The following is a 111,646-nucleotide window of genomic DNA, read 5'->3' on the forward strand; positions in this document are numbered from 1 at the left end:
ATGATCTTCGGGCCGTTCCTGGTGCTGATCGTGGTGTTCGTGCGCGGCGGGCTGATCGGGATCGGGGCGGCGATCGGGCGGAGGCTGTTCCGTGGCTGACCCGATCCTTCGCCTCGACGGGCTGACCAAGCAGTTCGGTGGACTGACGGTCAGCGATCAGGTCGACCTCGCCATCGCGCCCGGCGAGCTGCATGCCGTCATCGGGCCGAACGGCGCCGGCAAGACCACGCTGATCAATCAGATCTCCGGCCTGATCGAGCCCGACCACGGCCGCATCCTGCTCGATGGCCGCGACGTCACCCGCCTGCCGCCGCACCGGCGCGCCCGGCTCGGCCTCGCCCGCTCGTTCCAGATCACCTCGGTGCTGCCCGGCTTCTCGGCGCTGGAGAACGTGGCGGTCGCCGTGCAGGCGCGCTCGGGGTCGAGCTTCCGCTTCTTCGGCGATGCCGCCGCCGAGCCCGTCCTCCAGGGTCCGGCGCGCGCGGCGCTCGCCGAGGTCGGCCTGGCGGACCGCGCCGAGGTGCCGGCCGGTCACCTGTCGCACGGCGAGAAGCGGGCGCTGGAGCTCGCCATGGCGCTCGCCTCCGAGCCCAAGCTTCTGCTGCTCGACGAGCCGATGGCGGGCACCGGCCGGGAGGAGACCGACCGACTGGTGGCTGTGCTCCAGCGGCTCAAAGGGCGCTTCGCCATGCTGCTGGTCGAGCACGACATGACCGCGGTGTTCGCGCTCGCCGACCGCATCTCGGTGCTGATCTACGGCCGCATCCTGGCGAGCGGGCCGCCCGCGGAGGTGCGTGCCGATCCACAGGTGGTCGCCGCCTATCTGGGCGAGGAGATGGAGTGATGGGCGCTGCCTCCTTCATCAGGTCGTCGCCGGCCGACGCCCGCGCCGTCACCGCCCCGCGCCGGGGGAGGGTGAGGTCCGTCGCCGCCGCGGGCCGGCGGAGCGCGCCATGCTGACCGTGGACAACCTCCAGGCCGGCTACGGCACGACCCCGGTGCTGTTCGACGTCGGCTTCACCATCGCGGCCGGCGAGGTGGTGACGCTGCTCGGCCGCAACGGCATGGGTAAGACCACCACGATCCGGGCCCTGATGGGCCTGCTGCGCCCGACCGGCGGCACGGCGGTGTTCGAGGGGCAGCGGCTGGTCGGGCTGCCGCCCTATCGCATCGCCCAGCTCGGGCTGGGCCTGGTGCCGGAGGGACGGCAGGTGTTCCCGTCGCTCACCGTGCGCGAGAACCTGGTAGCGACGGCGGCGGCCCGCTTCGGCGAGCGCTGGACGCTCGATCGCGTCTACACGTTCTTCCCGCGGCTCGCCGAGCGGCGGCGCCATCTCGGCAGCCAGCTCTCCGGCGGCGAGCAGCAGATGCTGGCCATCGGCCGCGCCCTCATGACCAACCCGAAGCTTCTGATTCTCGACGAGGCGACCGAGGGCCTGGCGCCGCTGATCCGCACCGAGATCTGGGCCTGCCTGGCCCGGCTCAAGCAGGAGGGCCAGGCCATCCTGGTGGTCGACAAGCATCTGGAGGCGATGACGCGCCTCGCCGATCGCCATGTCGTGCTGGAGAAGGGCCACGTGGTGTGGACCGGCAGCTCGGCGGCGCTCGCCGCCGATCCGACCGTGCGGCAGCGCTGGCTCCAAGTTTGATCACGGCGGCTCCGCGTGCATCGGCGCCCCGTGCATCGGGTCCGGACGACGTTGCCGGGCACGCCTGCGCGCGGCGCTCTGCCAACCGGGGCCGCAATGCTGTATGGTCGATCCTGGCGGCACGTCGCCGCCCTGTGCGAGACCATGGAAGCAGCCAAAGCAGCCACGACCAAGACGGCTCCGCCGAAGCGGCCGATCGGTCCGCGTGATCCGGTCCGCACCCGTGCGGCGATCCTCGACGCCGCCACCCAGGAGTTCAAGGCCAAGGGCCTGACGGGGGCGCGGGTCGACACCATCGCGAAGCGGTCCGGTGTCAACAAGCGCATGATCTATCATTATTTCGGCGGCAAGGAGGGGCTCTACGTCGCGGTCCTGGAGGAGACCTATTCGGCGATCCGCGCCGCCGAGCACGAGCTGCATCTCGGCGACCGTGGGCCGATCGAATCGATCTGCGAGCTGGTCCGCTTCACCTGGGGCTACTTCATCAAGCACCCCGAGTTTCTCAGCCTGCTCGGCTCCGAGAACCTCCACCGGGCGCGCTATCTGCGCCAGTCGGCCCGCATCCGCGACTTGCACTCGCCGCTGATCGCGACGCTCTCGCACCAGCTCGAGCGCGGCGCCGCCATGGGCCTGATCCGGCCCGGCGTCGATCCCGTCCAGCTCTACATCACCATCGCGGCGCTGGGCTTCTTCTATCTGTCGAACCGCCACACGCTGGGCACCATCTTCGGCCGCAGCATGGATGACGCGGCGAGCCTCGAAGCGCGCGGGCGACACGTCGAGGAGGTCGTCGTCGCCTATCTGAAGCCTCCCGGCGACCTGACGCCCCGGCCGGCGGCCTGACGCGGCGCGCCAGAGGCTGGCCGTCTCCCCCCTCCGATCCCCTCCGGCCCTCGTCCGACCCCCTCGGTGCTCCCGGCCCGACATCACCGACGCATGGCTGCGGGCCGGCGCATGCGGGAGGAGCGGCGCCAAAGTTGTGGGCCAAATCGTCCCTGTTCGCCAAAAAGTGCAAAATTCTTCTGGAGTTTGCCATCGTGGTCGGGCCACCCTGCCAAGGTTGGCCCGGCGAGAGCCATGCCATGGCGCGCCTCGGACCTGCATTTCGGGCGTGGCGAGCCTCTTGACGATCCGGCCGTCGGCGTGGTGGATTTGTAACTAGGCGGTTACTTGGCGGGGAGCCGGGGCACCGTTTCAGTCGTTGTTTTCACATTACGCGAGGCAGGCAAGTGGCCACCCAGAAGCTCGGCATCATCATGCACGGCGTCACCGGACGCATGGGGCTCAACCAGCATCTGGTCCGCTCCATCGTGGCGATCCGTGACCAGGGCGGCGTGGTGCTGCCCAACGGCGATCGTGTGATGCCCGATCCGATCTTGGTCGGACGCAACGCCGAGAAGGTGGCGGCGCTCGGCCGCCAGTACGGCATCAGCCGCACCAGCGCGGATCTCGACGGCGCCCTGAAGAACCCGGACGACACGGTGTTCTTCGATGCCGCCACCACCCAGGCCCGCGTCGACCTCGTCAGCCGCGCCATCGAGGCCGGCAAGCACGTCTACTGCGAGAAGCCGATCGCCGACACGCTCGACAAGGCGCTGGCAGCGGCACGGCTCGCCAAGCAGCGCGGCGTCAAGAACGGCGTCGTGCAGGACAAGCTGTTCCTGCCGGGCCTGCGCAAGATCGCCAAGCTGAAGGAGGCCGGCTTCTTCGGCCGCATGTTCTCGGTGCGCGGCGAGTTCGGCTACTGGGTGTTCGAGGGGGATTGGGGCCAGCCGGCGCAGCGGCCGAGCTGGAACTACAAGCTCGCCGAGGGCGGCGGCATCATCCTCGACATGCTGTGCCACTGGCGCTACGTGCTCGACAATCTGTTCGGCGAGGTGAAGGCGGTGAGCTGCCTCGGCGCCACCCACATTCCGAGCCGGGTCGACGAGAACGGCAAGACCTATGCGGCCGACGCCGACGATGCCGCCTATGCGACCTTCGAGCTGGAGGGCGGCGTCATCGCCCACATGAACTCGTCGTGGTGCGTGCGGGTGCGCCGCGACGATCTCGTCACCTTCCAGGTCGACGGCACGCACGGCTCGGCGGTCGCCGGCCTCTCCAAGTGCTGGACCCAGCACCGGGTCAACACGCCGCGGCCGATCTGGAACCCGGACGTCCCCCAGACCATGAACTTCTACGACCAGTGGGAGGAGGTTCCGGACAATTTCGAGTACGACAACGGCTTCAAGATCCAGTGGGAGAACTTCATCCGCCACGTCGTCGCCGACGGGCCGTGGAGCCACGACCTGCTGGAAGGCGCCAAGGGCGTGCAGCTCGCCGAGCTGGGCCTGAAGAGCTGGCAGGAGCGTCGCTGGCTGGACGTGCCGAGGCTGACGGTGTGAGCGGCTCTGATACCGGCGCATCCAGCCGATCGCGTCAGTGGCCCTTCGGGCTGGTCCAGCGGCCCGCGCGCCGGACCGTCGGCGCGCATTCCCGTCGCGATTGATCAGGGCAGCCGGCGAACCGGGTGACGGCGCGTCCTACGAGCCGGGCTCGGCCCTGCCGCCGAGTTGGAGATAGCGATTGATCAGCACGCCGCCCGGCTCGTCGCCCTCGGGTCTGAAACCCTTGGCGGCCAGGAGGTCGGCGACCTCGCGGTTGTGGCGGAAGAACGCCGCCTCGCGGCGCGCATCCTCCTCCGGATCGTCGGTCAGGACCATGCCGCTCGCAATGCTCGGCAGTCCCTCGTGGCGTCCGCCCGCCCGCAGACGGACATGGCTGTCGTTCGTCATGCGATGCGCCGCGTAGTAGTCCAAATAGGCGCCGTGCTGGTCGGTGCCGAACAGGTACCAGATCGCCCAGCCCTTCTGGACGATCTTGCCGCGCTGGCGCGCCGCCACGTCGGCGGGCGGCAACCGTAAGTTCCACGGTGCGAAATGCCGTGCGAACTCGCGCGCGATCTCGGCGATTTCGGGGTCGGGGATCTCGGTGCCGTCGGTGTCGGGATCGGCCATGGCGCGGCTCCCGCGGTTTCGCGCACCACCATCGATCGTCTGATATCCGCCCGTCGACCGGGCCGCCCACGGGGCCCCGGCCGGAGAGCGCCACGGCCCGGGGGCCGTGGCGTGCGTCGTCGCTCGGCGGCTACTCCGCGACTACTCGGCGGCCGCCTTGCGGGCGGCGACGATCTGGTCGGCGGTCTTGCCGGTCAGCTCGGCCATGTGGTCGAACTTGAACGTGAAGGTGCCGACGCCGGCGGTGGCCGAGCGGATCTCGATGATGAGATCGCCGATCTCGGACTCCGGCATCTGCGCCCTCACCACGTCCCAGCCGGTCCAGCCCTCGCGGGTGTCGAAGCCGAGGATCTGGCCGCGCCGTCCCGACAGGATGGCGTTGATCTTGGCGGTCGCCTCGTTCGGGCAGACGATCTCGACTTCGTGGATCGGCTCCAGCAGCACCGGCTGGCACTGCGGCAGCGCCTCGTTGATGCCGATGCGGCCGGCGGTGCGGAACGCCATGTCGGAGGAATCGACGGTGTGGTACGAGCCGTCGATCAGCGTCACCGCGACATCGACCACCGGGAAGCCGAGCGGTCCTTCCTCGAGGGCGTCCTTGACGCCTTCCTCGACCGCCGGGATGTAGTTGCGCGGCACCACGCCGCCGGTGATCCGCTCGGTGAACTCGAAGCCGCTGGAGCGCGGCAGCGGCTTGATCTCCAGCACCACGTCGCCGAACTGCCCGTGCCCGCCCGACTGCTTCTTGTGGCGGCCGCGCTGGGTGATCGGCTTGCGGATGGTCTCGCGGTAGCCGACGCTCGGGCGGTGGCGCTCGATGGCGACGCCGAAGCGGTCGGCGAGGCGCTCGGTGGCGACCCGCAGATGCATCTCGCCCTGGCCCCACAGGACGACCTCGTGGGTCTCCTGGTTCTGGATCACGGTGATCGAGGGGTCCTCGTCGCGCAGCTTGGTGAGGGCTTGGCCGAGCTTGACGTCGTCCTTCCGCTCGCGCGCCTTGAGGGCGATGCTGAGCACCGGCGGGAAGGGCTTCACCTCGACCAAGGCGGGGTGGGGCTGCTTGCCGGTGGAGAGCGTCTGTCCGGTCGCGGCGCCGTCGAGCTTGGCGAGCGCCACGGTCTCGCCGAGACCCGCCGGGCCGCGCTTCTCGGGCGTCTGGCCGAGCATCTTGAAGACGCCGGCGACGCGGCCGGCCTCGTCGTCCGGCGTGTGCAGCACGGTGGAATCGCCGACCTGGCCGGCCAGCACGCGGGCGATCGACAGCTTGCCGCCGTGGCTGGTGTGGAAGGTCTTCATCACGTAGGCGACGGATTCGCCGTTCGCCTTGACGCCGAGCCGCTCGGCCGTCTGGGCCGGGCCGGGGGCCTCGTGGCGCAGCGCCTTCAGCAGGCGCAGGATGCCGTTGGTGCGGCTCGCCACGCCCATCAGCATCGGGCAGACCTGCCGGTCGCGCAGCTCCTTGCGCAGATCGTCGAAGACGCGGTCGCGCGGCGGCGGAATGTCCTCGAGAAGCTGCTCCATCAGGGCGTCGTCGTGGTCGGCCAGCGTCTCCAGCATGGAGAAGCGCGCCTGCTTCTCGGCGTCCAGCGTGTCGCCTTCGAGCGGCACCATCTCGGACGGCTGGTTCTCGCGATACACGAAGGCGCGCTCGAGCGCGAGGTCGACGAAGCCGTTGACCGCCTCGCCGTTCCAGGTCGGGATCTGGCGCAGCAGCAGCGGCACGCGCGATGCCGGTTGCAGCATCTTCAGCGCCTCGGTGAGCCGCGCGTCGGCCTTGTCGATCTTGTTGAGGAACAGGAAGTGGGGGATGTTCAGCTCTTCCAGCTCGCGCAGGATGAGCTGGAGCTGCGGCACCTTCTTCTCGTCCGCCTCGCACACCACGATGGCGGCGTCGACGGCCGGCAGCGCGGCCCGCATATCGTGCACGAACTCGATCGAGCCGGGGCAGTCGACGAACGTGTAGGCATCGCCCATGAAGGTCGTCGTCGCGACGGTGAGCTCGACGCTCATCTTGTGGTCGCGCGCCTCCTTGCTGGCGTCGCCGACCGAGGTCCCCGCGTCCACGGTGCCCTGACGCCCGACCGCGCCCGTGCGCGTCAGGATCGCCTCGAGCAGCGTCGTCTTACCGCTCTGGAACGGTCCGACGATCGCTATGCACCGTGGGCCTGTGGGGCCGCCTCCATTGTCTCCCATACCTTGCCTCCATCGGGGGCCGCCCGGCCCGGGGCGGGCCGCGACGGCCGGTCTTGAGCTGCGGGATCGGCGGGAGTGCCGGTCCCGGTGCGATGACGGGGTCCGGTGCGGCGCCGCGGCGCCTCGTCGCGGGCTCCGGTGGCGTGACATCCGCCGGCGGCCGGACGAACCGGACGGCCTGCCGTGCTGCGGTGCGCGGGCCTGCGGTGCGCGAGGCCGCGCTCTCACGTCGCGGCAGGTCGGATCGGGACGCTCAGCGGACGAACCGGAGCTCGAGCCCGGCGACGCCGGCGGCGATGTTGACGCCCGCTTGACCCTGAACCGAAACGGGTTGGAGCGCAACACTGCGGTCGTTACCGCCGAGCAGCACATTGGCCCCGAGCCCGGCGACCAGCGACGCCTCGGCGCTGGCGCCCGCATAGGCACCGGCGAGGGCGCCGGTGGGGCGCGTCGTCGGCGACCACACCATCCACACCATGACGCCGCCCGCGGTGGCGCCGATGTCGAGGCCGATGCGGGTGATGCTGCCCGTGTAGGTCTCGACCGGGCCGGAGACCGACGGCGTGAACGTGCAGTAGACCTGCCGCTGCGAACCGATGATCAGGCCGAGCCCGGCCGACACGTCACAGGACAGGCTGCCGGCCTGCACCCGTTCCTGGGCGGGCGCCGCGGTGATCAGCATCAGCACGGCCAGCGCCGCCGCCGATCCCGCAAGGACGTTACGCATCTGGATGCTCCCCCTCGTTCGACGCTCCGGCGTGGCCGGGTCGCCCGGGCGGGTCCGCGGCCTTCCACCGTGCCTCGCCGCCCCGATCCGGTGCGGAAGCATCATCTTAGGTCAGATCGGAAAGCGAGTCGCGCGGGTTTTTGGCCGCAACCGCGTCGGTAGAAGCCCGGATCTGTGCGCTGCGCCAGGGTGATGGCGCCCGTCCAGCCGGATCGTCGTGCCGCTCGTCCCCGCGGGCGTAGAGCCCTTTCCTCCGCTCGTCCCCGCGAAAGCGGGGACCCAGGGGCCACGCAGCAAAGCCGTTGTTTCGAACGGGCTGGACTCCCGCTTGCGCGGGACTGAGCGGAGCCTTGGGGATGGTTCTCGCGTGCAAAGAACCGGAGTCCCGCTTGCGCGGGACTGAGCGGGGTGGGGCGCGGCCGTGGTGCGGCCGCGCCAGTGATCGCTCAGCTCAGGTTGCCGCAGAAGCGCTGGATGCGCTCGCAGGCGTCCTGCAAGGCCGAGGTGGCGGTCGCGTAGGAGATGCGGAAGTTCGGCCCGTGCCCGAAGGCGGAGCCCTGCACCACCGCGACGCCCTCGGCGTCGAGCAGCTCGGTGACGAAGTCCTGGTCGGTCTCGATCCGCTTGCCCGACGGAGCCACCTTGCCGATCGTCCCGGCACAGGACGGGAACACGTAGAAGGCCCCCTCCGGGGTCGGGCAGTCGAGCCCGTTCGCCTGGTTGAGCATCGACACCACCAGGTCGCGCCGCTCCTTGAACACCTTGTTGTGGGCCGGGATGAAGTCCTTCGGCCCGTTCAGGGCCTCCACCGAGGCGTACTGGGCGATCGAGTTGGGGTTCGAGGTCGACTGCGACTGCACCGTCGCCATCGCTTGGATGAGGGCGTCGGGTCCGCCCGCGAAGCCGATCCGCCAGCCGGTCATGCAGTACGCCTTGGAGACGCCGTTGACCGTCAGGGTGCGGTCGAACAGGGCGGGCTCCACCTGGGCCGGCGTGGTGAACACGAAGTCGTCGTAGACGAGGTGCTCGTACATGTCGTCGGTCATCACCCACACATGCGGGTGGCGCAGCAGCACGTCGGTGAGCGCCTTCAGCTCGGCGCGCGTGTAGGCGGCGCCGGTCGGGTTCGACGGCGAGTTGAGCAGCAGCCACTTGGTCTTCGGCGTGATCGCCCGCTCCAGCGCCGCGGCGGTGAGGCGGAAGCCCGATCCTTGCGTGGTCGGCACCTCCACGGGCGTGCCGCCGGCGAGCAGCACCATCTCTGGATAGCTGACCCAGTAGGGCGCCGGAATGATCACCTCGTCGCCCGGATTCAGCGTGGCGATGAAGGCGTTGTACAGCACCTGCTTGCCGCCGGTGCCGACGGTGATCTGCGACGGCTTGTACTTGAGGCCGTTCTCGCGCTCGAACTTGGCGACGATCGCCGCCTTCAGCTCGGGGATGCCGTCGACATTCGTGTACTTGGTCTTGCCGTCGCGGATCGCCTTGATGGCGGCGTCCTTGATGTTTTCGGGCGTGTCGAAGTCGGGCTCGCCGGAACCGAGCCCGATGACGTCGCGGCCGGCCGCTTTGAGGGCGCGCGCCTTGTCGGCCACCGCGATGGTGGCGGACGGCTTGATGCGGGCGAGCGAGTCGGCGAGGAAGGCCATGTTCAGCTCCTGAGCTTCGGGCGCCGTGTGTCCTAAAGGGCGCCGGGCGTGACGGCAAGCTCGGCGAGGCCGCATGGCGGCACCGACGTGCGCGATTCACACGAAACCGCGCCGCTCGCCAGGTCTGCGCGCTCGCCAGGTCTGCGCCGCTTGCCGGGTCCGCGCGGTGCGCCCGCCTCGGCCGTGCCGGTGCCGCCATGCGGACCGGGCGGGGTGGCTCCGGCGCGTCCGCACTGGTCGCCCGCGCGTCGCCGCCGTATAGCGCGCCCCGAGACAGTCGCTCTGCCGGCGGGATCGGCCCGCCGGCGCGTCGGCCGCAGCGGAGCCCCCCATGGTCGCCTCGGAGCAGACTTGCGACGTCGTGGTGGTCGGGGCCGGCGGGGCCGGGCTCGCCGCCGCCATCGAGGCGCGCCGGGCCGGCGCCGACGTGGTGCTGCTGGAGAAGAACCCGGCGCCCGGCGGCTCCACCGCCTGGTCGGTCGGCTCGGTGACGGCCTCGGGCTCCTCCCACCAGGCCCGCGCCGGCGTCGCCGACGACCCCGCCTCGCACTGGCGCGACATGGCGGCCTTCAACGGCGATCTCGATCCGCGCGACAACCCGGCGCTCCGCCGGGTGCTCGCCGACGCCATGCCGGAGACCATGGACTGGCTGGAAGCGCAGGGCCTGCGCTTCTTCGGCCCGATGCCGGAGCCGCCCCACACCCGCCCCCGCATGCACACGGTGCTGCCGAACGCCCGCGCCTATATCGTGCATCTCGGGCGGGCCGCCCGCCGGATCGGCGTCCGCGTCGCCACGCAGACCCGGGCGGTGGCGCTGGTGCAGGAGGGGGGCGGGCCGGGGGGCGGAGCGGGCGGCCGCGTCGTCGCGGTCGATTGCGACACGCCGCACGGCCCACTGCGCCATCGCGCCCGCCGCGCCGTGGTGCTCGCCACCGGCGACTTCACCAACGATCCCGAGCTGAAAGGCCGCTTCATGGGGCCGCGCGAGGCGCGGGTGCCGGGCGTCAACGAGACGGCGACCGGCGATGGCCAGAAGCTGGCGCTGGCGCTCGGCGGGCGCATCCTCAACGGCGATCTGGCGCTCGGCCCGGAGCTGCGCTTCATCCCGCCGCGGCACAAGACCCTGACGGCGCGGCTGCCGCCGTGGCGGCTGCTCGCCGGCCTCATGGTGTGGTCGATGGACCATCTGCCGGCGGCGCTGCTGCGGCCCTTCGTGATGAGCTTCGTCACCACCACCCTGGCGCCGACCCCGGCGCTGTTCGACAGCGGTGCCATCCTGGTCAACCGGCACGGCCAGCGCTTCGCCGAGGAGACCGACGCGCCCGCCTTCGCGCTGCCCGACCAGCCCGAGCAGGCCGCCTGGATCGTGCTCGACGCCCGTGTCGCCGGACTTTACGCGGCGTGGCCACATTTCGTCTCGACCGCGCCGGGCGTCGCCTACGCCTATGTGGACGACTACCGCCGCAACCGGCCCGACATCTTCACCGCGGCGCCGACGCTGGCGGCTCTCGGCGGGTGCCTCGCCATGCCGGCGGGGGCGCTGGAGCGCACCGTCGCCGACTACAACGCCGCCCGCCCGGCGATGTCGCCGCGGCCGCCGGTGGGGGAGGGTCCCTATGTGGCGCTCGGCCCCGTCAAGGCGGTGTTCATCCACAACGAGGGCGGCCTCGCGGTCGACGCGGAGCACCGGGTGCTCGGCGCCGACGACCGACCGATTCCGGGGCTCTACGCGGCCGGCGCCACCGGCCAGGGCGGGCTGCTCCTCAAGGGGCACGGCCACCATCTCGCCTGGGCGTTCGCGTCCGGCCGCCGCGCCGGGCGGCTCGCCGCCGCCGCGCCGACGGCGGGATGAGGCCCAGCCAGCCGGCGGCGGCGGATGGCCGCCGGCCCGGATACCAACCATTAGGTGCCATCCCTTAAGCTCGCCGCTCCTCGATCGGGGGCGACGATGCGGCGTCTCGACGGCCTGTGGAGCATCGCCCGGAGCGGCGAATGGCTCACTCGTGCGCGCGTGCGCCTGTGGGCTCTCGCGCTGCTCGGCTTCTCGACCGTCGCCCTCGTGGTCGTGGCGGCGACCTCGAACGGTTGGACCGACTGGCAGGGCCGGCCGCTCGGCACCGACTTCTCGTGCTTCTGGACCGCCGGCCTGCTGGTGCTCGACGGCCGCCCGGCGCTCGCCTTCGACCCGGCCACGCTGCATGGCCTCTTGCGGGCGACCTTCGGTCCCGACACCGCGTTCTACGGCTGGCTCTACCCGCCCCCGTTCCTGCTCGTCGCCGGCCTGCTCGCGCTCATGCCCTATCCGGTGGCGCTCGGCCTGTGGCTCGCCACCACGCTGGCCCTCTACCTGGTGGCGTTGCGGGCATTGCTGCGAGCCGCCTCGGCCGATGGGGCGGCGCCGGCGGCCGCGCCCGATCCGCTGTGGCTGCTGCTGGCGCTCGCCTTCCCGGCCGTGTTCGTCACCGCCGGGCACGGCCAGAACGGCTTTCTCACGGCGGCTCTGTTCGCGGGTGCGCTGGCGGTGGTCGACCGGCGGCCGCTGCTGGCCGGGGTGCTGTTCGGGCTCCTCGTCTACAAGCCGCAGTTCGGCCTGCTGATCCCGGTGGCGCTCGTCGCCGGCGGGCGCTGGCGTGCCGTCGCGGCTGCGGCCGTCACGGTGGCGGGGCTCGCGCTGCTGACCTTGGCGGCGTTCGGCACGGAGCCGTGGCGGGCCTTCCTGGAGGGCTCCGGCGCGGTGCGCACCGAGGTGCTGGAAGCCGGCAGCGCCGGCTGGCACAAGCTGCATGGCGTGTTCGCCTGGACCCGGATGTGGGGCGGGGCGGTGCTGCTCGCCTACGCGCTGCACGGCGCCGTCGCGCTGGTGGTGGGCGGGGCGGTGGCGTGGATCTGGCACGCCGGCCTGCCGCTGTCGCTGCGGGCCGCTGCCCTTCTGATCGGCGCCTTTGTTGTTGCACCGCACAGCCACGATTACGACCTGATGCTGCTCGCACCGGCCCTCGCGATGCTGATCGTCGATGGTTTGCGGCGTGGTTATCACGAAGGGGAGAAAACTCTCTTCGCCGCCGTCTTCGTGGTGCCGCTTTTCACCCGCGCGGTTGCCGAGCACACCGCGATTCCCCTCGGCACCGTGGCGGCACTGACGTTGTTCGCGGCGGTTCTGCGGCGCTGCAACAAGGTCGGTCGGCGTGAGAACATAGACGACGTGAATGATGTCGCCGTCTCCTCACGAGAACATCTCCAAACTCCTGCCGCGTCCTAATTGAAGTCGCAATTGCGGCGTGCAATCCTCGTGGTGGTCGAACGGCCGCGTGCGCGGATGCGTGGTCGCGCGAATGTAGGGTCGAGCGGCCGCTCGTGCAAAACGAAGATCATGTCGGGGCAGCAGTGCGGGCAGAACGAACGCCGTCGGGGAGTCGCATGTACACGCTCTATTCGATGCAGCGTTCCGGCAACTGCTACAAGGTCCGGCTGGCTTTGGCGCAGCTTCGCATTCCGCATCGGCTGATCGAGATCGACGTGCTCAAGGGCGAGCACCGCACGCCCGAGTTCCGCGCCAAGAATCCGAGCGGCCGGGTGCCGCTCCTCGAGGTCGCGGCGGGGCGTCATCTGCCCGAATCGAACGCCATCCTGTGGTACATCGCGGGCGGCACGCCGCTCGCCCCCGAGGACCGTTTCGAGCGGGCCGAAGCGTTGCGCTGGATGTTCTTCGAGCAGAACAGCATGGAGCCGACCATCGGGGCCGCCTATTTCTGGCTGACGCTGGTGCGTGGCGGCCGCGAGCTGAAGATGCACGAGATCGAGGGCTGGACCGAGTCGGGCTACGCGGCGCTCGGCGTCATGGAAGAGCACCTCGACGGCCACCGCTTCTTCGCCGCCGACCGTTACACCATCGCCGACATCGCCCTTTATGCCTACACCCACATGGCCCATAAGGCTGGCTTCGATCTCGGCGGCTTCCCGGCGATTCGGGCGTGGCTGAAGCGGGTCGCCGCGCAGCCGCGCCACATCGCCATGGATGCGGTGCCGGCACAGCCCGCGCCTGTCGCCGCCTGCCAGTAGAGGCCGGGGCGCATTCACCGATCCGTCGTGATCAGGAGCCCGGTTGGTGCGGGGATCAGAACCGCGCCGACGCGCCGATATAGAAGGCTCGGCCGTCGCCCGGCAGGAACGCCGCCTGGTCGGGCCGGGTGGCGCGGCCAATGGTGAGGGTCGAGGCCGCATAATTGGTGTCGAACACGTTCCGAACCTCGACGAAGCCGCTCCATGTCGCGTCGTGACGATAGCGGGCGCGGGCATTCACCACCGCGAAGGGCGCCGCGAACAGCGTGTTGGCGTTGTCGACCGGCGTCCGGTCCGGCACCCAGCGCACCTCGCCTTCGACCCACAGCCGCGGATCGACGGTGTAGCGCAGCGTCGCGTCGACGACGTGGCGTGGCGCTCCGGCGATGCGGTCGTCGGCGTAGCGCGGATCGTCGTCGAAACGGAAGTCCTGATACGTGTAGGCGAGGCGCGCCGAGAGCTGGTCGGTGAGCTGCACCCGGCCGCCCAGCTCGATGCCGACATGGGTGGTACGGTCGGCATTGACGCTGGTGATGGCGCCCGACACGGTGGTGGTCCTGATCAGCTCGTCGTCGAGCCAGGAGCGATAGACCACCGCGTCCCAGGCGACGCGGCCGAGGCTGCCGCGCCATCCCGCCTCCGCCGTCACGGCGCTCTGGCCCTTGAGGTTCGGAGTCGTGAAGCCGGTCGGGCTGGTGTTGGCGGTGCCGCCGCTCGCCTCCAGCAGATCGTCGAAGGTCGGCGCCTCGAAGCTGCGGCTCACGGCGGCGAACACGACATTGCCGGGCACGATCGTGTGCAGCAGCGCGAGGCTCGGATTGACCGCCTCGTAGCGGCGCGCGAAGCCGGTGTCGGTTGCCGCCACCGAGCCGGTCGCGCCCGTCGCGGCGTTGACGGTCGGTCGGCGCGCATAGGCCCAGGTGTCGGTGTTGTCGCGTGTCGCGCTCATGTAGGCGATCGCCGGCGCAATCGTGACGGCGCCGACCGGCAGGTTGAAGCCCGACCACACCGACAGCGTGTCGGCGGCGAGCTGGTTGCTGCCGAAATCGGTCGTCCGGGTACCGCGGACATTGTTCGCGTAAGTACGATCGGCGCGGCCGGTGACGTAGAGCGCGGTCGTCTCGAACAGCGGCAGCGCGGCGCTCTTGTCGGGCTGGTAGGCCCAGCGCAGCGAGGTGGTGAGATCGCCCCCCTCGGTGATGCGATAGCCGGTGCCGACCGGAAACCGGAAGGTGTCGTGGGTGTTGGTCCAGCCGACCGCGACATCGACCACATGGGCCCCGAAGGTCGCGGTGGTGCGCGAGCCGAGCCGGGCCTGCTCGGTGTCGCGGCGCGGCTTGTCGCGCACCGCGTTGGGGCCGGGCTCGGTGGGAACGCCGTTCACCACCACGGGTCCGGGGGCGGCCTGGCGCGGGTCGGCCATCATGCGTTGCCACGACAACGGCCCGGCGACCTCGAAGCCGAGATCGGTCCAGCCGAAGAACAGGCGGGTCGACACGGTCTCGCTCAGCCGGGCGCCCGCATTGGCGCTGAACACCAGGCGGTCGGAGCCGTTCCAGGCGCGGTAGCCGTCGCGCTGGCCGTAGGAGTACTGCACGAAGGCGTCGCGGTCGCCCTGGCGGCCGCCGCCCTGCACCTGGGTGCGGGCATAGCCGAAGCTGCCGCCCTCGACCTCGATCGTGGCGCCGGGCGAGCCCGAGCCGTTGGGCGACACGAAGTTGAGGGCGCCGCCGAGCACCGTGGCACCCAGCCGGTTGGCCGTGTAGCCGCGATAGATCTCGACGAAGTCGGCGAGGCGCGGATCGATCAGGCCGACGATGTAGGAGCCGTCGGCGCGGTTGAGCGGCAGGCCGTCCTGGAGGATCAGCAGGCCGCGCTCGGTCGGGTTGGATTGCAGGCCGGAGCCGCGGATGTGGATCTTCGGCTGGTCGCTGCCGCCGAGGAAGCTCGACGCGACGACGCCCGGCGCCTGGCGGAACGTGTCGGCGATCGACACATCGGCGCGGCCGGCGACATCGCCTTGGTCGATCACCTGGGTGCCGCCGGGCGTCGCGGCGAGGCGGCGCTTCGCCTCGGCCTCGCTGGTGGTGGCGGGCGGGGCGCCGGGTGGGGCGGCGGTGCCGGTCCCGCGATCCGCCTCGACGACCAGCTCGTCGAGCACCACGGTGCTGCCCAGCGCCGCCGACTGGCCGAGGGCCGGCGCGGCGCCGATCAGCGGGCCGCCGATCAGCGCGACGAGCGACACCCCGGCCGCGAGCCCACGGCCGCGATGCGCGCGCAAGAAAGCGGCGGCGATCGTCGGCGGCACAGGCACGTCGGCTCTCCGGGTCGTGGACGCCCCACAGACGCCCTGCCGCGGTCGCGTTGGCAATCGGGGTCAACGCGCAACTGGTCGTTTTTCGCCCGGGTGTGGCCGGCGCGCGCGGGCCGGCTACTCGCCGCCCAGATACCCGGCGATCTTCCAGCCGCCCGCGTCCTTGACGTAGCAGAGCTGCTCGAAGATCAGCGGCAGCACCGCATCGGCCGCCACGAAGCCGGTCTTGCCGGCCGGCGTCACCACCCGGAGGGGCGGCATCGCGCCCCCGCCCGGACCGCCCGGGCCGTCGGCGCTGCCGGGTGCGCCGGCCGCCGGAGCGCCCCCCGGGGGTGGTTGGTCCGGCTCGGGCAACACCCGGACCAGGATGCCGGTCAGGGTTTCGGTCACCGGCGCGTCGGCGGCGGCGCTCGCCCGCACCGCGACGCTGCCGCGGGCCGGATAGGCCCATTCGAACACCTCGGTGCGGCTCGACCGCAGGAGCTGCTCGAACGCCTTCTCGTCGAACACCGGCGCGGCGGGGGCGCATTGCACGCCCTTGCGCTGGGGCAGCGGCTGCAAGGTGGCGTCGCCGGCGGCGCTCGCCAGCAGCTCCCAGCCGCCGCCGTCGACGGCGTCGAGCTCGATGGCGGCCGCGAGATTGTCGATGGCCGGCTTCTTGCGGTCGGCCTTGTCGCCCTGCGCGGCGAGCCAGAAGAAGCTCGGTGCCACCAGGCGAGCCAGCGCGGCGCGGTCCTTGTGCCCGGCGGCTTCGCCGAGCTGCTTGCGAAACGCCTCGAAGCTCGGATCGGTCACCGGCGTCGGCGCCGTGATGGTGACCGGCTTGTAAGGGCGGGCGGGCGCCGGCTGGCCGGCGCCGGGCAGGCCGGCACCGGGCAGCCCGGCTTGGGCGGGGGCGGGTGGCCGGGCCGGCTGGGCCTGTGCGGCGGGGGCCTGTGCGGCGGGGGTCTGCGATGGTCGGGTCTGGGGCGTCGCGGGCCGCGGCGGGGCGCTGCCGGGGCCACCGGCCGGCGGCAGCTCGCTCGGGCGCGGCAACGCCGATTGGGCGGCGGCCACGGAGGGCAGGGCGAGGCCGAGGGCGATCAGCCCGGCGGCCGCCAAGAGGGGGATCGGGCGGGGGATCGGGCGGGGGATCGGGCGGCGGATCGGATCGAGGGTCGAACGGCGGCGCATGCGCGGCTCCACGAGGCAGGAGGAAGCCGGGCGGCCCGCCGGGCGGCGTCCGCCGACAACCTGCATCGTCGACCTAGGAGCAAATTGCGCCCCCTGTGCGGCCGCCGCGTCACCGGGCTCGCCCGGCCGCCGCGATGCCGCCGCGCGATCTCCGGCTACACAGAAGGGCCGCCGATTCGCCGCGCCGTGCCGCGGCGCCGTGCCGCGGTCCCGTCCCGTCCGCCGAGAGACCCGCCGATGCCCTCGTTCCTCGCTTCGCCCTATGTCGCGCCCGTGCTGCTGCTGGTCGCCTCCAACCTGTTCATGACCACCGCCTGGTACTGGCATCTGCGCTTCAAGGAGGTGGCGCTGTGGCAGGTGGTGCTGATCAGCTGGAGCCTCGCTTTGGTCGAGTACTGCCTGGCCGTGCCGGCCAATCGCTGGGGCGCCACCGTCTACGCGCCGGCCGAGCTGAAGACCATCCAGGAGGTGGTGACCCTGGTGATCTTCGCGGTGTTCTCGTGGCTCTATCTCGGCCAGCCGCTCGCCTGGAACCACGCGGTCGGCTTCGCATTCGTGGCGCTCGGGGCGTTCTTTGTGTTCCAGCGCTGGTGAGCGCGTGGCGCCCGCCGCGAGGCGTCGATCAGTCCCGGCGGTCGGCCGACATCGAGGCCCGCAGGCCGGCGATGAGCACCGTGAGGCCACCGACCGCCACCAGGGCGAGGCTGGCGATCCAGGCGATCGGCAGGTCGTGGCGCAGCGGCGCCCCGGCGGCCGCGACCGTCGCGAGCGGGCTCGCCTCGGCGATCTGGAGCGTCATCGCCGCGATCACCGCGGCGATCGAGAGAACGAGCGCGATGGCGGCGGCGATCTGGGTCGCGAGGGCGACGGGCCGGCACCGCGCGCGAGGGTCGTGGTCGATGCCGAAGCCGCCGGTGCCGATCGGGGAAGTGGTCATGGGGTGCCGTCGAATCCTGTCGCGCATGTTGTCGCGGATGAACCGGGCGGCGGTTCGGCCCGGGTGGGGCATTCCCGAGGCATCGTCTTAACAGCCGGTTAACGAACGCATTTCCGGCGCTTCTCGGCTCTTCTCGGCGCCCTCGCCGAAATCACCGTGTTCGTAATTTCGCCGCGCTTCCGTCCTTGAACCCCACCGGGGCATAGTTGGGACTGGGACGCATGCAGAGACTGGGACGTGGGGTGGTCGCGATGGCGGCCATGGGGCTCGTGGCGACGGTGGCGTCGGCCATGGGGGCGCCGGTGCACGCCGCCGACAACGGGCTGATCGGCAAGTGGCAGATCGTCGACGCGGTGCCGGGGCCGTGGGTGGCCGCCAAGGCACGCGGCAATCTCACCGAGCAGGCGCGGCGGCTGGTCGAGACCGAGGTCACCTTCCAGGCCGGGGCGGTGCTGTCCAAGAGCCAGGGGCTGTCCTGCAAGCGCGCCCGCTACCAGACCGGCACCTATCCGACCGACGCGCTGTTCCGCGGCTCGCTGCCCGACGGCAGCCAGGACCGCATCGCCCGCGAGCTGGGGCTGGGCGGGGTCGAGGTGCCGAGCGTCGACGTCGACTGTGCCGGCGGGCATTTCACCTACCACTTTCGCGACCGCAACACGGCGCTGTTCGCCCTCGATGACGTGATCTACACGCTCAAGCGGCGCTGAGGCGCCGCGGAGAGGCGGCCCGCCCGCCGGCCGGGAGGAGAGCCACGATGGACGAGGATCTCGACGCCCTCGATCGCGCCGCGCTGATCGCCGAGGTCAAGCGGCTGCGCGCCGGCATCCGGCAGCACCGCGATTCCTCCGGACACGACCTGTGCTGGTTTCATCCGCAGTTGTGGGGCTTGCTGCCGGAGCGGATGGCGCCCGAGGTGGCGGTGCCGCCCTGGCCGAAGTTCATGCGCGGCTGCGTGGCGTTCCGCAGCAGCCTCGACAAGGAGCTGCCGGACGCGCCCGTCGCCGACGTCGAGTTCGATCAGCGTTGACGGCACTGCAAAAATTCGATTCCCTCGCCGCGGCCGGGCTCTTATGATCCGGCCCGGGCCCCTGTGGCGAAACGGTAGACGCGCCTGACTCAAAATCAGGTGGTCGCAAGACCGTGCTGGTTCGAGTCCGGCCAGGGGCACCATTCTTCGGAGACCGATGTTTCGGACGTCGGGTTTCCGGACGTCTGTTTTCCGGACTCGATCCCCGGCACATCTCCTTCTCGGTCCATCAGTTGTCGGCCCATCCTGGTCGATGCGGGTCTCCGCGTTCCGGCGGAGCGGCGACGCGGCGTCGCGCCCGCGCCCGCGTCCGTTGAAGGCGGCCGTCGGTCCGCTTAGGATCGCCGATCACGCCCGGCTGCCGCCTCCGCTCCCTGCGCTCTTCCGTTACCGCTGCCGTCCGCCGTCTGCGGCGGACGAACACCTCGCCGGAGCGGGCGTCGCACGGCTGCGGCAGCGAGGCGAGATGGAGCCGGATGGTGTTCCGACGGACGGCAGGCGCATGACCCGGGTGATCCTGGAGCAGGGCGCGGGTGCGCCCCGCCTGCTGTTCGCCGATCCGCGCCGGATCGTCGTCGCATGGGAGCCCGGCGAGGTCGATGCCGCACTGGCCGAGATCGAGGCGGCGGTGGCCGCCGGCCGCCATGCGGCGGGCTTTCTCGCCTACGAGCTGGCCTATGCGCTGGAGCCGCGCCTCGCCCCGCTGATGCCGGCGCGGCGCACCGTGCCGCTCCTGTGGTTCGCCATCGTCGAGGAGCCGGCCGAGATCCCCGACGACGACGGTGCGGCGGACGTCGACCCGGCGGCCGGTGAGCCCGCGGACGATCCGCGGCCTCGCCGCGAGGATGTGATCCCCGAATGGGACGCGGCCGCCTACCAGCACCGCTTCGATCGCGTGAAGCGCTACATCACGGCCGGCGACGTCTATCAGGTGAACCTCACCTTTCGGGCGCGCTTCGCTTGCCGGTCGCCGCGCCGTCTCTACGAGGTGCTGCGTCGGGCGCAGCCGACCCCCTTCGGCGCCTATATCGAGACGCCCGACTTCACCATCCTGTCGTGCTCGCCCGAGCTGTTCTTCGAGTGCGCCGGCGGCCGCATCGTCACCCGGCCGATGAAGGGCACGGCGGCGCGCGAGCGCGACCCCGACAGCGACCGTGCCGCGGCGCGGCGGCTCGTCGAGGACGAGAAGACCCGGGCCGAGAACCTGATGATCGTCGACCTGATGCGCAACGATCTCGGCCGCCTCGCCCGGCTCGGCAGCGTGCGCGTCGACCGCCTGTTCGAGACCGAGACGCATCCGACCCTGCATCAGCTCACCTCGACGGTGTCGGCGGATCTCGCCACCGATGGTGTCACGGCCCTGGTGCGGGCGCTGTTCCCGCCCGGCTCGGTCACCGGCGCGCCGAAGATCCGCGCCCAGGAGATCATCGCGGCGCTGGAGACGTCGCCACGCGGTGTCTACACCGGGGCGATCGGTCACTTTGCGCCGGGCGGGCGGGCACGCTTCAACGTCGCCATTCGCACCGTGGTGGTCGACCGCGACGGGCGGGCCGAGATCGGTGTCGGCGGTGGCGTCGTGCACGACTCGGTGGCGGCGGCCGAGCACGCCGAGGCGCTCCTGAAGATGCGGTTCCTGACGGTATCGGCGGACGACGGCCTCGGTCTGATCGAGACGCTTCGATGGGAGCGCGCCAGCGGCTTCGTGCGGCTCGACCGTCATCTCGCCCGCCTCGGCGCCTCCGCCGTGCAGCTCGGCTTCGTGCTCGACCCGGCGACGGTGCGGGCGCGGCTGCACGCGGCCGTCGCGGCCGCGACGGAAGAGCGCTTGCGGGTGCGGCTGGTGCTGCGCCGGTGCGGCACCGTGACGGTCGAGGCCGGCCCGATCGTCGATCTCGATCGTATGCACGTCCGGCTCGCCGGCACTCCGGTCGATCCCCACGATTGGCGCCTGCGTCACAAGATCACCGAGCGCGCCCGCTACGACGGCGCACGCCGCGCCGCCGAGGCCGAAGGGTTCGACGAGGTGCTGTTCGTCAACACGCGCGGCGAGCTGACCGAAGGCAGCTTCACCACCCTGTTCGTCGCCCTGCCCGGGGAGGACGTGCTGCTCACGCCGGCGCTCGCTTGTGGGTTGCTGCCGGGCTGCCTGCGCGCCGAGCTCTTGGAGAGCGGCCGCGCCCGCGAGGCGGTGCTGACGACCGAAGATCTCGCGCGCGCCACCGCCATTCACGTCGGCAACTCGTTGCGCGGCCTGCTGCCGGCCGTGCTGGCGCAACGTGTGCCGAGCGTGACCCGGCGGTGAGCCGCACCGCGACCGCGCCGGGCGTCAACGAAGGAGATGAGTCATGGACCCGGTCTCGGCCATTGTGGCGTTCTCGGTTGCGGCGGCGTTGCTCACCGTCACGCCGGGGCTCGACACCGCGCTGGTGCTGCGCACCGCGGCGGTGGAAGGCGGCCGCCCGGCGATGCGGGCCGGCGCCGGCATCGTCACCGGCGTGCTGATCTGGGGGCTCGTCGCAGCACTCGGGCTCGGCGCCGTCCTGGCCGTGTCGGAGATCGCCTACAGGCTGCTCACCCTCGCGGGCGCCGGCTATCTGATCTGGCTCGGCGGCGGCATGCTGTGGCGGGCGCTGCGCCCGCCCGCCGCCGCGGTGTCGGCCGAGGCGGAGAGCGATGGTGAGCACGGGGGGCGGCCCGGCGTATCGGCATCGGCCTGGTTCCGGCGCGGGCTCGTCACCAATCTGCTCAATCCCAAGGTCGGCGTGTTCTATGTCGGCCTGCTGCCGCAGTTCATCCCCGCCGACATGCCGGTGGTCGCTTTCGGGGTCGGCCTCGCCGCCATCCACGCCGCCATGGGGCTCGCCTGGTTTGTCGTGCTGACATCGGTGACACGGCCCCTCGCCGGCCTGTTGCGCCGTCCCGCCGCCGTCCGCGCCATCGAGGGGCTGACCGGATCGCTCCTGGTCGCCGTCGGCCTTCGTCTTGCTCTGGCGCCGCGCGGCTGAGAGACGGCGGGGCGCCCGAGCCTGCCGCGATGCGCCCCAATATAGCCCTTCCTGGCTGGTTTCGACATGTATTTCCTAATACAATAATTACATTGTGTAAGGTACTGAACATTTATTCTTAATTAGGTATCGGCCGGGACAATGCTCGCGGGAGTTCGAGCGGGTCGGCGCGTCCGCGGATCGTTCAGTTCGATGTCGTCGCCGCTGCGATGGGCTGCCGTTCGGGACGGTCGCCCCCGGCCCTCGTGACAATGCCCGCAGCAACCGCGGGAATGACGGAGACCTCGTCGTGTCGACACCGATGCCGCCCAGTAGCACGCCCAACCGCATCGCCGCCTTGTTCCAGGACCGCAAGATCGGCACCAAGATTCTGATCGGCTTCGCCGGAGTCCTGGCGATCCTGGCGGTGCTCTCGGTCATCTCCTATGTCCGCTTCAAGGACGCCAGCGATGGTTTCGAGATGTATGCCCAGCGGGTCGCGGTGGTGAAGCGCGTGCAGGAGATCGATCGCGGCGTCCTCGAGCTGCGCCGTCACGCCCGCGAGTTCTGGCACTCGGGCGCCGACACCGATGCGGCCGCCGCCGGAGCGGCGCTCCGGCAGGTGCAGGCCGACATCGCCCGCGGCATGGACGAGGTCAAGAATCCCGAGTGGCTGGCCAAGCTGAAAGCGCTCGCCAACAGCTTCGAGACCTATTCCAAGGGCTTCGCGACGCTCGTGTCGATGAAGCGCGAGCAGGATCGGCTGATGCGGGAGGTTCTCGATCCCACCGGCCAGATGCTCCGGACCGAATTCGAGACGCTGCGCGCCGCCGCCATCGCGGCGAACGACGGGAGCGAGCGCTGGATCAGCGACGGTCTGCAATCCGCGATGCAGCTCCGGTTGAACGTCAACAAGATGCTGGCTCGTCACGACGAGCAGGTGGTCAAGACGGCGGAACGGTATCTCGGCGAGCTGAAGAGCCGCGTGGCCGACATCGAAGGAACCACCTTGCGTGGCGACGACATCAAGAGGCTTTCGGAGATCAGGCAGCTCACCGAGCGCTACGGGCAGGCATTCCATCAGACCAAGACGCTCGGCGACCAGATCGAGAAACTGGTCACCGTCGACATGTCCAAGCTCGCGGCCGACATCGCCGCCGACGTCATCGTCATCAAGGACGGTGGTCTCGCCGAAGAGAAAGCGATCGAGACGCGGACCCTCACGATGGTCGAGGATACCGAGCGGCTGAGCCTGTGGCTCGGCACGGTCGGGTTCGCCTTCGGCGTGGTGCTGGCCTGGCTGATCGGCCGGGCCATCTCGATCCCGGTGCACCGCATCGGCGCCGTTCTGGCGGCGCTCGCCGCCGGCGACAAGAGCGTGGTGGTGCCTTATGTGGCGCGGCGCGACGAGGTCGGCGACACCGCGCGGGCGGCCGAGACGTTCAAGACCAATCTGCTGCGCATCGCGGCGATGGAGGCCGAGCAGAAGCAGGCGGAGGCGCGCGCCGCGGCGGAGCGCCGGACCGCGATGCATGGGCTCGCCGATCGGTTCGAGGCGGCCGTCGGCCATGTGGTCGACACCGTCTCGGCCGCGTCGAGCCAGCTCGAAGGCGCCGCGACATCGCTGACCCGCACCGCCGAGACGACGCAGCGCCTCTCGGTGTCGGTGGCGGAGGCGTCCGAGCGCGCCTCGACCAGCGTGCAGAGCGTCGCGTCGGCGACCACCGAGATGTCGGCCTCGGTGGACGAGATCGGCCGCCAGGTGCAGGAGTCGGCGCGGATCGCCGCCGAGGCGGTCGAGCAGGCGGAGAAGACCGACGCCCGCATCGTCGATCTCTCGCAGGCGGCGAGCCGGATCGGCGACGTGGTCGAGCTGATCACCGCCATCGCGGCGCAGACCAACCTGCTGGCCCTCAACGCCACCATCGAGGCGGCCCGCGCCGGCGAGGCCGGCAAGGGCTTCGCGGTGGTGGCCCAGGAGGTCAAGGCGCTGGCGGCCCAGACCGGCAAGGCGACCGGCGACATCTCGACCCAGATCGCCGGCATGCAGACCGCCACCCAGGAGTCGGTCGCCGCCATCAAGGAGATCGGCGCGACGATCGGGCGGATCTCGGAGATCGCCTCGACCATCGCGGCGGCCGTGCAGCAGCAGGCCGCCGCGACCCACGAGATTTCGCGCAACGTCCAGAGTGCCTCGGAGGGTGCGACGCGCGTCGCCGAGCACATCACCGAGGTCAACCACGGGGCCGGCGAGACCGGGTCGGCGTCCAACCAGGTGCTGTCGTCGGCGCGCGAGCTGTCGGCGGAGAGCCGGGTGCTGGCGGGCGAGGTCGAGAAGTTCCTGGCCAGTATCCGGGCCGCCTGAGGCAGGCGCCGGCCGACCCGGTGCCGCGATGCGGTCGACCGCGGCGGCCCGAGGTGGTAGAGCGGAAACCGATCCATCTGGATCGGATTCCGCTCCAGACGTCCTTGCGTCATCGCATTGTCGTCGGCGAACCAACGTCCACGTCGCCGGACGATGCTCTCGCGAGGCGCCGTGATCGAGGGCCGAGGCACGGCCCGTGCCGGCGGGACGACCCGCCGGTGGAGCCGTCGAACTGGGGACGACCCCGCCCGGAGGTCCCCCGTGTCGCGTCCCGATCCGTCGTTGTATCCATCCACCACCGAGCCGAGCGGCCTGCGCGCCGTGCTGCCGCCCGTCACCGTGCTGCGGCTGGCGACCGCCTGGGCGGTCCTGGCGGCGTTCCGCGTCGGCGGCGCCGCCTGGCTCGCCGCGCCGGCACCGATCGCCGCGGTCGCCTTCGCGGTGCTGCTCGCCGCCATCATGACGGCCGCCTTCGCGGTGGTGCGCGAAGCGGACCGGCTCGCCGATCGGCTGGGCGAGCCCTACGGCACCCTGATCCTCACCCTCTCGGTGGTGGCCATCGAGGTGATCCTCATCGTCGCCGTGATGCTCGGCCCCGGCGACGCCCCGACCATCGGCCGCGACTCGATCTTCGCCGTGATGATGATCATCCTCGCCCTCGTGGTCGGCCTGTGCGTGCTGGCCGGCGGCCTGCGCCACCGCGAGCAGAGCTACAACGCCCAGGGGGCGGTCGCCTATCTGTCGATGACCGGCCTGCTGGTCGGCGCCGCTCTGGTGCTGCCCAACGCCACCGGCCCGGGCGACGGCACGGTCCGGCCCGGCGCCGCGCTGGCCCTCGCGGCCATCACGGTGGTGACCTACGGGGCGTTCCTGGCGATGCAGACGGGTCGCTGGCGTCGCCTGTTCGTGCAGCCGGAGGCGGGGGCGCTCGCGGTGCCGCCGTCGCCGTCGCCGGCGTGTCCGCACGGCGACGCCCCGCCCGCCGCGGGTCCGGCAGGCGCCCGGCGCATCGTCGTGGCGCGGGCCGTGGTGCTGGTCGCCGCGCTGCTGCCGATCGTTCTCCTGGCGCATGATCTCGCCGTGCTGGTCGATCGCGGCATCGCTGGCCTCGGCGCACCGCCGGCGCTCGGCGGCCTGCTCATCGCCATCATCGTCTTCACGCCGGAGTCGATCACCGCGGTCGGCGCCGCCTGGCGCGACGCCATGCAGCGCACCGTCAACCTGTGCCTCGGGGCGTTCCTGTCGACGGTCGGCCTCACCGTCCCGGCGGTGCTCCTGGTCGGTCTCGCCACCGGGACGCCGGTGGTGATGGGCATCGGGCCGGCCGAGACGGTGCTGCTGGTGCTGACGCTGGGGCTGACCGGGCTGACGTTCCTGGGTCAACGGACGTCGCCGATCCAGGGCATCGCCCATCTGGCGCTGTTCGCGCTCTATGTCGTGGTGCTGTTCGGCGCCTGACAACGGCACCGCCGCCGCACCTGAAACGCCGCCGCCGCCGCGCCGGGAGCGCGACGGCGGAAAGGCCCGCGAGTTCGGAGCCTGCGACGACGTTGCGGTCTAGCCGTCGAGGCGGAACAGCGGCCGCAGCAGCAGGCCGGCCGCATTGCCGGTCAGGGCGGCGACGATCCACAGCCAGCCGTGCAGGCTGCCCGAGGCGATGCCGGAGAAGTAGGCGCCGATGTTGCAGCCGGTCGCCATCATGGCGCCGAAGCCGAGCAGCAGCCCGCCGAGCACGGCGGCGGCGACGTGCGGGAGGGGCACCCGCGCGGTCGGAGCGAAGCGCCCGGCGAGTCCGGCGGCCATCAAGGCGCCGAGGACGATGCCGATGTCCATCACGGTGGTGACGTCGGCGGCCAGCGGCCGATGCATCGCGCCCGCCCGGGTCGGCACCTCCCAGAACGCCCAGAAGGCCGGATTGCCGAGGTCGAGCCACTCGACCAGGCTCGATCCCCACAGGGTGAACGCCTGGGTGACGCCCCACGGCCGGCCGGCGAGCAGGAGCGTGACGGCGTTGAGCCCGGCCAGCGCCAGCGCCCCCCACGCATAGGGCCACGGGCCGTGCAGCAGCGAGGCGGCGCCGTCGGCTCGGCGGAAGATCGGCTCGATGCGGCCGTGCTGCGCCCGCTCGATGCGGGCGACCGTCACCCAGATGAGACCGAGCACCGCGAGCGTGGCGGCGAGGCCCGGCCACAGGCCGAGGGTCTGCACCGCGCCGATCGCCGGCAGGGCCGGCAGCACATGCCACAGCTCGTAGGTGGCGGCCGCCGTGGTGCCGCCGACGATGAAGAAGGCGAGGGTGATCAGCATGCGGGTCGAGCCGCCGCCCGCCGTGTAGAGCGTACCGGAGGCGCAGCCGCCGCCGAGCTGCATGCCGATGCCGAACAGGAAGGCACCGATCGCCACCTCGAAGCCGGCCGGCAGCACGAAGCCGCGCAGCGGCTGGCCGAAGATCGAGCCGGCGGCGAGCAGCGGATAGAACATCAGCACGGCGGCGCCGAGCATCAGCATCTGGGAGCGCACATGGGCGCTACGGCGCTCCCGCAGCAGCACCCGGAACCCATAGGTGAAGCCGTAGGCGGCGTGATAGAGCGCGATCCCGAGCAGCGCTCCGACGCTCCACAGCGCCGCCTGGCGCCAGCCGGGCCCGGCCGCGAGCGCGGCAGCGCCGAGCACCACCAGAAGGCCGGCGGTGCCGACCACGGCGGGCTGAGCCCGGCGGCCGGCGGCGGGATTGCGAGATGGCGCGGTCGCCGGGCCGGGGCGCAGCGCAGCCGCGGCGGGCGTGTCGATCGAGCAGGCGATCGTATCGTTGGCATAGCTGGACATGACGACGAGCTAGGAACGCCGTCCGCGGCGGGTCAATCAGTCCGCGAGAATAAGCACGACCACGCTTTCGGCGCTGCTCTTGGAACAAGGCCCTTGCGTCGCCCCGGGCCGGCGGAGAACGGCGTTCTCTCCCGCTGCGACGGCCTGCCGCACCCGAGTGGGCTATGCCGGAGCGGGAGAGCGACGATTCAATGATCCAGGTCAAAGTGGAGACGCTCCGGTCTGCGTACAGACCATCCAGGCGCTCCGCTCGTTTCGCGGGGGCGTGCGGCGTGATGCGCTACGGGCGGCCGATGAGAGTTTCTCACGGTCGCCCGTTTCTTTTCGGTGGCCGACCCCGTGGGCCGCGAGATGATCTCCCGTTCCTGCGTTGCGCAACCAGGATGACCGGCCGGCACCGCGGCGCTGCACAGTCCCTCCCAAAAAACTGCCCCCGGCGGCTGGTCCGTCCGAGGGCAGATCATCGCACGCAGCCATTCTCACGAACCGGGCGTGCGGACCTTTAGACTACTCCCGAGAATCTAGTCCCCGCCACTTGGATTAATCCGGATCGCGCGGGTGCGCCGGGCGGTCAGCAACCGCGTCGAGCCCTGCCGAGCAGGCGCGCGGGCGGGTCTCGCTCCCGACCCGTAGCCGGTACCCGGTCGCCGGCCGCTATGCCTTGTCCACCACCGCGAGCGCGAACGCATAGGCGAGCGCGACCTCGCGCAGCCGCTCGAAACGGCCGGCGGCGCCGCCATGGCCGGCGTCGAGATTGGTCCGCAGCAGCAGCGGATTGTCGTCGGTCTTCAGGCGGCGCAGCCGCGCCACCCACTTGGCCGGCTCCCAATAGGTGACGCGCGGATCGGTGAGCCCGGGGAGCGCCAGGATGGCCGGATAGGATTGCGCCCGCACATTGTCGTAGGGCGAGTAGGCGCGAATGGCGTGGAACGCCGCTTCGTCGCGGATCGGGTCGCCCCATTCGAGCCATTCGGGCGGGGTCAGCGGCAGCGTCTCGTCCAGCATCGTGTTGAGCACGTCGACGAACGGCACCTCGGCGATGAGGCCGGCATAGAGATCGGGCCGCAGATTGGCGAGGGCGCCGATCAGCATGCCGCCGGCGGAGCCGCCGTGCGCCACGATGCGGCCGGGCGCCACGAGGCGCGCGGCGACCAGATGCTCGGTCGCCGCGATGACGTCGCGAAACGTGTTCGGTTTGAAGGCGAGCTTGCCCTCGCGATACCAGCGCCAGCCTTTCTCGGTGCCGCCGCGGGCATGCACGATGGCGTAGACGAAGCCGCGGTCGACCAGCGACAGCCGCGCCGTCGAGAACGCCGCCGGGATCGACATGCCGTAGGCGCCGTAGCCGTAGACGAGGGCCGGCGCGGTGCCGTCGAGCGGCGTGTCGCGGCGGGCGAGCAGCGAGACCGGCACCGTCTCGCCGTCCGGCGCCGGGGCGAACAGGCGGCGCGTCACATAGGCGGCCGGGTCGTGGCCGCTCGGCACCTCCTGGCGCTTGCGCAGCACACGGGCGCGCGTGGCGCAATCGTAGTCCCACACCTCGGTCGGCGTGGTCATCGACGAGTAGTTGAAGCGCAGCGTGTCGGTGGCGAACTCGTAACCGGGATCGATGCCGAGCGAATACGCCTCCTCGTCGAACGCGATGGTGTGCTCCTCGCCGGTGGCGAGCCGGCGCACCACGATGCGCGGCAGGCTCTCGCTGCGCTCCAGCCGGATCAGCCAGTCGGCGGTGACGCCGTAGCCGAGCACGAACACGCCCGGCCGGTGCGGAACGAGGTCGCGCCAGTGGGCGCGGCCCGGCGTCGCGAGCGGCGCCGTGACGATCTTGAAGTCCTCGGCCTCGTCGGCATTGGTGCGGATGACCAGCACCGGCTCGCCGCCGAGATCGGGATGGTGCTCGATCTCGTAACGCAGCGAGGTTTCCCGCGGCGCCACCAGGGTCGGGGCGGCGGGCGTCGCGAGATCGAGCAGCCAGGCTTCGGCCGATTCGTGGTCATGCACGGAGATCTCGGCGAAGCGGCCGGATTGCAGGCGCGACAGCGAGACGAAGAAGCCCGGATCGTCGGTGCGGAACACCTCCTCGTCGGTCTCCGCCGCGGTGCCGACGCGATGGCGGAACACCTTGGTGGGCCGGTGCCGCTCGTCGAGACGGACGTAGTAGAAGGCCGTCGAATCGCTCGTCCACACGACGCCGCCCGACACCTCGGGCACGATGTCGGCGAGGTCGGTGCCGGTCGCGAGGTCGCGCAGCCGGGTGGTGAAGAACTCCGAGCCGCGGTCGTCGGCGCTCCAGGCGAGCAGCCGGTGGTCGGGCGAGTGGGTGGCGGGGCCGATTTGGAAGAACGCCTTGCCGGCCGCGAGGGCGTCGCCGTCCAGCAGGATCTGCTCGTCACCACCGTGGCGGGGCGTTCGGCAGATCAGCGGATGCTCGCCGCCGACCCGGTGCCGCGCATAGTAGGCCCACGGCCCATCGGGCGCCGGGACGCCGGCATCGTCCTCCTTGATGCGCCCCTTCATCTCGGCGAACAGCGCCTCCTGGAGCGCGGCGGTCGGCGCCATCACGGCGTCCGCATAGGCGTTCTCGGTCTCCAGCACGGCCCGGATGGCGGGATCGAGCACAGCCGGGTCGCGCATCACCGCCTGCCAGTTCGGATCGCGCAGCCAGGCGAACTCGTCGACGAGCGTGACACCGTGACGCACCGTCACGGCCGGCTGCTCGGTGACACGCGGCGGAACGGGAGGGCGGGGAACGCGGTCCAGCATCGATGATGGCTCGGGTTGTTGCGAGGGGCCGGCAGGCGTCTCGGCGACGGCGGCGCGACGGCTCGATGATGGGTCCTTCATTTAGAGCATATTCGGGTGACGTGGCACTCGGTTCGCCAGGGGGCGGCCACGATGATCTCGGACCCGCAGGATATGTGGGGTGATTGCGACCGCCACGCGAGCCGCTGGGACGGGCTCGCAGCGCAAGAAGCACGCTTTGGATCGTGCAACCATAGATTGATCGATCAGAGACGCTATAACTGCTTCGTGCGGCCGCTGTGTCGACAGCACGACTGTCCCGTACATTTCGAGGTACAAACCTGTACTAGCGGATAGGTCCGGCGAATAGTTGGCGCGTTTCGAAGTCGACTTCGCGAGGACTTCTAGCCGAAGGAATTCTGTTCTTGCTTTCCCTAGCAATGAGGATAAATAAGAAGAGTTGTCGCGAGTCGTTTACCCGACAGTTGGGGCGCTCGCGCGCCGTTCGGGGCCGTGGGCGTCTGGGTCCTGTCGGGAGAAAATTGGGCCGATTCAAAGAGAAATGAACGAGATGGGCGAGAACGGACAGAATTATATTGAGCTGACGGCCGACATCGTCTCTGCCTATGTCAGCAACAACAGCATCTCCGCAGGCGATATTCCGGGCCTGATCAATCAGATTCATTCCGCATTGCTGCGCGTATCCGGCGGCCAGACCGAGGCGCCGATCGAACCGCTCAAGCCGGCCGTGTCGGTCAAGAAGTCGATCACGCCGGAGTACATCGTGTGCCTGGAGGACGGCAAAAAGTTCAAGTCCCTCAAGCGGCATCTCCGGACTCAGTACAACATGACGCCGGAGCAGTACCGCGAGAAGTGGGGGCTGCCGCCCGACTATCCGATGGTTGCTCCCAACTATGCGGCGGCGCGCTCGCAGCTCGCCAAGCAGATGGGCCTCGGCCAGCAGCGACGCCGCCGCGCCAAGTAGAGCCGGCCCGCGCCGCCGGGCACGTGTGCGAGAAAGCGCGGAACGTGGCCGGCGCTCGCAACCGGACCTGTAGGTTCGGGTGCCGACCCGATGCCGAAGGCCGCCGCGTGCCGAGCCGTTGGCCGATTACTCCGGGATGTCCGATAGGGCATCATCGGCATCTCGGCCGACCGGCATCCCACTCCAATTTTCCTCCATCCTTCATCGGCGTCCTGCCCTTGTCGGCCTTCAGCCCTTATCGGCATTCGGGACCGGCCTCGCTCGTCTCCGGATCTCGGGCTGTTCGTCACCGAACACCGCCGCGGTCCGGGGGCGCCGAGCGCCTTGTTGATCAGACAATAGTCCTATCGAGCGGACGTCCGCATTGCGGTTCTGACGGTAACCGTCTTCGTTAACTGACACTTCCGGTTGATCGCGAAACTTATCCCCGCCGTCGAAATCACGCCCATAATCTAGGTAATTTGTCCTAGAAGCGTACCGACGAGGGGACCATGACGTATCGCCTGCCGCTGTTCGGTCCATCGGTCGAGGCCCTGTCGCCCGACCGCGCGGTGTCCCTGCGACAGCGCCGCGCCCGTTCGGTCGCGGCCGCACGGCAGCGCCCCGGCCGTGTAGGCGGAGCCGACGACTGCCCCTTCGACGCGATCGCGCGGCAGGTGGCGGCGGCCTTCGCGCTGCCTCCGGGGGCGCTGACCACCCGCGGGCGTGGCCCGGCCACCGCAGCCTTCGCCCGCCAGGTCGCCATGTATCTGGCCCATGTGGAGTTCGGGGCCAGCCACAGTGCCGTGGGGCGGGCCTTCGGGCGCGATCGCACCACCGCGGCGCATGGCTGCCGGGTCGTCGAGGAGCGGCGCGACGATCCGCAGGTCGATGCCCTCCTGGAGCGCCTGGCGCGGGCGCTCGCACCGATCGGCGGGCGGGGCGCCGGCTGCGGTCGTATGACCCGCGGAGGCTGCCCATGAGCGGCCCCGTGCGTCGTGCCTCTCGTCGCTCTGCCGTCTCTGTCGAGGGCAGGCTGGCGACGCCCGTGCCGGCCACGGCCGAGATCGGCGTCCAGCGGGCCGCCCGCCTGGCCCTCGGGCGCCGGGCCGATCCCGATGCACCCGGCGGCGCCGTCACGATCAACGAGGCCGAGAGCCCGCTCGCCTGGCTCGCCCGTCGCAAGGGCCGCGACGGCCGGCCGATGATCGAGCCGGTGCAATTCCTGGCCGGCGAGCGGCTGCGAGCCGACTTCACCTTCGCCCAGATGGGGCCACGCCTGTCGATCGACTGGACGGCACCGCTCGCCGCCGGCAGTGGCGGCGGGGCGGGCGGGCCGGCGGCCCTGACCGACGCCGTGGTGGCGGCGCGGCGGCGCCTGGCGTCCGCCCTGACAGTCGCCGGCACCGAGTTCGCCGGCCTGCTGCTCGATGTGTGCTGCTTCCTGAAGGGGCTCGAGGAGGTCGAGCGGGAACGCGGCTGGCCGCCGCGCTCCGCCAAGGTGGTGCTGCAACTCGGGCTCGACCGGCTGGCGCGACACTACGGCCTCGCCGCCGAGGCCCGTGGCCGCGCCGGCGCGCCGCTGCGGGCCTGGCGGGCGGACCGCGAGGGAGTGGAGACGGGGGAGTAGCGCGGACCGCTCGCCCGCCTCATTCCACCGTCGCCAGCGCCGCCTCGGCGTCGCGCCGGATGCGCGCCACCATCGATTTCAGGCCGTTGGAGCGCTGCGGCGTCAGGTGCTCGCGCAGCCCGAGCCGTTCGAACACCGCGGTCGCATCGACCGACAGGATGTCGCGGGCGCTGCGGTTCGCGTAGAGCGCGAACAGGATGGCGATCAGCCCGCGCACGATATGGGCGTCGCTGTCGCCCTGGAAGCGCAGCACCGGGCCGGCGGCGCCGTTCGGCTCCACCTGGGTGGTCAGCCACACCTGGCTGGCGCAGCCCTGCACCTTGTTGGCCTCGACATGATCGGCCTCGGGCAGCGGCGGCAGGCCGCGCCCCAGCTCGATGATGTAGCGGTAGCGGTCGTCCCAGTCGTCCAGCAGGGAGAAGTTGTCGAGGATCTCGTCGATCGGCGTCATTCGCGCGTGTCTCGGTGCTCGCGTGTCTCGGCTCGCGTGTCTCGGCCCGGTCCCGCGCCCGACGGGCCGGCGCCGCATACATAAGCGCGATCGAGCGGCTTGGAAACGCGATCCGAGTGCCGGCGCGGCGCCGGCCGCGACCGCCGGCGCGTGCACCGGCCGTCCGCTCCCGTCGGCGGCGGCTCAGCCCGGCGGACGGGCGGCCTGCTCGCGGCGTGGCGTCGGTCCGCGCCACTCCGGTACCAGATCGGCGGTCGACAGCGTGTGCTGCGACGAGGTCGGGCGGGCGATGTCCAGCTTGCCGGCCGCCCCGGTGGTCACCGGCGCGCGCTCGGAGCTCGACAGCGTCTCGCTCACCATCTCCATCATGATCTTGGCACCGGCCTGCGCCTTCTGGCCGATCGCCGACGCCACCTGCATGCCGACCGCACAGACGTCCGGCTGCCGCGTGCAGAACTGGCGCAGATCCGCGACCGTCGAGGCCGCCGCCGAGGCGGCGTCGGCGGCGCTCACCGCGCTCTGCCCGCCGTCGTCGGAGGGCGAGCGCGTGACGGTCGGCAACAGCACGGCCACGACGCCGAGCCAGAAGGCCGTGCGCAACAAGAACCCCATCTGCCTGTCCCCGTGTCCCCGTCTCCCTCGTCCCGTGTCCCCGAAAGTCTCGTTCCCCACCGGCACGCTAGCAGCGCGGCTTTGACGCGCGGTTGGCCGCGCCGCCTGCATTCGACGAGAGTTTTCGTCGAATTCGAACGATCGCGTTCACCATCGTGCAGGAGACGGCATCGGCGAACGTCACGGCGGCGTCGCGAGTTCCATCCTCGCCGCACACGCGGCGCACGGATCACCGTGACGACGGCATCAACCCGCCGCATCGGCTCCTGGAAACCACTCGTTCACCAATCAACACCGCGTTCACCATTCAACGTCGTGTTCACCATGGACGAAGAATGCCGTGCGCGGTTCCGGCGAATTCGGCGGCATTGGAGCAACCGTGTCCGCCAGCCGGTGCGTCCTTAGTGTTCGCTTAATGGCGGTCTGAGACGATCCCCCTGCGACGCGAAGGGGCGCGTCCATCCGGACGTGCAGTGGGCGACGTGAGCGTTCTCAAATCACTCGGACATTATGTCGATGCGCTGGTGCACCCGTCGGTGCAGGGCGATCCGCTTGCGAAGGCGCGGCATCGTGCGTTCATCGCGCCGCGGCTGATCGTCGGGCTGACGGCGCTCGTCGCGTTCCCGGCCTATCTGGCGCTGCGCGGCGCGCCGCGCGGCCTCGAAGTGCTGATGTTCTGCTGGCTCGTCGCCCCAATTCTCACGTCCTACTTCCTGTCGCGCACCGGCCGCTACGAGAGCGCGCATGTTCTCTCGGCGGCGGCGCTCACCGTGCTCGTCGGTATGGTGGCGGCGCACACCGGCGGTATCGACTCGTTCGCCGCGATCTGGCTCGTGGTGGTGCCGCTGGAGGCAGCGCTGTCGGCGTCGCGCCGCGTGGTGGCGATCGCCTCCACGCTCGCGATCGTCGCGGTCGGCCTGCTGGTCGGCGCCGGTGCGTTCGGCGTGCTGCCGCCGCCGTCCACCGATCCGCAGAGCACCGCCGCGCTCGCCGCACTCGGCGTCGTGTCCGCCGTGCTCTACGCGGCCGGCCTCGGGCTCGGGGCCGAGTCGCTGACGCGCACCAGCGTGTGGCTGCTCTACGCCGAGGAAGACCGCTACCGTCTGCTCGCCCGCAACATGACCGACGTCATCACCCGCCATGGCCCGAACGGCACGGTGATGTTCGTGTCGCCGGCTGCCGAGCAGCTGTTCGGTGTCACTGCGACCGAGCTGCGCGGCCACGGGCTGTTCGATCGCGTCCACATCGCCGATCGGCCCGCCTATCTGAGAACGCTCGCCGAGGCGGCCTCGCACGGGACCGACGGCAGCATCGAGTTCCGGGTGCGCCGTGATCCGTCGTCGCCCGACGAGGCGGTGCAGTTCGTCTGGATCGAGATGCGCTGCCGGCCGCTCGATCGCGCCGTCTCGGGTGCCACCTCGGATCGGCACGAGGTGGTGGCGGTGATGCGCGAGGTCACCGAGCGCAAGGAGCAGGAGCGTGCGCTCGAGCAGGCGCGCGCCGAGGCCGAGCGCGCCAACTCGGCCAAGAGCCGGTTCCTGGCCACCATGAGCCACGAGCTGCGCACGCCGCTGAACGCGGTGATCGGCTTCTCGGACATGCTGATCAACGAGAAGGCGCTCAAGATCACGCCCGAGCGGCGCCTCGAATACGCACGGCTCATCAACGAGTCCGGCACGCATCTTCTGGCCGTCGTCAACGACATTCTCGACATGTCGAAGCTGGAGACCGGCGAGTTCGAGATCCGGCCGGAGCCGTTCGCGCTGGCCCCGGTGGTGCGCTCCTGCTGCGATCTGCTGACCCTCAAGGCGCGCGAGCAGGACATCCGTCTGGAGGCCGACATCGATCCGGCGTTGCCCGAGATCGTCGCCGACAAGCGCGCCCTCAAGCAGATCCTGATCAATCTCTTGTCCAACGCCGTGAAGTTCACCGACCGCAGCGGCTGCATCACGGTGTCGGCGCGGCGCGAGGGCGCCAAGGTGGCGATCGCGGTCGAGGACAACGGCATCGGCATCGGCGAGGACGATCTCGGCCGCATCGGCAATCCGTTCTTCCAGTCGCGCGACTCCTACGATCGGCCGCATGCCGGCACCGGCCTCGGCCTGTCGATCGTCAAGGGGCTGGTGACGCTGCACGGCGGCGAGATCGCCATGCGCAGCCGGCTCGGTGCGGGCACTTGCGTGACGGTGAGGATTCCGCTCGATTGCGAGGCCGCCCGGGCGGCGCGACGGCTGTCGCCGTCGCTGGTGCCCGAGGCGGGGGCGACGGTGCGGCGGCTCACCATTCCGAGCGAGCCGGTGGCCGTGGAGCCGGTGTCGCCGGTGCCGCTGTCGCCGGTGCCGGTCGCGGCGGAGGGCGCACGGGTCGAAACGTTCAGTGGTGAGGTCGCGGTTGCGGTCAAGAAGCGTGCGTGAGGCGATCGACGTCGACAGGAACGATCGGGACGGCGGAGCCGGGCGGTCCGGCCGCGGCCGTGTGGCCGGGGTCGCGCTGGCGGCGCTGCGCCGGCCGCGCGACACGCTGGCCGCCCTGGCCGCCACCGCGGCGGTCGCCACCATCCTGATCAATGCGCTGTTCCTCCAGCCGGGGCCACATCCCGCCCCGATCTTCGCGCTCAAGCCGGAGCGTCCGCTGGTCGCCGCCAGCGGCCGCGAGACGACCGGCCGTGATTCGACCGGCGCGCTGTCGGTGCTGCCGCGACCCCGGCCCGCCGATGCCCCGCTGGCCGGTCGCGCGGAGCCGGCCGCCCAGCCGGCGAAGCCGGCGGCCCGGCCGCGCCCGGAGCTCGTCACCGAGGTGCAGCGCGAGCTGTCGCGTCGCGGCTATTACGATGGCCCGATCGACGGCCTCGCCGGCAGCAAGACCGAGGCGGCGATTCGCGAGTTCGAGCATGCCGCCGGCCTGCCGGCGACCGGCGAGGCGAGCGACGCGATCCTGAAGGCGATCGCGCGCGCCCCGGTGAAGCTGCGCGCCGCCGCGGCCCCGCGCCACGATCCCATCGCCGGGCTGATCGCCCAGCCGTCCCATCCTCAGCCAGCCCATCCTCAGCCCGCCCATGCGCCGCCGGCGGTCGTCAAGGCGTCGGCGCCGGCCGCCACCGCGTCATCCCAGCCGCCGCAGCCGCCGCTGCCGGTCGCGACCGCGAAGCCGCCGGCCACACCGGGCTCGGCGCAGATCCGCTCCGTGCAGCGGGCGCTCGCCGATTACGGCTACGGCCAGGTGCGGCCGACCGGCGTTCACGACACCGAGACCCGCGCCGCCATCGAGTCGTTCGAGCAGGCGCGGCGAATGCCGGTCACCGGCCAGGTCAGCGACCGGCTGGTGCGCGAGCTCACCGCCCTCACCGGGCGGTCGATCGAGTAGCGGCGAGCCCATGCGCCTGAAATCCGGCATCTGGGTCGCCGCCTATATTCGCCGCTGTGGCGTCGAGGGGGTGTTCGCCGCCGTGCGCCGGCGCGGCGCCGAGGAGGCCGGAGCCATTTTCGTGGTCGTCAACCGCCTGGACGGCACCGCCGATCTCTACGGCCCGGCGCCGCAGAGCGCCTTCGACGAGCGGCCGGCCGACCGCGCCTTCAGCCGCGTGCTCGGCGACGCCCCGGCGGCCGAGAGCGCCGTCGAGGCATTTATCGCGCGGGAGAGCCGGTTCGATCCCGACGTCTGGGTGGTGGAGATCGAGGAGCGCTCAGGACGCCACTTTCTCGACCGGATCGTCGCCTGACGGCGGCTCGCCGCCGGCCGCTCCGCCGACGCCCGGCCGCTCGGGGCCGATACGCTCGGGGCCGATCCGATCGGGTGTGGCCCGTCCAGGCAGGGCGTGGCGCTCGCTCGCCGGGATGCGGCCGCGTGCCGGGCTGCCGCCGGCGCCCTGGCGGACGGGCCGGGGAGCCTCGCCGGGCTCGGCGAGGCGCCACGCGGACGCCAGCCGCAAGGCTGCCGCCGGGCTGATCTCCGAAAACAGCGCACTCAGGGCATAGACCCGGCGCACCGAGTGGCCGATCGCCGGGTTGACGAACAGCAGGATGCGCTGAAGCACCGCGGCCGGCATCGCCAGTGCCCGCGCCGCCACCACCAGCGGCTCGCCGCCGAGATCGTTGACGATGCGCTCGGCGAGGCCCCGGCCGATGCCGAGCGCCCGCTCCAGCTCGCGCACGAAATCGCCGGGCCGGCCGGCCAGCACGCTCGTCTCCAGGCGGCGCGCCACCTCGGCGGAGGGGGTCGGCATCGCCGGCGTGTCGGCGGCGAGGGGGCCGGCCCGATCGAGATCCTGAAGCAGGGTCCGGCGGCCGTCGCTGTCGGCGGCGAAGAAGTCGCGGACGAGGTCGCGGGCCGAGGCCCGGGCGCGGGTCGCGGCCTCATCCGTGGGCTGGGGCGTCGGTCGCGGCGCGGTGGCGCCACGGCGGCCCTGGAGTCGGGCCAGCACGGCGGCCGGAGCGGCCGGATAGGCGGCGAGCTTGCGGGCGACGATCTCGCGGGTGGACGGGTCTACGGCATCGATCAGCCGCAGCGACAGCTCGACATACTGGCGCTCCTCGTCGGGCGTATGGGCCGGGGTCTGCACGTAGAGGTCGGTCAGCACCCGCAGCAGCGTCGGCTTCACGTCGACGCCGTGCCGGGCGAGCCCCACCAGGCTGTCCAGTCCGGAAAACATGGACGACATCGCGCAAGAGCCCCCGCCGATCGTGTCGATCGGCTTCCCCCGACGACCGCGAAAAGAGCCTAGGCGCAGACTCGTTAGCGGAGCCTTAACCCCAACAACCCGTTAACCTTTTCGGCTCAACTCGAAGGATCGGCGAGCCCCGGGGCGAGGCGGTCCGCAGCGGTTCCGCCGGTGGCCTGGCGGGTGCGGGCAGGGCGCTCGCCACGGCCGATTCGGCCGCGTTCGCAGCCCCCGCCCGAACGTCCGGTCAGTCCGGTGTTGCGGCCGTACAACCCTGTCCAACCAAACAGTTACGCTTAACGGGCCGTTAACCAAACGGCCCGCCTAATCGACGGTGGCAAGCCGCGGATCATGCCCGATCCGATGGAGGGAGCCATGGGGATCATCATCACCTTCCCGGCCGGTCGTCGTCTCTACGATGCGGGCCGGGGCCACAGCTCGGACGAGCCCGCCACCATCATCATTCTGCCGGTGGTGCGGGTCGATCGCCACGGCGACGAGCCGCGCGACGGCCTCGGCGACGGCGGCAGAGCCGCCGGCCGCAAGGGTCGGCGCCCGACGGGACGGCGGTGAGTCTGGGGGCGTGGTGACACAGGTGGGGAAGCCGGACGCAGGTCCGCAGGGTCCGGGGGGGCGGCGCCTCGTGCGGTTCGCCGTGCTCGCGGCCGCGACGCTGCTCGGCGCGTGCAGCGCCAACGGCGACTTCGGCCGGGTGAAGCCCGGCCTGGTGCGCGACGGCGTCCACGACTGGATGGGACCCGCGGTGGCGGCGCGCGCCGGTGTCCCGGTTTCGGCCTATCCCTACACCGAGGACGAACGGCTGATGCGGGATCTCGCGTTCCAGCTCGTCCAACCGGTCTATGATCGCAATCGGTGGTACTCGATCCTGGAGGAGTACGGGATCACCCGCGGGGTGCGCCAGGAATGGTGCGTCTTCAACATCGCGGCCTACGAGCAGATCCTGATGCAGACGCCGTATCGCTCGGCGACGGCCCGCTACAATCGCGTCAACGAGGACATCCGCAACGACGTCACCCGGCTGCCCGCCTGGGTCGCGGTGGCGCGCCGCGTCATCGACATGGACATCAAGCGCGGCAAGAGCCTCGCCCACGTCGCCGCGCTCACCCCGGGCGAGGCCGGCAATGCCGGCGCCCGCATGGCCGAGAATGCGCTGATCATCAGCTGGGTGCAGCAGGCGCTGGTGAACCGCGCCGCCTCCTACGGCTTCGCCCTGGAGCGGCTGGTGATCGCCACCCCGGTGCCGGCCGCCGTGGAGGTCGAGCGGTCGCTGACCCTGTTCAAGACCCGCATCGTCGAGGCGCGGCTGTTGCCTGGCCCCGACATTCTGCCGGGCTCCATCGTGTTCGTGCCGCCCTATCCACCGCCGGTGCTGCCGCCGATCGTCAAGGGCGCCCCGGTCGCCGCGGCGCCGCCGCCACCGGGGCCACCAGCTCCGACCCTCCTGTCCGCCCTGCGGCTCTGAGCCGGCGCCGCCGGTTTCGGCCTGATCCGGCCGCATCCGCGCTTTCACCGCTTGGCCGCGGTGTCAAGCCGACTTAACAATGGGGCGCGGCCACGACGGCCGCCGCGCCATCGGCGCGCTCGAGCGGAATGCGCCCTTGACCACAGAAGCCGAAACCGTGCCGCCCGTCTGGGCCGCCCCCGTGGGGCCGGCGGTGCGCCGCGACCTGTGCACCGACTGCGGCCTCTCCCGCACCGCCGATCCCGGCCGCTGCGGCCATGCCTGCCAGTTCCTCAAGCCCGACTATCCGGCGATGGAGCAGGCCGTCCACGGCCGCGCCCGCGACCCGGAGCGGCCCGACGAGCTGTTCTTCGGCCCGTTCCGCCGGATGCTGCGCGCCGCCCTGAAGGAGCCGCGGCCCGGCGCCCAGTGGACCGGCATCGTGACGCGGCTCGGCGAGCGGCTCTTGGAGACCGGCGCGGTCGATGCCGTGCTGGCGATGGCGCCCGACCCCGACGACATGTGGCGGCCGCGCCCAGTGCTGGTGACCCGGCCCGAGGGCATGGCGCAGTGCCGCGGCATGCGGATGGGCTACGCGCCGCTGCTGGCGCTGCTGGAGCCGGCGCGCCGCCAGGGCTTCCGCCGCCTCGCGGTGGTCGGCATCCCGTGCCAGGTCTACGCGCTACGGGCGCTGGAGCAGGAACTCGGCTTCGAGCGGCTCTATGTGATCGGCACGCCGTGCTCCGACAACACCACGACGGAGCGCTTCCACGAGTTCCTGGCGCTCCTGGCCGACGATCCGTCGACCATCACGTATCTGGAGTTCCGCGCCGACTATCATGTCGAGCTGCGCTTCTCGGACGGTCGGCACAAGCGCATCCCGTTCCTGATGCTGCCGCTGTCCAAGCTGCCGCGCGACTTCTTCCCGCTCACCTGCCGGACCTGCGTCGACTACACCAATGTGCTCGCCGACATCACGGTCGGCTACATGGGCGGCGAGGGGGAGCAGTGGCTGCTGGTGCGCAACGCGCGCGGCGAGGAGATCCTGGACCTGCTCGGCGACGAGGTGCGGCTCGCCCCGCCCGGCACCGGCGGCAAGCGGCGCGCCCCGGTGAAGGGCTTCATGAAGAACACCGAGCGGGCCGCCGGCGGTCTGCCGGTGCGCGGCACCCCGGATTTCCTGCGCCCGCTGGTCGGCTGGCTGATGCCGCGGATCGGCCCGCGCGGCCTGGAGTTCGCCCGCGCCCGGCTGGAGATGAAGGCGATCGAGACCGTGCTGCATCTGCGCCGCGAGCGGCCGAAGCGGCTGCGCCACATGGTGCCGCGCCATGTGTGGGACCTCGTCGCCCCCTACGGCCTGACGCCGGGCGAGGGCGAGCGGTAGGGCGGCGCTCCGTCCCCACCAGTCCGGCGGGACGAGGCGAGCGCGCTCGACACGCAGGCCGTGTTTGCTACGCTCCGGATACCAACCGGAGGAGCCCTCATGCCGCATCGTCTGGCCGCTGCCACCGCCGCCCGTCCGCTCGCGACTGCCGTCGTCCTCGCGGCCGCCAGTCTGCTCGCCGGGATGGCGCCGGCGCGGGCCGATTGCCCGTCCGACCAGGCGGTGGCGGCGCTGGCCGAGAAGATCGCGGCGCGCCAGCCGGCCGAGAGCTACGGTCCCGGCCTGTCGGTCGCCGACGGCCTGTGCGCCCAAGAGAAGCTCGTCGGGATGCTGAAAGCCTCGCTCGGGCCGGTGGTCGGCTACAAGGCTGGGCTCACCAACACGGCCGTGCAGCAGCGGTTCGGCGTGCCGCATCCGGTGCGCGGCACGCTGCTCGCCGGCATGATCCTCAAGGACGGCGCCACCGTCGACCCGGCCTTCGGGGCGGCGCCCTTGTTCGAGTCCGACCTGATCGTCACGGTGAAGGACCCCGGCATCCACGGTGCCAAGGGGCATGTCGAGATCCTGCGCCACCTGGAATCCGTCGTGCCGTTCCTGGAGCTGCCGGATCTGGTGCTCGCCAAGGGCGCCCACATGGATGGCGGCGTGCTCACCGCCATCAACGTCGGGGCGCGGCTCGGCGTCACCGGCACGCCGATCCCGGTGGAGGCGAGCCAGGACTTCGCCGACCGCCTCGCCAAGATGACGGTGGTGCTCTCGGACGACAGCGGGCGCGAGATCGCCAGGAGCCCCGGCACCGCGATCCTCGGCCATCCGCTCGATGCGGTGGCGTGGCTGGTGGAGGACCTCGGCCGAGCCGGCATCACCCTGAAGGCCGGGGATGTGCTCAGCCTCGGCAGCTTCTCGCCGCTGTCGCCGCCGGCGCCCGGCCGCACCGTGACGGCCCGCTACGAAGGGCTCGCCGGTCTGCCGGTGGAGGTGAAGGCGACGTTCAAGTAGCTGCGCTGCGGCGAGCGGGGCCGGCGTTCACGCCTCGGCATCGACATCGGGGCCGGCGCGGATGCCGGCCGCGATGAAGCGCACCAGGAAGCGCGCCTTGGTGGGGATGTCGCCGGGCTTGTAGCGGTGCTTCGACAGGCGCGACATGCGCTCGTCGAAGAAGTTCATGACCAGCGCGCCGACCGCGAACAGATAGGCCCAGTGCAGATACTCGGGCGACTTGTCGGGGAGGGCGCGCTGGAGCGCCGCGATGAACTCGCGCGCCATCGGATCGTAATAGTCGCGCAGGATGCCGCGCGACTTCTCCTGTGGGTCGGATGCCTCGCGGACCGTCAGCAGCGGGTAGTACTTTCCCTCCGGCCGCGCTTGCAGGCGCATCACCGGCATCACGAAGGCGGTGGCGATGCGCTCGATGGCGTCGGGCCCCGAGACGTCGATGGTGCGCAGCTCGGTCAGACGTTCCGCGAACAGCTTCTGGTGCTGGGCGAACACCGCGCGATAGAGGTTCTGCTTGGTCTCGAAATGATAGACCACCACGGACAGCCCGACGCCCGCCGCATCGGCGATGTTGCGCATGGACGCACCGTGGAAACCCTCGAGCGCAAAAAGCTTCTCGGCTGCCGCGATGATGCGAGCGCGGCGCGTCGGCTCGGCGTCCGCCGTGCCGGACGTCGGTGCTCTCGGTTTTCTCCGGGATGCGGCGGTGGTCATGCGGGCTCGCGGGAATGAAGCTTGCGCTGAAGGAACTGGCGCTCGACCGCGATGGTCCGTCTCGATCGACCTCGACTCGTCCTGATCATCACTTTACTCGCGCGCCGGCTGCACTGTCCACCCGTGGACCCGAATTCCGGACCAGACTCGCGACGGATCGGTGCTGGCGGTACTGGCGGGCGATGCCGGACGTCGCGTCGGGCGGACACGCCCGCGATGTCGGCAGGCGCGTCGTGCGGGCCACGTCGCTGCACGTCGGTGTCTCGCGGTGAAACCGCACCGCCGCGATCGCGCATCGACGATGACGGCATCGTGGTTCTGATCCCGCCGTCGTCCATTCCCGCGAAATCCGCGGTCGCCGAGGCGGCGGTGCCCGTCGCTCGGCTCCTCGGTGCGTGAGCCGTCGCATCGTAGGTCATTCTTTCTGTCCCGCCGTTCCCGCAGGTCTTCCACGCGCTCCATGCAGTGGCCATCGTACTTGTCCGGATATACTGTACGTACGTACAGTCTAACGTGGCGATGCGGCGAAACCACGATCCCCGGATCGCCGCGACGGCCAGCCCGACGCCCTTCGCGCCGCACGCGGAGGGCGACGCCGGACATTCGCCCGGTCGCCCGGCTCCCGTCGCGACGATCGTTCAAGAACCCTGGGTGTTCGAGCATGAAGAACGACAACACCAAATGGCGTGTCCTGGCTGGCGGGTTCGCCGGCTACACGTTCGATGCCATGGATCTCGTGCTGCTGGCCATGGCGTTCCAGCCGATCATGGCGGATCTCGGCCTGTCGCGGTCGGAGGCGGGCCTGCTCGCCACCGCGACTCTGATCGGCGTCGGCATCTCCAGCGTCGTGATGGGCTGGTACGCCGACAACTACGGCCGCCGCAAGGCGATGCTGTGGTCGATCATCAGCTTCAGCATTCTGACCATGGCGATCGCCTTCACCAGCACCTGGCTGGAGATCCTGATCCTGCGCTTCCTGGCCGGCCTCGGCCTCGGCGGCCTGTGGGGCGTGATCGCCGCCTACATCGCCGAGACCTGGCCGACCGAGCAGCGCGGCCGCGCCGCCGCCTTCGTGATGAGCTCGTTCCCGGTCGGCGTCGGCCTCGCCTCGTTCCTGGCCGGCAAGATCATCCCGATGTGGGGATGGCGGGCGCTGTTCCTCACTGCCGGCATCGCGCTGATCGTCGCCGTGTATGTCTACTTCTTCGTGCCGGAGTCGGAAGCCTGGAAGGCGCAGCGTGACGCCCGTCAGCGCGGCGAGGGCAAGACCGCCGAGAAGGTGTCGGTGAAGGAGATCTTCGCGCCGGGTCTCGCCAAGAACACCATCCTGGCGACCCTGATCTCGGCCTTCGCGCTGACCGCCTATTGGGGCACCACGACCTGGCTGCCGACCTATCTGGTCAAGGAGCGGGGCCTGTCGGTCGCCGACATGGGCATGTTCATGACCATCCTCAGCGTCGGCATGTTCTTCGGCTACAACGTGTTCGGCTGGATCGCCGACTTCATCGGCAAGCGCAATGCGCTGCTCCTGTCGCTCGCCGGCTCGGCCGTGATGCTCGCCGTGTATGCGATGACCGAGAACCACGCCACGCTGCTGTGGATGGGGCCGGCCTATGCGTTCTTCATGGCCTTCGTCGGCCTGATGGGCTCGTACTACGGCGAGCTGTTCCCGACTCGTATCCGCACCACCGGTTCGGGCTTCTGCTTCAACGTCGGGCGCGGCATCTCGGCCTTCGCGCCGTTCATCCTCGGCGGCATCGCGACGGCGACCTCGTTGCAGACCAGCATCCTGCTCTGCGCCATCCCGTTCCTGCTCGCCGCCATCCTGACGGCCTTCCTGCCGAGCACCGAACGGCCGGCGACGCAGCCGGCGGCGGCCGCTTCACCGCGGGGCTGATCTTCCCGCCCGCCCCGCACCCCGCGTCCGCAGTCGGCGGGCGCGGGGACCCCCTCGAGCGGACCCGACCAGCGACGGCGCGCGCCGGCGGCCGGGTCTGGAATTGGAGACCATCATGCGCAAGATCATCGACCTTTCCATCTACTTCGAAAACGGCACCCTCGCCGATCCGCCCGTCTACGAGCCGAAGATCACCTACCGCAATCACAAGGACACCACCGACGAGCTGCTGCCGTTCTTCCCCGGCCTGAAGGCCGAGGACCTGCCCGACGGCGAAGCCTGGGCGATCGAATGGGTGCAGATCACCACCCACAACGGCACGCATCTCGACGCGCCTTATCACTTCGCCTCGACCATGAGCCGCGGCGAGCGCGCCATCACCATCGACGAGGTGCCGCTCGACTGGTGCTTCCAGCCCGGCGTGAAGCTCGACTTCCGCCATTTCCCGGACGGCTACGTGGCGACCGCCGGCGACGTCGAGGCCGAGCTGAAGCGCATCGGCCATACGCTGAAGCCGCTGGAGATCGTCGTCGTCAACACCCGCGCGGGCGAGTGTTACGGGCGCGAAGGCTACGTGGCGGCCGGCTGCGGCATGGGCCGCGATGCGACCCTCTATCTCACCGAGCGCGGCGTGCGGGTGACCGGCACCGACGCCTGGAGCTGGGATGCGCCGTTCGTCTACACGGCCAAGAAATATGCGGAGACCAAGAACGCCGGCCTGATCTGGGAGGGCCACAAGTCCGGTCGCGAGGTCGGCTATTGCCACATCGAGAAGCTGCATAATCTCGAGCTGCTGCCGCCGACTGGCTTCACCGTCGCCTGCTTCCCGGCGAAGATCCGCGGCGCCTCCGCCGGCTGGACGCGCGCCGTCGCGATCCTGGACGCCTGACGCGGCGACGGTACGGCTCTCCTCCCGCCCCGTCCCGTCCGCGGGATGGGGCGCGGCCGCGTCCAGAGCGGAATCCGATCCAACTGGATCGGACTCCGCTCCAGGAGTCTTTGCGTGGTCGCATTTTCCACGGCGAGCCGGCGTCCACCTCGCCGGAAAATGCTCTGTGCCGCCGAATCACCGTCGATCCCCCGAACCCTCAGGAGTTGTCATGTCCAAACTCGTCATCACCGCCGCGGTGACCGGATCGGTGCACACGCCGAGCCTGTCGCCCTACCTGCCGGTGACGCCCGCCGAGATCGCGGCCGATGCCGTGAAGGCCGTGCGGGCCGGTGCCGCCCTCGTGCATGTCCACGCCCGCGATCCGCAGACCGGCAAGCCGAGCGCCGATCCGAAGCTCTACGAGGAGATCGTCCGCCGCATCAGCGCCGAGACCGATGCGCCGATCTGCATCACCACCGGCGGCTCGAAAGAGATGACGGTGGCGGAGCGCGCCCGCTCGGTGATGCTGCTGAAGCCGGAGCTGGCGTCGCTCAACACCGGCTCGATGAACTTCGCGCTGCATCCGCTCGCCGCCAAGATCAAGGAGCCGAAGTTCGACTGGGAGATTCCCTTTCTCGAAGCCACGGAAGACTGGATCTTCCCCAACACGTTCAAGACGCTGCGCGAGTTCGCGACGTTCATGGCCGAGGCCCGCACCAAGCCGGAGCTCGAAGTCTACGATGCCGGCATGCTGGGCAACATCCAGTTCCTGATCGGCACCGGCGTACTGACCCCGCCCGTGCATGTTCAGTTCGTGCTCGGCATCCTCGGCGGCATGCCGGCGACGGTGGGGAACCTGGTGTTCCTCTACGAGTCCGCCTGCCGCATGCTCGGCGAGAAGACCTTCACCTGGTCGCTGTCGGCGGCCGGGCGCGCGCAGCTGCCCATGATGGCGACCGCCATGGGCATGGGTGGCAATGTCCGGGTCGGGCTCGAGGACAATCTCTATCTCGCGCCCAAGCAGCTCGCCAAGTCCAGCGCCGAGCAGGTGGAGCGCGTCGTCGCCATCGCGCAGGCGCTGAGCATCCCGGTCGCGACTCCGGCCGAGGCGCGGCAGATCCTCGGCCTCAAGGGCGCCGATGCGGTCGGCTGGACCACGGCGGCCGCGCCGACGGCGTGACGCCACGCCCGGTCGTCGTCATCGCCGGGCTCGGCCTCTCCTCTCGTCACCGCCGGGCTCGACCCGGCGGTTCATCGATCACGCGACGACACTCGTCCGATCGTGATGGACGCGCGGGTCGAGCCCGCGCGTGACCAAGCAGGATGGATGCGCGGGGTGTGCCGCGTATCGGGGCCGAAACAGAAAACCCGCGGGGAGGGGCTCCCGCGGGTTCCTGTTCACCTGTCGCAGGGCGTGCCGTCAGGCGGCAACCCCGAGATCCATCTCCGGCACGTCATCCGGAATGATCAGCTTGGCGCTGGTGGCCGCGACGATCTGCTCGATCGTGACGCCCGGCGCCCGCTCGCGCAGCACCAGCCCGTCGTCGGTGGGCTCGATGACGGCGAGATCGGTGACGATCAGGCTGATGCGCCGGATCGAGGTGAGCGGCAGGGTGCACTTCGGCACGATCTTGGGCGCGCCCTTGGCGGTGTGGTTCATCGCCACGATCACCCGGCGAGCGCCGGTGACGAGATCCATGGCGCCGCCCATGCCGGGCACCATCTTGCCGGGCACCACCCAATTGGCGAGCAGGCCGTTCTCGTCCACCTCGAGGGCGCCCAGCACGGTGGCGTCGAGATGGCCGCCGCGGATCAGGCCGAACGAATAGGCGCTGTCGATGGTGGCGGCTCCGGGCACCGCCGAGACGGTGCCACCGCCGGCATCGGTGAGGTCGGGATCGTCCATGCCCTCCGGCGGCTTGGCGGCCAGCCCGACGATGCCGTTCTCCGACTCGAACAGCACGTTGGCATGCTCGTCGATGAACTTGGCGACGCCGGTCGGCAGGCCGATGCCGAGATTGACCAGGCTGTTGGGCTTCAGCTCGCGGGCGACGCGGCGCTGGATGATCTCTTCGGGTTTCATCAGGCGGCCCTCTCGATCAGGTAGTCGACCACGACGCCCGGCGTCTTGACGACGTCGGGAGAGATCATGCCCACGGGGAGAATCTCGCGCGGCTCGCAGATCACCGTCTCGGCGGCGAGCGCCATGATCGGATTGAAGTTGGTGGCGGTGAGCTGGTACTGGAGGTTGCCGCTGTAGTCGGCCTGATCGGCGGCGATCAGCGCGAAATCGGCCTTGAGGGGCTTGGCCAGCAGCCACTTCTCGCCGTCGATCTCGACCACCTGCTGGCCTTCCGCCGCGATGGTGCCGAGGCCGGTCTTGGTCAGCACGCCGCCGAGGCCGTAGCCGCCGGCGCGAATGCGCTCGACCAGCGTGCCCTGGGGCACCAGCTCGACCTCGATCTGACCGGCGATCATCGCTTTCTGGGTCTCGGGATTGAGGCCGATATGGGAGGCGACCAGCTTGGACACCGCGCCGGCGCGGATCAGCTTGCCGATGTCGACGCCCGGACGGGCGGTGTCGTTGGCGATGACGGTGAGATTGCGCTTGCCGGACTGGGCCAGGGCTTCGAGCAGCCGATGGGGCGATCCGACGCCCATGAAGCCGCCGATCATGAGACGGGCGCCATCGGGGATGAGCTTGACCGCTTCTTCCGGTTTCAGGTGAGGTTTCATGAGGACACTCGTGGTTCGTCGGGGAGCGGCCAGAGTCGCCGCCGGTCCGGGTCCGGAACAGACGTGTGTCCTTATGCTGCGGCGGCGCGAACGCCGCATCGGTAGTACACCTGAATCGTAGAGCTACGTCCCGTCACCATGTGGCGAGAACCGCGTGACGCGATCCGATGCCGCACGGTCGCCGGCGAGGCGCCTGTTCGGCGATTGTGACGCCCTGATGCCCGCCGCGATGGTCGGCCCGGTGCCTGCGTCACGCATGACAGAGTGATGACAGGGACCTCGTTGTTGCGCATTCCGCCGCATCGGGCGGCGTTCGGGCGCGTGATGTGATGGCGTGGTGATGTCCCGTCACCGACCGGGATCACGTCGCCGTCACGGACCTCGGCGACGAACCGGAGCCGGGCTAACCAGAATTGGGCGAGCCAGAGTCGAGCTAACCAGAATCGGGCAACCGGGTCACATTCATCGTCGATGTGAAGACCGTCGATGTCAGAATGGTCGACGTCAAAATGGTCGACGCCAAGATGGTCGACGCCAAGATGGTCAATATGAGGACGGTCGATGTGAGGATGGCCGATGTGAAGAGGCCGATGGCGAGATGGTCGAGTCGACGTGAGACCGTGTCGCCGTGCCGCTCGTTCTTATACCTGTTCTTTTGTATGAAACGAGATAGCTCGCGTGTCGTCTTGTTGCAGTGCACCCGATCATTCAGGGCTGTGTGACAGCCGGCCGGCAACTCGGGCCACTCGAAAAGATTGCAATGCTGTCGAACCCAAGTCGTATTTGCACGTAATAGTCCTATTACCTAGGTCAGGAGCGTTTGACAAAAGTCAACGCTGCGGCAGGAGGCCGCGCCTACAGGCTGACCACTTCGAAAACGTTCACCTTGTCGTCGGTCGTCGGCAAGGCTTCAGCTCTCACGCTCAAATGTCCTGCCGCGCACAGTAGAGGCGCAACTCTCCTCAAGTAAAAATCTCCCGCGCGCCAGCACGTTTCCAAAGTCTCGGGGGTGCACGTCTATGAATTTCCTGATCTGTATCGGAGCGCTCGCGTTCCTGATGTTCGTCGCGTATCGCGGCTACAGCGTGATCCTCTTCGCGCCAGTGGCTGCGATGGGCGCGGTGCTGCTCACCGATCCAGCCGCCGTTCCGCCGATCTTCACCGGCCTCTTCATGGAGCGGATGGTCATCTTCGTGAAGCTGTACTTCCCGGTGTTCTTGCTCGGCGCGGTGTTCGGCAAGGTCATCGAGCTGTCGGGCTTCTCACGCTCGATCGTCACGGCGGTGATCGGTCTGATCGGCCGTGAGCGCGCCATGGTGTCGATCGTCGCGGTATGCTGCCTGCTTACCTATGGCGGCGTGTCGCTGTTCGTGGTGGTGTTCGCGGTCTATCCGTTCGCCGCCGAGATGTTCCGGCAGAGCGACATTCCGAAACGCCTGATTCCGGGCACCATCGCGCTCGGCGCTTTCACGGCGACGATGGATTCGTTCCCCGGCACGCCGCAGATCCAGAACATTATTCCGACCACCTTCTTCAAGACCACGACCTGGGCGGCGCCCGTTCTCGGCACCTTCGGGGGCCTGTTCATCCTCACGGTGGGCCTGCTGTATCTGGAGTGGCGCCGCCGCTCCGCCCTGAAGGCGGGCGAGGGCTACGGCACCGGCCACATCAACGAGCCTGAGCCGATCGCCGCCGAGAAGCTGCCGAACCCGATCATCGCGATGTCGCCGCTGGTCATCGTGCTGGTGATGAACTTCATCTTCACCGACCTGATCAAGCGGCTCTATCCGGCCACCGTCGAGGTCGCGTTGATCCCGGGCGGCTCCAAGGTGATCCAGCAGACTGCGTCGGTCGCCGCCATCTGGGCCGTCGAGGGCGCCCTGATCATCGGTATCCTGATGGTGCTCGCCTTTGCCTGGAAGGCCGTCACCGCGAAATTCGCGGCCGGCAGCCAGCAGGCCGTCGCGGGCTCGCTGCTCGCCTCGCTCAACACCGCCTCCGAGTACGGCTTCGGCGCCGTCATCGCGGCGCTGCCGGGCTTCATCTTCATCCGCGACGCGCTGACCGCGATCCCCAACCCGCTGGTCAATATCGCCATCTCGGTGACGGTGCTGGCCGGCATCACCGGCTCGGCGTCGGGCGGCATGTCGATCGCGCTCGCTGCGATGGCCGACCAGTTCGTCGCCATGGCGAACGCCGCGCAGATCCCGCTCGAGGTGTTGCACCGGGTCGCCTCGATGGCGTCCGGCGGCATGGATACGCTGCCGCACAACGGCGCCGTGATCACGCTGCTCAATGTCACCGGCCTGACTCACCGGCAGTCCTACAAGGACATCTTCGCCATCACGGTGATCAAGACCGGCAGCGTGTTCGTGGTGATCGCCCTCTACTATCTGACCGGCCTCGTCTAGGGCCGGCCCCGCCGTGCGGCTTCGGCCGCACGGCTTCGTCGCGGTCCGATCGCGCGGGATCGACGGGGTGCTCCCGCGACGGCGACCGGATCATCGGCGGGCGGCGCGTCCGCCGGTCGTGACACTGGAGCAGGGAGAGTCTCATGTTGAAAGGTAAGGTCGCCGTCGTCACTGGGTCGACCAGCGGCATCGGTCTCGGCGTGGCGCGGGCGCTGGCCGCGAAGGGCGCCGACATCATGCTGAACGGCTTCGGCGACGCCGCCGAGATCGAGAAGATCCGGACCGGCATCGCGGCCGAGTTCGGGGTGCGCACCGCCTACAATGGCGCCGACCTGTCGAAGCCGGCGGAGACCAAGGGCCTGATCGAGGCCGCCACCAAGGAGCTCGGCAAGGTCGACATCCTGGTCAACAATGCCGGCATCCAGGTTGTGTCGCCGGTGCAGGACTTCCCGGACGACAAGTGGGAGCTGGTGCTGGCGATCAATCTGTCGGCCGCGTTCTACGCCATCAAGGCGGCGGTGCCGCAAATGAAGGAGCGCAACTGGGGCCGCATCATCAACATCGCCTCGGTGCACGGCCTCGTCGCCTCGGTCAACAAGGCCGCCTATGTGTCGGCCAAGCACGGCCTCGTCGGCCTCACCAAGGTGGTGGCGCTGGAGAACGCCGAGACCGGCGTCACCTGCAACGCCATCTGCCCCGGCTGGGTGCTCACCCCGCTGGTTCAGAAGCAGATCGACGCCTGGGCCGAGCGCGACAAGATCGACAATACCGAGGCCGGCCGCCGGCTGCTCACCGAGAAGCAGCCGTCCAAGCAGTTCGTGACGCCGGCGCAGCTCGGTGAGCTCGCGGTGTTCATGTGCTCGGACGCCGCCTCGCAGCTTCGTGGCACCGCCATCAACATGGATGGCGGCTGGTACGCCCAGTAATCCCTCCACGGCCCTGCCGGGGAGATGCGGCGGAGCGGTCGGGGCGCGAGCCCCGGCCGTTCGTCGTTTTCGGGAGGGCGAGCGGCCGCCGCGCCGGAGCGCGGCGAAGCCGCGAACCCGGACCCAGCGGCGAGCTCGGAGCGCTTGGCTGGATTCCGGGTGCGGCGCTGCACGCCGCCCCGGAATGACCAACCCCACCGATCAGCCGGATCTCGGCTCAGAGCTGCTCAGGGCTGCGGCTGGCACTTGGCCGCCGACACGGCGGCGTCCGCCATCGCCCGCAGCCCTGCCTCGGCCACCAGGGCCCGCACCACGATCAGCCCGGTCGAGGTCGGCGATTCGACGATCAGCCGGTCGGCGGCGGTGACGTCCTCCTCGGCCGGCAGTGCGTCGCGCTGCTTGGTGGTCATCAGGTCGAGCTCGATGGTGCGGCGGCCGGCGGCGCGGTCGTTGATGGCGTAATAGGCGACGCCGGTGCGGGTGTAGAAGGTGACCGAGGTATAGGCCTGGCTCACCGGCGCGGTCAGCTTGATCGGACCGCCGTCGAGATCGTAGCGGCACACGGACGCCGCGAAGGCGGGGTCCATGAACGGCACCGCGGCCCGTTCCGGGGTCGGCTCCGGCAGCAGCGTGAAGGCATTGACGGGGGTCGTCGATTCGAGCCGCGCATAGGCGTCGCGGGTGGCCGCCTTGGGCAGGGTCAGCACGGTGACGAGATGCACGATGCCGCCGAGGATCAGGCCGGCGAGCAGCCACAGCAGCCAGCGGATCACGGCAGGCTCCCGGTGGCGAGATCGAGGGTGGCGGGCGTCCTCATGAGCAGGTCTCCGCCGCCGTGATGGCCGGCATCGGCGCCTCGCGCTCGGCCCTTGTGGCGATGCCGACGGGGGTGTCGTAGAGGCGCAGCAGCAGGATGTAGCGCTCGACCCCGCCGGTGGGCAGCCAGTTGCCGGGGCGGGCGCGCGGCGCCAGCACGATCTCGAAGGAGCCGTCGGACTGGCGCACCAGCTCCTGGCTGGTGAAGCCGTAGCGGCCGAGCGAGTTGGCGACCAGCGCCCCGTCGGGCCGGTAGAGCGTCAGGGTGAAGTAGCGAGCCTGCGGCGTGGTGCCGGCGACCCTGACGTCGCACCGCCCGTCGAGGGCGCGGCCGGCATCGTCGGTGCGGGCCAGGAAGGCGACGCCGTCGCCGAGACCGAGCGGCAGCAGGCCCCCGCGCGACACGGCGGCGCGCGCGTAAGGGTCGATGTCGGCACTGCCGGCGCGCGGATAGGCAGTCCAGGCCCCGAGCGTGACGGCCCCGAACGCGACCCCCCGGGTCAGCGTCAGCCAGGTCGCGCCGAGCCCGATGGCGGCCGCCACCACGAGGGAGAGAAGAGCACCGATCAGCAGCCGCACGGGACGATCCGATCTCGAAATTCGCTGGTCACAGACGCCGAGGGGGAGAGACGGGCGTCACCCCGGTCCTGGCGTCACCGCCGGGCGCGACCCGGCGATCCCTCGCTTTCGCCAGAACGTTTTCTCCGGATGGAGGTGTGGGTCAAGCCCGGCCGGGGCGATGTTCGATCCGTCCCCTCGCGGACCGCAGCCGTCGCGGCGCCGGAGATCGATCCCACCGCTCGTTCCGGCGCAGGCGGGAACGCAGTCAGTCCCGCCGCCTGGCCGGCAGCGCCCCGACCGGCAGCGACCCGTCGGCCGCCGCGGTGGCGCCCGGGGCGAGGGCGGGGGCTTCGGTCTGCGGGCCCACACGGGGCGTGGTGGCGACGGCGGCGCGGGCCGCCTCGTCCATCAGCCGCTCGATCCGCACCAGCGCCTGAGCCGCCTTGGTGGACAGCATGGCGGGGCGCGGCACGTCGCTCGTCTCGGCGATCTTGGGGCCGATCTGGGCCGGATTGGGCGGCAGGCCGGGGATGTTCTTCAGCTCCACCCCCTGATGGGCGTACTCCATCACGGTATGCCAGACCATGGCGGGCATCGAGCCGCCGGTCATCCGGTTCAGCGGCGAGTAGTCGTCGTTGCCGAACCACACGCCGGCGACGAAGTTGCCGGTGAAGCCGACGAACCAGGCATCGCGATAGGCGTTGGTGGTGCCGGTCTTGCCGGCCGCCTTGACGCCGTTGAGGATGGCGCGCCGCGCCGTGCCTTCCTCGACCACCTTGTTCATCATGAAGTTCATGTCGGAGGCGACCTGCGGGGGCATCACCTGCTGGGGCTTCTTGCCGTCGCGGTCGAAGCGCCAGATGGTCTCGCCCATGCCGGTGCGAACCTCCAAAATGGCGTGCGCCGGCACCGCCTTGCCGCCGTTCGGGAACGTCGCATAGGCCACGGTGTGGTCCAGCACCGTCACCTCGGCGGCGCCGATCGGCAGCGACGGCGTGTCGGTGAGCGGGGTGCGCAGGCCCATGCTCCGGGCGAGCGCCACGATCTTGTTGCGGCCGGCGCGCGGGCTGCCCTTGCCGGCCGTGTTGGCGAGCTTGACCGCGATGGTGTTGATCGAGCGCTTCAGCGCGTCGGTGAGCTGCATCGAGCCCGAGAAGCCGCCCGAGTAGTTCTTCGGGCACCAGTTGCCGACGCAGACCGGGCTGTCGACCACGACCGACTTCGGCGTCAGGCCGGCCTCGATCATGGCGGTGGCGTAGACATAGGGCTTGAACGAGGAGCCGGGCTGCCGCAGCGCGTCGGTGGCGCGGTTGAACTGGCTCTCGCCATAGTCGACGCCGCCGACGATCGCCCGCACGGCGCCGTCGACGTCGGCCACCACCACGGCGGCCTGCTTGGCGTGGTAGTCGCGCCCGAACTGCCTGATGGCGTTCTCGATGGCGTTCTCGGCGGTCTGCTGGAGACCGGGATCGAGGGCGGTGCGCACCACGAAGGCGCGCTCGGTGATCGACTTGGGCAGCGTGTCGACCAGCTTGCGCATCTCCTCGAACGCATAGTCGAGGTAGTAGTTGGGGGCGCTCTCGTCGCGGCGGTCAATGGTCTTGGCCGGGTTGCGGCGGGCGCCGAACACCTGGCCCTCGGTCATGAAGCCGGCCTCGACCAGGTTGTCGAGCACCACATTGGCGCGGGCGCGCGCCGCCGGCAGGTTGATGTGGGGGGCGAACTTGGTCGGCGCCTTGAACAGGCCGGCCAGCATGGCGGCCTCGGGCAGGCTGACGTCGCGGGCCGACTTGCCGAAATAGTATTGCGCGGCGGCGTCCACCCCGTAGGTGCCGCCGCCCATGTAGGCGCGATCGAGATAGAGCTTGAGGATCTCGTTCTTGGTCAGCCGGCTCTCCAGCCACAGCGCCAGGAACGCCTCCTTGACCTTGCGCTCGATGGTGCGCTCGTTCGACAGGAACAGGTTCTTGGCGAGCTGCTGGCTGAGCGAGGAGCCGCCCTGCACGACGCCGCCGGCCCGCGCATTGGTGACGACGGCCCGCATGGTGCCGGCGATGTCGATGCCGAAATGCTCGTAGAAGCGCCGGTCCTCGGTGGCCAGCACCGCCTTGATCAGGTGGTCGGGGAAGTCTTCGAGCGGGATCGAATCGTTGTGCTTGATGCCGCGCGAGCCGACCTCGTTGCCGAAGCGGTCGAGGAACACGACGGCGAGCTCCGACTTCTTCAGCCAGTCCTCGTCCGAGGTCTCGTGGAAGGCCGGAATCGCCAGCGCCAGCATCAGCATCAGGCCGGCGAAGCCGAGCGTCAGCGCCTCCGAGGCGGGCTCGACCAGGAGCCAGCGCCGCCAGCCGCCGACATGGAAGCGATCCATGAAGACCACGAATCGCTCGACCAGCTCGCGGGTCCAGCGGAAGCCCTTGAAGATGCCGAAGTCGAGCCGCGAGTCGAGATCGAGCATGAAGCGCCGGAAGCGCTCCATCAGGGAGACACGCGGCCTGTGATCGGTGTCGTCCTCGCGCAAGTCTCACGTCCTCGTCAGCGGAGTCTCGGGTCGCCCCGGCGGAACGCACGTCCTTCGACAGTGGCGAGATCGACCCGGTTTAGCCGATCGGCCGCGGGGGGCCAATGGCGCCGTCGTCACAAGCGCGCCATGGTCACAAGGCGCGCCGTCGTCACAAAGCGCAAGGAAGTCACAAAGCGCAAGGAATATGGGGGGAGTGTGGCCGCTCGCCCGGCCGGCCGTGCCGATGAGGCCGCCCGGCCCGCCGGCCGCCGGCCGATCGGCCGTGTCCGGGGTTGGTGCCGGGCCGGGGCCGGCTCGGGGCGGGTCAGTAGAGGGTGCGGACCGGCGGGCCGTAGATCATCCAGCGGCGCGGATCGTAGCCGCGCGGAAAATGGCACTTGAACGCCACGTAGTCCCCGTAGCGCCGGTGCACGCTGGTGATCTGGGCCGCCTTGAAATACTGGGCGCAGTGAGCCGCCGCGATGTCGCGATAGACGAGATCGACCGCCGGCGACCAGGCGATGATGCCGCCGGTGTCGTTGCCTTCGAACGGCCGGGTGTCGAGAAAGCCGGCCGCGGCCGGCGCCGCCGCGAGGGGCAGCGCCACCAGGGCGGCGAGCAGGGTCGGGCGCAGCGCGGGCAACGAACGAGCGGGCAACGAACAAGGGGGCATCGGACCAGCGGACCTCCGGTCGGCACGGCTCTCGCCATGCGTCGTGAACGACCCGGACGATCCCATGCCGGCTGCCCCGGCCGCAACCCGGTGGTGCGGATTCCGAGACGCTGTCGCGCTCCGGCCACAGGCCCGCGGCGGCAGGGCCGATCATCTCCCGAGATCGTGATCGGCAAGACCACCCTATGTTGCAACTTTTCAGCATCTCGGTGGTTTGCTTGCGCACGTCCGGCGAACCGCCCCGCCTCCTGTTCCGACCAACCCCTGCGACCGACCGGCACCGAGACCGAAGCGCACGACCGGACGCCGAGCCAGAAGCGCAATCCAGAAGCTCGATCCACGAGCCGCCCAGTTCCGAAATCGCATGCAAAGAACAACCGACGCCTGTCTGCTGGGAGCGATGTCATGAGTATGCGAACGCTGCTGCGGTGTGGAGCTGCCCTCACGGGTCTGGTGCTGGCGCTCGTGGCCGTTCCCCTTGCCGGAGGCAGCCCCGCCGCGGCGCGGGAGAGCGCCGCGCGAGAGGCCACGGCGACGACCGCCAAGGGGTTCCTGGCCGGCATCTACCAGTCCTATGTCGGCAGCTCGGCGCAGGCCGCGAAGGGTGTCCGTCTCGATTCGCCCGAAGCGGTGAAGCGCTACTTCTCCCATGGGCTCGCCTCGGTGATCCTGGAGGACGGGCCGGCGGTCCGCCCGGTGGGCGGCCCCCTGGTGCTCGGCAGCGACCCGTTCGTGGGGCGCGAGAGCTGGGACATCGCCGACCTCTCCATAGACGTGAAGGATGCCGGGCCGGCCAAGGCGGTCGGCACGGTGCGGTTCTCCAATTTCGGCCAGCCCGAGACGGTCACGGTGGAGCTGCTCAAGGTCGGCGAGGCGTGGCGGGTGGCGGAGATCAAGTGGGGCCCGCTGACCCTGCGCGGTCTCTACAAGTCAAAGTGGCAGGCGGCGAAGCCGCAAGCGTGGCTCGATCCGAGCCATGTCGAGAATCGCCTGAAGTGAGGCGCCGAGCGGGGCGGCCTCGCGATGGGGCCGCCTCGGGGCGTGCCGGGCGGGTCGCTCGGAGGGCCACCCCCGACGGTCAGTCGCGCGGCCAGCCCGTCCGGGCTGCGATCCTGATCGGCCGCAACCGCATCGGCATGGCGCGCCCGCTGCCGCTGCGCGGCTCGTCTTCTCCGGCGAGGCTGAGGCCGGTTCCGAACGCGGCGCAGCCGAACAATCCGGCAAACGCGAGGATCAGCATGACGGCTCCGAGCCCGTGCTCGATGGCCAGCAGCGGGCCGTCCGGACGGCTGTCGCCGAGCGCCGCCAGCCCGCCCACCAGGACCACCGACAGCGCGCCGCCGAGCATGGCGGGGGCGGCGAAAAGGCGAGCCGGTGCGGCGGCGTGGCGGCGTCGATTCAGAGCCATGGCGTGTCCGTCGCTCGCTCCCCCGCTGGCTCAACAGGGGGGCGGCGTGGCGGTTCCGCCGCCCTCGCGGTCGCGACTGTCGCTCCCGTATCGCCGCCCTATACTGCCGCTCCGGCCGCCATGTGGGCGGCCGCTATTCGTCACAGGTGGAGAACGGCTCATGGACATTCAGGCTTGCGGCAGCGTGCCGTCGCGGCGGGTGAATCCCGATTGGTTCACCGGGACGGTGTGGCAGGACCCGGTGGTCGAGGCGCCGGCGCCGGCCCGCATCCGGTCCGCCTGGGTGCGCTTCGAGCCGTCGGCCCGCACCAACTGGCACACGCATCCGCTCGGCCAGACCCTGGTGATCGTCGCCGGCAAGGGCCGGGTGCAGACCTGGGGCGGGCCGGTCCGCGAGGTGCGGGCGGGCGACGTGGTGTGGATTCCGCCAGGCGAGAAGCACTGGCACGGCGCCGCCCCCGATGTCGCGATGGAGCATCTCGCGATGCACGAATCGCTCGACGGCAAGCACGTCGACTGGTTGGAGCGGGTGACCGACGCGGACTACGGGGCACCGCTCGGCGCCTGACCGGACCGGGCCGTCGTCCCGGCGGCCCGGCTCCCACTGCCCCGCCGATAGAACCACCACAACAACTTGCAGGGAGGAACTGCCATGATCCGGAAGGACCATCGTCGTGCCGGGCGGCCCGCCGTCCGGGGTGCCGTTGCGGCGCTCGCCGGTGCGGCCCTGCTGGCGGCGGCCGGGACGGCCGTGGCCCAGCAGTCCGCCATGACGTTCTTCGTCACCAGCGTCGGCATCGGCCAGGGCGGCGACCTCGGCGGCCTGGCCGGCGCCGACCGCCATTGCCAGAGCCTCGCCGAGGCGGCGGGGGCGAGCGGCAAGACCTGGCGGGCCTATCTGTCGACCCAGGCCGAGGGCGGCACCGCGGCCGTCAACGCTCGCGACCGGATCGGCCGCGGGCCGTGGCAGAACGCCAAAGGCGTGGTGATCGCCAAGGATGTCGACGAGCTGCACGGCACCAACAACCTGACCAAGCAGACCGCTCTGAACGAGAAGGGCGAGGTTGTGAACGGCCGCGGCGACAGCCCGAACCGCCACGACGTGCTCACCGGCTCGCAGGCGGACGGCCGCGCCTTCCCGCCGGGCGAGGACCGCACCTGCCGCAACTGGACGAGCAGCACGCAAGGGGCCGCCATGGTGGGGCATCACGACCGCACCGGGCTCGACGACTCGGCGCCCGCCAAGTCGTGGAATACGTCGCATCCGTCGCGCGGCGCGGGCGGGGGCTGCTCCCAGGCGGATCTCCGCTCCACCGGCGGCGATGGCCTGCTGTACTGCTTCGCGGCGAATTGAGCGGGCGACACCGGCGCGCGGCTCTCGACCTCTCCCGGCGTGCGGGGAGAGGTCGGATTTCACGCGCTCGCGCGAAATCCGGGTGAGGGGGCGAACCGTCGGTTTCGGCGTTGCCGAAGCGCCCCTCATCCGGCTCGCCGCTCAGCGGCGAGCCACCTTCTCCCCGCCAGCGGGGAGAAGGAGCGCCGGCCCGGGGCGCCTTGTCCGGGGCCCGCGGCGCAGCCGCCTCTTGGGTCCCCGCCTCTTGGGCCCCTGCCTTCTTGGATCCCTGCCTTCGCGGGGCCGATCGGCATGTGACCGTTTCCCCTCCTGTCCTGCTCTCCCCCAAACCCTGCAATCGTTCTATAAGCCGGCGATCCCACTTCCGAAGGATGCCGCCATGAACGCGCCCGCCAACGTCATCCCGCCCTTCAAGTACACGCCGCTGTTTCCGACCGGGCAGGACGCCACGCCCTACCGCAAGATCACGGCCGAGGGGGTGCGGGTCGAGAAGGCGCTGGGCGGCGACGTCCTGGTGGTCGACCCGAGCGCCCTGAAGGCGCTGGCCGAAGCCGCCTATGTCGACATCAGCCACCTGCTGCGCCCGGCACATCTCAAGCAGCTCCGCGCCATCGTGGACGACCCCGAGGCGTCCGCCAACGACCGCTTCGTCGCCTACGACTTCCTCAAGAACGCCAACATTGCGGCGGGCGGCGTGCTGCCCATGTGCCAGGACACCGGCACCATCATCATCTCGGGCAAGAAGGGCCGCCGGGTGTGGACCGAGGGCGACGACGAGGCGGCGCTCGCCGAGGGCGCCCGCGACGCCTACCTGAAGAAGAACCTCCGCTACTCGCAGCTCGCGCCGCTGTCGATGTTCGAGGAGACCAACACCAAGAACAACCTGCCGGCCCAGATCGAGATCGCCGCCGACACCCACGGCGACGCGCTCGCTTACAAGTTCCTGTTCATCGCCAAGGGCGGCGGCTCGGCCAACAAGTCGTTCCTCTACCAGGCGACCCCGTCGATCCTCACCCACGACCGGATGGTCGCCTTCCTCAAGGACAAGATCCTGTCGCTCGGCACCGCGGCGTGCCCGCCCTATCACCTCGCGATCGTGATCGGCGGCACCTCGGCCGAGCTGACCATGAAGACCGTCAAGCTCGCCTCGGTGAAGTATCTCGACGGCCTGCCGACCGAGGGCTCGGCCGACGGCCACGCCTTCCGGGATCTCAATATGGAGGCCGAGATCCACAAGCTGACGCAGTCGCTCGGCGTCGGCGCCCAGTTCGGCGGCAAGTATTTCTGCCACGACGTGCGGGTGATCCGGCTGCCGCGCCACGGCGCCTCGCTGCCGATCGGCATCGGCGTGTCGTGCTCGGCGGATCGCCAGGCGGTCGGCAAGATCACGCCGGATGGCGTGTTCCTGGAGGAGCTGGAGCACAACCCGGCCCAGTACCTGCCGGAGATCGACCTGCACAAGCTCGGCGGCAAGGTCGTGCATATCGACCTGAGAAAGCCGATGACGGAGATCCTCGCCGAGCTGACCCGGCATCCGATCAAGACGCTGTGCAAGCTGTCGGGCCCGATGATCGTCGCCCGCGATCTCGCCCACGCCAAGCTGCGCGAGCGGCTGGAGAGCGGACAGGGGCTGCCCGACTATGTGAAGAACCATCCGATCTACTACGCCGGCCCGGCCAAGACGCCGGAAGGCTATGCGTCGGGTGCCTTCGGCCCGACCACCGCGGGCCGCATGGACTCCTATGTGGCGGACTTCCAGGCGGCCGGCGGCTCGCTGATCACCGTCGCCAAGGGCAACCGCTCGCCGGTGGTGCGCGAGGCGTGCCAGAAATACGGCGGCTTCTATCTCGCCTCGATCGGCGGCGCCGCCGCGAACCTCGCCGAGCACTGCATCAAGAAGGTCGAGGTGCTGGAGTATCCCGAGCTCGGCATGGAGGCGATCTGGCGCATCGAGGTCGAGGACTTCCCGGCCTTCATCGTCGTCGACGACAAGGGCAACGACTTCTTCAAGGAGCTGAATCTGGGGTGACGGGCGGGCGCCGCCAGCTCGTCCACCGCGGCAAACTCGGAGCTCTCGGCTGGATTCCGGACAGCCTCTTCGCGGCTTCCGGAATGACCACCGAATGGATCAGCCGGAATTCGTGTGATCTGCTCACGGCGTGGCCGGCGCTCGGCTCACGGCTTGAAGTCGAGCGGAAGCGGCGGCTCCTCCCGCATCAGCGTGATGGTGACGCGGCGGTTGGCGGCGATATAAGGGTCGTCCGGAAAGAGGGGCAGGATGTCGGCCCGTCCGGTCACGCCGTAGAACTGGCTGGTCGGCACACCCTCTTCCTCCAAGATGCGGCGCACCACATTGGCGCGCTCCGCCGACAGCTCCCAGGGGCCGAAGCCCGGGCGCGATGCCGTCTTAGTGGCCGAGGTGTGGCCCGTGATGGTGAGGCGGAACGGCGCCGCCTTGATCGGCCCGCTGAGCTTCTCGATCAGCCGGCGGGTGCGCTCGTAGGGCTCGCGCGACCCTTCCGGGAACATCGAGCGGCCGTCCTGGTCGACGATCTCGATGTTCAGCCCCTCGCGCGTCTCCTCGATCATGATGTGCCTGCTGATCTCGGTCAGCTCCGGCATGTCCTGGAGGGCCTGCCGCAGGGTGGCGCTCGCCAGCGCGAACGCCTTGTCCTCCTTCAGCCGTGCGCCGGCGGCCCGGTTGCGATCGTGCTGGTCGGGGGTCGGATTGGCGGACGCCTCCTCGGGCGGAATGTGGGCGGCGTTCTTCAGCTTCGGCCGGGTCGGCAGCCCGGATGCTTCGATGATGCCGGAATAGCGGACGATGTGCTGAACTCCGAAGGCGTCGCGCATCGAGCCCGCGACGGCTTGCAGCTTCTGCTGATCCTGGGTGGACGACGCGGCGAGCATCACGAAGAACGCGACGAGCAGAGCCATCAGGTCGGCGAAGGTGACGAACCACCCGTGCCCCCCATGGTTCCCGGACTTCCGTCGTGCCATGGCCACATCTCCCTCGTCCGCACGCCGGGGTGACCCGGTGCGGCAGCCTCAGGTGTTTTCGGGAGATCTCGTCGCGATCCCGAAAACCTCTCACCGAACATCCCTGTTCGGTGACGGGATTTCGGCAGTCGGACTGCGATGTCGGGCTCGACGAGCCGGACGCCGTATCGCCGGAACGTCGCGGGGGGCTGCGTGCCGCGCAAACCCTGCGGTTCCGTTCACGTCCTCACCCATACCGTCCGGGCTGTCCTAATCGGGTTACCTGCGGCGGCCGATGGGCCGACATTCATGATGTATGTAAAGAGCAGGTAAAGATCGATGCGTCGGGACCGATGGGGGAGCGATGGCGTCGATCGGGCTCGCGCCTGGGGTGCGACGCCTGCGCCATCGGTCCGCGAAGGACGGCGGGACGGCTCACCGCGCGACCCGGTACTCGGTCGGCGCGCCGTTCTCGGCGCCGTCATACAGGATCAGCACGCGCAGCGGCTCGCCCGGCCTGTCACGTAGCACCAGCACGGTCTCGGCCTTGGCGCCTTCGGGCAGTCCGCTCGGCGGTGCCAGCGGGCCGAGCGGGCGCAGCGCGCCGGTGCGAGGCTTCCATAGGTAAAGGGCGGGCGCCACCGGCTGATCGTTGACCGGCCCGGTCAGCACGAGGATGCCGCCGCGCACCGCGGCGAGATCGCGGATGCCGGTCGCCGTGCCGAGCGCCAGGCGCGTCACCGTCGGATGCAGCGGCTTGCGCGCCGTGAACACCGCGTCGGCATCGACGCTGAGGACGAAGCCGTCGCCCGCGACCGACGGCCCGCGGAAGCCGAGATGCATGCGTCCGCCGGCGACCGCCACGCCCTCGATGTTGACGCCGTTGGCGGCGAGCGGCTTGCCGTAGAAATCGCCGAGCCCCGTCGCCTCGCGGATCGCGTCGCCGAGCCGGGTCGACGCCGCGACGCCGGCAGGCTCCTCCGTGGAGGGCGGCACCATCGGCCGGCCGCGCCGGTCGGCGGCGACGCGCAGCACCACGAAGCGGGAGTCGCCGGCCTCGTCGCCGTGCCGGGTGCGGCCGTGCGAGCCGATCACCCAGAAATAACCGTCCGCGAAGGCGGCACCCTCGGCGTCGGGGTCGCCCCGCTGGTCCTGGCCGGTGAGGCGGATCACCGCTCCGGGCCGCAGCGTGCGCCCGTCGATGCGGAAGAGCTGGGCGTACTTCTTCTCGTCGTTGACGATCAGGCAGCGGGCGGTGGCAAGCGGCGGCGGCGCGCAGGCGGCACCCGACAGGTTCATGCGGGCGCGATTGCGGGGCTGCTCGTCGTCGGCCGCCTTGGCGAAGTCGCCGTCGACCGACCAGCGGGTGGGGCTCGGCATGAGCGGCCGCAGGGCTGTTTCGGCGGAAGCCGGTGCGGCAGCGACCAGAAAGCCGGCAAGTCCGGCAGCGGCCGCCATCCGCAGTCGACGGAAAAACGAATGTCTAATCGCGGTCGGCATCGTGGGTCTCCGGCACCGAGGTTCCGTCACGGCGGTCCCGAATGCAATCCTGGCCGCCCGGCATCGGTCTCGTCTGCGCCAGGCCGCCACACCGGGAGGGATGGTCAGCCTCCACGAAAGGCGCTTTGATGCGGATCTCGCCGGGCGCGGCGGAACCGCTCCGGTGGGAGTTCGCGTTCTGTCGAAGACCCGCTCCAGCCAAGGACCCGCGATGCCGACCCGTTCGTCGACCCGCCGTCGCCTGCTCGTCCGTGCCCTGCTGTCGCTCGCCGCAGCCCTGCCGCTCGTCGCCGCCCTGCCGTTCTCGGTCACCCGTGCCGAGGACCCGTGGCCGACTCGCCCGGTCACCATGATCGTGCCGTTCGCGGCGGGCGGCTCCACCGACGTGATCGGACGCATTGTCGCCGAGGGTCTGCGAGTCGAGCTGGGACAGCCGGTGCTGGTCGACAATCGCGGTGGTGCCGGCGGCACCATCGGCACGGCCGCGATCGTGAAGGCTGGGCCCGACGGTTACATCATCGGCATGGGCACCGCCTCGACGCTCGCCATTAATCCGGCCGCCTACAAGTCGCTCGGCTACGACGTGCTCACCGGCCTCGTGCCGGTCACCAACATCGCCGCGGTGCCCAACATCATGTCGATCAATGCCGACGTTCCGGCGGCCGACATGGCGGCGTTCATCCGGCTGGCGAAGGAGCAGGCCGGCAAGATGTCCTATGCGTCGGCCGGCATCGGCTCGGTCAGCCATCTGATGGGCGAGCAGTTCAAGCTGGCGACCGGGGTCGACATCGTCCATGTGCCGTATCGCGGCATCGGCCCCGCCCTCAACGACGCGGTCGCCGGGCAGGTCCAGGTGCTGTTCGACAACCTGCCCTCGACCCTGCCGATGGTGCAGGCCGGGAAGCTCAAGGCGCTCGCCGTGTCGGGGCCGAACCGCGTGCCGGCGCTGCCCGACGTGCCGACCTTCACCGAGCTCGGCCTCGACGATCTCGGCTGGATGGCGTTCTTCGGCCTCGTGGTGCCGGAGAAGACGCCGCCCGCCGTCGTGGCCAGGCTGCATGCCGCCGCCGTCAAGGCGCTCGCCCAGGACGAGGTGAAGAGCCGGCTGGTGGCCCAGCAGGCCGTGGTGATCGGCAATCGGCCGGAGGAGTTCGCGGCCGAGATCCGGCGCGATCTCGACCGCATGCGCCGGGCCGTCGCCGCCGCCAAGATCGAGCTGAACTGATCCGGCCAACGCCTCTCAGGCGCCGCGGCGGCGCGCCACCAGATGGTCGAGCGACACGGTACCGGCGCCGTGCTTGATCAGCAACAGCAGACACACCGCCCAGGTGCCGTGGGTCGGCCAGGCGTCAGGATAGACCAGGATCTCGATCACCAGCGTCATCGCCAGGAGCGCGAGGGCCGACAGCCGCGTCGCGAGACCGAGCACCAGCAGCACCGGGAAGACGTGCTCCGCGATGGTGGCGGCGGTCGCGGCCAGCGCCGGGTCGACCAGCGGCAGCCGGTACTCGTCGCGGAACAGGTCGACCGCGGTCTCCGACACCCGCCAGCCGTCGAGCTTGGTCTGGCCCGAGCGCCAGAACACCCCGGCGATCGACAGCCGCGCCAGAAGGGCGAGCGGCCCGTATGGAAAGCGCTCGAGGATCGACGTCGCCGTGGCGAGAAGGCTGGGCTGGCGATCCGGCGTGGCCGGGGGAAGCGCGGTGTCGGTCATGGCTGGGGCTCCGGATCGAACGCGATACCGATGGTGATCCCGGTCCCGACCACGACGGCGAGCGCCGCCGTGAGGTCGAAGCCGGGCGTCGCGCCGCTGGCGGTCGTGGCGGCCTCGGCGAGGGTGTCGCCCGCCGCGAGGGCGGCGAGCAGAACGGCGGTGCCGGGCGGCAGCCGATGCACCACGACCGTGAGGGCCGGGCGCAGCACCAGGGCATCCTCGGGAACGCCGAAGTCGACCGGGCCGAGCGGCGCTTCGCCGCTGTTCATCGCCCACCCGGTGACGATCGGCCAGGACGAGCGCACCACCACGGCGGAGGGATGCAGGGCGATCCGCGCGGCGCCGAGCCGGGCCGGGTCGAGCGCCGCGAACGCGGGCGGGTCGAGCGGTGTCGCGTCGGCGGCGTGGTAGGCCACCGTGCGGGCCGCCTCCAGCCGCGCCACGTCGGCGAGCCACGGCATCTCGGCAGCGGGCGGAAAGCCGGCGACGAAGTCCGGAAAGGCATCGCCATAAATCGCCAGAATCGGCGAGCGGGGCGGATGGGCGCGCACGAAGGTCCGGGCCATGGCGGCGAAGAAGTCGTCGCCGACGATCCGCTCGATCGCCGGGAAGCGGGCCCGCACCGCCTCGATCAGCCCGACCGTCACGTTGTTGCGATAGACCGCGAAGCGGCGCACCGGATGCCGCGTCGTGTGCGAGGTGACGTCGGCCGGCAGAGGGTGGTCGGGATCGAGCAGCGCCGGCGCGAAATCGTCCTGCGGAGTCGTGAGAAGCGGAGGCGCCGTCATGACGGTCCTCACGCGGCGGCCGGGTGCAGGATAGCAGCGCCGCCGGCGCGGAGGACGGCGCGGGCCCGCGCCGCCTCGGCGGCCAGCACCGGCCAGGCCGGGACGTCGTTGTCCCACTCGATCAGGGTCGGCAGCGGCCCGGTGCGGGCGATGGTCTCGGCATAGAGCGTCCACACCGGATCGGCCACCGGGGTGCCGTGCGCGTCGATCAGCAGCGGGGCGCCGGTGTCGTCGGTGGTCTCGGCATGGCCGCCCAGATGGATCTCCTTCACGCGGGCGAGCGGGAAGGCGGCCAGATAGGCGCGCGGGTCGGTGCCGTGATTGAGGGCCGAGACGAACACGTTGTTGACGTCGAGCAGCAGGCCGCAGCCGGTGCGCCGCGCCACCTCGGAGAGAAACTCGGTTTCCGGAATCGTGCTCGTCTCGAACAGCACGTAGGTGGACGGATTCTCCAGCAGCATCTCGCGGCCGAGCGCCGTCTGCACCGCGTCGACGTGCTCGCAGACCCGCGCCAGCGTCGCCGCCGTGTAGGGCGCCGGTAGCAGGTCGTTGTAGTAGACGTCGCCGTGCGACGACCACGCGAGGTGCTCGGAGAAGCTCTGCGGCGGATGGCGATCGCACAAGGTCCGCAGCCGGGCGAGGTGATCGCGATCGAGCGGCCGTGACGCCCCGATCGACAGGCCGACGCCATGGATCGACAGCGCGAACCGCTCGCGCAGCATCCGCAGCATGGCATGCGGCGGTCCGCCGGCCCCCATGTAGTTCTCGGCGTGAATCTCGACGAAGCCGATCGGTGCGTCGCCGGCGAGGAGGTCGTCGAGATGCTGCGGCTTGAAGCCGACGCCGGCATCGGCCGGCAGGGTCGCAGGGAGGGGCATCGGGGTCTCTCGAAGGCCGGATTGGCGCGGGGAAGGTTGGTGGATGCGGAGCGGGCGCGACCGAAGCCTCGCCCGCTCCGTCGTCGTCGTGATCAGGACGACTTCGCGGTCAGCGAGCCGTTGCCCTTCGGGGTCGTCATGGTGGTGCAGGTTCCCTTGGCGACGTACTTCCAGGCATTGCCCTGGTAGTCGGTCTTGGAGGTCCCGGCGCAGGTGGTGCCGGGGCCGGCCGCGCAGTCGTTCTGGCCCTTCAGGGCGACGCCGTAACACTTCTCCTTGTCGGAGCCCTGCGCGGCGGCCGGATTAGCCGTGAACGACAGGGCGGCGGCGAGCGACGTGGCGAGCACGGCGGCGGCGAGGGCGGTCTTGGTGGTCATCGCACAGTCTCCTGGTCTGGCCGTCGGCCCTGCGGGCCGGCACGGTCGGGGTCCGTCGCGGCACTCCGTGGCACCGCCGGCGGGCCGGGTCGGCCGCCGTACCTGCTTCTTTCGGACGCGGAGGTGTGCCATTACGGCGCTCACGAGCATGTGTTTCGAAGCGCGCTGGCCTCACGTCGGCGTGTTGATCCGCATCATTCTCATCAGGGCGCGTAACAAACGTCGCCGGTGGCCGAAGGACCGACCGAAGTGGCCAGGACCGAGAACGATTGGAGTGATTTGATGCGGCTCGCGATCGCCGGCGATTCGGGGGCCTACGAGCGGTGCTTGCGCGACATGACGGCGGTCCTGCGCGTCGGTGTTCGTCGCGCGGTGACACGGGCGGGCCTCGCCGCCGGCGAGGCCGAGGACATCGTCCAGGAGATTCTGCTCGCCGTTCATCTCAAGCGGCACACCTGGGACACGACCCGGCCGATCGGTCCGTGGCTCCAGGCGGTCGCGCGTCACAAGACGATCGACGCCATCCGGCGGCGCGGCGGCCGGTCCGGGGTGCCGCTCGACGATGTGGTCGAGACCCTGCCAGCCCCGAGCGAGGAGCCGACGATCCGCGAGACCGAGCTTGTCCGTGCCCTCGACAGCCTGCCGCCCGGCGAGCGCGCCGCCGTGACGGCGATCGCGCTGGACGGGGCCAGCTTCGCCGAAGCGGCCGTCCGGCTCGGCACCACCGAAGGAGCGCTCCGGGTCGCGCTGCATCGCGGGCTGGCGCGGCTCGCGCGGACCGCGCACGAGCGTACATGAGACACGAGCGCACATGAGACACGACTCGAAACGAGAGCGGATGTGAGCCGATGAAGACCGACGATCTCCTCCGCGTCCTGGTGGCCGACGGCGGCACGATCGAGCCGCCGGTCGCCACGCGCCTGTGGCGTCTCCTGCCGCTCGGGCTCGCCGCGACGGCGCTGCTGTTCCTCATGGCACTCGGGCCACGTCCGGACATCGCGGCGGCGGTGCAAACGGTGCGCTTCGTCCTGAAGCCGATCGAGATGGCGCTGCCGGCGGTGCTCGCGGCGGCGCTGATGCTCCGGCTGGCCCGACCCACGGACCAGCGGACCGCTCGCCTGAGCGCCGGCCTGGCCGCCGTGGCGGCCTTGCTGGTCGCTGGCGTGCTGGCGGAGCTGGTCGTCGTGCCGTCGTCCGAGTGGGGCCGGCGGCTGGTCGGCGAGCGGGCGGTGGCATGCCTGGTCAGCATCCCGGTGCTGGCGGCGCCGCTGCTGGCGGCGAGCCTCGCGGTTCTCCGCCGGGGTGCACCCCGGCGCCCCGGTCTCGCCGGTGCCGCGGCCGGGCTGTTCGCCGCGACCGCAGGTGCGGCCTTCTACGCGCTGCATTGCCCCGACGATTCGCCGCTGTTCGTGGCGACCTGGTACTCGCTCGCGATCGTGGCTGTGACCGCGATCGGCGCACTGGCGGGCCGGTGGCTGCTGCGGTGGTGACAGGCGGCGTCGCGCCGCCGCCCCCCGTGCACGGAACAATCCCCGGCGCGGCCGTTTGGTGATCGGGCGCGGCGCACGCCGCCGATCACGGAGGAGCGCATGCATCACGATGACGACGCCGGCCATTCGGCCGATGAGCGGTTCGCTCCGATCCTCGGGGCCGCGGTGGTGACCATGTGGAGCCGGCTGCCCCAGGACGTGCAGCACGACCTGTTCGAGGCGGCCGTGCTGGCCGGCCATGCGAACGAGCGCGACGAGAGCCTGCGCGAGAGGCTCGCCCTGTTCCTGCACGATCGCCATCCGCGGACGGCCGACGCCTGAAGGGATCGTTTGGAAACGTGGACGGCGGCCGTTTCGGTCGGCAGGCGTGCCGGGACGCTTCTGCAACCATAAAGGAAGCGTTAACCATATCGCCTTAGCGTCGGTTTCCGGGGAGAGGGGATCGACAAAGGGTGATCCTCGCATGACCAACCGACGTTCATGGAGCTGGCTCGTTCCGGTCGCCGCCGCCCTGGCGCTCGCCGGCTGCGCCACCCTGGCCGACACGGGGCCGCTCGGCCCCGCCCCGAAAGCCGCGTCCATGCTGGCCCCGACGACGGGCGCCCAGGGACCGCGGGTCAGCACCGCCGCGGCGGCGACCCGCACGGCCGGGCCGGCGCGCGACACGAGCCCGGTCCTGTACCGCATGGTGGTGATGGGGGCCGGCTATTGAGGGCGGCTGCTCGCGTCGGCGGTGTCCGGCCTTGGAGTCGCCGCTGTCCTCGGGCACAACAGGGCATGGCCCGATTCCCGACCGTCACGTTCCCGACCGTCACGTTCCCGGTTCTCGCGACTGTCGCTCTGGCGACCGTTGCTCTGGCCACCGTCTCGCTGGCGACGGCGCCGCCCGCTCGTGCCGCCGCCGACCCGCCTCGTGCCACGGCGTCGGTGGGGTCCACCTCCGTGCCTGCCGTGAAGACAGCGGCCAAGTCGAGGCGGACCGCCGTGACGGTGCGGCCGCGCGGCCGCGGCTACGGATTCCTGCCGGGCTACGAGCCGCCCGACCGGCCGAACGTCTTCCGCGGCTCGTCCTCGTCGTGGATCGCCCGGCCCTATGGTCCGGGCCGGCGCTATCTCACCCCGTCGGGGTGGCAGTGGGTCTATGGCTGGGGCGGCGCCCGCTATTATCAGGGCCGCTGGAACGGCGGCGGCTTCGGGCCGTGCTGGACCGACACGCCGATCGGCCCAGTGTGGAACTGCGGCCGCTGAGAGGGCGCTCGCCCGTCGCTTCTATCGATCCGAGGACCGCGCTGGCGCGTCGGCCGGGGCGGGCGCTGGCGCTGGCGGCGGCGCAGGTGCGTCCGCCGGTGTCGAGGCCGGTGCGGTGTCGCGGCGCCTCGTGCAGGCCGTCTCGCGCGGCGTGCAGGCCGGGCCGGGATTGGCGCAGACCGGCCGGCCATCCTCGCCCCGCAGGCAGGTGACACAGCCGTCGCCCCAAGCCAGGCAATCCGCGTTTCGATCTCCGAAGCTTTGAACCGAGCGGCGCTCCGCCTCGATGTCCACGGTTGGGCCGCTGGGCGCGGCGGGACTGCCGGGGGCGGCGCTGGGCGCAGCGGGGCTGCCGGTCTCCCCCGGGCTGGCCCGGGTCGGCACGACATGGTCGACGTCGTCGGGGCCGGGCAGGTCGGCGGCGGCGACTGGCGCAGCCATCGCGGTGAGGCCGATGGCGATCGCCACGAGACCGACGAGCAGCCGTCGCGCCGGCCGGAGGCTCCTGCGGGCGGAGAATGGACGGCAGGAAAAATCGGTCGGCATCGGCGGCCCCGCGGTTCGGTCGGTCGTCCGCATAGCACGAGCGGATCGGCTGTTCAGCTTGGCGTGGGCGCACCCTAACCCGCGACGGCGCGCCATAGCAGCCAGAGGCTGGCGATAGCCGACAGTCCCCACAGGCCGACGATCACCACGGCGGCGGCCCGGCAGGCCGGACGGCCCGCCTCCGCGGCGGCGGCGCGGTGCTCCGCCATCACGGCGGGCGGAATCAACCGGACCACGAGGGCGATGCCGAGCGGCAGCAGGATCATGTCGTCGAGGAAGCCGAGCACCGGCACGGCATCCGGGATCAGGTCGATGGGGGACAGGGCGTAACCGGCGATCACCACCGCCAGCGCCTTGGCGAGCCACGGCACGCGCGGATCGCCTGCGGCACGCCACAGGGCCGCGACGTCACGCTTCAAGGCCTGCGCCCAGGCGATCAGCCGGGCCTTGATGTGGTGCCACATGGTGGACCCCGTCGAGATCGCCGCCGGCGCGACAGAAGGCGTCGCCGGCGAGCGGGCGTGCCGTCGTGTACAACAGAGCCGTCGCGTCCGACGGGCAGGAGAATGGGGCAGATGAGCACGGCAGAATCGCGGCGCGATCCCGATCCGGCGCCGACCCGGCTGATCGACGGCATCGCCGCGCTGATGGACCGGGTCGATGCGGTGCTGGTCGACCAGTGGGGGGTGCTGCACGCCGGGGGCGACGCCTTTCCGCCCGCGGTGGCGGCGCTGCGGACCATCGCGGCCGCCGGCAAGCCGATCGTGGTGCTGTCGAACTCCGGCCGGCGGGCCGCCCCGAACGCGGCCCGGATGATCGAGGCGGGCGTGCCGGCCGGGCTGGTCGAGGCGGTGGTCACCTCGGGCGAGGTGCTGTGGCGCTGCTTCGCCGAGGGGCGCGACATCGACGGGCTGCGGCCCCGCGTCCTGCATGTCGTCGCCCGCACCGCCGCCGACGTGGCGGAGTGGTTCGACGGCCTCACCGAGCCGCGTCCGGTCGCGGCGCTCCACGAGGCCGACGCCATCCTGGTGCTCAGCCTGCCCGATGGCCTGGCGCTCGACGACTTCGACGATCTCGTCCGCGCCGGGCTCGCCCGCGGCCTGCCGATGATCTGCGCCAATCCGGACCGGGTGACGCCGCGCGACGGCGGCAGGCTGCTCGTCTCCTCGGGGGCGCTGGCGGCCCGTTACGCCGAGGCCGGCGGCACCGTGCGCTCCGTCGGCAAGCCGTGCCGCACCTTTTTCGAGGCGGCGATCGCCCGCTTCACGCATCTGCCCCGCGGCCGCATCCTGATGATCGGCGATTCGATGGAGCACGACGTGGCGGGAGGCGCCGCCCTCGGTCTATCGACGCTGTTCGTGTGCGGCGGCATCCATCGGCCGGCGTTCGAGCGCCTCGACGATCCGGCCGAGATCGGCCGCCGCATCGCCCGGCTCGCCCGCGAGCATGGTGTGCCGCCGCCCGACTTCGCCATCGACATGCTGCGGTGAGCCGCGGCCATGCTGGCGCTCGGCATCGATATCGGCACCTCCGGGGTGCGTACTGCGGTGATCGATCGCGGCGGCGCGCTGGTCTCGTCGGCCCGCGTCGCCATGCCGCCGCCCGCCGTGATCGCCGGCCGCTCGCAGCAGGACCCGGCGGTGTGGTGGGACGCCGTCGACGCCTGCCTGTCGGCCCAGGCGGCGGCACTGCGCCAGGCCGGCCACGCGGCCGATGCGGTCACGGCGATCGCGGTCGACGGCACGTCGGGCACCATCCTGCTCGCCGATGCCGATCTGCGGTCCGTTGGGCCGGCGCTGATGTACGACTGCGCGGGCCTCGCCCTGGAGGCCGCGGTGATCGATCGCCACGCTCCAGCCGGCACGATCGCCCGTGGGCCGGGCTCGACGGTGGCGCGGCTCATGGCGCTTCAGGTCGGGGAGGGGGCGCGCCGCGCCCGCTTCGCGCTGCATCAGGCCGACTGGATCGCGGCGCGGCTGACCGGGTGTGGCGGTGTGTCCGACGAGAACAACGCGCTCAAGCTCGGCTGGGATCTCGATGCCGCCGCTTGGCCCGACTGGCTCGACGCCTGTGGCATCGACCGGCGGCTGTTGCCGGCCGTGCGGCGGCCGGGCGACAATATCGCGCCGCTGGCCGACGATCTCACCCGCCGCTTCGGCTTCGCTCGCGGCGCCCGCGTGGTGGCCGGCACCACCGACAGCATCGCGGCCTTCCTGGCGGCGGGCGCCGACCGGGTCGGCGACGGCGTCACCTCGCTGGGCACCACGCTCGTCATCAAGCTCTTGTCGGAGCGGCGGATCGATGATCCGGCGCGCGGCATCTACAGCCATCGCCTGCGTGGCCTGTGGCTCGCGGGCGGGGCGTCCAACAGCGGCGGCGGCGCGCTGCTCGCCCATTTCGACGCGGCCGAACTGCCGGTGCTCTCGGCCCGCATCGATCCCGACCGGCCGACCGGGCTCGACTACTATCCGTTGGCGCGGCCGGGCGAGCGCTTCCCGATCGCCGATCCGGATATGGCGCCGCATGTGACACCGCGGCCGGCCGACGATGCGGTGTTCCTGCAAGGTCTCCTCGAAGGGATCGCCGCCGTCGAGGCGCGCGGCTATGCGGCGCTCGCCGCGCTCGGCGGACCACCGCTGCGCCGCGTCCTCACCGCGGGCGGCGGGGCCGCCAACCCGGCCTGGACCCGCATCCGGGCGCGCCGTCTCGCCGTGCCGGTCGAGGCCGCCCGTCATGTCGATGCCGCGGTCGGCGCCGCCCGCCTGGCGGCGGGGCTGGTGCCGGGCTGACGGGCCGCCGTGCCGGCTGCTATCCGACCCGGTGACCCATCAGCGCCACCAGCACGAGGCTGATGCCGAGCAGCGCCACCAGCGACAGCGTCACCGTGAGCGTCACCCGCCCGCCGACCTGGCGGATCACCCGCAGGTCGACCGCGAGACCGAGCGCCGCCATGGCGATCACGGTGAGCACCGTGGCGGTCGGCACCAGGACGTCGAGCACCGCGTCCGGGATCAGGCCGAGCGAGCGCAGCGTCGTCATGGCGAGGAAGCCGACGATGAACCACGGCACGATCTGGGCCGCCTTGACGCCGCCTTCGCCCCCGGCTTCGCCTTCGCGGCGCGCCCGGCCGACGGCGAGCGACAGGCCGACGATGACGGGGCCGAGCATGAGCACGCGCACGAGCTTCACCAGCGTGCCGACCTGGGCGCTGGCGAAGCCGACCGGCAGCGTCGCGGCGAGCACTTGCGGCACCGCATAGACGGTGAGCCCCGCCAGCATGCCGTACTGGCCGAGCGACAGGTCGAGGAGCGGCGCCAGCAGCGGCAGGGTGAGCACGACGACGACGCCGAGCACCGCCGTGAAGGCGATCGACGCGGCGATATCCTCGCTCTTGGCCCCGATCACCGGGGCGACCGCGACAATCGCCGAGTTGCCACAGATGGAGTTGCCGCAGGCGATCAGGATGGCCAGGCGCCGGGGCAGGCGCAGCGCCCGGCCGATGCCGTAGCTCGCCGCCAGTGCCAGCGCCACCACGGCGGCGATGCCGACCATCAGCCACGGCCCCGCCTGCCACACCATGTGGGCACTGATGGACGCACCGAGCAGCACGATGGCGATCTCCAGCAGCAGCTTGGCGCTGAACGCGATGCCCGGCGTCCACCGGCTGCCCGGGGTCCAGGCGGTCCGCACCGCGACGCCGATCAGGATGGCAATGACGATCGCCTCCACATAGGGCCGGCCTGCCCATCGCTTCTCCACCCATTGCAGCGCGAGGGCGGTGGCCGCGATGGTGGCGCAGAGCGCGACGCCGGGAAGAGGCCGCGCCCAGGATGATGCCGTCATTTTTCTTCTTCTCCGTGTCCGGAGAGGATTTGCGGGTGCCGGCAGCATAAGGCAAGTATATTTTTCTTGTTTTCATGTAATGGCTTGCTGCTCGGTCGACCGCCGGCTGCTGCGGTTGCCGGATATCGCGATGCGCATGCCAGCGCCGGCACGCCACCTCGGCGCCGCCGGCCGTGCCGACGGTCCGTGGAGGGGCGCTGCCCCGAACGCCGTCCCGTGTGAGACCGGCGCGTCAGCCGGCCGCCTTGTGGGCGGCGAGAAGCTGGCTGCGCTCCTCCTCCCAGGTCTCGCGCGCCTCGGCGAGCCGCTGCTCGGCCCAGGAGTTGTGCAGGCCGCCGAGCTCCTGAAGGCTGCGCCAGGCATCACGGCAGCGGCTCGTCGCCGCGATGACGGCGGGGCTCGGCACGGCGCGCAACAGCCGGTCGTCGGCGTCGATCACGGCCACGTAGGGAATGCAGGCGGGATCGGCAGCGTCGGCGGCGAGCCACTGGTCGAGCGGCACCATGGCGTCGGTCCAGGCGGACGCGGGGACGAGCCGGACATGGGCCTTGAGGCGCGGATCGCAGACCAGCGGGTCGGCGGCCGTCAGGGCCACGGTGCCGACGACGCGGTGGCCGTCCTGCTCGTACACGAAGGGCTGCGACCACCAGTCCGCACCGGGCTGCGGATTGTGGTCGGCGACCGACCAGCGCGAAGCGAGGTCGGGACCGGCCGAGGGATCGTAGCAGAACGACGGCATCAGCCGGGCCTGGCCGACGACGGCGGCCTGGAGATAGGACGGCAAACCGGCCGGTGCTCCACCGGCCTGGATGGCGAGCAGGGCCGGCCCGTCATAGGCGAGCCCGCGGGCGATGCGGCTGGCCATGTGGGCCAGCGCGTCGACACCCGCCTGGAGCACGAAGGCGTCCTCGATCCCGGCCGCCATGGTGGCGAGCCGGGTGCCCGGCAGCGCGCGCCCGGGCGCCGCGTCGCCGCCGGCGTCACCGAGAGGATCGGACGAGCGCACCAGGATCTTGATCGGCAGGCCCGCGGCCAGGATGTCGAGCACCTCGCCGCGCCGCGCCGGACCATCGTCGTCCAGCCGCAGGAGAACCGCGGGAGCGAGCGCGAGATCGTCGGGCGTCAGCGACGCGACCGAGAAGGCCGCGAAGGCGTCGTCGTGGCGGCTCTCGTCGTAGCGGCCGTCGCAGTCGAGCGTGGCGATGGTGAGCGCGGCGGCGAGATCCACGATGGCGGCCGTCTCCCGCCGCCACGCCGCGATGGCGGCGGCCGGATCGGTGGTGACGAGGTCGGCGAGGGCGGTCGGATCGCCCGCTCGCACGGCGTCGAAGCGGGCCGGCGGCACCAGCCGGTCGAGCACCGCGCGGATGCGGCGGGCGCGCGGCTCGGTGAGTGGCCCGTCGGCGAGCAGCGCTTCCAGGCGCTCGCGCAGCGTCGCGATGCGGTCTGCCAGCGCGGTCAGCCGATGGGCCTCGGCCTGCTCCCACAGGTGGGTGACCACGCGGGCCGGAGCCTCGCCGTCGCAGCCGATCACGTCGCCGTCGATCGCCAGCGCGGCGCGTGCCGCCGCCAGCGCCTCGGCGCGGTCCGGGTCGGCCGTGATCAGGGCTGCGGCCGCCGCGTCCCACAGGGCGACGAGATGGCCCCCGGCGCCGGCGGCGACCCGGCGGCGGATCTCCTGCTCCAGCGCCAGCACATGGCGGCGCGTGCGCTCGCCCGCCGCTCCGCGCGGCGCGATCGTCCGCAGGATGTCGTCGACGATGGCGGTGAGCGGCCGGACGGCCGCCGCGGCGTCGTCCGCCTGCACCAGCACCAGCGGATAGTCGTGACGCAGCGTCACGAGGTCGCGGTAGGGCGCCAGCAGGGCCGGGCGCAGCGGCAGACGGGCGGTGACGTCGCCGGTCCCGTCGGCGCTTGGCGAGGAGGGCTGAGCTGTGGTCTGGGCATCCATGGCAATTCTCCCGCCGGACCGGCGGGCTCCTTCGACAATCTCTCCCGCCCAGGGCGGGCCTGCTGAAAACGGACCCGAGCGGCCGGCGCGGCAGCGAATCGGGGGCGAGCCGGCGCCAGGCGGCGCCGGCCGAACGGCGTCGAGAGCGACGACGCCGATGGCGACGGTCAGCTCACCCGGACCCGCACCGCATTGCGCTCCTCGGGGTCGAGGCCGAAGGCGCGCTCCCGCCAGCTCGGCGCCGGCCGGTAGACCGCGTCGGTGTCGCGCAGGCCGAGATAGCGCTTCATGCTGCGCGCCGCCCTGCGGCCGGCCCCCATCGCCTTGATGACGGTGGCGGCGCCGGTGACGATGTCGCCGCCCGCATAGACGCCCGGGATCGAGGTGGCGAGGTCGGCATCGGTGGCGATGTAGCCGCGCTTGTCGAGCTTGATCCTGGAGGTCTGGCCGATGATCGGGTTGGCGTTGGTGCCGATGGCGACGACGACGAGATCGCAGTCGAACTCGTACTCGCTGTCGGCGACCGGCACCGGGCTGCGCCGCCCGGAGGCGTCGGGCGCGCCGAGCTCCATGCGGATGCAGCGCAGCGCCCGGACGTTGCCCTTGCCGTCGTCGAGCACCTCGACCGGCGCGGTGAGCCACTGGAAGTCGATGCCCTCTTCCTCGGCGTGATGCACCTCCTCGACGCGGGCCGGTGCCTCGGCGCGGCTGCGCCGATAGATGCAGCGCACCTCGGCGGCGCCGAGCCGCTTGCACACCCGCAGCGCGTCCATGGCGGTATTGCCGGCGCCGATCACCGCCACCCGGGTGCCGATCGGCAGCGGCGTGTCGAAGCCGCCGTCCTTCGCCCGCATCATGTTGCAGCGGGTCAACAGCTCGTTGGCCGACAGGACGCCGTTGAGATTGTCACCCGGAATGCCCGGGAAGGTCGGATAGCCGGCGCCGGTGCCGATGAACACCGCGTCGAAGCCCATCTCGCCGATCATCTGCTCGATGGTGAACAGGCGGCCGACCAGGACGTTGCACTCGAACTTGACGCCGAGCTTCTCCAGGTTGGCGATCTCGGCGTCGATCACGCTGTTCGGGAGCCGGAAGTCCGGGATGCCGTAGCGCAGCACGCCGCCGGGCACATGGAACGCCTCGTAGACGGTGACGTCGCAGCCGGCCTTGGCCATGTCGGCCGCGCACGCCATGCCGGCCGGTCCCGAGCCGACGATGCCGACCTTGTAGCCGTTCGGCTCGATATAGGGGATGTTGGTCCAGCCGTTGGCGATCGCCGTGTCGCCGACGAAGCGTTCGAGTCGGCCGATGGCGACCGGCGCCAGGCCCTTCGCCTTGCCGACCACGCAGGCGCCTTCGCACTGGTGCTCCTGCGGGCACACCCGCCCGCACACCGCCGGCAGCAGGTTGGTCTCGGTGATCACCTCGTAGGCGCCGCGAATGTCGCCGGCCGCCAGCTTGGCGACGAAGCCGCGAATGTCGACGCCGACCGGGCAGCCCTTCACGCAGCCGGGATTGGGGCACTCGATGCAGCGGTCCGTCTCGATCTGCGCCTGATCCGGCGACAGGCAGAACGTGACCTCGTCGAAGTTGCGGGCCCGCAGCGCCGGGTTCTGCTCCTCGACATGGGCGCGCTCGCGCGGAATCGTCTTGATGGTCTTCTTCTTCGCCATGACTGGCTCCCTGGATCTCAGGCTCCCCGGCCGGCCGCGGCCGTCGCGAGCAGGGCGGAAGCCGTGCGGCCGCGGCAGGTTTCGCTCCAGCGCTCGAAGGCGGCGCGCTCCTGGTCGGCGAACCGCTTCAGGCGCACCATGAGGTCGTCGAAATCGACCTGGTGCCCGTCGAAGTCCGGACCGTCGACACAGGCGAACTTGATGCCGTCGCCGACCTTGACGCGGCAGCCGCCGCACATGCCGGTGCCGTCGACCATGATGGGGTTGAGGCTCACCATGGTCTTGAGGAAGTGCGGACGGGTGGTCTCGGCGCACGCCTTCATCATGATGGGCGGCCCGATCGCCACCACCTCGTCGATGTCGGCGTGGGTGGCGATCGCCTGCTTCAGGCCCACGGTGACGTTGCCCTTGAGGCCGACCGAGCCGTCGTCGGTGCAGATGATCAGCTCGTCGCAGCAGGCCCGGAACTTGTCTTCCCAGAACACCAGGTCCTTGCTGCGGAAGCCGACGATGCCGATCACATAGGCGCCGGCCTCGCGGTGGGCGCGCGCTTGCGGGTAGACCGGGGCGACGCCGAGGCCACCGCCGACGCACACCACCTTGCGGCTGGCGCCGATGTGGCTCGGCTCGCCCATCGGGCCGGTGAGGGCGTGCAGCGTGGTGCCGACCCGACAGACCTGCTGCATCTCCCGTGTCGTCTTTCCGACAGCCTGGATCACCAGCGTGATGGTGCCGCGCGTCCGATCGAAGTCCGCGATGGTGAGCGGGATGCGCTCGCCATGCTCGTGCAGCATCACGATGACGAACTGGCCGGGCCTGGCGGCCTTCGCCATCAGCGGATGGCGGACCTCCAGCAGATAGGTGACGTCGGAGAAGTCCCGGCGGTCGACGATCTCGAAGTCGGAGAGCGTCGGTTGCGTTTGTACGGGTGTCTGGGCGGACATCTGTGGGCTCGTCATGCAGGACGCCTGCGCGTTGGGGCGGCCGCAACCTCGCCCCGAAACGATCGAGAACGGTGCGGTCCGTCCGTGGGTTCTGCGTCTCACCCCGAGGCTGCGGCGCCGGATCGGTGCCGGAACTCGGAGGTCCGCGACGGTCGTGAGCCCCGCACGGTGTGTCGCAATGACGACACCGTGGGTGGTCTGCCGGGCGCCGGGCGGCTCTCGCCCACACGCACGCCGAGCAGCAAGCAAGGATCGGACCATGGTCGATCCTCCCGTCCCGGTGGTGCCGCGAATAACACGGCCGCTACCACCGGGCGAGACCGCCATCCGTCGGATACGTGGCGGGCAGGGCCATGCTGCAAGCGAGCATGCCGCGTGCAGGGATGGCGCAGATGGTGTGCGGCTCTTTCGGTTCCTAGTGGTCGATCCGGTTCAATTGCAGCATTAAGGTACCAAAATATATGAAATGAGCAAGCCGAACTCGCGCAGCCTCGGTGCGGCACGGCCGTGGTGGCGCTCGGCGACGCCGGGCCGGGTGCCACACGCCGGTTCGTGAGGATGCTACGGCGCGTCGCCGAGCGGCAGCCGGCAGTCCACGACACCGGGATCGGTGCCGGGCCGCAGCGCGAAGCCGCAGCGGCGGGCGAGCCGTAGCATGGCCTCGTTCTCGGCCAGCACCTGGGCGCCGATGGTGCCGGTGTGCCGGGCGCGATGATGGCGCACGATCTTGTCCATGAGGGTGGTGCCGAGCCCGGTTCCCTTGAGGTCGGAACGCACCAGGATGGCGAGCTCGGCGTGGCGGTTGTCGGCATCCGTCGAGGTGCGGACCACGCCCAGCGTCTCCGGCCGGCCATCCAAGCCGGGGCGGGTGGCGATGAACGCCATCTCGCGATCGTAGTCGATCTGAGTGAGGCGGGCGAGCTGGTGATGCTCCAGCTTGCGGGTCGAGCCGTGAAAGCGATAGCGCAGATCCTGCGGGCTCATCCGGCCGACCAGCTCGGCGTGGGCGGTCTCGTCCTCGGGGCGGATCGGGCGCAGCAGCACGGGGGTGCCGTCGTGCAGCGTCGTGGTCTCCTCCAGAGCGCTCGGATAAGGCAGGATCGACAGGCGGCGCAGGTCGCTGTCGTCCGGAGGGGCGACGCGAATCCGCGCGTCGACCGCGAGCACGCCCTGGTCGTTCGAGAACAGCGGATTGATGTCGCAGGCGACGATCTCGGGATTGTCGACCAGCATGGCCGACAGCCGCACCATCGCCTCCGCGATGGCGTCACGATCGGCTTCCGGTCGGGCGCCGTGCGCCTCCAGCCGGCGCGAGATCCGGGTCCGCGCGATCACCTGGCGGGCGAGCGGCAGGTTGAGCGGCGGCAGCGTGACGGTGTGGTCGCGCACCAGCTCGACGGCGCGGCCGCCCTCGCCGAACACGATCACCGGGCCGAACAGCGGATCGCAGGCGATGCCGAGCATGAGCTGCCGCGAATGCGGCCGTAGCACCATGCGCTGGACCGCGAAGCCCTCCAGCCGCGCCTCGGGCGCTGTCTGTCGCACGCGCTGGAGAATGCCATCGGCGGCGGCCCGCACCGCCTCGGCGGTCTCCAGATTCAGGGCGACGCCGCCGACGTCCCACTTGCGGGCGAGATCCGGCGACGAGACGGTGAGCGCCACCGGATAGCCGATGCGGTCGGCGGCGGCCGCGGCCTCCTCGCCGGAGGCGACCACGATGCTCTCGACCGTCGGAATGCCATAGGCGGCCAGCAGCGCGCGGGTCTCGGGATCGCCCAGCATGCCGCCCGGCCGGGCGAGGCCGGCGAGTACGATGGGGTGGGCGATCGCGCGTGCCGGCCGGGTGTCGATCAGGTCGGCGGGCGGCGTCTCCATCAGCATCGCCTGGTTGCGGCGATAGTGGACGAGATGGCGGAAGCCGCGGACGGCGGCGCCGATCGAGCCGTAGTTGGGCAGGCCCGCGTCGGCGAACAGGCGCAGCGCCGGGCCGGTGGTCTCGCCGCCGATCCAGCACGCCAGCACGGCGCCGTGACAGCGCTTCTGCGTCTCGATCACGGCGCGCGCCACCTCGGTGCCGTCGACGAGGGCGTTGGGGCTGTGGATGATGAGGACGCCGTCGACCTCCATGGCTTCGAGCAGCACCTTCAGGGCCGCCGCATAGGTGGCGGCGGGAACACCGGCACCGAGCAAAACGGGATTGCCCGGCGTGCAGCCGCGGGGAAGCTGACTCGCGAGCTTCGCCAGGGTCTCGGGCGCCAGGGGCGTCGCCTCGCCGCCCTCGGTGGCGTCGATCTCGTCGATCGCCATCAGGGCGGGACTGGCGCCGTTCGACAGCACGGCGAGGCGCTCGCCCCGGATCTGCTTGGAGCGGGCCAGCGTCTCCACTGCACCGAACAGCTCGTCGATGGTCTCCACCCGGAGCGCGCCGGCGCGTCGCACCGCGGCGTCGAACACCTCGTCGGGCGCCGCCAGCGCCTCCGCCATGAACGGACCGATGGTGCCGCCGCGGTCGCGACTGCGGCCGCCACGGGTCATCAGCACCGGCTTGTTGCGGGCGGCGGCCCGGACCGCCGGCATGAACTCGCGGCGGGCGTGGATCGTCTCGACATGCAGCAGGATCGCCTTAGTGTCCTCGTCGTTGGCGAGATAATCGATGACGTCGGCGATATCGATCTCGGCGCCGTCGCCGAGCGACACGATGCACGAGAAGCCGATGCCGCGCGGCCGCGCCCAGTCCAGCACCGCGGCGCAGAGCGGCCCCGACTGAGACACGAACGCGACGCGGCCGGGACTGGCGGCGAGATGGGCGAAGCTGGCGTTGAGACGGGCCCGCGGCACCAGGACGCCGAGGCTGGCGCCGCCGAGCAGGCGTAGGCCGTGCGGGCGCGCCGCCGCCAGCATGGCGGCGGTGTCGACGTCGTCGGCCGCCACGATGGCGGCCCGCGTGCCCTTGCGGCCGAGCGCGTCGAGCAGCGCCGGCACCGTCGCGCCCGGCGTGCACAGCACCGCGAGATCGGGGCTGAGCGGCAGGGCGGCGACGTTCGGATAGGCGAGCACGCCGGCCACCGCCTGCCGCTTGGGATTGACCGGCATGATCGGGCCGGGAAACAGCCCGTCGAGCAGGTTGCGCATGACGGTGGCGCCGACCGACCGCGGGCGCTCGCTGGCGCCGATCACCGCGATCGAGTGCGGCGCGAACAGGGACGACAGGTTCAGAACCGACATGGCGATCCGGTGCGGCGAGACGCCCGCCGGCGGCGGGCCGTCCGATTATAGGAGAGTGTCCCCGGTTCCGGCGAGCTTCCAACGGCCGCTCAAGCCACGAAAGCGTTGAGGCCCGTGATGGCGCGGCCGAGAATCAAGGCGTGGACATCGTGGGTGCCCTCGTAGGTGTTCACCGCTTCGAGATTCATGGCGTGGCGGATGACGTGGAACTCGTCCGAGATGCCGTTGCCGCCGTGCATGTCACGCGCCACCCGGGCGATTTCCAGCGCCTTGCCGCAGTTGTTGCGCTTGAGCAGCGAGATCATCTCGGGCGAGAAGCGGCCATCGTCGAACAGCCGGCCGAGACGCAGGCAGGCGTGCAGCCCGAGGGTGATCTCGGTCTGCATGTTGGCGAGCTTCCACTGGATGAGCTGGTTGTTGGCGAGCGGCCGGCCGAACTGCTTGCGGTCGAGGGTGTACTGGCGGGTGGCGTGGAAGCAGAACTCGGCCGCCCCGAGAACGCCCCAGGCGATGCCGTAGCGCGCCCGGTTGAGACAGCCGAACGGTCCCTTGAGGCCGGTGATGCCGGGCAGCCGGTTGGCGTCCGGAACGAACACCTCGTCCATCACGATCTCGCCGGTCGCCGAGGCGCGCAGCGAGAACTTGCCCTCGATGCGTGGCGCCGACAGGCCGGGCATGCCCTTCTCGAGCACGAAGCCGCGGATGGCGCCGTCGTCGTCCTTGGCCCACACCACGAAGACGTCGGCGACCGGCGCGTTGGTGATCCAGGTCTTGCTGCCGGAGAGCATCCAGCCGTCGCGGGTTCGGCGAGCGCGGCTACGCATGCCGCCGGGATCGGAGCCGGCATCCGGCTCGGTGAGCCCGAAGCAGCCAATCTGCTCGCCGGCCGCGAGGCCGGGAAGATAGCGGCGGCGCTGGTCTTCCGAGCCGTAGGCGTGGATCGGATACATCACCAGCGAGGACTGCACGCTCATGGCGGAGCGGTAGCCGGAATCGACGCGCTCGACCTCGCGCGCGATGAGCCCGTAGCCGACATAGTTGATGCCGGCGCCGCCGTAGTCCGGGCTCAGCGTGGGGCCGAGGAAGCCGAGTGCGCCCATCTCCTTCATCACGGCGGTGTCGAAGGTCTCGTGGCGGTTGGCGTCGCGGACGCGCGGCAGAAGCCGCTCCTGGCAATAGGCGCGCGCCGTGTCGCGCACCATGCGCTCGTCTTCGGTCAGGCAGTCGTCCAGCATCAGCGGGTCGTCCCACAGGAACGGATGCTTGTCGGCGGGCATTGTCGGACTCTCCGGGAGGGCTGCTGGCGAACTCTGGCCAGTAAAGGCAAACAGGTACGATAATGCGTGTATCGCTGGCATGGCGATGCCGCGCCGTCAAGTCCACCGCGTGTCTCTCCGGCGTCGCAAGCGCGGCTCTGTGCGGTGCGACCGGCGCGGCCGGCCGGCGATCGCGGGAGCCTTGACCCGCAATCCAGCATTATGGTACGTCAATGCGTATATTGATGCCGCGTGCCCCCCGACCGCGGCGGCGGCAACGCAGGGGAGAGGAATGTCCAAGGCTTCGTATCGGTGGGTGACGACGGCGGTCGGCGCGCTCTTGGTCCGCGAGGAGATGGCGGTGCCGGCTCCGGGAGCCGGCCAGGTGCTGGTCGAGATCGCCGGCTGCGGCGTCTGCCACACCGATCTCGGCTTCCACTATGACGGGGTGCGCACCAACAAGCCGCTGCCGTTGACGCTCGGCCACGAGATCAGCGGGCGCGTCGTCGCGGCCGGTGCCGGAGCGGAGAGCTGGGTCGGCCGCGCCGTCATCGTGCCGGCCGTGATTCCGTGCGGCCAGTGCGACGCCTGCCGGCGCGGCCGCGGCACCATCTGCGCCGAGCAGGTGATGCCGGGCAACGACATCGAGGGCGGCTTCGCCAGCCACATCGTGGTCCCGGCCGCGGGCCTGTGCCCCGTCGACGAAGCGCGGCTCGCCGCCGCAGGGCTCACGCTCGCCGACCTCTCGGTGGTGGCGGATGCCGTCACCACGCCCTACCAGGCCGTCGTCCAGGCCGAGGTCGGACCCGGCACGCTCGCGATCGTCATCGGCACCGGCGGTGTCGGCGGCTACTGCGTGCAGATCGCGGCCGCCTTCGGCGCCACCGTGGTGGCGATCGATGTCGACGCGAAGAAGCTCGAGACCATCGCCCAGCACGGCGCCGCCAAGACCATCAATGCTCGCGAGGTCGATCAGAAGACGCTGAAGAAGGAGATCGGCGCCTTCGCCAAGGAGCGTGGCCTGCCGGCGCGCGAGTGGGTGATCTTCGAGTGCTCCGGCACGGCGGCCGGACAGGCGACCGCCTGGAGCCTGCTGACCCATGGCGGCACCGTCGCGGTGGTGGGCTTCACCATGGACAAGCTCGAGCTGCGACTCTCGAACCTCATGGCGTTCCACGCCCGCGCGCTCGGCAACTGGGGCTGCCCGCCCGAGCTCTATCCGGGTGCGCTCGATCTGGTGCTCGACGGCCGCATCGCGCTCGCGCCGTTTGTCGAGCGTCATCCGCTCGACAGCATCAACCAGGTGTTCGCAGACGCCCACGACCACAAGCTGGTGCGGCGCGCCATCATGGTGCCCTGAGGCGCCACCCGACATTCCGTTTCGCGCTTTCGAGAGGACCGAATGACCGCAATCGCCACCACCCACCGGGACGCCGCCGCCGCGCCGGCGCTGAAGGACCACAACCTCGTCGCCGACTTCGGCACGCCCGGCGTGATCTACGAGAAGCGACTCGTCCGCACGCCCGACGGCAAGCCGGTGCCGGGCCTGTTCAACGCCTGGATCACCCTCAACAACCCGGCGCAGTTCAACTCCTACACGACCGACATGGTGAAGGCGGTGATCTTGGCGTTCCGCGCCGCCTCCAATGCCCGCGACGTCGTCGCGGTGGTGTTCACCGGCGCCGGCGACAAGGCGTTCTGCACCGGCGGCAACACCAAGGAGTACGCCGAGTACTACGCCGGGAACCCGCAGGAATACCGCCAGTACATGCGGCTGTTCAACGACATGGTCTCGGCGATCCTGGGCTGCGACAAGCCGGTGGTGTGCCGCGTCAACGGCATGCGGATCGGCGGCGGCCAGGAGATCGGCATGGCCTGCGACTTCACCGTTGCGCAGGACATGGCCCGCTTCGGCCAGGCCGGCCCCAAGCACGGCTCGGCCCCGATCGGCGGCGCCACCGACTTCCTGCCCGTGATGCTCGGCTGCGAGATGGCGATGGTGTCGGGCTCGCTGTGCGAGCCGTGGTCGGCCCACAAGGCGTATCGCCTCGGCATGATCACCGATGTCGTGCCGGCCCTGAAGGTGGACGGCAAGTATGTCGCCAACCCGCTGGTGATCACCGACCGCTATCTCGACGAGTACGGCCGCATCGTCCACGGCGAGCCGAAGTCCGGCGAGGAGCTCGCCGCCGCCAAGGACGTGCTGAAGAAGGGTGTGGTGGATCTCTCGCTGCTCGACGAGAAGGTCGAGGCGCTGTGCGCCAAGATCCTGCTCACCTTCCCGGACTGCTTCACCAAGACCATCGAGGAGCTGCGCAAGCCCAAGATCGACGCCTGGAACGCCAACAAGGAGAACAGCCGCGCCTGGCTCGCCCTCAACATGATGACCGAGGCACGCGCCGGCTTCCGTGCCTTCAACGAAGGCACCAAGGAGGACCGCGAGATCGACTTCGTGGCGCTGCGCCAGGCGCTCGCGGCCGGCACGCCGTGGACCGACGAGCTGACCGAGAGCCTGATGCCGAAGGCGAGGGCGGGCCGATGAGCGAGCAGCCGCTCAAGGTCTGGCGGGACCGCGACGGCGCCTTGCTGCGGCTCCGTCTGGCGCGCCCGAAGGCCAACATCGTCGACGCCGCGATGATCGCGGCGCTCGACCGTGCTCTGGCGGAGAACCGCGACGATCCGCAGCTCTCCGCGGTGCTGATCGACCACGAAGGTCCGCATTTCAGCTTCGGGGCGAGCGTGCAGGAGCACCTGCCGGGCCACTTCGAGGCGATGCTGAAGAGCTTCCATGCGCTGATCCTGCGCCTCGTCGCCATGCCGGTTCCGGTGCTGGTGGCGGTGCGCGGCCAGTGCCTCGGCGGCGGCATGGAGGTGGCGATCGCCGGCAACCTGATCTTCGCAGCGCCGGACGCCGCTTTCGGTCAGCCTGAGATTCAGCTCGGCGTGTTCGCACCGCCGGCCTCCTGCCTGCTGCCGGAGAAGATGCCGCGCGGCGCCGCCGAGGCGATCTTGTTCTCGGGACAACCGATCAGCGGCGAGGAGGCATGGCGGCTGGGGCTCGTCCACGCGGTCTCGGCCGACCCGGAAGCGGCGGCGCTGGCCTGGTTCGACCGGGCGCTCGCGCCGCATTCTCCGTCGTCGCTGCGCCACGCCGTGCATGCCGCCCGCTTCGACCTCGTCGAGCGGCTGCGCACCAAGCTCGCCGCGGTGGAGACGCAATATCTCGCCGGTCTGATGTCGACCCACGACGCCGTGGAAGGCTTGACTGCCTTCCTGGAGAAGCGTCCGGCCAAATGGGAGGGCCGCTGAGCCATGCCGTCCACTGCTGAAATCGTCTCGCGTTGCCAGACGCTGTTCGAGGATCTCGACTTCAAGGAGGCGCGCGCCTGGAAGGCGGCGGCGCCCGGTCGCAAGGTCGTCGGCTTCATGCCTGTGTACGTGCCGCTGGAGCTGATCCACGCGGCCGGTTGCCTGCCGCTCGGCCTGTTCGGCGGTGGCGACCGCATGGAGGTGATCCACGGCGACGCCTACTACCAGAGCTACATCTGCCGCATTCCGCGCTCGACCATCGAGCTCGGTGTCACCGGCCGGCTCGACTTCGTCGACGGCATGATCTTCCCGTTCGTGTGCGATGTCATCCGCAACCTGTCGGGGATGTGGAAGCTGATGTTCCCGAACGTGTGGTCGAAGTTCTTCGACACGCCGCAGAACTTCGATCCGGAGATCGGCGGCCGCTACTATGTCGAGGAGCTGCGCGAGCTGCGGGACGGTCTCGCCGCGCTGACGGGGCGCGAGGTCACCGACGAGGCGATCCGCGCCTCCATCGCCCTCTACAACGAGAACCGCCGACTGGTGCGCGAGGTCTACGCCTTCCGGGCGCGGTTTCCCTGGAAGGCGCCGAACTCGGAGGTCTATCTGCTGATGCGTGCCGGCCTGATGATGGACGTCGCCGAGCACAATGTCATGCTGGCCGACTACCTCGCCGCCGCCGAGGCGGAAGACCGGCCCAAGCGCGACAATGTCCGCATCGCGGTCTACGGCTCGTTCTGCGAGCAGCCGCCGCTCAATCTCATCAAGTCGATCGAGATGGCCGGCTGCTACGTCGTCGAGGACGACTACTCGCTGGTCAACCGCTTCATCACCGCCGACATTCCGGTGGAGGGCGATCCGCTCGAAGCGCTGTCGCTCGCCTATCTGCGCAGCTCGGTCGAGACCTCGTGCAAGTACGTCCCGCGCGAGGAGGACAAGGGCCGCTATCACATCGAGCAGGTGAAGAAGGCGCGGGCCGAAGGCGTGGTCTACGCCACCCCGAGCTTCTGCGATCCGGCGCTGCTCGATCGGCCGATGATCTGTCGCCGTCTCGGCGAGGCCGGCATTCCCCACATCTCGTTCAAGTATGCCGAGAACTCCGGCCAGATGCAGCCCATTCGCGAGCAGGCTGGCACCTTCGCCGATTCCATCAAGCTGTGGAGCTGAGCCATGACCGAGGTCGTCAAAGAGCCGTCGATGCTCCTTCAGAAGGAGATGATCGCGCGCAACTACGACGCGATCACCAGCAAGCACGAGAGCGGACGCAAGGTGGCCTCGACCTTCGTGCCCGGCAATCTCAACGAGCTGTTGCTCTGCTTCGGGATCGTCAACAATCTCCCCGAGATCAATGCCATTCAGAACGGCATGCGCCGCCTCTCCGGCAGCTACATCATGGAGGCCGAGAAGTCCGGTCATTCCGAGGACGTCTGCACCTATGTGAAGGCCGATATCGGCATGATGGGAAAGGGCAACATCGCGCCGAACGGCAAGCCGTTCCCCGAGCCCGACGTGCTGCTCCTGTCCTATACGGGCTGCTACACCTTCATGAAGTGGTTCGAGCTGCTGCGCGAGCAGTACAAGTGCCCGACCCTCATGCTGCATGTGCCCTACGAGGGTGACGGTCATGCCACCCACAATATGCGCGACTACATCGTTCGGCAGCTCCGCGAGGTGGTGATTCCAGGGCTCGAGGCGGTGTCGGGCGTCAAGTTCGACATCGACCGTCTGCGCGAGGTGCTGCGCAACTCCGCCAAGGCCGAGGACGATCTCGTCTGGGTGCTGGAGCAGGGCAAGCGGACGCCGTCGCCGATCGACGCCTATTTCGGCGGCGTCTACTACATCGGGCCGATCTTCACAGCGTTCCGTGGGACGCCCGAGGCGGTGACCTATTACGAGATGCTGCGCCAGGAGATCCAGGCGCGCATCGATGCCGGTCGCGGGCCGGTGACGCCGGACGGCGCCAGCTTCGACGATCAGAAGTATCGGCTCGTCGTCGAAGGCCCGCCGAACTGGACCAGCTTCCGCGAGTTCTGGAAGATGTTCTACGACGAGGGCGCGGTCGTGGTGGCGTCGAGCTACACCAAGGTCGGCGGCATGTACGACCTCGGCTTCCGCCACGATCCGGACCATCCGCTGGAGAGCCTCGCCGACTACTGCCTCGGCTGCTACACCAACCGCAACCTGCCGACGCGGGTCGACATCCTGGCCAAGTATGTCGAGGAGTTCCAGGCCGACGGCCTGCTGATCAACTCGATCAAGAGCTGCAACAGCTTCTCGGCCGGCCAGCTGATGATCATGAAGGAGGTCGAGCGGCGCACCGGCAAGCCGGGCGCGTTCATCGAGACCGACCTGGTCGATCCGCGATACTTCTCGGCCGCGAACGTCAAGAACCGGCTCGAAAGCTACTTCCAGATGATCGAGCAGAAGCGCCGCGGCGCCTCCAAGGCCGCGTGAGGAGGACCACCATGCGCTGCTTCATCGGCATCGATCTCGGCTCCACCACCACCAAGGCGGTGGTGATGGACGAGAACCAGCAGGTTCTCGGCCGCGGCATAACCAACTCTCGCTCGAACTACGACACCGCCGCCAAGGTCTCCAAGCAGGAGGCGTTGATCGATACCCGCCTGACGCTGTTCCGGCGCAGCCTCGCGGCGGTGCCCGAGGTCGCCGGGCGGGTCGATCACATCCTGTCGGACCTCGAGCGCAATTTCCGCCACGTCCAGTTCCTGGAGCAGCTCGACGACCTGGAGCGCACCTGCGGTGAGAACGTGCGTGGCCCGCGCTTTGCGGGCCGCGAGAAGGCGGTGCTCGGCGTGCTGGCGGAGGTGTTCCGGCGCCTGCGCGAGCACTCGTCGGGTTTGTTCGCCGTCGGGGCCCGGCGCAAGTCGGACTTCTTCCGCGATCTCGCCGGTTCGGACTTCATGCATATCGGCGAGACGGTGTGCCGCGATGCCGGCCTGCCGTTCGATCTCGTCCTCAACGTGTACGACAAGTCGATCATCGAGGTGGAGAACCGGCCGCCGGCCGGCGACATGGAGGGCAAGTTCATCCGGGCGCTGGAGAAGGGCGCGATGGAGACGAGCCTGATCGCCAAGCCGGTGCGCGATGCGCTCGCCGTGCCGCTGGAGGAGACCTATGTGGTCGGCACCGGCTACGGCCGCGTCCGCCTGCCGTTCCCGAAGGAGCACATTCGCTCGGAGATTCTCTGCCACGGGCTCGGCGCCCACATGATGTATCCCGGCACCCGCACGGTGCTCGACATCGGCGGGCAGGATACCAAGGGGATTCAGGTCGATCCCGCCGGCATCGTCGAGAATTTTCAGATGAACGACCGTTGCGCCGCCGGCTGCGGGCGCTATCTCGGCTACATCGCCGACGAGATGAACATGGGCCTGCACGAGCTCGGCCCGCTCGCCATGGCGTCGACCAAGCAGGTGCGCATCAACTCGACTTGCACGGTGTTCGCCGGCGCCGAGCTGCGCGATCGGTTGGCGCTCGGCGAGAAGCGCGAGGATATCCTGGCGGGCCTGCACCGCGCCATCATCCTGCGCGCCATGTCGATCCTGTCGCGCGCCGGCGGGGTGAAGGACCAGTTCACCTTCACGGGTGGCGTCGCCAAGAACGAGGCGGCGGTGCGCGAGCTGCGCAAGCTGATCAAGGAGAACTACGGCGACGTCCAGATCAACATCGATCCGGATTCCATCTACACGGGTGCCCTCGGTGGAGCGACCTTCGCGGTTCGCGCCGTGGTGAACTGACGCCGCGATCGGAGGAGACAGATGAGCGAGATCGTCACGGCCGGCATCGACATCGGCTCGGGTTGCGTCAAGGCGGTGCTGTTCAAGGTCGATGGAGAGCGCATCGAATGGCTCGACAAGGAGACGGCGCGCATCCGCAATCGCGACCCGTTCCAGCTCGCGGCCGAGGCCCATGACGGCATGCTGGCGCGAGTCGGCCTCGCGCGTCGCGATGTCGCCTACACGGCCTCCACCGGCGACGCCGAAAATCTCGGCTTCGCCACTGGCCACTTCTATTCGATGACGACGCACGGGCGTGGCGCCGTCTATCTCAACCCCGAGGCACGGGCAGTGCTCGATATCGGCGCCCTCAATGGTCGCGCCATCAAGGTCGATGCGGGCGGCCGCGTGCTCACCTACAAGATGACGAGCCAGTGCGCGTCGGGGTCCGGCCAGTTCCTGGAGAACATCGCGCGTTATCTCGGCATCGCCCAAGACGAGATCGGCACCCTGTCGCAGAAGGCCGACAACCCCGAGAAGGTGTCGTCGATCTGTGCCGTTCTGGCCGAGACCGACGTCATCAACATGGTGTCGCGTGGCATCACCGCCTCGAACATCCTCAAGGGGATTCACGTCTCCATGGCGGTGCGGCTGGCGAAGCTGCTGAAGTCGATCGGGGCCAACGAGGGCGTGGTGCAGATGACCGGGGGGCTCGCCCTCGACGTCGGCCTGGTCTCGGCGCTCAACGAGGCGCTGGTGCAGGAGAAGGTGTCGCTCGTCGCCACCAGTCATCCGGACTCGATCTACGCCGGTGCCATCGGGGCCGCGCTGTGGGGGGCCTTCCGCCACCAGAAGCTCGCGCATCTCGAGGAGTTGGCGGCCTAAAATCGGGGCGACACGGCGGCTTCCGGCCGCCGTGCTCGATCTCGCAAGGATGATGGCTTTTCGAAACGCCGGTCGCGGGTCACCGCGGCCGGCGTGCCTGTTTGTCGGACCGAGGTCAGGTCATCACACCGCGGCTTGAGCACTGGAGAGTGCGCACCCGGAGGCTTGCGCCGAGCGAGGTGCCTCTTCACGCGAAAGCCCGGGCCCCGGGCCCCGGAGAGGGGGATCGGGAGCCCGGGCTCGCGGTTCGGACGGGCGGCACGGCGCGCCGTGCCGCCGGGTCACAGCGGTCGGTGGAAGCTCAGCCGTTGCGCCGGCGAGAAGCCGCTCCGCTCGAGAAAGGCGAGCAGGTCGAAGTCGTTCCAGCCGACCCGGGTATACACGGTCTCGACGTTCAGCGAGCGCAGGTTGAGCAGGAGCTGGCTGACGAGTGCCGCGCCGACGCGCCGGTGCTGGAAGGCGGGCGAGACGCCGATGGTGTCGAGCACGGCGGAGGGAGCAGTTCGGCCATAGTCGCCGTAGTCGACGCGCGCCATCACGAAGCCGGCGAACTGGCCATCGATCTCCGCCACCAGGGAGACGCGCACACCACTCTCGGTGAGCATCTCCGAGAGCTTGCGGCGGTAGTATGCGGTGCGGTCGCGGCGTGCCGTGTCGAGCTTGCGATCGATCGCCACGATGTGGGGCAGGTCGTTCTCGGTCATCGAGCGGACCGGAATGCGATCGCGCGCAAGGGCTTCGATATCGTCGCCGGATGGATCACTGAAATCAGTTTCGACGGTGGACATCGGGGCTGCCCTCACTGGCTCGGCGCCTGATGACAGGCGCACTGAAGAACGATCTGCGGTGCCAGCTGGAAGCCGGCCTTGGCGAAGAAGCGCACGAGGTCCTGCTCGGTCCAATCCGCTTCGGATCGCATGGCCTTGACGTTGCGCGGCCGCAGCGCGCCCTCCAGCGCCGCCATCAGGGTGTGGCCGAGCCCTTGGCCACGATGGTCGGGGTGGGTGCCGATGGCGTCGACGACGGCCGTGCGTGCGGTCTCGCCGAACTCGCCGTCGAGAACATGCGCCGAGACGAAGCCGGCAAGCGTGTCGCCCTGCACGGCGACCAGCCAGACAAAGGCGGATGGATCGCGTTGGAAGGCGGCGAACCGTTTCTGATAGAAGCCGCGACGCGATCGACCGGACACCTGCTGGTCCAGCGCGATCACCGCCTCGACATCGGCCGCCGTGATCGGCCGAACCGTGGTGCTGCTGCTCACGTCACACATCCCCGCTGCATGCCTTGACCCAATAAGCACATTAGAGTACCTAAATGCCGTAAAGCCGATATGTCAAGGGGCGGGCATGGCGATCGAGCCAGCATGGAGCTTTCGGAGCCGGACGGCGGTCGTCACCGGCGGGGTGCGCGGGATCGGGCGGGCGATCGTCGACGGCCTGGTGGCGGGCGGAGCGGTGGTCCATGTGTTCGACCGGGCCGGCGACGAGGTGTCGCCGGGCGCCATCCTGCACGCGGTCGATGTTGCCGACTCCGCATCGGTCGCGGCTGCCATCGCGGCGGTCGGCGGCCCGGTCTCGCTGCTCGTCAACAATGCCGGCATCACCCGCGACCGCTCGATCGTCCGGATGACCGACGAGGAGTGGCAGTCGGTGTTGCAGGTCAACCTCACCGGCGCCTTCAACCTGATCCGTGCCGTGGCGCCCGGCATGATTGCGGCGGGCGGCGGCCGCATCGTCAACCTGGTGTCGATCAACGGCCTGCGCGGCAAGTTCGGCCAAGCGAACTACGCGGCCTCCAAGGCCGGACTCGTCGCGCTGACCAAGACGGCGGCTCGCGAGCTCGGGCCGAAGGGCGTCACTGTCAATGCGGTGGCCCCCGGCATGGTGATGACCGAGATGACGATGCGGTTGCCGGAGGAGATTCGCTGCAAGGCGCTCGACGAGAGTCAACTCGGGCGGCTGCCGGGCGTCGACGACATCGCGGCCGCGGTGTTGTTCCTGCTCTCCGACCACGCGGCCTTCGTCACCGGGCAGGTGCTGCGCGTGGATGCCGGCCAGTATATTTAGGCGGCTCGCACCTTAGGCGGAGCGAGCCACCACGGCGCGCCGCAGCGGTGCGCCGGCTGTGGAGGGCGTGGTCCGGCGGACGATCTTCAGCATGGTGTCGATGGTGATGGACGACAGCGTCGCGCGCGTGCTGTCCTCGATCTCGTTCATGACCAGCCGCAAGGCGCGACCCTCGCGCGTGTCGTCGCCGGCCTCCCGTCCACCGGCCGCCGGTCCGATCGGTTCGAACACCGCGATGATGTCGAGCAGGTTGAGTCGCTTGGCATTGCCGCAGAATCGGTAGCCGCCGCCGACGCCGCGCGAGGCTTCGACGATGCCGGCACGGCCGAGCGTGCGCAGCACCTTGGCAAGATGGTTGGGCGATATCGAGTACTTCTCGGCGATGTCTGAAGCGGCGATCTGACGATCCGCTTGCGCCGCCAGTTCGAGCACCGCGAACAGGGCGTGCCGCGTCGCAACTTGCAGCTTCATTCGTCGAGATCCTTCTCGAGTTCGATGAAGGGCCCGGCCATCATGCCCTGGCTGCGAAAGAACGACATGATCAGCTGCGAGTCGCGGGCGATCATGGTTCGGACCTTGGTGACGCCGGCCTTGCGGAACCGCTGGCAGACGGCATCGAACAGGCGACTGCCGACCGCGCCCAGCCGGTGGTCCGGGTCGACCGCGATGGCGAACACCCAGCCGCATGGCGGCGATCCGAATTCCCAGGCCCGGATCTCGCCGACGATGAAGCCTGTCAGGCTCGTCCCCTTGCGTGCGACGAGAAAGAACTGCTGATCCGGATGGGCGCGCGATCCCTCCAGCAGGTGCTTCCAATATTTCGGCTTGGCGTTGCCGGTGGTGAGGGCGTCCAGGCGAACGATCGACTTGAGGTCGGTGGAGTCGGCCGAGTCGATGACGATCTCGGCAGGCGCGCCGACGGCTTTGGGCGCGCTGACGGCTTTCTTCTGGGGCATCGTGCTGACCAGGTTGGATCGTCGGGGGGATGGATCGTCCGAGCCGTGATTCACACCTAATAGTACTGATTTGCATCTACTTCAAGCCCACCCGTCGGGACGTGGGCGTAGTCGGCCGGAGGTGTTGTGCGCCGTCATGCCGGCTGGTCGTCAAGACGTCTTGACGGTATAGGAGCATTGCGGTACTTCTTTACGTCTATTGAGAGATTGGGAATGCCGAGCACGGGCGGTCATCGCTCCGGCGCGCATCCCGGATGCATGTCGGCGACGCCCGTCACGGGACAAGAACAAATGATTGGAGGGAACCCATGATGAGGAGGAGCCCATGGCCGATTTGAATGTCGGATTGAGCCGGCGCCAGTTGCTCGCGGTGGCGGCGGCAGGGGCCGCAGGGAGCGTTCTGCCGCGCCCCGTGTGGGCAGCGCCGCGGCGCATCAAGGTCGGCCTGATGCTGCCCTACAGCGGCACTTACGCAGCGCTCGGCCACAACATCACCGATGGTTTTCGGCTCCGGCTCGCCGAGTTCGGCGATCGGCTCGGAGGCGCCGAGGTCGAGTTCGTTCGGGCCGACGACGAGTCGTCGCCGCCCAAGGCGAAGGACAACGCCGCCAAGCTCATCATCAAGGACAAGGTCGACGTGCTGGTCGGTACCGTTCACTCGGGCGTCGCCGAGGCGATGGTGCAGGTGGCCCGCGAGGAGGGCATTCTCACCATCGTGCCGAACGCCGGCTCCAACCGCATCACCCGCGAGCTGTGCGCGCCGAATGTCTTCCGCACGTCGTTCTCGAACTGGCAGGCGAACCATCCCTGCGGTGACGTGATGCTCAAGGACGGGCACCGCGACGTGGTGCTGATCTCGTGGAACTACGCCGCCGGCAAGGAGATGCTGGGCGGATTCAAGGAGTCTTTCACGGCTGGCGGTGGGCGCGTCGTCAAGGAGTTTATGCCGGATTTCCCGAAGGACGAGTTCCAGGCCTACCTCACCGAGATCGCCGCGCTCAAGCCGGATGCCGTCTATGCGTTCTTCTCGGGCGGCGGCGCGCTGAAGTTCATCAAGGACTACGCAGCGGCCGGATTGCAGGGCAAGATTCCGCTCTATGGCCCTGGCTTTCTCACCGACGGCGTCCTCGTCGGCGCCGGGGCGGCGGCCGAGGGCATCAAGACCACGCTCCACTATGCGCACGCGCTCGACAATCCGCTGAACGTCAAGTTCCGCAGCGCCTTCCAAGAAGCGACCGGACGGAAGGCTGACGTGTTCGCGGTCCAGGGCTATGACTCGGCCTCGCTGCTCGCACAGGGCCTCGCCGCCGTCGGTGGCGACATCGGTGCCAAGAAGGGACTGATCGAGGCCATGCGGAGTGCCGAGATCGACAGCCCGCGCGGACGCTTCCGCCTGTCGCGATCGCACAACCCGATCCAGGACGTCTACCTGCGCCAGGTCCGCAATGGCGAGGAGGTGGTGATCGGAATTGCCGGCAAGGCCGTCGAGGACCCGGCGACGGGCTGCAAGGCCTGACGCGGCGCGCCGGCGGCCGGCTTTCCTGTCGGCGGCGGCGCGATGCTGCCCGGCGCTCGCCGAGATCGTCGCCCGACCGACACCCCGGCCGGGCGGTGGTGCACGGTGACGCGGCCGGGCGGTTCGGCCTCGACCGCGGCGTCGACGTGCGCCGCCCTCCTTTCGATCGGACCTGACGGCAGCTTCGGCATGGATGCGAGCATCTCCTATCTGATCCAGATCCTGAACGGGGTCCAGTACGGCTTCCTGCTGTTCCTGGTCGCCAGCGGGCTCACGCTCGTGTTCGGCATCATGGGCGTCGTCAACCTCGCGCACGGCGCCTTCTACATGGTCGGTGCCTACTTGGCGTTCTGGCTGAGCACCGTCACCGGAAGCTTCGCGCTGGCGATCCTGATCGGCGTGCCGATCAGCGTTCTGCTCGGCCTCGTGGTCGAGCGGATCGGATTCACGCATCTGTACCATCGCGATCATCTCTACCAAGTGCTGTTCACGTTCGGTCTGATCCTGGTGATCGGCGAGCTGCGTGCCATCCTGTGGGGCAACGATGTGCATGGCGTGGCGGTGCCGCCGCTCCTGTCCGGCTCGGTCGTGCTCACCGAGACGCAGTCCTATCCGATCTACCGGCTGTTCATTTCGGTCGCCTGCCTGGCTGCCGCGGTCGTGCTCGCGGCGGTGATCAAGACCACACGGCTCGGCATGATGATCCGTGCGAGTGCAACCAACCGCGAGATGGTGCAAGTTCTGGGCTTGAATGTCGACCGTCTCTTCATGGTGGTGTTCGGGCTCGGCATCGGGCTGGCGGCCTTCGCCGGCATGATCGCCGCGCCGGTGTCGTCGGTGCACCCGGGCATGGGCGACGAGATTCTCATCGTCTCCTTCGTGGTCGTCGTTATCGGGGGAGTCGGCTCGATCATGGGCGCCTTCTGGGGTGCGATGCTGATCGGCCTCGCCGACACCTTCGGGGCCGTGCTGCTGCCGGGCGCGGGCGGTGCCGTCGTCTATGCGCTGATGGCGCTGGTCCTGGCGTGGCGGCCCAACGGCCTGTTCGCGGGGCGCTGAGCGATGCCGAATCGACCTCTCGTGCTGCCAATCCTGTTCGCGTTGCTGTGTCTCGGCATTGCGTTGTTCCCGCTGGTCGGGGATACTTTCTATGTTCGCCTGGTCGCCAAGATCGTGGTGCTGGCGATCTTCGCCATGAGCCTCGATCTCCTGGTCGGCTACACCGGCCTCGTCACGCTCGGGCACGCCGCGTTCTCGGGCACTGCCGGTTATGTCACGGCGGCGCTCGTCAACAAGGCCGGCATCGTCGATCTGCCGACGCTGCTCGTCGCCGCACTGGGCGCGGCCGGAGCCACGGCGCTCGTCATCGGCTGGATCAGTGTCCGCACCAGCGGCATCTATCTCATCATGATCACGCTGGCGCTCGGCCAGATGGTGTTCTTCTTCTTCCACGACGTCGCCTTCTGGGGTGGCGCCGATGGCGTCAACCTCGCGGCCAAGCCCGAGCTGGCGATTGGCAGTGTCACCCTGCTCGATCTCGCCGACCGCATGGTGTTCTACTATGTGGCGCTCGCCTGCCTGGTTTTCGTCTATGCGGCCCTGTTCATGGTGTCGAAGGCACCGTTCGGGCAGGTGCTGCGCGGCATCCGCATCAACGAGGGCCGTACCCGGGCGCTCGGCCACGACGTTCAGCGCTACAAGCTCGCGGCCTTCGTCATCGCTGGGCTGCTCGCCGGGCTGGCCGGCTTCCTCGAGGTTGTGCGGAGCGGATTCATCAGCCCGGCGCATGTGAACTGGCACGAGTCGGCCACGGTTCTGATCGTCGTCATTCTGGGCGGAATGGGGACGCTGGTGGGGCCGGTCATCGGTGCGGCCGCCCTGGTGCTGCTGGAGGACTGGTTCGCCGATCTCACCGTCCACTGGAAGCTCTTCGTCGGCCTCTTCGTCATCGCCGTGGTGCTGGTCCTTCCGTCCGGCCTGATCGGCCTCGCCGGTCGGATCGGGGCGCTCCGCTGGTTGCAGCGGCTGCGCAGACCCGGTGCGCAGTCTGCCGTGAGCAAAGGTGCGGAGGTTGCGCGCGAGGGGGCTGGCGATGCGTGAGCCGATCCTCGAAACGCGCGGGCTATCGCGGCGGTTCGGGGGGCTGCGTGCGGTTTCGGCCGTGTCGCTCTCCTTCGAGGCTGGGGTCGTGCATGCGATCCTCGGACCCAACGGCGCCGGCAAGACCACCACCATCAATCTGTTGTCGGGCGATCTGCCGCCGAGCGAGGGCACGATCCTCTACAAGGGACGCGACATCACGGCGCTGCCGGTGCATGCCCGCGTGCATCTCGGCATCGGCCGCAGTTATCAGAAGACCAACATCTTTCCCGAACTCACCTGTCTGGAGAACTGCCGGTTGGGCGCACAGGCGCGGCTGCCCGGCTGGCTGAACCTGGTGAAGCCGGCGAGCCGCTACGGCGAGATCGGTGAGCGCGCCGAGCGTGCGCTGGCGCTGTGTGGACTGGAAGCCCGCGCTGGAGCAGCGGCCGGCACCCTGAGCCACGGCGAGAAGCGGCAGCTCGAGATTGGCATGACGCTGGCCACCGGGCCTGATCTGCTGCTGCTCGACGAGCCGCTGGCCGGGATGGGGATCGAAGAGTCGCGCCGGGTGGTCGATCTGCTCAAGCGCCTCGCGACGGACCACACTCTGATCCTGATCGAGCACGACATGGACGCGGTGTTCTCCATTGCCGAGCGCATCACCGTGATGGTCAACGGCGCCGTGCTGGAGACCGGGAGCGTGGAGGCCGTGCGGGCCAGCCCGGCCGTTCAGGCCGCCTATCTGGGCGAGGAGCACGCCGCATGAGTGCGACCCCGATCATCGAGGCGGTCGGGTTGCACACGCATCTCGGCTCCAGCCACATCCTGCACGGCGTGTCGCTGACGGTCGGCCGTGGGGAGGCCGTGTGCCTGCTCGGCCGCAACGGCATGGGCAAGACGACAACGCTGCGCACGATTCTCGGGCTGGTGTCGCCGAGCCGGGGTGAGGTGCGCATCAACGGACAGCCGATGACGGCAGCGCCCCCTCACCGCATCGCGCGCCAGGGCATCGCCTTGGTGCCGGAAGGTCGAGGTGTGTTCCCGAACCTCACGGTGCGCGAGAACCTGGTGATGGCGGCGCGTCCTGGTGTCGACGGCCGGCGTGTCTGGACCTACGAGCGCGTGCTCGAGACCTTTCCGCGGCTCGCCGAGCGGCGCAACAATTTCGGCAACCAGCTCTCCGGCGGCGAGCAGCAGATGATCACCATCGGGCGCGCCCTGATGACCAATCCGGATCTGATCATCCTGGATGAAGCCACCGAGGGGCTGGCCCCGCTCATCCGCAAGGAAATCTGGGCGGTGATCCGCACCATTCGCGAGGCTGGCATCGCGACGCTGCTGGTCGACAAGAACGTCAAAGATCTGCTGGCGCTCTGTGATCGCGCCCTGGTGATGGTCAAGGGCCGCATCGTGCTCGATGGAGCGACCGCCGGGCTCGCGCCCGACGACGATGCGCTGGCTCGCCATCTCGGGCTGTGAAGCGGGTCCGATGGTGCCACGACAATGCTGAGGGGGAGGAGCCGAACTCGTGAAGCCGCTGATCTCGCCGACGCTCTCGGTCGATCCGACGGTGTCGCCTGCCGCCATCGTGTTCGGCGACGGGTTCAACGTCGCCGTGCCGTTCATCGACCGTCATCTCGACGAGGGGCGGGGCGCCAAGGTGGCGCTGCGCACCGTCTCGGGCCGCACCGTCACCTATGCGGATCTGGCTGCGGGGGTGAACCGCTTCGGCAACACGCTGCGGTCGCTCGGGGTCGCGCCCGGCGATCGTGTCCTGATGGTGGTGAAGGACTGTCCCGAGTTCTTCTTCCTGTTCTGGGGCGCCATCAAGGCCGGCATCGTGCCGGTGCCGCTGAACACCATGCTGCGGACAGACGACTACCGCGGCATGATCGAGCATTCGGGCTGCGCCGCCATGGTGTGGAGCCCGGAATTCGCCGACGAGGTGGTGCCGGCGATCGCGGCCGCGGTGCCGGGTCCCGCAGTGGCGCTGCCCATGGAGGGCGAGGGGCGGACGCTGGTGCCGCTCGCCGCCGCTGCGGCCGATCACCTCGATGCCGTGCCGGCGTCGGCGACGGCGCCGTGCTTCTGGCTGTACTCTTCCGGCTCCACCGGGCGTCCCAAGGCCGCGGTGCATCGCCACCGCGACATGGTGGTCACCAGCCAGTGGTTCGGGCGCGAGGTGCTGGGCATCGGTGAGGACGATGTCTGCTTCTCGGCGTCGAAGCTGTTCTTCGCTTATGGTCTCGGCAACAGCAACACGGTGCCGTTGTGGGCCGGTGCATCGACGGTGCTGCTCGACGTCAAGCCGACACCCGAGAACACCTTCGCGGTGATCGAGAAGTTCCGCCCGACGCTCTTCCATGGCGTGCCGACGCTCTACGCCGCCCAGCTCCAGGCGTTGGAGACCACGAGCCCGGATCTCTCCTCGCTGCGCCTGTGCGTGTCGGCCGGCGAGCCGTTGCCTGCCGAGGTGTTCCGCCGCTGGAAGGAGCGCACCGACACGGTGATCCTCGATGGTATCGGCTCCACCGAGGCGCTGCACATCTTCATCGCCAATCGGCCGCACGATGCACGACCAGGCTTCAGCGGCATTCCGGTGCCAGGCTACGACGTGCGCATCGTCGATGACGCTGGCCGTGAGGTGCCGGCCGGCGAGAGCGGGCGCCTTCAGGTGAAGGGCTGGTCGACCGCGGCGTGCTACTGGAACGATCCGGAGAAGACCGCCGCCACCATGCTGGGCGAATGGCTCGACACCGGCGACACCTATCGGCGCGACGGCGAAGGCTGGTTCCAGTACTGCGGTCGCAGCAACGACATGATGAAGGTGGGCGGCATCTGGTGCTCGCCGATCGAGATCGAGAGCTGCCTGGTCGAGCATCCCGCCGTGCTGGAGGCCGCCGTCGTCGGCGTGCCCGATGCGGTCGGGCTCGACAAGCCGGAGGCTTGGGTGGTGCTGCGCGCCGGCGTGCGCCCGGGCGACGAGTTGGCCGAGACACTGACGCAATGCTGCCGCGCGACGCTGGCGCCCTACAAGTTTCCGCGCCGCATCCATTTCGTCGACGAACTGCCGAAGACGGCGACCGGCAAGATCCAGCGCTTCCGCCTGCGCCGGATGGCCGAGGAGGAGGTGCCATGATGCTCGCCCCACAAGATGAGGACCAAGGCGGCGCCGCGCCGCGCGTCAAGGCGATCCTGATGATCACCCTCAACGGACGCGCGCGACAGGATCTCGTCGACGAGACCATGCTGCTGGTCGACTATCTGCGCGAGGTGTGCGGTCTCACCGGCACCAAGCAGGGTTGCGATGGTGGCGAATGCGGTGTCTGCACGGTGCTGGTGGACGACCGGCCGCGGCTCGCCTGCTCCACCCTGGCTCACCAGGTCGCCGGCCGCCGGGTGGAGACCATCGAGGGGCTCGCGCGCAGTGGCCGCATGAGCCGGCTCCAGCAGGCGTTCCACGAGAAGCTCGGGGCCCAGTGCGGGTTCTGCACGCCGGGCATGATCATGGCGGCAGAGGCGCTGCTGCGCCGCGATCCGGACCCAACGCCAGAGCGCATCCGCGCGGCGTTGTCCGGCAATCTGTGCCGCTGCACCGGGTATGTGAAGATCGTCGAATCGGTGCGCGCCGCTGCCGGCCCGGCCGCCGAGGCGGAGGCGGCCCGATGAGCACCCTGACGCGACCGCCGCGGATCGGACGACCGACGCCGCTCGTCGACGGCGTCGAGAAGGTCACGGGCCGGGCCAAGTACACGGCCGATCTGCCGGCGCTCGGCGCGCTCGTCGGCCGCATTCTGCGCAGCCCAGTGCCGCACGGCATTCTGCGGCGCATCGACACCACGGCGGCGGAACGCCTGCCGGGCGTGGTGGCGGTGGTGACCGGGGCGGACTGCGCCGTGCCGTTCGGGGTGCTGCCGATCGCTCGCAACGAATATCCGCTGGCGCGCGACAAGGTGCGTTACCGCGGCGAGCCGGTGGCGGCGGTGGCCGCCGTCGACGAGGAGACCGCGGCCAAGGCGCTCGCTCTGATCGCGGTCGAGATCGAGCCGCTGCCGGCCTATTTCGAGAGTGCCAAGGCGCGGGCGCCCGGGGCCACTCTGCTGCACGAGAACAAGCCCGACAATGTCGAGCGCGAGGTTCACAACGAGTTCGGCGATGTCGCCGCCGGCCTCGCGGCCGCCGATCTGGTGCGCAAGCGCAAGTTCACCTTCGCCGAGGTCAACCACGCCCATCTGGAGCTGAACGCCACGCTCGCCGAGTACGATCCCGAGCGCGACTGGCTGACCCTGCACTCCACCACGCAGGTGCCCTATTACGTCCACCTCACCGTGGCCCAGTGCCTGGGGATGGACACCGCCTGCGTCCGGGTCGTCAAGCCGTTCCTCGGCGGCGGCTTCGGGGCGCGCACCGAGGCGCTCGGCTTCGAGATCATCGCGGCGCTGCTGGCCCGCAAGGCGGGCGGCACCGTGCGGCTTCAGCTTTCGCGGGAAGAGACGTTCCTGACGCATCGCGGCCGTCCGCAGGCCGACATCACGCTCGAGATCGGGATGACACGCGACGGGCGCATCACCGCGTGCGCGGCCGAGTGCACTCAGCGCGGCGGCGCCTATGCGGGCTACGGGATCATCACCATCCTGTACGCCGGCGCGCTGCTGCACGGGCTCTATCACCTGCCGGCGGTGAAGTACGACGGGTGGCGCGTCTACACCAATCTGCCGCCGTGCGGCGCCATGCGTGGCCACGGAACGGTCGACATGCGGGCCGCCTTCGAGGCGCTGCTCGACGAGATGGCGGCGGAGCTGGGGCTCGATCCGTTCGCGGTTCGCCGGACCAATCTGCTCACGGCTCCGGCCACCACGCTGATGGGCCAGAAGGTGATGAGCTACGGCCTGGGAGATTGTCTCGACCGGGTCGAGACCGCGTCCGGCTGGCGTGAGCGGCGCGACCGCATGCCGCCGGGGCGCGGCCTCGGGCTCGCCTGCTCGCATTTCGTCTCCGGCACCTCGACCCCCAAGCACTGGACCGGCGAGCCGCATGCCGTGCTCAATCTCAAGCTCGATTTCGATGGCGGCATCACCATCCTGACCGGCGCCTCCGACATCGGTCAGGGGTCTTCCACGATCGTCACCCAGGTGGTGGGCGAGGTGCTCGGCTGCGACTGGAGCCGACTGCGCGTGGTGAGCACCGACAGCGCCCTGACGCCGAAGGACAACGGCAGCTATTCGTCGCGCGTTACCTTCATGGTCGGCAACGCGGCCATCCAGGCGGCCGAGAGCCTCAAGGCGATTCTGGTGGCGGCGGCGGCCCGCCGGCTGGAGGCGCGGCCCGAGGAGATCGAGTGCCTGGGCGAGTCGTTCCGGGTCGCCCACAGCCAGGATCTGGGGCTGTCGTTCTCGGATGTGGTCAAGGAGGCGCTGATCGACACCGGCACCATCACGGTGAAGGGCACCTTCACCTGCCCGAAGGAATACCAGGGCGACAAGGCGATCCGTGGCAGCGCCATCGGGGCCTCGATGGGCTTCTCCTACGCAGCCCAGGTGGTGGAGTGCTCGGTCGATCCGGTCACCGCGCGGGTGACGGTGCACAAGGTGTGGGTCGCGGCCGATGTCGGCCGCGCGCTCAATCCGCTCGCTGTCGAGGGACAGATCCACGGCGCCGTGTGGATGGGCATGGGTCAAGCGTTGTCGGAGGAAACGCGGTGGGACGAGGGGCGGGGCCTCGCTACCAACCTCGTCGACTATCGCGTTCCGACCATGGCCGAGAGCCCCGACATCGAGGTTCATATCGTCGAGAGCCTCGATCCCAACGGGCCATTCGGCGCCAAGGAGGCGAGCGAGGGGCCGCTGGCCGGCTGCATCGGCGCGCTGATGAACGCCGTGCATCATGCGGCCGGGGTGCGGGCACATGCGGTGCCGTTGACGCCGGAGCGCGTTGCCGATCTGATCGAGGCCAAGGAGAGGACCGCGTCATGACGACGCTGATGCCGCCGTTTCGTCTGCACCGCCCGGCCTCGCTCGCCGAGGCCGTGGCGACGCTCTCCGCCACGCCGGGCGGGCGGCCGCTCGCCGGCGGCACCGATCTGCTGGTCAATCTGCGTCGAGGCATGGGCGCCCCGCCGGCGCTGGTCGATCTCACGTCGATCAACGGGCTCGATCGGATCGACGTTGGTGCCGACGGGCTCGTGCTCGGCGCTACCGTGGACCTCGCCCGACTGGGCGATGATCCGCGCGTGCGGGCCGGCTGGCCGGCGCTGGCACAGGCCGCGGCTGCGGTCGCCGGGCCGACCCACCGCGAGGCCGCGACGCTCGGCGGCAACCTGTGTCAGGACACCCGCTGCGTGTTCGTCAACCAGAGCGAATGGTGGCGCGCCGCCAACAGCTATTGCCTCAAGGTGCGCGGCGACACCTGCCACGTCGTGAAGAAGAGCGAGCGTTGCTACGCCGTCTATGCGGGCGATGTCGCGCCGGCCCTGCTGGTGCTCGGCGCCACGGTCGAGACGGCGGGACGCGATGGCACGCGGCATCTGCCGCTCGCCGATCTGTTCCGTGAGGAGGGACGCACTCATCTGGCACTGGAGCCGGGCGAGGTCGTCACCGCCATCCGGGTTCCGCCGCCCGACGGAGCGTCGACGGGCTACCGCAAGGTGCGGGTCCGCGACTCCATCGACTTCCCGCTGGCCGGCATTGCCATGTCGCTGCGGCGGTCCGGCGACGGGCTCGCGGGCCTGCGCGTGGCACTGACCGGCATCGCCTCGGCGCCCGTGCTGGTGCCCGACCTCGACACCATGCTGGGACGGCCGTGGGCGGAGATCGCCGGGCCGCTCGCCGAGGCGGTGCGCAAGGGCTGCAACGCCGTCAAGACCACGGTGGCGACGCCGAAGTACCGGCGCCGCGTGAGCGCCGCCGCGGCGGTCGCGCTGGGTGCCGAGCTGTGGGCCGGACAGGAGGAGAGCGCGGCATGAGAACGGCGACGATCGACATGTGCGTGCTGCTTCGCGCGGCGTCGCGGGGTGCTGCCGCTTCGCGGGGTGCTGCCGCTTCGCGGAGCGCCGCATGACGGCGCATCACACCGGCGGCGAGCGCTCGCCGCGCCTGCACCTGCTCACCGAGGCCGAGCAGACGACCTCATTCGTCCATACCGTCACGGTCCGTTTCGGCGATTGCGACCCGGCCGCGATCGCCTACACGGCGCGCATCCCGGCGTGGTGTCTGGAGGCGATCGAGGCGTGGTGGAAGCACCATGCCGGCTTCGACTGGTACGAGCTGAACATCGACCGCGGCCTCGGCACGCCCTTCGTCCATATGCGGATGGACTTCCGCGCGCCGGTGACGCCGCGCCATCCGCTCGTCTGCGAGGTGATCATGAAGCGGCTGGGGCACCGCTCGATCACCCTGGTGGTCGCCGGAGTCCAGGAGGGCATTCTTTGCTTCGAGGGTGAGTTCGTCTCGGTATTCGTCGACGCCAAGGCCATGAAGGCGCGCACGCCGCCGCCCGACATCGTCGAACGCATCCAACAGACGACCCGCCGTCGCGCCGCAGAGCCGGGCGGCCGCCCGCCGCAGCCTCCGACGGCTTGACAGCCGCGATGGCGAAGCCAATAAAAGCATAACGGTACCAAATTATAACAAGTGGACCGCTCGCGCCCCGTCTCGTGCCCCCGGAGACAGGGCCGGCACGTCGGCCGCCGATCGAGGTGGCGACGAATGTGCCGACGATGGTCGTGTCGGCGACGATCGTGTCGGCGAGCCGTCCCGCCAAACGAGAGGGGAACGTACATGGATCGTCTCGTGACCGAGGACCGCCTGGGGGCCATCCGCGATCTGGTTTTTCCACCGGGCTTCAACGTCGCCACGGTGTTCATCGACCGCCATCTGGCGGAGGGGCGGGCCGACAAGGTCGCGGTGCGGACCACGGCGGGCGACACCACCTATGGCGAGCTTGCCGCCGGCGTGAACCGCTGCGCTCATCTGCTGGTCTCGCTGGGGCTCGCGCGCGGCGATCGCATCCTCATGGTGATCAAGGACACCGTCGATTTCTTCCATGTGTTCTGGGGGGCCATCAAGGCCGGCATCGTGCCGGTGCCACTGAACACGCTGCTGCGCGCCAAGGACTTTGCCTACATGATCGAGAACTCCGAGTGCGCCGCGCTGGTGTACTCGCCGGAGTTCGCCGGCGAGGTCGAGGCGGCCCTCGGCCTGGTGGATCGGCAGCCCGGCGTGGTGATGCGCACGGAGGGCGATGCCGATACGCTCTCGGCGCGTCTCGCCGATCTCCCGGATGTGTTCGATGCAGTACCGGCCTCGGCCGAGGACGATTGCTTTTGGCTCTACTCGTCGGGCTCGACCGGCAGCCCCAAGGGCGCAGTGCACCGTCATCGCGACTTGGTGGCGACCAGCGAGCTGTACGGCGTCCGCACCCTCGGCATCCGGACCGACGACGTCTTCTTCTCGGCCGCCAAGCTGTTCTTCGCCTATGGGCTCGGCAACGGCATGTCGTTCCCGCTCTGGGTCGGCGGCACCGCGGTGTTGCTCGACACGCGGCCGACGCCGGAATCGACCTTCGCGACCGTCGAGCGATTCAAGCCGACGCTCTATTTCGGCGTGCCGACGCTCTATGCGGCGCAGCTTCAGGCGCTCGATCAGGCGACACCGGACCTGTCCTCGATCCGACTGTGCGTGTCGGCCGGCGAGGCGCTGCCGGCCGATATCTTCCGGCGCTGGCGGGAGCGCACCGGCCTTGTCATCCTCGATGGGATCGGCTCCACCGAGGCGCTGCACATCTTCATCTCCAACCGGGCGGGCGAGCATCGGCCCGGCTCGACGGGGCGGCTGGTCGAGGGCTACGACGCCATCATCGTCGACGAGAGCGGCGCCGCGCTGCCGGCGGGTGAGCCGGGCCGGCTGCTGATCTCCGGGCCATCGACGGCGCGCTGCTACTGGCGCAATCCGGAGAAGACGGCGGCCACCATGATGGGGGCATGGCTCAACACCGGCGATACCTATCAGCGCGACGCCGAGGGCTTCTTCTACTACTGCGGCCGCTCCGACGACATGCTGAAGGTCGGTGGCATCTGGTGCTCGCCGTTCGAGATCGAGGCGACGCTGATCGAGCATCCGGGGGTGCTGGAGGTCGCCGTCGTCGGACGCGTCGATCCGGAAGGGTTGGTCAAGCCCGAGGCGTGGATCGTGCTCGCCGACGGTGTGCGGCCGACCGAATCGCTGGTCGAGGATCTCACCCGCCACTGCAAGTCGCGGCTCGCGCCTTACAAGTTTCCGCGCGAGTTCCACTTCGTCGACGAGCTGCCGAAGACCGCGACCGGGAAGATCCAGCGGTTTCGCCTGCGCATCGAGGAGTGAGGGCGGGGCGGCGGACGCTTGCGGTGATGAAAGACAGCGGTGATGAACGACGGCAACGTGCGACGGGGACGGGCGACGCTGGCGCCGGCCGTCACCCGGCGCCGCCGGTCATCGATCCGCCATCGCGGCCCGTCGGGAGCCGACGGCCCGGCGCGGCTTCTTGGGCGCGGCAATCGGTTCCGGTACCTTCCGTCGTGCCTCCCGGCCCGGAGGCCGCGACAGCGCCTCGACAATCAGCTTGGTCGCCTCGTCGATATGGTCGGCCATCAGCTTGATGGTGGCCTCGACGTTGCGGCTCAGCGCCGCGTCGACGATCTTCTGATGCATCAAGGTGCGTGGCGCCCCGCCCACGCCGCTGCGGGTGGACAATCGGCGGTAGCGGTCGAACAGGTCGGAGAGCAGCTGATGAATATGAAGGAGGCAGGGCGAGTTGCAGCACGACACCAGCTCGTAGTGGAAGTCGCGATGGCGCTGCTCCCACTCCTCCTCGTCGACTTTCTTGCCGGCCTTCTCGGCCAGGATGATCCGGTGATGCGCCGCGACCATCCGGGCTTCCCACGAATCGTCGCCGTTCTCGATCGAGAGGCGCAAGGCGACGCTCTCGATCTGCTTGCGCACCATCGCGATGTCGAGGATGTCGTGCACCGAGACGGCGGCGACGCGAAAACCGCGCTGGCCCGTGGCCACCACCAGGCGATTCTCCGCCAGGCGTGACAGCGCCTCCCGCAGCGGGCTGAGCCCGACCCCGTAGGCATCACGCAAGCTCTGAAACCGCAACTTGGTGCCGGGTTGAAGCCGCGAGCTCAGGATGTCCTGCCGGAGCTTCTCGAACACCTCGTTGCCGAGCGTGCTCGGCTCCTTCGTGGCGCTGCGAACGGCAGGGATGGCAAACTGTAGGCTTTCTCGCATCAGCTGGAACCGTCGCCCGTGACTCGTGAGAAAGCACTATCGCACAACTTCATTGTCCGCGAAAGGCAGAAATTTCGATAACTTGGCCTTCGTCGGCCACTCGGCCATCGTTTCAGCCAAGTCGAATATGTCCATGGTGCGGGTTTCTCGCGCATCGCCGTCACATTCCAGACATGCGGGCGATGATCATCAGGACGGAATCGACCGCGGCGCCGCACCGTCGCTGGTCGCGACGCCGATTCGGCAATCGAGTCGGCAGCCCAGCCGCAGCGCCGCCGATCGGAACCGATCGGCGCTCGCTGCCAGGCTCGAGGCGTGCGACGTCAAGCTCCATCCGCCACGATGTGGGTGCCGGTGTCCCCTTGGATGACCGCGATCGCATCCTCCAGGCGCCCGATCATGACCCGGCTGCCGCCGCCTTCGAGGAACTGGATCGCGGCATCGATCTTCGGCCCCATGCTGCCCGGCGGGAAGTGGCCTTCGGCATGCAGCTTGCGGATCTCCGACAGCGATACGCGGTCGAGCGCCTGCTGGTTCGGCTTGCCGAAGTTCACGGCCACCCGCGGCACCGCGGTGAGGATCATCAGGTCGCGGATTCCGAGCCCATTGGCGAGGAGCGCCGAGGTGCGGTCCTTGTCGATCACCGCGTCGATGCCGGCGTAGGCGCCCCCGGCGGAGCGCACCACCGGCACGCCGCCACCCCCTCCGGTTACCACCACGGCCCCGCTCTGCGCCAGCGTGTCGATTAGGGACACGTCGAGAATGCGCTTGGGCATCGGCGAGGGCACCACATGGCGCCACCCGCGCCCGGAGTCCTCTCGCATGTCCCAACCGAGCTCGGCGCTCAGCTGGCCCGCCTCCTCCTCGGAGTAGAAATAGCCGATCGGCTTCGACGGGTTCTGGAAGGCAGGATCGGCAGGGTCGACCTCGATCTGGGTCAGCAGGGAGGCGACCGGCCGATCATTGCCGGCCTCGCGCAGAACGTTGGCGAGCGCCTGGGTCAGCACATAGGCGATGCCGCCCTGGCTGTGGGCCACGCAGATGTCGAGTGACATCGGCTCAACCCGATGGCGTGCGAGCGATTGGCGCAGCAGGATCTTGCCGACCACCGGACCATTGCCGTGGGTGATGATCAGCCGGTTGTTGAGCTGCATGACGGGCAGCAGCGAGCGGCCGAGCTCCGTCGCGATCGCGACCTGCTCGAGAGGGGTCCCGCGGATGCCTTCCGGGTGGATCGCGTTGCCGCCGACGGCGATGACGAGTGCTTCGGGAATGTCTTTGCCCACTGGGTTCCTCCACGGAGTCAGGCGTCCGGAGGTCGGCCGGACCGTCGCGATCCAGTAGCCCGGATAAACTGCTGGATCAACAAAATTTCGAAAATCAGTATTTTGATCGATATCTTGAAAATCCTCCAATGTTCTGTAGAGTGTCGGGCGATCGCGCCCCAGGGGCAGCTCCGGGTCGCTGGCACAGAGGAGAGACGGCGGTGGATAAAATCGAAGCCGCGAACAAAGAGGTGCTCGGCCGGATTCTCCGGGCGGACCCGGTCCTGGTCGATGTGAAGCCCGCCGGAGAGGTGATCGAGGGCTTGGAGCGCGGCACCATCCTGCATGCGGGGCCGCCGATCGAATGGAGCCGGATGTGCGGCCCCATGCAGGGGGCGGTGTGCGGGATTGCGGTGTTCGAGGGGCTGGCGAAGACTCTCGATGAAGCCGCCGAAGCCGCGGCGTCCGGTGCGTTCCGGTTCCAGCCCAACCATCACTTCGGGGCCGTCGGCCCCATGACCGGCATGATCACCCCCAGCCAGCCGGTGCTCGTCGTCGAGAACCGCGCCTTCGGCAATCGTGCCTACAGCACCATCAACGAAGGGCTGGGCAAGGTGCTGCGGTTCGGCGGAAACGACGCCGAGGTGCTGGCCCGGCTGCGCTGGATCGCCGACGAGCTCGGCCCGGCGCTGTCGGCCGCGCTGCGGCAGTGCGGCGGCATTCCCCTGAAGGGCATCGTGTCGCGCGGGCTCGCGATGGGCGACGAGATGCACCAGCGCAACGTCGCCTGCTCGTCGCTGTTCCTGCGTGAGATCGCGCCGCCGCTGGCGCGCGCGCTCGACGGCTCGGGCGGCGCGCTCGCCCGGGTTCTGGAGTTCGTCGCCAAGAACGATCAGTTCTTCCTGAATATCGCGATGGCGATGGCGAAGTCGATGACCGACCCGGCGCGCGGCGTCGACGGCTCGACGATCGTGACGGCGATGAGCCGCAACGGCACCGAGTTCGGCATTCAGGTCAGCGGTACGGACCGGCAGTGGTTCACGGCGCCGGTGGAGATGCCGGTCGGTATGTACTTTCCAGGCTATTCGGAGAAGGACGCCAACCCCGACATGGGCGACTCGGCCATTGTCGAGGTGGTCGGGCTCGGCGGCTTCGCGATGGCGTCCGCCACCGCGGTGGCCGGCTTCGTCGGCGCCGGCTCGGCGAGCGAAGCCGCGCAGTACACCCGATCGATGTATGAGATCACCGCCGCACAGAATCCCGATTGGTCGATGCCCAATCTCGACTATGCCGGGGTGCCGACCGGGATCGACATCCGCAAGGTTCTCCGCACCGGCATCACTCCCTACATCAACACCGGCATCGCGCATCGGCTCGCCGGTGTCGGCCAGGTGGGGGCCGGCATCGCGCGGGCGCCACTCGCCTGCTTCGAGCAGGCTCTCACGACATTGGCGCAGCGGCTCGGAGTGGGCTGAGCCGCCGGGGGGGCAGGTTTAACGACGCGGACCGTGGGCCGTCACGGCGGGCGGCGTTCCAGGCCGCTGCGGCGGCACTTTCACGAGACCCGCCGCCGGCGAGGCGGCGGGTCTCTCGTCCGAACGAATTATTCGCCGAGGCAGCCTGCCTCGGCGGCACGCAGCGGCTTCGAGAGCTCGATGCAAGCGCGATCGGGAGATGCCGGATTCATCCGCGCCGTCGAAACGAAACGGCGCGCAGGGGTGGTGCACAGCGTGTTCAATCGCGCGCTGAACCTGCGCTTCGACGATGGACCTGATCTCTACACGCTGATATCGCGACGCAAGCTCCGGGCACCGAACACGTTGAACCTCGGCGATGTCGATTTCCACGCAGCGGGCATCGTGGTCGGCGACAGGGTCACGGCTGCTGACGGCACTCTCGATATCGCCGGCAAGCTCCGGGTCGGCGTCGGCGGGGCCTCGTCGTGGCAGCCGACCATTCCGGCGCTCCATCACGATGCGGACCGAATGCGGGCCGGGCTGGAGATCGCCGGCAGCTTCGTGCTGCGTCACGGCATGCGGGGCGGGGTGCTCGAAGACCACTGCGGCCCGCTGCTGTCGCGCATGGTCAGCCGACGGATCGGGGACGAGAGCGACGGTCTCGTGCTCGCGTATCGGGACGGACGGATCGCCGAGGCGGTCGATCATGCCTCTCGGCTGATCGGCCTCGGCCCCGGGCTCACTCCATCCGGAGACGACCTGCTGCTGGGTTTCATCGCGGCGCTGCAGACCCGCCGGCCGCTGCCGGTGGAGGCCGCCGCGTTCAGCGCGGCCGTGGTCCGCATCGCTCGGTTCTCCACCAACGACATCAGCCTCGCGGGTCTGGTGACGGCGGCCGACGGGGCGGCCGGCGAGGCGGTGTCCAGCCTGCTCTGCGCCATCTGCAACGCAGCCATACCGGCGATCGAGGCGGCTGTGCGCGATGTCCTGACGATCGGAGCGTCCTCCGGGACCGACATGGCTATCGGC

General features: G+C 70.0%; 102 protein-coding genes and 1 tRNA gene (2 of these 103 cut by a window edge). 64 read left to right on the top strand and 39 right to left on the bottom strand.

What is annotated here, in order from left to right; translation table 11 throughout:
* The 5 genes from ACFQUV_RS03545 to ACFQUV_RS03565 form a co-directional block, all read left to right on the top strand.
* A protein-coding gene (locus ACFQUV_RS03545; protein WP_244601461.1) for a branched-chain amino acid ABC transporter permease crosses the window boundary here: on the top strand, positions 1 to 99 show its 3' portion. It extends 918 nt beyond the left edge of the window; only the last 99 of its 1,017 coding nucleotides appear in the window; its start codon lies beyond the left edge, outside the window; it ends in the stop codon at positions 97 to 99.
* Complete coding sequence (locus ACFQUV_RS03550; RefSeq protein WP_129607819.1) at positions 92 to 844, top strand: ABC transporter ATP-binding protein; 753 nt, start codon at positions 92 to 94, stop codon at positions 842 to 844. The genes ACFQUV_RS03545 and ACFQUV_RS03550 overlap by 8 nt, the downstream gene beginning before the upstream one ends.
* Before the next feature lie 109 nt (positions 845 to 953).
* A complete protein-coding gene (locus ACFQUV_RS03555) occupies positions 954 to 1,649 on the top strand; it encodes an ABC transporter ATP-binding protein (RefSeq protein ID WP_111385476.1) in 696 nt (231 codons plus the stop codon).
* Positions 1,650 to 1,793: 144 nt separating this feature from the next.
* Complete coding sequence (locus tag ACFQUV_RS03560) at positions 1,794 to 2,492, top strand: TetR/AcrR family transcriptional regulator (protein ID WP_170300918.1); 699 nt, start codon at positions 1,794 to 1,796, stop codon at positions 2,490 to 2,492.
* A 413-nt stretch (positions 2,493 to 2,905) separates the two neighbouring features.
* Positions 2,906 to 4,033 (top strand): Gfo/Idh/MocA family protein, encoded by a 1,128-nt coding sequence (locus tag ACFQUV_RS03565; RefSeq protein ID WP_129607833.1) that lies wholly within the window; start codon positions 2,906 to 2,908, stop codon positions 4,031 to 4,033.
* 138 nt (positions 4,034 to 4,171) lie between these two features.
* Here the strand turns inward: ACFQUV_RS03565 and ACFQUV_RS03570 are convergent, their stop codons facing one another.
* The 4 genes from ACFQUV_RS03570 to ACFQUV_RS03585 form a co-directional block, all read right to left on the bottom strand.
* Positions 4,172 to 4,645, bottom strand: a complete 474-nt coding sequence (locus ACFQUV_RS03570) for a hypothetical protein (protein ID WP_129607821.1) — start codon at positions 4,643 to 4,645, stop codon at positions 4,172 to 4,174.
* A gap of 141 nt (positions 4,646 to 4,786) precedes the next feature.
* Positions 4,787 to 6,838: an elongation factor G gene (locus ACFQUV_RS03575; RefSeq protein ID WP_129607822.1), complete on the bottom strand. Its 2,052-nt coding sequence runs from the start codon at positions 6,836 to 6,838 to the stop codon at positions 4,787 to 4,789.
* Between the two features lie 253 nt (positions 6,839 to 7,091).
* Positions 7,092 to 7,565, bottom strand: a complete 474-nt coding sequence (locus ACFQUV_RS03580) for a DUF992 domain-containing protein (RefSeq protein ID WP_129607823.1) — start codon at positions 7,563 to 7,565, stop codon at positions 7,092 to 7,094.
* A 446-nt stretch (positions 7,566 to 8,011) separates the two neighbouring features.
* Positions 8,012 to 9,214 (bottom strand): pyridoxal phosphate-dependent aminotransferase, encoded by a 1,203-nt coding sequence (locus ACFQUV_RS03585; RefSeq protein WP_111388630.1) that lies wholly within the window; start codon positions 9,212 to 9,214, stop codon positions 8,012 to 8,014.
* 331 nt (positions 9,215 to 9,545) lie between these two features.
* On the opposite strand from ACFQUV_RS03585, the gene ACFQUV_RS03590 reads away from it, so the two are divergent.
* The 3 genes from ACFQUV_RS03590 to ACFQUV_RS03600 all read left to right on the top strand — a co-directional run bounded on the left by ACFQUV_RS03590 (position 9,546) and on the right by ACFQUV_RS03600 (position 13,273).
* Entirely contained in the window at positions 9,546 to 11,066 is a 1,521-nt protein-coding gene (locus ACFQUV_RS03590; protein WP_378394175.1) for an FAD-dependent oxidoreductase, read from the top strand.
* Between the two features lie 96 nt (positions 11,067 to 11,162).
* Entirely contained in the window at positions 11,163 to 12,473 is a 1,311-nt protein-coding gene (locus tag ACFQUV_RS03595) for a glycosyltransferase family 87 protein (RefSeq protein WP_129607874.1), read from the top strand.
* A gap of 158 nt (positions 12,474 to 12,631) precedes the next feature.
* On the top strand, positions 12,632 to 13,273 hold the full coding sequence (locus ACFQUV_RS03600) for a glutathione S-transferase family protein (RefSeq protein ID WP_129607873.1): 642 nt from the start codon (positions 12,632 to 12,634) through the stop codon (positions 13,271 to 13,273).
* Between the two features lie 55 nt (positions 13,274 to 13,328).
* Here ACFQUV_RS03600 and ACFQUV_RS03605 read toward each other — a convergent pair whose 3' ends face one another.
* Both ACFQUV_RS03605 and ACFQUV_RS03610 read right to left on the bottom strand, forming a co-directional pair.
* Positions 13,329 to 15,587 (bottom strand): TonB-dependent receptor family protein, encoded by a 2,259-nt coding sequence (locus ACFQUV_RS03605; protein WP_378394178.1) that lies wholly within the window; start codon positions 15,585 to 15,587, stop codon positions 13,329 to 13,331.
* A gap of 117 nt (positions 15,588 to 15,704) precedes the next feature.
* Entirely contained in the window at positions 15,705 to 16,760 is a 1,056-nt protein-coding gene (locus ACFQUV_RS03610; RefSeq protein WP_378394180.1) for a hypothetical protein, read from the bottom strand.
* Positions 16,761 to 16,997: 237 nt separating this feature from the next.
* Here ACFQUV_RS03610 and ACFQUV_RS03615 point away from each other — a divergent pair, with 237 nt between their 5' ends.
* Complete coding sequence (locus ACFQUV_RS03615; protein ID WP_129611133.1) at positions 16,998 to 17,354, top strand: DMT family protein; 357 nt, start codon at positions 16,998 to 17,000, stop codon at positions 17,352 to 17,354.
* A gap of 28 nt (positions 17,355 to 17,382) precedes the next feature.
* Here the strand turns inward: ACFQUV_RS03615 and ACFQUV_RS03620 are convergent, their stop codons facing one another.
* On the bottom strand, positions 17,383 to 17,697 hold the full coding sequence (locus ACFQUV_RS03620; protein ID WP_129611132.1) for a hypothetical protein: 315 nt from the start codon (positions 17,695 to 17,697) through the stop codon (positions 17,383 to 17,385).
* 221 nt (positions 17,698 to 17,918) lie between these two features.
* On the opposite strand from ACFQUV_RS03620, the gene ACFQUV_RS03625 reads away from it, so the two are divergent.
* The 7 genes from ACFQUV_RS03625 (at position 17,919) to ACFQUV_RS03655 (ending at position 25,531) form a co-directional block, all read left to right on the top strand.
* The gene (locus ACFQUV_RS03625) at positions 17,919 to 18,404 is read left to right on the top strand and encodes a hypothetical protein (RefSeq protein ID WP_129611131.1); all 486 of its coding nucleotides are present in this window, start codon (positions 17,919 to 17,921) and stop codon (positions 18,402 to 18,404) included.
* 47 nt (positions 18,405 to 18,451) lie between these two features.
* Complete coding sequence (locus tag ACFQUV_RS03630) at positions 18,452 to 18,724, top strand: hypothetical protein (RefSeq protein ID WP_129611130.1); 273 nt, start codon at positions 18,452 to 18,454, stop codon at positions 18,722 to 18,724.
* 57 nt (positions 18,725 to 18,781) lie between these two features.
* Positions 18,782 to 18,867 (top strand) — tRNA-Leu (locus ACFQUV_RS03635).
* A 359-nt stretch (positions 18,868 to 19,226) separates the two neighbouring features.
* A complete protein-coding gene (gene pabB / locus ACFQUV_RS03640; RefSeq protein WP_129611129.1) occupies positions 19,227 to 21,026 on the top strand; it encodes an aminodeoxychorismate synthase component I in 1,800 nt (599 codons plus the stop codon).
* A 43-nt stretch (positions 21,027 to 21,069) separates the two neighbouring features.
* Positions 21,070 to 21,729: a LysE family translocator gene (locus ACFQUV_RS03645; RefSeq protein WP_129611128.1), complete on the top strand. Its 660-nt coding sequence runs from the start codon at positions 21,070 to 21,072 to the stop codon at positions 21,727 to 21,729.
* A 289-nt stretch (positions 21,730 to 22,018) separates the two neighbouring features.
* Entirely contained in the window at positions 22,019 to 24,073 is a 2,055-nt protein-coding gene (locus ACFQUV_RS03650; RefSeq protein WP_129611127.1) for a methyl-accepting chemotaxis protein, read from the top strand.
* A 261-nt stretch (positions 24,074 to 24,334) separates the two neighbouring features.
* Entirely contained in the window at positions 24,335 to 25,531 is a 1,197-nt protein-coding gene (locus ACFQUV_RS03655; protein WP_244601734.1) for a calcium:proton antiporter, read from the top strand.
* A 99-nt stretch (positions 25,532 to 25,630) separates the two neighbouring features.
* Here the strand turns inward: ACFQUV_RS03655 and ACFQUV_RS03660 are convergent, their stop codons facing one another.
* Together ACFQUV_RS03660 and ACFQUV_RS03665 are read right to left on the bottom strand one after the other, a co-directional pair.
* Positions 25,631 to 26,899: a YeeE/YedE family protein gene (locus ACFQUV_RS03660; RefSeq protein WP_129611125.1), complete on the bottom strand. Its 1,269-nt coding sequence runs from the start codon at positions 26,897 to 26,899 to the stop codon at positions 25,631 to 25,633.
* A 654-nt stretch (positions 26,900 to 27,553) separates the two neighbouring features.
* The gene (locus ACFQUV_RS03665; RefSeq protein WP_129611124.1) at positions 27,554 to 29,662 is read right to left on the bottom strand and encodes a S9 family peptidase; all 2,109 of its coding nucleotides are present in this window, start codon (positions 29,660 to 29,662) and stop codon (positions 27,554 to 27,556) included.
* 550 nt (positions 29,663 to 30,212) lie between these two features.
* Between ACFQUV_RS03665 and ACFQUV_RS03670 the strand changes: the two genes are divergently transcribed.
* From ACFQUV_RS03670 to ACFQUV_RS03680, 3 genes are all read left to right on the top strand, one after another.
* The gene (locus tag ACFQUV_RS03670) at positions 30,213 to 30,626 is read left to right on the top strand and encodes a MucR family transcriptional regulator (RefSeq protein WP_371851742.1); all 414 of its coding nucleotides are present in this window, start codon (positions 30,213 to 30,215) and stop codon (positions 30,624 to 30,626) included.
* Between the two features lie 491 nt (positions 30,627 to 31,117).
* Positions 31,118 to 31,588, top strand: coding sequence for a helix-turn-helix domain-containing protein (locus ACFQUV_RS03675; RefSeq protein ID WP_129611123.1), 471 nt, complete (start codon positions 31,118 to 31,120; stop codon positions 31,586 to 31,588).
* A gap of 65 nt (positions 31,589 to 31,653) precedes the next feature.
* Positions 31,654 to 32,235, top strand: a complete 582-nt coding sequence (locus tag ACFQUV_RS03680) for a DUF6456 domain-containing protein (protein ID WP_244601733.1) — start codon at positions 31,654 to 31,656, stop codon at positions 32,233 to 32,235.
* Positions 32,236 to 32,254: 19 nt separating this feature from the next.
* Here ACFQUV_RS03680 and ACFQUV_RS03685 read toward each other — a convergent pair whose 3' ends face one another.
* Both ACFQUV_RS03685 and ACFQUV_RS03690 read right to left on the bottom strand, forming a co-directional pair.
* Positions 32,255 to 32,686, bottom strand: a complete 432-nt coding sequence (locus ACFQUV_RS03685; RefSeq protein WP_129611121.1) for a SufE family protein — start codon at positions 32,684 to 32,686, stop codon at positions 32,255 to 32,257.
* A gap of 183 nt (positions 32,687 to 32,869) precedes the next feature.
* The gene (locus tag ACFQUV_RS03690) at positions 32,870 to 33,298 is read right to left on the bottom strand and encodes a DUF5330 domain-containing protein (protein ID WP_129611120.1); all 429 of its coding nucleotides are present in this window, start codon (positions 33,296 to 33,298) and stop codon (positions 32,870 to 32,872) included.
* A 482-nt stretch (positions 33,299 to 33,780) separates the two neighbouring features.
* On the opposite strand from ACFQUV_RS03690, the gene ACFQUV_RS03695 reads away from it, so the two are divergent.
* The 3 genes from ACFQUV_RS03695 to ACFQUV_RS03705 are packed head-to-tail and all read left to right on the top strand — an operon-like array spanning position 33,781 to position 37,016.
* Positions 33,781 to 35,712: a PAS domain-containing sensor histidine kinase gene (locus ACFQUV_RS03695; RefSeq protein WP_129611119.1), complete on the top strand. Its 1,932-nt coding sequence runs from the start codon at positions 33,781 to 33,783 to the stop codon at positions 35,710 to 35,712.
* Positions 35,705 to 36,661, top strand: coding sequence for a peptidoglycan-binding domain-containing protein (locus tag ACFQUV_RS03700; RefSeq protein ID WP_244601732.1), 957 nt, complete (start codon positions 35,705 to 35,707; stop codon positions 36,659 to 36,661). The genes ACFQUV_RS03695 and ACFQUV_RS03700 overlap by 8 nt, the downstream gene beginning before the upstream one ends.
* Before the next feature lie 10 nt (positions 36,662 to 36,671).
* On the top strand, positions 36,672 to 37,016 hold the full coding sequence (locus ACFQUV_RS03705; RefSeq protein WP_129611118.1) for a DUF1491 family protein: 345 nt from the start codon (positions 36,672 to 36,674) through the stop codon (positions 37,014 to 37,016).
* Here ACFQUV_RS03705 and ACFQUV_RS03710 read toward each other — a convergent pair.
* Positions 36,981 to 37,946: a DUF2336 domain-containing protein gene (locus tag ACFQUV_RS03710; RefSeq protein ID WP_207211585.1), complete on the bottom strand. Its 966-nt coding sequence runs from the start codon at positions 37,944 to 37,946 to the stop codon at positions 36,981 to 36,983. The two genes, ACFQUV_RS03705 and ACFQUV_RS03710, sit on opposite strands and share 36 nt — an antisense overlap.
* Before the next feature lie 384 nt (positions 37,947 to 38,330).
* Here ACFQUV_RS03710 and ACFQUV_RS03715 point away from each other — a divergent pair, with 384 nt between their 5' ends.
* The 4 genes from ACFQUV_RS03715 (at position 38,331) to ACFQUV_RS03730 (ending at position 41,800) form a co-directional block, all read left to right on the top strand.
* Positions 38,331 to 38,528 carry a hypothetical protein gene (locus ACFQUV_RS03715; protein WP_129611117.1) on the top strand — a complete coding sequence of 66 codons (198 nt, stop codon included), beginning with the start codon at positions 38,331 to 38,333 and terminating at the stop codon, positions 38,526 to 38,528.
* Between the two features lie 70 nt (positions 38,529 to 38,598).
* Positions 38,599 to 39,438 carry a hypothetical protein gene (locus ACFQUV_RS03720; RefSeq protein ID WP_111387655.1) on the top strand — a complete coding sequence of 280 codons (840 nt, stop codon included), beginning with the start codon at positions 38,599 to 38,601 and terminating at the stop codon, positions 39,436 to 39,438.
* A gap of 157 nt (positions 39,439 to 39,595) precedes the next feature.
* Positions 39,596 to 40,801 carry a Coenzyme F420 hydrogenase/dehydrogenase, beta subunit C-terminal domain gene (locus ACFQUV_RS03725; RefSeq protein WP_371851741.1) on the top strand — a complete coding sequence of 402 codons (1,206 nt, stop codon included), beginning with the start codon at positions 39,596 to 39,598 and terminating at the stop codon, positions 40,799 to 40,801.
* A 99-nt stretch (positions 40,802 to 40,900) separates the two neighbouring features.
* Entirely contained in the window at positions 40,901 to 41,800 is a 900-nt protein-coding gene (locus ACFQUV_RS03730; RefSeq protein WP_129611115.1) for a 2-keto-4-pentenoate hydratase, read from the top strand.
* A gap of 27 nt (positions 41,801 to 41,827) precedes the next feature.
* Here the strand turns inward: ACFQUV_RS03730 and ACFQUV_RS03735 are convergent, their stop codons facing one another.
* Complete coding sequence (locus ACFQUV_RS03735) at positions 41,828 to 42,511, bottom strand: TetR/AcrR family transcriptional regulator (protein ID WP_111387659.1); 684 nt, start codon at positions 42,509 to 42,511, stop codon at positions 41,828 to 41,830.
* Positions 42,512 to 43,172: 661 nt separating this feature from the next.
* Between ACFQUV_RS03735 and ACFQUV_RS03740 the strand changes: the two genes are divergently transcribed.
* The 3 genes from ACFQUV_RS03740 (at position 43,173) to ACFQUV_RS03750 (ending at position 46,459) form a co-directional block, all read left to right on the top strand.
* Entirely contained in the window at positions 43,173 to 44,408 is a 1,236-nt protein-coding gene (locus tag ACFQUV_RS03740; RefSeq protein WP_129611114.1) for an MFS transporter, read from the top strand.
* A gap of 112 nt (positions 44,409 to 44,520) precedes the next feature.
* Complete coding sequence (locus tag ACFQUV_RS03745; protein WP_129610604.1) at positions 44,521 to 45,297, top strand: cyclase family protein; 777 nt, start codon at positions 44,521 to 44,523, stop codon at positions 45,295 to 45,297.
* Between the two features lie 211 nt (positions 45,298 to 45,508).
* On the top strand, positions 45,509 to 46,459 hold the full coding sequence (locus ACFQUV_RS03750; RefSeq protein WP_111385652.1) for a 3-keto-5-aminohexanoate cleavage protein: 951 nt from the start codon (positions 45,509 to 45,511) through the stop codon (positions 46,457 to 46,459).
* Between the two features lie 240 nt (positions 46,460 to 46,699).
* Here the strand turns inward: ACFQUV_RS03750 and ACFQUV_RS03755 are convergent, their stop codons facing one another.
* Both ACFQUV_RS03755 and ACFQUV_RS03760 read right to left on the bottom strand, forming a co-directional pair.
* Entirely contained in the window at positions 46,700 to 47,362 is a 663-nt protein-coding gene (locus tag ACFQUV_RS03755) for a 3-oxoacid CoA-transferase subunit B (RefSeq protein WP_111385653.1), read from the bottom strand.
* On the bottom strand, positions 47,362 to 48,015 hold the full coding sequence (locus ACFQUV_RS03760; RefSeq protein WP_111385654.1) for a CoA transferase subunit A: 654 nt from the start codon (positions 48,013 to 48,015) through the stop codon (positions 47,362 to 47,364). Before ACFQUV_RS03760 ends, ACFQUV_RS03755 begins: the two co-directional genes overlap by 1 nt.
* 1,019 nt (positions 48,016 to 49,034) lie before the next feature.
* Here ACFQUV_RS03760 and ACFQUV_RS03765 point away from each other — a divergent pair.
* Positions 49,035 to 50,426, top strand: a complete 1,392-nt coding sequence (locus ACFQUV_RS03765) for a GntP family permease (RefSeq protein WP_111385656.1) — start codon at positions 49,035 to 49,037, stop codon at positions 50,424 to 50,426.
* A gap of 143 nt (positions 50,427 to 50,569) precedes the next feature.
* Entirely contained in the window at positions 50,570 to 51,352 is a 783-nt protein-coding gene (locus tag ACFQUV_RS03770; protein ID WP_129610523.1) for a 3-hydroxybutyrate dehydrogenase, read from the top strand.
* A 227-nt stretch (positions 51,353 to 51,579) separates the two neighbouring features.
* Here the strand turns inward: ACFQUV_RS03770 and ACFQUV_RS03775 are convergent, their stop codons facing one another.
* The 4 genes from ACFQUV_RS03775 to ACFQUV_RS03790 all read right to left on the bottom strand — a co-directional run bounded on the left by ACFQUV_RS03775 (position 51,580) and on the right by ACFQUV_RS03790 (position 55,875).
* Positions 51,580 to 52,125, bottom strand: coding sequence for a DUF1254 domain-containing protein (locus ACFQUV_RS03775; protein ID WP_111385658.1), 546 nt, complete (start codon positions 52,123 to 52,125; stop codon positions 51,580 to 51,582).
* Positions 52,126 to 52,165: 40 nt separating this feature from the next.
* Complete coding sequence (locus ACFQUV_RS03780; protein ID WP_129610524.1) at positions 52,166 to 52,747, bottom strand: DUF1214 domain-containing protein; 582 nt, start codon at positions 52,745 to 52,747, stop codon at positions 52,166 to 52,168.
* Between the two features lie 247 nt (positions 52,748 to 52,994).
* Positions 52,995 to 55,208 (bottom strand): transglycosylase domain-containing protein, encoded by a 2,214-nt coding sequence (locus ACFQUV_RS03785; RefSeq protein WP_129610605.1) that lies wholly within the window; start codon positions 55,206 to 55,208, stop codon positions 52,995 to 52,997.
* Positions 55,209 to 55,557: 349 nt separating this feature from the next.
* Positions 55,558 to 55,875, bottom strand: coding sequence for a hypothetical protein (locus ACFQUV_RS03790; protein ID WP_129610525.1), 318 nt, complete (start codon positions 55,873 to 55,875; stop codon positions 55,558 to 55,560).
* 435 nt (positions 55,876 to 56,310) lie between these two features.
* On the opposite strand from ACFQUV_RS03790, the gene ACFQUV_RS03795 reads away from it, so the two are divergent.
* Entirely contained in the window at positions 56,311 to 56,904 is a 594-nt protein-coding gene (locus ACFQUV_RS03795) for a hypothetical protein (protein ID WP_129610526.1), read from the top strand.
* Between the two features lie 79 nt (positions 56,905 to 56,983).
* On the opposite strand, the gene ACFQUV_RS03800 is transcribed toward ACFQUV_RS03795, so the two are convergent.
* Positions 56,984 to 57,313 carry a hypothetical protein gene (locus tag ACFQUV_RS03800; protein ID WP_129610527.1) on the bottom strand — a complete coding sequence of 110 codons (330 nt, stop codon included), beginning with the start codon at positions 57,311 to 57,313 and terminating at the stop codon, positions 56,984 to 56,986.
* Positions 57,314 to 57,473: 160 nt separating this feature from the next.
* Here ACFQUV_RS03800 and ACFQUV_RS03805 point away from each other — a divergent pair, with 160 nt between their 5' ends.
* From ACFQUV_RS03805 to ACFQUV_RS03815, 3 genes are all read left to right on the top strand, one after another.
* The gene (locus ACFQUV_RS03805) at positions 57,474 to 57,881 is read left to right on the top strand and encodes a cupin domain-containing protein (RefSeq protein WP_111385663.1); all 408 of its coding nucleotides are present in this window, start codon (positions 57,474 to 57,476) and stop codon (positions 57,879 to 57,881) included.
* Between the two features lie 84 nt (positions 57,882 to 57,965).
* Positions 57,966 to 58,667 (top strand): lectin, encoded by a 702-nt coding sequence (locus ACFQUV_RS03810; protein ID WP_207211549.1) that lies wholly within the window; start codon positions 57,966 to 57,968, stop codon positions 58,665 to 58,667.
* Between the two features lie 379 nt (positions 58,668 to 59,046).
* Positions 59,047 to 60,696 carry a fumarate hydratase gene (locus ACFQUV_RS03815; RefSeq protein WP_111386567.1) on the top strand — a complete coding sequence of 550 codons (1,650 nt, stop codon included), beginning with the start codon at positions 59,047 to 59,049 and terminating at the stop codon, positions 60,694 to 60,696.
* A gap of 146 nt (positions 60,697 to 60,842) precedes the next feature.
* On the opposite strand, the gene ACFQUV_RS03820 is transcribed toward ACFQUV_RS03815, so the two are convergent.
* Both ACFQUV_RS03820 and ACFQUV_RS03825 read right to left on the bottom strand, forming a co-directional pair.
* On the bottom strand, positions 60,843 to 61,667 hold the full coding sequence (locus ACFQUV_RS03820; protein WP_129610528.1) for a flagellar motor protein MotB: 825 nt from the start codon (positions 61,665 to 61,667) through the stop codon (positions 60,843 to 60,845).
* A gap of 414 nt (positions 61,668 to 62,081) precedes the next feature.
* Positions 62,082 to 63,026, bottom strand: coding sequence for a DUF3616 domain-containing protein (locus ACFQUV_RS03825; protein ID WP_165364074.1), 945 nt, complete (start codon positions 63,024 to 63,026; stop codon positions 62,082 to 62,084).
* A 331-nt stretch (positions 63,027 to 63,357) separates the two neighbouring features.
* Between ACFQUV_RS03825 and ACFQUV_RS03830 the strand changes: the two genes are divergently transcribed.
* Positions 63,358 to 64,371 carry a tripartite tricarboxylate transporter substrate binding protein gene (locus ACFQUV_RS03830; protein ID WP_129610530.1) on the top strand — a complete coding sequence of 338 codons (1,014 nt, stop codon included), beginning with the start codon at positions 63,358 to 63,360 and terminating at the stop codon, positions 64,369 to 64,371.
* A 15-nt stretch (positions 64,372 to 64,386) separates the two neighbouring features.
* On the opposite strand, the gene ACFQUV_RS03835 is transcribed toward ACFQUV_RS03830, so the two are convergent.
* The 4 genes from ACFQUV_RS03835 to ACFQUV_RS03850 all read right to left on the bottom strand — a co-directional run bounded on the left by ACFQUV_RS03835 (position 64,387) and on the right by ACFQUV_RS03850 (position 66,903).
* Complete coding sequence (locus ACFQUV_RS03835) at positions 64,387 to 64,860, bottom strand: DoxX family protein (RefSeq protein WP_129610531.1); 474 nt, start codon at positions 64,858 to 64,860, stop codon at positions 64,387 to 64,389.
* Positions 64,857 to 65,648, bottom strand: a complete 792-nt coding sequence (locus ACFQUV_RS03840; protein WP_129610532.1) for a DNA-binding domain-containing protein — start codon at positions 65,646 to 65,648, stop codon at positions 64,857 to 64,859. The genes ACFQUV_RS03835 and ACFQUV_RS03840 overlap by 4 nt, the downstream gene beginning before the upstream one ends.
* An 8-nt stretch (positions 65,649 to 65,656) precedes the next feature.
* Positions 65,657 to 66,526 (bottom strand): DUF692 domain-containing protein, encoded by an 870-nt coding sequence (locus tag ACFQUV_RS03845; RefSeq protein ID WP_129610533.1) that lies wholly within the window; start codon positions 66,524 to 66,526, stop codon positions 65,657 to 65,659.
* Positions 66,527 to 66,618: 92 nt separating this feature from the next.
* Entirely contained in the window at positions 66,619 to 66,903 is a 285-nt protein-coding gene (locus ACFQUV_RS03850; protein ID WP_129610534.1) for a DUF2282 domain-containing protein, read from the bottom strand.
* Positions 66,904 to 67,152: 249 nt separating this feature from the next.
* Between ACFQUV_RS03850 and ACFQUV_RS03855 the strand changes: the two genes are divergently transcribed.
* The 5 genes from ACFQUV_RS03855 (at position 67,153) to ACFQUV_RS03875 (ending at position 69,641) form a co-directional block, all read left to right on the top strand.
* On the top strand, positions 67,153 to 67,701 hold the full coding sequence (locus tag ACFQUV_RS03855; RefSeq protein ID WP_111386585.1) for a sigma-70 family RNA polymerase sigma factor: 549 nt from the start codon (positions 67,153 to 67,155) through the stop codon (positions 67,699 to 67,701).
* Positions 67,702 to 67,751: 50 nt separating this feature from the next.
* The gene (locus ACFQUV_RS03860; protein ID WP_129610535.1) at positions 67,752 to 68,393 is read left to right on the top strand and encodes an NrsF family protein; all 642 of its coding nucleotides are present in this window, start codon (positions 67,752 to 67,754) and stop codon (positions 68,391 to 68,393) included.
* A 99-nt stretch (positions 68,394 to 68,492) separates the two neighbouring features.
* Positions 68,493 to 68,714 (top strand): hypothetical protein, encoded by a 222-nt coding sequence (locus ACFQUV_RS03865; protein ID WP_129610536.1) that lies wholly within the window; start codon positions 68,493 to 68,495, stop codon positions 68,712 to 68,714.
* Between the two features lie 142 nt (positions 68,715 to 68,856).
* A complete protein-coding gene (locus tag ACFQUV_RS03870; RefSeq protein WP_129610537.1) occupies positions 68,857 to 69,105 on the top strand; it encodes a hypothetical protein in 249 nt (82 codons plus the stop codon).
* 65 nt (positions 69,106 to 69,170) lie between these two features.
* Positions 69,171 to 69,641, top strand: coding sequence for a hypothetical protein (locus ACFQUV_RS03875; RefSeq protein ID WP_129610538.1), 471 nt, complete (start codon positions 69,171 to 69,173; stop codon positions 69,639 to 69,641).
* 620 nt (positions 69,642 to 70,261) lie between these two features.
* Here the strand turns inward: ACFQUV_RS03875 and ACFQUV_RS03880 are convergent.
* Positions 70,262 to 70,651 carry a YkvA family protein gene (locus tag ACFQUV_RS03880; protein ID WP_129610539.1) on the bottom strand — a complete coding sequence of 130 codons (390 nt, stop codon included), beginning with the start codon at positions 70,649 to 70,651 and terminating at the stop codon, positions 70,262 to 70,264.
* A 111-nt stretch (positions 70,652 to 70,762) separates the two neighbouring features.
* Here ACFQUV_RS03880 and ACFQUV_RS03885 point away from each other — a divergent pair, with 111 nt between their 5' ends.
* Together ACFQUV_RS03885 and ACFQUV_RS03890 are read left to right on the top strand one after the other, a co-directional pair.
* On the top strand, positions 70,763 to 71,677 hold the full coding sequence (locus ACFQUV_RS03885; protein ID WP_165364075.1) for a TIGR01459 family HAD-type hydrolase: 915 nt from the start codon (positions 70,763 to 70,765) through the stop codon (positions 71,675 to 71,677).
* Between the two features lie 9 nt (positions 71,678 to 71,686).
* Entirely contained in the window at positions 71,687 to 72,976 is a 1,290-nt protein-coding gene (locus ACFQUV_RS03890) for an FGGY-family carbohydrate kinase (RefSeq protein WP_129610541.1), read from the top strand.
* A 19-nt stretch (positions 72,977 to 72,995) separates the two neighbouring features.
* On the opposite strand, the gene ACFQUV_RS03895 is transcribed toward ACFQUV_RS03890, so the two are convergent.
* The 6 genes from ACFQUV_RS03895 to ACFQUV_RS03920 form a co-directional block, all read right to left on the bottom strand.
* Positions 72,996 to 74,030: a YeiH family protein gene (locus ACFQUV_RS03895; RefSeq protein ID WP_129610542.1), complete on the bottom strand. Its 1,035-nt coding sequence runs from the start codon at positions 74,028 to 74,030 to the stop codon at positions 72,996 to 72,998.
* 232 nt (positions 74,031 to 74,262) lie between these two features.
* Positions 74,263 to 75,981 (bottom strand): hypothetical protein, encoded by a 1,719-nt coding sequence (locus ACFQUV_RS03900; RefSeq protein ID WP_129610543.1) that lies wholly within the window; start codon positions 75,979 to 75,981, stop codon positions 74,263 to 74,265.
* A 167-nt stretch (positions 75,982 to 76,148) separates the two neighbouring features.
* Complete coding sequence (gene gltA, locus ACFQUV_RS03905; RefSeq protein ID WP_129610544.1) at positions 76,149 to 77,654, bottom strand: NADPH-dependent glutamate synthase; 1,506 nt, start codon at positions 77,652 to 77,654, stop codon at positions 76,149 to 76,151.
* Between the two features lie 17 nt (positions 77,655 to 77,671).
* A complete protein-coding gene (locus ACFQUV_RS03910; protein ID WP_129610545.1) occupies positions 77,672 to 78,598 on the bottom strand; it encodes a sulfide/dihydroorotate dehydrogenase-like FAD/NAD-binding protein in 927 nt (308 codons plus the stop codon).
* A gap of 561 nt (positions 78,599 to 79,159) precedes the next feature.
* On the bottom strand, positions 79,160 to 81,823 hold the full coding sequence (locus ACFQUV_RS03915) for a bifunctional acetate--CoA ligase family protein/GNAT family N-acetyltransferase (RefSeq protein ID WP_129610546.1): 2,664 nt from the start codon (positions 81,821 to 81,823) through the stop codon (positions 79,160 to 79,162).
* 89 nt (positions 81,824 to 81,912) lie between these two features.
* Positions 81,913 to 83,100: an acyl-CoA dehydrogenase gene (locus tag ACFQUV_RS03920; RefSeq protein ID WP_129610547.1), complete on the bottom strand. Its 1,188-nt coding sequence runs from the start codon at positions 83,098 to 83,100 to the stop codon at positions 81,913 to 81,915.
* Positions 83,101 to 83,371: 271 nt separating this feature from the next.
* Between ACFQUV_RS03920 and had the strand changes: the two genes are divergently transcribed.
* Genes had through bcrD form a run of 7 tightly spaced genes read left to right on the top strand, consistent with a single transcriptional unit; the run spans position 83,372 to position 91,010 of the window.
* Entirely contained in the window at positions 83,372 to 84,439 is a 1,068-nt protein-coding gene (gene had / locus ACFQUV_RS03925; protein ID WP_129610548.1) for a 6-hydroxycyclohex-1-ene-1-carbonyl-CoA dehydrogenase, read from the top strand.
* 42 nt (positions 84,440 to 84,481) lie between these two features.
* A complete protein-coding gene (oah, locus tag ACFQUV_RS03930) occupies positions 84,482 to 85,621 on the top strand; it encodes a 6-oxocyclohex-1-ene-1-carbonyl-CoA hydratase (protein WP_129610549.1) in 1,140 nt (379 codons plus the stop codon).
* A complete protein-coding gene (locus ACFQUV_RS03935) occupies positions 85,618 to 86,388 on the top strand; it encodes a cyclohexa-1,5-dienecarbonyl-CoA hydratase (RefSeq protein ID WP_129610550.1) in 771 nt (256 codons plus the stop codon). Before oah ends, ACFQUV_RS03935 begins: the two co-directional genes overlap by 4 nt.
* A 3-nt stretch (positions 86,389 to 86,391) precedes the next feature.
* Positions 86,392 to 87,555, top strand: a complete 1,164-nt coding sequence (gene bcrC, locus ACFQUV_RS03940) for a benzoyl-CoA reductase subunit C (RefSeq protein WP_129610551.1) — start codon at positions 86,392 to 86,394, stop codon at positions 87,553 to 87,555.
* A gap of 3 nt (positions 87,556 to 87,558) precedes the next feature.
* Positions 87,559 to 88,842 (top strand): benzoyl-CoA reductase subunit B, encoded by a 1,284-nt coding sequence (bcrB, locus tag ACFQUV_RS03945; protein ID WP_129610552.1) that lies wholly within the window; start codon positions 87,559 to 87,561, stop codon positions 88,840 to 88,842.
* A gap of 11 nt (positions 88,843 to 88,853) precedes the next feature.
* Positions 88,854 to 90,146, top strand: coding sequence for a benzoyl-CoA reductase subunit A (gene bcrA, locus ACFQUV_RS03950; protein ID WP_129610553.1), 1,293 nt, complete (start codon positions 88,854 to 88,856; stop codon positions 90,144 to 90,146).
* 21 nt (positions 90,147 to 90,167) lie between these two features.
* Positions 90,168 to 91,010 (top strand): benzoyl-CoA reductase subunit D, encoded by an 843-nt coding sequence (gene bcrD / locus ACFQUV_RS03955; RefSeq protein WP_129610554.1) that lies wholly within the window; start codon positions 90,168 to 90,170, stop codon positions 91,008 to 91,010.
* A gap of 281 nt (positions 91,011 to 91,291) precedes the next feature.
* Here bcrD and ACFQUV_RS03960 read toward each other — a convergent pair whose 3' ends face one another.
* Entirely contained in the window at positions 91,292 to 91,714 is a 423-nt protein-coding gene (locus ACFQUV_RS03960) for a GNAT family N-acetyltransferase (protein ID WP_207211550.1), read from the bottom strand.
* Positions 91,715 to 91,809: 95 nt separating this feature from the next.
* Positions 91,810 to 92,271, bottom strand: coding sequence for a GNAT family N-acetyltransferase (locus ACFQUV_RS03965; RefSeq protein ID WP_165364077.1), 462 nt, complete (start codon positions 92,269 to 92,271; stop codon positions 91,810 to 91,812).
* Positions 92,272 to 92,356: 85 nt separating this feature from the next.
* Here ACFQUV_RS03965 and ACFQUV_RS03970 point away from each other — a divergent pair, with 85 nt between their 5' ends.
* On the top strand, positions 92,357 to 93,076 hold the full coding sequence (locus tag ACFQUV_RS03970; RefSeq protein ID WP_129610557.1) for an SDR family oxidoreductase: 720 nt from the start codon (positions 92,357 to 92,359) through the stop codon (positions 93,074 to 93,076).
* A 12-nt stretch (positions 93,077 to 93,088) separates the two neighbouring features.
* On the opposite strand, the gene ACFQUV_RS03975 is transcribed toward ACFQUV_RS03970, so the two are convergent.
* On the bottom strand, positions 93,089 to 93,547 hold the full coding sequence (locus ACFQUV_RS03975; RefSeq protein WP_111384698.1) for an Rrf2 family transcriptional regulator: 459 nt from the start codon (positions 93,545 to 93,547) through the stop codon (positions 93,089 to 93,091).
* Positions 93,544 to 94,032 carry a GNAT family N-acetyltransferase gene (locus ACFQUV_RS03980; protein ID WP_129610558.1) on the bottom strand — a complete coding sequence of 163 codons (489 nt, stop codon included), beginning with the start codon at positions 94,030 to 94,032 and terminating at the stop codon, positions 93,544 to 93,546. The genes ACFQUV_RS03975 and ACFQUV_RS03980 overlap by 4 nt, the downstream gene beginning before the upstream one ends.
* 325 nt (positions 94,033 to 94,357) lie before the next feature.
* Between ACFQUV_RS03980 and ACFQUV_RS03985 the strand changes: the two genes are divergently transcribed.
* The 11 genes from ACFQUV_RS03985 (at position 94,358) to ACFQUV_RS04035 (ending at position 106,986) form a co-directional block, all read left to right on the top strand.
* Positions 94,358 to 95,548 carry an ABC transporter substrate-binding protein gene (locus ACFQUV_RS03985; protein WP_129610559.1) on the top strand — a complete coding sequence of 397 codons (1,191 nt, stop codon included), beginning with the start codon at positions 94,358 to 94,360 and terminating at the stop codon, positions 95,546 to 95,548.
* 189 nt (positions 95,549 to 95,737) lie between these two features.
* Positions 95,738 to 96,607, top strand: a complete 870-nt coding sequence (locus tag ACFQUV_RS03990; RefSeq protein ID WP_129610560.1) for a branched-chain amino acid ABC transporter permease — start codon at positions 95,738 to 95,740, stop codon at positions 96,605 to 96,607.
* Positions 96,608 to 96,610: 3 nt separating this feature from the next.
* Positions 96,611 to 97,648, top strand: a complete 1,038-nt coding sequence (locus tag ACFQUV_RS03995; RefSeq protein ID WP_378394209.1) for a branched-chain amino acid ABC transporter permease — start codon at positions 96,611 to 96,613, stop codon at positions 97,646 to 97,648.
* Positions 97,641 to 98,396, top strand: coding sequence for an ABC transporter ATP-binding protein (locus ACFQUV_RS04000; RefSeq protein WP_129610562.1), 756 nt, complete (start codon positions 97,641 to 97,643; stop codon positions 98,394 to 98,396). The genes ACFQUV_RS03995 and ACFQUV_RS04000 overlap by 8 nt, the downstream gene beginning before the upstream one ends.
* A complete protein-coding gene (locus ACFQUV_RS04005) occupies positions 98,393 to 99,109 on the top strand; it encodes an ABC transporter ATP-binding protein (RefSeq protein WP_129610563.1) in 717 nt (238 codons plus the stop codon). The genes ACFQUV_RS04000 and ACFQUV_RS04005 overlap by 4 nt, the downstream gene beginning before the upstream one ends.
* Before the next feature lie 49 nt (positions 99,110 to 99,158).
* Positions 99,159 to 100,769 carry a benzoate-CoA ligase family protein gene (locus ACFQUV_RS04010; RefSeq protein WP_244601671.1) on the top strand — a complete coding sequence of 537 codons (1,611 nt, stop codon included), beginning with the start codon at positions 99,159 to 99,161 and terminating at the stop codon, positions 100,767 to 100,769.
* Positions 100,766 to 101,299 carry a 4-hydroxybenzoyl-CoA reductase subunit gamma gene (gene hcrC, locus ACFQUV_RS04015; RefSeq protein ID WP_244601672.1) on the top strand — a complete coding sequence of 178 codons (534 nt, stop codon included), beginning with the start codon at positions 100,766 to 100,768 and terminating at the stop codon, positions 101,297 to 101,299. The genes ACFQUV_RS04010 and hcrC overlap by 4 nt, the downstream gene beginning before the upstream one ends.
* Positions 101,296 to 103,602, top strand: coding sequence for a 4-hydroxybenzoyl-CoA reductase subunit alpha (gene hcrA, locus ACFQUV_RS04020; protein WP_129610564.1), 2,307 nt, complete (start codon positions 101,296 to 101,298; stop codon positions 103,600 to 103,602). Before hcrC ends, hcrA begins: the two co-directional genes overlap by 4 nt.
* On the top strand, positions 103,599 to 104,591 hold the full coding sequence (gene hcrB / locus ACFQUV_RS04025) for a 4-hydroxybenzoyl-CoA reductase subunit beta (RefSeq protein ID WP_129610565.1): 993 nt from the start codon (positions 103,599 to 103,601) through the stop codon (positions 104,589 to 104,591). Before hcrA ends, hcrB begins: the two co-directional genes overlap by 4 nt.
* Positions 104,592 to 104,682: 91 nt before the next feature.
* Positions 104,683 to 105,207, top strand: a complete 525-nt coding sequence (locus tag ACFQUV_RS04030) for a thioesterase family protein (protein ID WP_129610566.1) — start codon at positions 104,683 to 104,685, stop codon at positions 105,205 to 105,207.
* Between the two features lie 198 nt (positions 105,208 to 105,405).
* Positions 105,406 to 106,986: a benzoate-CoA ligase family protein gene (locus tag ACFQUV_RS04035; RefSeq protein ID WP_129610567.1), complete on the top strand. Its 1,581-nt coding sequence runs from the start codon at positions 105,406 to 105,408 to the stop codon at positions 106,984 to 106,986.
* 108 nt (positions 106,987 to 107,094) lie between these two features.
* Here ACFQUV_RS04035 and ACFQUV_RS04040 read toward each other — a convergent pair whose 3' ends face one another.
* Together ACFQUV_RS04040 and ACFQUV_RS04045 are read right to left on the bottom strand one after the other, a co-directional pair.
* On the bottom strand, positions 107,095 to 107,820 hold the full coding sequence (locus tag ACFQUV_RS04040; protein WP_165364079.1) for a GntR family transcriptional regulator: 726 nt from the start codon (positions 107,818 to 107,820) through the stop codon (positions 107,095 to 107,097).
* A 398-nt stretch (positions 107,821 to 108,218) separates the two neighbouring features.
* Positions 108,219 to 109,310: a carbamate kinase gene (locus ACFQUV_RS04045; RefSeq protein ID WP_244601673.1), complete on the bottom strand. Its 1,092-nt coding sequence runs from the start codon at positions 109,308 to 109,310 to the stop codon at positions 108,219 to 108,221.
* 71 nt (positions 109,311 to 109,381) lie between these two features.
* Here ACFQUV_RS04045 and ACFQUV_RS04050 point away from each other — a divergent pair, with 71 nt between their 5' ends.
* A complete protein-coding gene (locus ACFQUV_RS04050; RefSeq protein ID WP_129610569.1) occupies positions 109,382 to 110,635 on the top strand; it encodes a DUF1116 domain-containing protein in 1,254 nt (417 codons plus the stop codon).
* A 33-nt stretch (positions 110,636 to 110,668) separates the two neighbouring features.
* On the top strand, positions 110,669 to 111,646 hold the 5' portion of the coding sequence (locus tag ACFQUV_RS04055) for a DUF2877 domain-containing protein (RefSeq protein ID WP_165364081.1). 33 nt of this gene lie beyond the right edge of the window; only the first 978 of its 1,011 coding nucleotides appear in the window; its start codon is at positions 110,669 to 110,671; its stop codon lies off the right edge, out of view.

The organism is Rhodoplanes sp. P11 (assembly GCF_964266735.1).
In the GTDB taxonomy this organism is placed as follows: Bacteria; Pseudomonadota; Alphaproteobacteria; order Rhizobiales; family Xanthobacteraceae; genus Rhodoplanes; species Rhodoplanes serenus.

Excerpts from the sequence above, each read along its gene's own strand:
- ACFQUV_RS03975 (WP_111384698.1), bottom strand. The coding sequence starts at position 93,547 with ATGAAGCTGCAAGTTGCGACGCGGCACGCCCTGTTCGCGGTGCTCGAA.
- ACFQUV_RS03665 (WP_129611124.1), bottom strand. The coding sequence starts at position 29,662 with ATGCTGGACCGCGTTCCCCGCCCTCCCGTTCCGCCGCGTGTCACCGAG.
- ACFQUV_RS03765 (WP_111385656.1), top strand. The coding sequence starts at position 49,035 with ATGAATTTCCTGATCTGTATCGGAGCGCTCGCGTTCCTGATGTTCGTC.
- ACFQUV_RS03735 (WP_111387659.1), bottom strand. The coding sequence starts at position 42,511 with ATGACCACCGCCGCATCCCGGAGAAAACCGAGAGCACCGACGTCCGGC.
- hcrB (WP_129610565.1), top strand. The coding sequence starts at position 103,599 with ATGACGACGCTGATGCCGCCGTTTCGTCTGCACCGCCCGGCCTCGCTC.
- ACFQUV_RS03885 (WP_165364075.1), top strand. The coding sequence starts at position 70,763 with ATGAGCACGGCAGAATCGCGGCGCGATCCCGATCCGGCGCCGACCCGG.
- ACFQUV_RS03585 (WP_111388630.1), bottom strand. The coding sequence starts at position 9,214 with ATGGCCTTCCTCGCCGACTCGCTCGCCCGCATCAAGCCGTCCGCCACC.
- pabB (WP_129611129.1), top strand. The coding sequence starts at position 19,227 with ATGACCCGGGTGATCCTGGAGCAGGGCGCGGGTGCGCCCCGCCTGCTG.
- ACFQUV_RS03615 (WP_129611133.1), top strand. The coding sequence starts at position 16,998 with ATGCCCTCGTTCCTCGCTTCGCCCTATGTCGCGCCCGTGCTGCTGCTG.
- ACFQUV_RS03580 (WP_129607823.1), bottom strand. The coding sequence starts at position 7,565 with ATGCGTAACGTCCTTGCGGGATCGGCGGCGGCGCTGGCCGTGCTGATG.
- ACFQUV_RS03795 (WP_129610526.1), top strand. The coding sequence starts at position 56,311 with ATGAGTATGCGAACGCTGCTGCGGTGTGGAGCTGCCCTCACGGGTCTG.
- ACFQUV_RS03980 (WP_129610558.1), bottom strand. The coding sequence starts at position 94,032 with ATGCCCCAGAAGAAAGCCGTCAGCGCGCCCAAAGCCGTCGGCGCGCCT.
- ACFQUV_RS03800 (WP_129610527.1), bottom strand. The coding sequence starts at position 57,313 with ATGGCTCTGAATCGACGCCGCCACGCCGCCGCACCGGCTCGCCTTTTC.
- ACFQUV_RS03560 (WP_170300918.1), top strand. The coding sequence starts at position 1,794 with ATGGAAGCAGCCAAAGCAGCCACGACCAAGACGGCTCCGCCGAAGCGG.
- ACFQUV_RS03815 (WP_111386567.1), top strand. The coding sequence starts at position 59,047 with ATGAACGCGCCCGCCAACGTCATCCCGCCCTTCAAGTACACGCCGCTG.
- gltA (WP_129610544.1), bottom strand. The coding sequence starts at position 77,654 with ATGGCGAAGAAGAAGACCATCAAGACGATTCCGCGCGAGCGCGCCCAT.
- ACFQUV_RS03915 (WP_129610546.1), bottom strand. The coding sequence starts at position 81,823 with ATGTCGGTTCTGAACCTGTCGTCCCTGTTCGCGCCGCACTCGATCGCG.
- ACFQUV_RS03890 (WP_129610541.1), top strand. The coding sequence starts at position 71,687 with ATGCTGGCGCTCGGCATCGATATCGGCACCTCCGGGGTGCGTACTGCG.
- ACFQUV_RS03565 (WP_129607833.1), top strand. The coding sequence starts at position 2,906 with ATGCACGGCGTCACCGGACGCATGGGGCTCAACCAGCATCTGGTCCGC.
- ACFQUV_RS03910 (WP_129610545.1), bottom strand. The coding sequence starts at position 78,598 with ATGTCCGCCCAGACACCCGTACAAACGCAACCGACGCTCTCCGACTTC.
- ACFQUV_RS03920 (WP_129610547.1), bottom strand. The coding sequence starts at position 83,100 with ATGCCCGCCGACAAGCATCCGTTCCTGTGGGACGACCCGCTGATGCTG.
- ACFQUV_RS03595 (WP_129607874.1), top strand. The coding sequence starts at position 11,163 with ATGCGGCGTCTCGACGGCCTGTGGAGCATCGCCCGGAGCGGCGAATGG.
- ACFQUV_RS03685 (WP_129611121.1), bottom strand. The coding sequence starts at position 32,686 with ATGACGCCGATCGACGAGATCCTCGACAACTTCTCCCTGCTGGACGAC.
- ACFQUV_RS03660 (WP_129611125.1), bottom strand. The coding sequence starts at position 26,899 with ATGTCCAGCTATGCCAACGATACGATCGCCTGCTCGATCGACACGCCC.
- hcrA (WP_129610564.1), top strand. The coding sequence starts at position 101,296 with ATGAGCACCCTGACGCGACCGCCGCGGATCGGACGACCGACGCCGCTC.
- ACFQUV_RS03600 (WP_129607873.1), top strand. The coding sequence starts at position 12,632 with ATGTACACGCTCTATTCGATGCAGCGTTCCGGCAACTGCTACAAGGTC.
- ACFQUV_RS03860 (WP_129610535.1), top strand. The coding sequence starts at position 67,752 with ATGAAGACCGACGATCTCCTCCGCGTCCTGGTGGCCGACGGCGGCACG.
- ACFQUV_RS03575 (WP_129607822.1), bottom strand. The coding sequence starts at position 6,838 with ATGGGAGACAATGGAGGCGGCCCCACAGGCCCACGGTGCATAGCGATC.
- ACFQUV_RS03570 (WP_129607821.1), bottom strand. The coding sequence starts at position 4,645 with ATGGCCGATCCCGACACCGACGGCACCGAGATCCCCGACCCCGAAATC.
- bcrC (WP_129610551.1), top strand. The coding sequence starts at position 86,392 with ATGCCGTCCACTGCTGAAATCGTCTCGCGTTGCCAGACGCTGTTCGAG.
- ACFQUV_RS03675 (WP_129611123.1), top strand. The coding sequence starts at position 31,118 with ATGACGTATCGCCTGCCGCTGTTCGGTCCATCGGTCGAGGCCCTGTCG.
- ACFQUV_RS03770 (WP_129610523.1), top strand. The coding sequence starts at position 50,570 with ATGTTGAAAGGTAAGGTCGCCGTCGTCACTGGGTCGACCAGCGGCATC.
- bcrA (WP_129610553.1), top strand. The coding sequence starts at position 88,854 with ATGCGCTGCTTCATCGGCATCGATCTCGGCTCCACCACCACCAAGGCG.
- oah (WP_129610549.1), top strand. The coding sequence starts at position 84,482 with ATGACCGCAATCGCCACCACCCACCGGGACGCCGCCGCCGCGCCGGCG.
- ACFQUV_RS03840 (WP_129610532.1), bottom strand. The coding sequence starts at position 65,648 with ATGACGGCGCCTCCGCTTCTCACGACTCCGCAGGACGATTTCGCGCCG.
- ACFQUV_RS04000 (WP_129610562.1), top strand. The coding sequence starts at position 97,641 with ATGCGTGAGCCGATCCTCGAAACGCGCGGGCTATCGCGGCGGTTCGGG.
- ACFQUV_RS03760 (WP_111385654.1), bottom strand. The coding sequence starts at position 48,015 with ATGAAACCTCACCTGAAACCGGAAGAAGCGGTCAAGCTCATCCCCGAT.
- ACFQUV_RS03750 (WP_111385652.1), top strand. The coding sequence starts at position 45,509 with ATGTCCAAACTCGTCATCACCGCCGCGGTGACCGGATCGGTGCACACG.
- ACFQUV_RS03850 (WP_129610534.1), bottom strand. The coding sequence starts at position 66,903 with ATGACCACCAAGACCGCCCTCGCCGCCGCCGTGCTCGCCACGTCGCTC.
- had (WP_129610548.1), top strand. The coding sequence starts at position 83,372 with ATGTCCAAGGCTTCGTATCGGTGGGTGACGACGGCGGTCGGCGCGCTC.
- ACFQUV_RS03985 (WP_129610559.1), top strand. The coding sequence starts at position 94,358 with ATGGCCGATTTGAATGTCGGATTGAGCCGGCGCCAGTTGCTCGCGGTG.
- ACFQUV_RS03710 (WP_207211585.1), bottom strand. The coding sequence starts at position 37,946 with ATGTTTTCCGGACTGGACAGCCTGGTGGGGCTCGCCCGGCACGGCGTC.
- bcrB (WP_129610552.1), top strand. The coding sequence starts at position 87,559 with ATGACCGAGGTCGTCAAAGAGCCGTCGATGCTCCTTCAGAAGGAGATG.
- ACFQUV_RS03875 (WP_129610538.1), top strand. The coding sequence starts at position 69,171 with ATGGCCCGATTCCCGACCGTCACGTTCCCGACCGTCACGTTCCCGGTT.
- ACFQUV_RS03755 (WP_111385653.1), bottom strand. The coding sequence starts at position 47,362 with ATGAAACCCGAAGAGATCATCCAGCGCCGCGTCGCCCGCGAGCTGAAG.
- ACFQUV_RS03970 (WP_129610557.1), top strand. The coding sequence starts at position 92,357 with ATGGCGATCGAGCCAGCATGGAGCTTTCGGAGCCGGACGGCGGTCGTC.
- ACFQUV_RS03715 (WP_129611117.1), top strand. The coding sequence starts at position 38,331 with ATGGGGATCATCATCACCTTCCCGGCCGGTCGTCGTCTCTACGATGCG.
- ACFQUV_RS03900 (WP_129610543.1), bottom strand. The coding sequence starts at position 75,981 with ATGGATGCCCAGACCACAGCTCAGCCCTCCTCGCCAAGCGCCGACGGG.
- ACFQUV_RS03935 (WP_129610550.1), top strand. The coding sequence starts at position 85,618 with ATGAGCGAGCAGCCGCTCAAGGTCTGGCGGGACCGCGACGGCGCCTTG.
- bcrD (WP_129610554.1), top strand. The coding sequence starts at position 90,168 with ATGAGCGAGATCGTCACGGCCGGCATCGACATCGGCTCGGGTTGCGTC.
- ACFQUV_RS03785 (WP_129610605.1), bottom strand. The coding sequence starts at position 55,208 with ATGGAGCGCTTCCGGCGCTTCATGCTCGATCTCGACTCGCGGCTCGAC.
- ACFQUV_RS03555 (WP_111385476.1), top strand. The coding sequence starts at position 954 with ATGCTGACCGTGGACAACCTCCAGGCCGGCTACGGCACGACCCCGGTG.
- ACFQUV_RS03625 (WP_129611131.1), top strand. The coding sequence starts at position 17,919 with ATGCAGAGACTGGGACGTGGGGTGGTCGCGATGGCGGCCATGGGGCTC.
- ACFQUV_RS04030 (WP_129610566.1), top strand. The coding sequence starts at position 104,683 with ATGACGGCGCATCACACCGGCGGCGAGCGCTCGCCGCGCCTGCACCTG.
- ACFQUV_RS03830 (WP_129610530.1), top strand. The coding sequence starts at position 63,358 with ATGCCGACCCGTTCGTCGACCCGCCGTCGCCTGCTCGTCCGTGCCCTG.
- ACFQUV_RS03690 (WP_129611120.1), bottom strand. The coding sequence starts at position 33,298 with ATGGGGTTCTTGTTGCGCACGGCCTTCTGGCTCGGCGTCGTGGCCGTG.
- hcrC (WP_244601672.1), top strand. The coding sequence starts at position 100,766 with ATGATGCTCGCCCCACAAGATGAGGACCAAGGCGGCGCCGCGCCGCGC.
- ACFQUV_RS03835 (WP_129610531.1), bottom strand. The coding sequence starts at position 64,860 with ATGACCGACACCGCGCTTCCCCCGGCCACGCCGGATCGCCAGCCCAGC.
- ACFQUV_RS03820 (WP_129610528.1), bottom strand. The coding sequence starts at position 61,667 with ATGGCACGACGGAAGTCCGGGAACCATGGGGGGCACGGGTGGTTCGTC.
- ACFQUV_RS03590 (WP_378394175.1), top strand. The coding sequence starts at position 9,546 with ATGGTCGCCTCGGAGCAGACTTGCGACGTCGTGGTGGTCGGGGCCGGC.
- ACFQUV_RS03880 (WP_129610539.1), bottom strand. The coding sequence starts at position 70,651 with ATGTGGCACCACATCAAGGCCCGGCTGATCGCCTGGGCGCAGGCCTTG.
- ACFQUV_RS03645 (WP_129611128.1), top strand. The coding sequence starts at position 21,070 with ATGGACCCGGTCTCGGCCATTGTGGCGTTCTCGGTTGCGGCGGCGTTG.
- ACFQUV_RS03870 (WP_129610537.1), top strand. The coding sequence starts at position 68,857 with ATGACCAACCGACGTTCATGGAGCTGGCTCGTTCCGGTCGCCGCCGCC.
- ACFQUV_RS03895 (WP_129610542.1), bottom strand. The coding sequence starts at position 74,030 with ATGACGGCATCATCCTGGGCGCGGCCTCTTCCCGGCGTCGCGCTCTGC.
- ACFQUV_RS03620 (WP_129611132.1), bottom strand. The coding sequence starts at position 17,697 with ATGACCACTTCCCCGATCGGCACCGGCGGCTTCGGCATCGACCACGAC.
- ACFQUV_RS03990 (WP_129610560.1), top strand. The coding sequence starts at position 95,738 with ATGGATGCGAGCATCTCCTATCTGATCCAGATCCTGAACGGGGTCCAG.
- ACFQUV_RS03805 (WP_111385663.1), top strand. The coding sequence starts at position 57,474 with ATGGACATTCAGGCTTGCGGCAGCGTGCCGTCGCGGCGGGTGAATCCC.
- ACFQUV_RS03865 (WP_129610536.1), top strand. The coding sequence starts at position 68,493 with ATGCATCACGATGACGACGCCGGCCATTCGGCCGATGAGCGGTTCGCT.
- ACFQUV_RS03670 (WP_371851742.1), top strand. The coding sequence starts at position 30,213 with ATGGGCGAGAACGGACAGAATTATATTGAGCTGACGGCCGACATCGTC.
- ACFQUV_RS03730 (WP_129611115.1), top strand. The coding sequence starts at position 40,901 with ATGCCGCATCGTCTGGCCGCTGCCACCGCCGCCCGTCCGCTCGCGACT.
- ACFQUV_RS03810 (WP_207211549.1), top strand. The coding sequence starts at position 57,966 with ATGATCCGGAAGGACCATCGTCGTGCCGGGCGGCCCGCCGTCCGGGGT.
- ACFQUV_RS03845 (WP_129610533.1), bottom strand. The coding sequence starts at position 66,526 with ATGCCCCTCCCTGCGACCCTGCCGGCCGATGCCGGCGTCGGCTTCAAG.
- ACFQUV_RS03995 (WP_378394209.1), top strand. The coding sequence starts at position 96,611 with ATGCCGAATCGACCTCTCGTGCTGCCAATCCTGTTCGCGTTGCTGTGT.
- ACFQUV_RS03740 (WP_129611114.1), top strand. The coding sequence starts at position 43,173 with ATGAAGAACGACAACACCAAATGGCGTGTCCTGGCTGGCGGGTTCGCC.
- ACFQUV_RS03630 (WP_129611130.1), top strand. The coding sequence starts at position 18,452 with ATGGACGAGGATCTCGACGCCCTCGATCGCGCCGCGCTGATCGCCGAG.
- ACFQUV_RS03960 (WP_207211550.1), bottom strand. The coding sequence starts at position 91,714 with ATGACCGAGAACGACCTGCCCCACATCGTGGCGATCGATCGCAAGCTC.
- ACFQUV_RS03705 (WP_129611118.1), top strand. The coding sequence starts at position 36,672 with ATGCGCCTGAAATCCGGCATCTGGGTCGCCGCCTATATTCGCCGCTGT.
- ACFQUV_RS04035 (WP_129610567.1), top strand. The coding sequence starts at position 105,406 with ATGGATCGTCTCGTGACCGAGGACCGCCTGGGGGCCATCCGCGATCTG.
- ACFQUV_RS03610 (WP_378394180.1), bottom strand. The coding sequence starts at position 16,760 with ATGCGCCGCCGTTCGACCCTCGATCCGATCCGCCGCCCGATCCCCCGC.
- ACFQUV_RS04005 (WP_129610563.1), top strand. The coding sequence starts at position 98,393 with ATGAGTGCGACCCCGATCATCGAGGCGGTCGGGTTGCACACGCATCTC.
- ACFQUV_RS03825 (WP_165364074.1), bottom strand. The coding sequence starts at position 63,026 with ATGCCGAGCCCCACCCGCTGGTCGGTCGACGGCGACTTCGCCAAGGCG.